General features: G+C 45.9%; 111 protein-coding genes and 3 pseudogenes (1 of these 114 cut by a window edge). 21 read left to right on the top strand and 93 right to left on the bottom strand.

The annotated features are described in order from the left end of the window. Positions 1-42: 42 nt before the first annotated feature. The 8 genes from J7E26_RS13095 to J7E26_RS13060 all read right to left on the bottom strand — a co-directional run bounded on the left by J7E26_RS13095 (position 43) and on the right by J7E26_RS13060 (position 13,807). Entirely contained in the window at positions 43-258 is a 216-nt protein-coding gene (locus J7E26_RS13095; protein ID WP_214803425.1) for an MbtH family protein, read from the bottom strand. Positions 259-276: 18 nt separating this feature from the next. Beyond that, complete coding sequence (locus tag J7E26_RS13090) at positions 277-7,407, bottom strand: amino acid adenylation domain-containing protein (RefSeq protein ID WP_214803422.1); 7,131 nt, start codon at positions 7,405-7,407, stop codon at positions 277-279. A 13-nt stretch (positions 7,408-7,420) separates the two neighbouring features. Then, entirely contained in the window at positions 7,421-8,356 is a 936-nt protein-coding gene (locus J7E26_RS13085) for an isochorismatase (protein WP_214803419.1), read from the bottom strand. 20 nt (positions 8,357-8,376) lie between these two features. Further along, on the bottom strand, positions 8,377-9,999 hold the full coding sequence (locus J7E26_RS13080; RefSeq protein WP_214803416.1) for a (2,3-dihydroxybenzoyl)adenylate synthase: 1,623 nt from the start codon (positions 9,997-9,999) through the stop codon (positions 8,377-8,379). A gap of 21 nt (positions 10,000-10,020) precedes the next feature. After that, entirely contained in the window at positions 10,021-11,217 is a 1,197-nt protein-coding gene (dhbC, locus tag J7E26_RS13075) for an isochorismate synthase DhbC (protein ID WP_214803413.1), read from the bottom strand. 22 nt (positions 11,218-11,239) lie between these two features. After that, positions 11,240-12,025 (bottom strand): 2,3-dihydro-2,3-dihydroxybenzoate dehydrogenase, encoded by a 786-nt coding sequence (locus tag J7E26_RS13070; protein WP_214803410.1) that lies wholly within the window; start codon positions 12,023-12,025, stop codon positions 11,240-11,242. Between the two features lie 134 nt (positions 12,026-12,159). Further along, positions 12,160-13,035 carry an alpha/beta hydrolase gene (locus tag J7E26_RS13065; protein ID WP_214803407.1) on the bottom strand — a complete coding sequence of 292 codons (876 nt, stop codon included), beginning with the start codon at positions 13,033-13,035 and terminating at the stop codon, positions 12,160-12,162. Between the two features lie 175 nt (positions 13,036-13,210). Next, positions 13,211-13,807, bottom strand: a complete 597-nt coding sequence (locus J7E26_RS13060) for a sulfite oxidase-like oxidoreductase (RefSeq protein ID WP_214803404.1) — start codon at positions 13,805-13,807, stop codon at positions 13,211-13,213. Between the two features lie 98 nt (positions 13,808-13,905). Between J7E26_RS13060 and J7E26_RS13055 the strand changes: the two genes are divergently transcribed. After that, on the top strand, positions 13,906-14,508 hold the full coding sequence (locus tag J7E26_RS13055; protein WP_214803400.1) for a biotin transporter BioY: 603 nt from the start codon (positions 13,906-13,908) through the stop codon (positions 14,506-14,508). 37 nt (positions 14,509-14,545) lie between these two features. Here J7E26_RS13055 and J7E26_RS13050 read toward each other — a convergent pair whose 3' ends face one another. Further along, the gene (locus J7E26_RS13050) at positions 14,546-15,874 is read right to left on the bottom strand and encodes a Na+/H+ antiporter family protein (protein ID WP_214803397.1); all 1,329 of its coding nucleotides are present in this window, start codon (positions 15,872-15,874) and stop codon (positions 14,546-14,548) included. 130 nt (positions 15,875-16,004) lie between these two features. Beyond that, on the bottom strand, positions 16,005-17,495 hold the full coding sequence (locus J7E26_RS13045) for a leucyl aminopeptidase (protein ID WP_214803394.1): 1,491 nt from the start codon (positions 17,493-17,495) through the stop codon (positions 16,005-16,007). Between the two features lie 147 nt (positions 17,496-17,642). On the opposite strand from J7E26_RS13045, the gene J7E26_RS13040 reads away from it, so the two are divergent. Continuing rightward, entirely contained in the window at positions 17,643-18,119 is a 477-nt protein-coding gene (locus tag J7E26_RS13040; RefSeq protein ID WP_214803392.1) for a divergent PAP2 family protein, read from the top strand. A gap of 30 nt (positions 18,120-18,149) precedes the next feature. Here J7E26_RS13040 and J7E26_RS13035 read toward each other — a convergent pair whose 3' ends face one another. From J7E26_RS13035 to J7E26_RS13020, 4 genes are all read right to left on the bottom strand, one after another. Then, the gene (locus J7E26_RS13035) at positions 18,150-18,791 is read right to left on the bottom strand and encodes a 3D domain-containing protein (protein ID WP_251034682.1); all 642 of its coding nucleotides are present in this window, start codon (positions 18,789-18,791) and stop codon (positions 18,150-18,152) included. 100 nt (positions 18,792-18,891) lie between these two features. After that, positions 18,892-19,212, bottom strand: coding sequence for a YuiB family protein (locus J7E26_RS13030; RefSeq protein WP_214803386.1), 321 nt, complete (start codon positions 19,210-19,212; stop codon positions 18,892-18,894). A gap of 52 nt (positions 19,213-19,264) precedes the next feature. Next, positions 19,265-19,408, bottom strand: a complete 144-nt coding sequence (locus tag J7E26_RS13025; RefSeq protein WP_214803384.1) for a YuiA family protein — start codon at positions 19,406-19,408, stop codon at positions 19,265-19,267. 173 nt (positions 19,409-19,581) lie between these two features. Next, the gene (locus J7E26_RS13020) at positions 19,582-20,802 is read right to left on the bottom strand and encodes an NAD(P)/FAD-dependent oxidoreductase (protein ID WP_214803381.1); all 1,221 of its coding nucleotides are present in this window, start codon (positions 20,800-20,802) and stop codon (positions 19,582-19,584) included. A 310-nt stretch (positions 20,803-21,112) separates the two neighbouring features. Between J7E26_RS13020 and yumC the strand changes: the two genes are divergently transcribed. Beyond that, positions 21,113-22,108 (top strand): NAD(P)/FAD-dependent oxidoreductase, encoded by a 996-nt coding sequence (gene yumC / locus J7E26_RS13015; RefSeq protein ID WP_214803378.1) that lies wholly within the window; start codon positions 21,113-21,115, stop codon positions 22,106-22,108. A gap of 38 nt (positions 22,109-22,146) precedes the next feature. On the opposite strand, the gene J7E26_RS13010 is transcribed toward yumC, so the two are convergent. Then, positions 22,147-22,290, bottom strand: a complete 144-nt coding sequence (locus J7E26_RS13010; protein ID WP_214803375.1) for a hypothetical protein — start codon at positions 22,288-22,290, stop codon at positions 22,147-22,149. Positions 22,291-22,518: 228 nt separating this feature from the next. Here J7E26_RS13010 and guaC point away from each other — a divergent pair, with 228 nt between their 5' ends. Continuing rightward, entirely contained in the window at positions 22,519-23,499 is a 981-nt protein-coding gene (gene guaC, locus J7E26_RS13005; RefSeq protein ID WP_214803372.1) for a GMP reductase, read from the top strand. Between the two features lie 43 nt (positions 23,500-23,542). Here guaC and J7E26_RS18320 read toward each other — a convergent pair whose 3' ends face one another. From J7E26_RS18320 to J7E26_RS12885, 25 genes and pseudogenes are all read right to left on the bottom strand, one after another. Further along, entirely contained in the window at positions 23,543-23,761 is a 219-nt protein-coding gene (locus J7E26_RS18320; RefSeq protein WP_223060905.1) for a DUF5970 family protein, read from the bottom strand. Positions 23,762-23,777: 16 nt separating this feature from the next. Further along, positions 23,778-24,305: a stage II sporulation protein M gene (locus J7E26_RS13000; RefSeq protein WP_214803370.1), complete on the bottom strand. Its 528-nt coding sequence runs from the start codon at positions 24,303-24,305 to the stop codon at positions 23,778-23,780. Beyond that, the gene (locus J7E26_RS12995) at positions 24,302-25,006 is read right to left on the bottom strand and encodes an ABC transporter ATP-binding protein (protein ID WP_214803367.1); all 705 of its coding nucleotides are present in this window, start codon (positions 25,004-25,006) and stop codon (positions 24,302-24,304) included. The genes J7E26_RS13000 and J7E26_RS12995 overlap by 4 nt, the downstream gene beginning before the upstream one ends. Then, positions 24,999-26,654: a hypothetical protein gene (locus J7E26_RS12990; protein ID WP_214803364.1), complete on the bottom strand. Its 1,656-nt coding sequence runs from the start codon at positions 26,652-26,654 to the stop codon at positions 24,999-25,001. Before J7E26_RS12990 ends, J7E26_RS12995 begins: the two co-directional genes overlap by 8 nt. A gap of 82 nt (positions 26,655-26,736) precedes the next feature. After that, positions 26,737-27,072: an uberolysin/carnocyclin family circular bacteriocin gene (locus tag J7E26_RS12985; RefSeq protein ID WP_061527068.1), complete on the bottom strand. Its 336-nt coding sequence runs from the start codon at positions 27,070-27,072 to the stop codon at positions 26,737-26,739. A 64-nt stretch (positions 27,073-27,136) separates the two neighbouring features. Next, positions 27,137-27,709, bottom strand: a complete 573-nt coding sequence (locus J7E26_RS12980; protein WP_214803361.1) for a hypothetical protein — start codon at positions 27,707-27,709, stop codon at positions 27,137-27,139. Between the two features lie 975 nt (positions 27,710-28,684). Further along, a pseudogene (locus tag J7E26_RS12975) lies at positions 28,685-28,789 on the bottom strand (iron-sulfur cluster assembly accessory protein); the annotation flags it as partial. Positions 28,790-28,995: 206 nt separating this feature from the next. Continuing rightward, positions 28,996-29,451, bottom strand: coding sequence for an SHOCT domain-containing protein (locus tag J7E26_RS12970; RefSeq protein ID WP_214813509.1), 456 nt, complete (start codon positions 29,449-29,451; stop codon positions 28,996-28,998). A 134-nt stretch (positions 29,452-29,585) separates the two neighbouring features. Further along, positions 29,586-32,699 (bottom strand): phage tail tape measure protein, encoded by a 3,114-nt coding sequence (locus J7E26_RS12965; RefSeq protein WP_214813505.1) that lies wholly within the window; start codon positions 32,697-32,699, stop codon positions 29,586-29,588. Then, positions 32,699-33,031, bottom strand: coding sequence for a hypothetical protein (locus tag J7E26_RS12960; protein WP_214813494.1), 333 nt, complete (start codon positions 33,029-33,031; stop codon positions 32,699-32,701). Before J7E26_RS12960 ends, J7E26_RS12965 begins: the two co-directional genes overlap by 1 nt. Positions 33,032-33,089: 58 nt before the next feature. After that, positions 33,090-33,716, bottom strand: a complete 627-nt coding sequence (locus J7E26_RS12955) for a hypothetical protein (RefSeq protein ID WP_214813492.1) — start codon at positions 33,714-33,716, stop codon at positions 33,090-33,092. A gap of 12 nt (positions 33,717-33,728) precedes the next feature. Further along, positions 33,729-34,214 carry a hypothetical protein gene (locus tag J7E26_RS12950; protein ID WP_214813475.1) on the bottom strand — a complete coding sequence of 162 codons (486 nt, stop codon included), beginning with the start codon at positions 34,212-34,214 and terminating at the stop codon, positions 33,729-33,731. Continuing rightward, positions 34,211-34,561, bottom strand: coding sequence for a hypothetical protein (locus J7E26_RS12945; protein ID WP_214813472.1), 351 nt, complete (start codon positions 34,559-34,561; stop codon positions 34,211-34,213). Before J7E26_RS12945 ends, J7E26_RS12950 begins: the two co-directional genes overlap by 4 nt. Continuing rightward, positions 34,558-34,932, bottom strand: a complete 375-nt coding sequence (locus J7E26_RS12940; protein ID WP_214813470.1) for a hypothetical protein — start codon at positions 34,930-34,932, stop codon at positions 34,558-34,560. Before J7E26_RS12940 ends, J7E26_RS12945 begins: the two co-directional genes overlap by 4 nt. Next, the gene (locus J7E26_RS12935; RefSeq protein ID WP_033881469.1) at positions 34,911-35,111 is read right to left on the bottom strand and encodes a hypothetical protein; all 201 of its coding nucleotides are present in this window, start codon (positions 35,109-35,111) and stop codon (positions 34,911-34,913) included. Before J7E26_RS12935 ends, J7E26_RS12940 begins: the two co-directional genes overlap by 22 nt. A gap of 131 nt (positions 35,112-35,242) precedes the next feature. Further along, positions 35,243-35,455 (bottom strand): hypothetical protein, encoded by a 213-nt coding sequence (locus J7E26_RS12930; protein WP_214813454.1) that lies wholly within the window; start codon positions 35,453-35,455, stop codon positions 35,243-35,245. Beyond that, on the bottom strand, positions 35,452-35,679 hold the full coding sequence (locus J7E26_RS12925) for a helix-turn-helix domain-containing protein (protein WP_214813450.1): 228 nt from the start codon (positions 35,677-35,679) through the stop codon (positions 35,452-35,454). Before J7E26_RS12925 ends, J7E26_RS12930 begins: the two co-directional genes overlap by 4 nt. Before the next feature lie 114 nt (positions 35,680-35,793). Continuing rightward, positions 35,794-36,321 carry a hypothetical protein gene (locus tag J7E26_RS12920; protein ID WP_214813447.1) on the bottom strand — a complete coding sequence of 176 codons (528 nt, stop codon included), beginning with the start codon at positions 36,319-36,321 and terminating at the stop codon, positions 35,794-35,796. A 20-nt stretch (positions 36,322-36,341) separates the two neighbouring features. Beyond that, entirely contained in the window at positions 36,342-36,518 is a 177-nt protein-coding gene (locus J7E26_RS12915; protein ID WP_214813443.1) for a DUF5659 domain-containing protein, read from the bottom strand. Between the two features lie 249 nt (positions 36,519-36,767). Continuing rightward, on the bottom strand, positions 36,768-37,271 hold the full coding sequence (locus tag J7E26_RS12910; RefSeq protein ID WP_311379910.1) for a hypothetical protein: 504 nt from the start codon (positions 37,269-37,271) through the stop codon (positions 36,768-36,770). Positions 37,272-37,756: 485 nt separating this feature from the next. Further along, a complete protein-coding gene (locus tag J7E26_RS12905; protein ID WP_214813433.1) occupies positions 37,757-37,933 on the bottom strand; it encodes a hypothetical protein in 177 nt (58 codons plus the stop codon). Continuing rightward, on the bottom strand, positions 37,926-38,252 hold the full coding sequence (locus tag J7E26_RS12900; protein ID WP_214813429.1) for a hypothetical protein: 327 nt from the start codon (positions 38,250-38,252) through the stop codon (positions 37,926-37,928). The genes J7E26_RS12905 and J7E26_RS12900 overlap by 8 nt, the downstream gene beginning before the upstream one ends. Before the next feature lie 37 nt (positions 38,253-38,289). After that, a complete protein-coding gene (locus J7E26_RS12895; RefSeq protein WP_214813426.1) occupies positions 38,290-38,832 on the bottom strand; it encodes a hypothetical protein in 543 nt (180 codons plus the stop codon). Beyond that, complete coding sequence (locus J7E26_RS12890) at positions 38,825-38,965, bottom strand: hypothetical protein (protein ID WP_214813423.1); 141 nt, start codon at positions 38,963-38,965, stop codon at positions 38,825-38,827. The genes J7E26_RS12895 and J7E26_RS12890 overlap by 8 nt, the downstream gene beginning before the upstream one ends. A gap of 400 nt (positions 38,966-39,365) precedes the next feature. Then, entirely contained in the window at positions 39,366-40,541 is a 1,176-nt protein-coding gene (locus tag J7E26_RS12885; protein ID WP_214813420.1) for an AimR family lysis-lysogeny pheromone receptor, read from the bottom strand. A 121-nt stretch (positions 40,542-40,662) separates the two neighbouring features. On the opposite strand from J7E26_RS12885, the gene J7E26_RS12880 reads away from it, so the two are divergent. Next, a complete protein-coding gene (locus J7E26_RS12880) occupies positions 40,663-40,878 on the top strand; it encodes a helix-turn-helix domain-containing protein (protein WP_214813418.1) in 216 nt (71 codons plus the stop codon). Between the two features lie 191 nt (positions 40,879-41,069). Here J7E26_RS12880 and J7E26_RS12875 read toward each other — a convergent pair whose 3' ends face one another. Beyond that, positions 41,070-41,405 (bottom strand): hypothetical protein, encoded by a 336-nt coding sequence (locus J7E26_RS12875; RefSeq protein ID WP_214813416.1) that lies wholly within the window; start codon positions 41,403-41,405, stop codon positions 41,070-41,072. 598 nt (positions 41,406-42,003) lie between these two features. Here J7E26_RS12875 and J7E26_RS12870 point away from each other — a divergent pair. Beyond that, positions 42,004-42,243 (top strand): helix-turn-helix domain-containing protein, encoded by a 240-nt coding sequence (locus J7E26_RS12870; protein WP_214813414.1) that lies wholly within the window; start codon positions 42,004-42,006, stop codon positions 42,241-42,243. Between the two features lie 145 nt (positions 42,244-42,388). Here the strand turns inward: J7E26_RS12870 and J7E26_RS12865 are convergent, their stop codons facing one another. The 7 genes from J7E26_RS12865 to J7E26_RS12835 form a co-directional block, all read right to left on the bottom strand. After that, entirely contained in the window at positions 42,389-42,940 is a 552-nt protein-coding gene (locus J7E26_RS12865) for a site-specific integrase (protein ID WP_214813411.1), read from the bottom strand. Between the two features lie 334 nt (positions 42,941-43,274). Next, positions 43,275-44,012: a helix-turn-helix domain-containing protein gene (locus J7E26_RS12860; protein WP_214813408.1), complete on the bottom strand. Its 738-nt coding sequence runs from the start codon at positions 44,010-44,012 to the stop codon at positions 43,275-43,277. A 160-nt stretch (positions 44,013-44,172) separates the two neighbouring features. Further along, positions 44,173-45,204 carry a tyrosine-type recombinase/integrase gene (locus J7E26_RS12855; RefSeq protein WP_214813405.1) on the bottom strand — a complete coding sequence of 344 codons (1,032 nt, stop codon included), beginning with the start codon at positions 45,202-45,204 and terminating at the stop codon, positions 44,173-44,175. Between the two features lie 229 nt (positions 45,205-45,433). Beyond that, complete coding sequence (locus J7E26_RS12850; protein WP_214803358.1) at positions 45,434-45,796, bottom strand: HesB/IscA family protein; 363 nt, start codon at positions 45,794-45,796, stop codon at positions 45,434-45,436. A gap of 76 nt (positions 45,797-45,872) precedes the next feature. Continuing rightward, positions 45,873-46,727 (bottom strand): diaminopimelate epimerase, encoded by an 855-nt coding sequence (dapF, locus tag J7E26_RS12845; RefSeq protein WP_214803355.1) that lies wholly within the window; start codon positions 46,725-46,727, stop codon positions 45,873-45,875. 250 nt (positions 46,728-46,977) lie between these two features. After that, positions 46,978-48,192, bottom strand: a complete 1,215-nt coding sequence (locus J7E26_RS12840) for a NupC/NupG family nucleoside CNT transporter (protein ID WP_214803352.1) — start codon at positions 48,190-48,192, stop codon at positions 46,978-46,980. 132 nt (positions 48,193-48,324) lie between these two features. Next, complete coding sequence (locus tag J7E26_RS12835; RefSeq protein ID WP_061522216.1) at positions 48,325-48,561, bottom strand: YuzB family protein; 237 nt, start codon at positions 48,559-48,561, stop codon at positions 48,325-48,327. 265 nt (positions 48,562-48,826) lie between these two features. Between J7E26_RS12835 and J7E26_RS12830 the strand changes: the two genes are divergently transcribed. Beyond that, positions 48,827-49,894, top strand: coding sequence for an NAD(P)/FAD-dependent oxidoreductase (locus J7E26_RS12830; protein WP_214803349.1), 1,068 nt, complete (start codon positions 48,827-48,829; stop codon positions 49,892-49,894). 39 nt (positions 49,895-49,933) lie between these two features. Here J7E26_RS12830 and J7E26_RS12825 read toward each other — a convergent pair whose 3' ends face one another. Then, a complete protein-coding gene (locus J7E26_RS12825) occupies positions 49,934-50,260 on the bottom strand; it encodes a YuzD family protein (protein ID WP_214803345.1) in 327 nt (108 codons plus the stop codon). A 79-nt stretch (positions 50,261-50,339) separates the two neighbouring features. Between J7E26_RS12825 and J7E26_RS12820 the strand changes: the two genes are divergently transcribed. Then, positions 50,340-50,675, top strand: coding sequence for a NifU family protein (locus J7E26_RS12820; protein ID WP_214803343.1), 336 nt, complete (start codon positions 50,340-50,342; stop codon positions 50,673-50,675). Between the two features lie 43 nt (positions 50,676-50,718). Here J7E26_RS12820 and J7E26_RS12815 read toward each other — a convergent pair whose 3' ends face one another. The 5 genes from J7E26_RS12815 to cotNH form a co-directional block, all read right to left on the bottom strand. Further along, positions 50,719-52,695 (bottom strand): S9 family peptidase, encoded by a 1,977-nt coding sequence (locus J7E26_RS12815; protein WP_214803340.1) that lies wholly within the window; start codon positions 52,693-52,695, stop codon positions 50,719-50,721. 98 nt (positions 52,696-52,793) lie between these two features. Then, positions 52,794-53,723 carry a homoserine kinase gene (thrB, locus tag J7E26_RS12810; protein WP_214803337.1) on the bottom strand — a complete coding sequence of 310 codons (930 nt, stop codon included), beginning with the start codon at positions 53,721-53,723 and terminating at the stop codon, positions 52,794-52,796. Next, a complete protein-coding gene (thrC, locus tag J7E26_RS12805) occupies positions 53,720-54,778 on the bottom strand; it encodes a threonine synthase (protein WP_214803694.1) in 1,059 nt (352 codons plus the stop codon). The genes thrB and thrC overlap by 4 nt, the downstream gene beginning before the upstream one ends. Further along, the gene (locus J7E26_RS12800; protein ID WP_214803334.1) at positions 54,778-56,079 is read right to left on the bottom strand and encodes a homoserine dehydrogenase; all 1,302 of its coding nucleotides are present in this window, start codon (positions 56,077-56,079) and stop codon (positions 54,778-54,780) included. Before J7E26_RS12800 ends, thrC begins: the two co-directional genes overlap by 1 nt. A 199-nt stretch (positions 56,080-56,278) precedes the next feature. Beyond that, the gene (gene cotNH / locus J7E26_RS12795) at positions 56,279-57,295 is read right to left on the bottom strand and encodes a spore coat-associated protein CotNH (RefSeq protein WP_214803331.1); all 1,017 of its coding nucleotides are present in this window, start codon (positions 57,293-57,295) and stop codon (positions 56,279-56,281) included. A gap of 146 nt (positions 57,296-57,441) precedes the next feature. On the opposite strand from cotNH, the gene J7E26_RS12790 reads away from it, so the two are divergent. Then, positions 57,442-57,939: a phosphatidylglycerophosphatase A family protein gene (locus tag J7E26_RS12790; protein ID WP_214803691.1), complete on the top strand. Its 498-nt coding sequence runs from the start codon at positions 57,442-57,444 to the stop codon at positions 57,937-57,939. Positions 57,940-57,967: 28 nt separating this feature from the next. On the opposite strand, the gene J7E26_RS12785 is transcribed toward J7E26_RS12790, so the two are convergent. From J7E26_RS12785 to lipA, 4 genes are all read right to left on the bottom strand, one after another. Next, positions 57,968-58,738: a TIGR01457 family HAD-type hydrolase gene (locus J7E26_RS12785; RefSeq protein WP_214803329.1), complete on the bottom strand. Its 771-nt coding sequence runs from the start codon at positions 58,736-58,738 to the stop codon at positions 57,968-57,970. A gap of 33 nt (positions 58,739-58,771) precedes the next feature. Further along, positions 58,772-59,206 carry a DUF86 domain-containing protein gene (locus J7E26_RS12780; protein WP_214803326.1) on the bottom strand — a complete coding sequence of 145 codons (435 nt, stop codon included), beginning with the start codon at positions 59,204-59,206 and terminating at the stop codon, positions 58,772-58,774. A 24-nt stretch (positions 59,207-59,230) separates the two neighbouring features. Beyond that, the gene (locus J7E26_RS12775; RefSeq protein ID WP_003151928.1) at positions 59,231-59,506 is read right to left on the bottom strand and encodes a YutD family protein; all 276 of its coding nucleotides are present in this window, start codon (positions 59,504-59,506) and stop codon (positions 59,231-59,233) included. Between the two features lie 217 nt (positions 59,507-59,723). Beyond that, positions 59,724-60,620 (bottom strand): lipoyl synthase, encoded by an 897-nt coding sequence (lipA, locus tag J7E26_RS12770; protein WP_003222888.1) that lies wholly within the window; start codon positions 60,618-60,620, stop codon positions 59,724-59,726. A gap of 201 nt (positions 60,621-60,821) precedes the next feature. On the opposite strand from lipA, the gene lytH reads away from it, so the two are divergent. Next, complete coding sequence (gene lytH, locus J7E26_RS12765; RefSeq protein ID WP_214803323.1) at positions 60,822-61,799, top strand: M23 family metallopeptidase; 978 nt, start codon at positions 60,822-60,824, stop codon at positions 61,797-61,799. Between the two features lie 39 nt (positions 61,800-61,838). Here lytH and yunB read toward each other — a convergent pair whose 3' ends face one another. From yunB to J7E26_RS12730, 7 genes are all read right to left on the bottom strand, one after another. Further along, positions 61,839-62,612, bottom strand: a complete 774-nt coding sequence (gene yunB, locus J7E26_RS12760) for a sporulation protein YunB (RefSeq protein ID WP_214803321.1) — start codon at positions 62,610-62,612, stop codon at positions 61,839-61,841. 67 nt (positions 62,613-62,679) lie between these two features. Further along, positions 62,680-62,985, bottom strand: a complete 306-nt coding sequence (locus J7E26_RS12755) for a YunC family protein (RefSeq protein ID WP_061522303.1) — start codon at positions 62,983-62,985, stop codon at positions 62,680-62,682. A 61-nt stretch (positions 62,986-63,046) separates the two neighbouring features. Next, on the bottom strand, positions 63,047-64,435 hold the full coding sequence (locus J7E26_RS12750) for a bifunctional metallophosphatase/5'-nucleotidase (protein WP_214803317.1): 1,389 nt from the start codon (positions 64,433-64,435) through the stop codon (positions 63,047-63,049). Between the two features lie 20 nt (positions 64,436-64,455). Next, on the bottom strand, positions 64,456-65,277 hold the full coding sequence (locus J7E26_RS12745) for a sulfite exporter TauE/SafE family protein (RefSeq protein ID WP_214803314.1): 822 nt from the start codon (positions 65,275-65,277) through the stop codon (positions 64,456-64,458). 19 nt (positions 65,278-65,296) lie between these two features. Next, entirely contained in the window at positions 65,297-66,148 is an 852-nt protein-coding gene (locus J7E26_RS12740) for a DUF72 domain-containing protein (RefSeq protein ID WP_214803688.1), read from the bottom strand. A gap of 26 nt (positions 66,149-66,174) precedes the next feature. After that, entirely contained in the window at positions 66,175-66,528 is a 354-nt protein-coding gene (locus tag J7E26_RS12735; RefSeq protein ID WP_214803312.1) for a YunG family protein, read from the bottom strand. A gap of 72 nt (positions 66,529-66,600) precedes the next feature. Continuing rightward, entirely contained in the window at positions 66,601-67,965 is a 1,365-nt protein-coding gene (locus J7E26_RS12730) for an allantoinase (RefSeq protein WP_214803309.1), read from the bottom strand. 181 nt (positions 67,966-68,146) lie between these two features. Between J7E26_RS12730 and J7E26_RS12725 the strand changes: the two genes are divergently transcribed. Together J7E26_RS12725 and J7E26_RS12720 are read left to right on the top strand one after the other, a co-directional pair. Beyond that, a complete protein-coding gene (locus J7E26_RS12725; RefSeq protein ID WP_214803306.1) occupies positions 68,147-69,742 on the top strand; it encodes a PucR family transcriptional regulator in 1,596 nt (531 codons plus the stop codon). Between the two features lie 196 nt (positions 69,743-69,938). After that, the gene (locus J7E26_RS12720; RefSeq protein ID WP_214803304.1) at positions 69,939-70,223 is read left to right on the top strand and encodes a hypothetical protein; all 285 of its coding nucleotides are present in this window, start codon (positions 69,939-69,941) and stop codon (positions 70,221-70,223) included. On the opposite strand, the gene J7E26_RS12715 is transcribed toward J7E26_RS12720, so the two are convergent. After that, positions 70,220-71,629 (bottom strand): hypothetical protein, encoded by a 1,410-nt coding sequence (locus tag J7E26_RS12715; protein WP_214985480.1) that lies wholly within the window; start codon positions 71,627-71,629, stop codon positions 70,220-70,222. The two genes, J7E26_RS12720 and J7E26_RS12715, sit on opposite strands and share 4 nt — an antisense overlap. A gap of 428 nt (positions 71,630-72,057) precedes the next feature. After that, complete coding sequence (locus J7E26_RS12710) at positions 72,058-72,231, bottom strand: hypothetical protein (protein WP_214813400.1); 174 nt, start codon at positions 72,229-72,231, stop codon at positions 72,058-72,060. 106 nt (positions 72,232-72,337) lie between these two features. On the opposite strand from J7E26_RS12710, the gene J7E26_RS12705 reads away from it, so the two are divergent. Further along, a complete protein-coding gene (locus J7E26_RS12705; protein ID WP_214803298.1) occupies positions 72,338-72,958 on the top strand; it encodes a hypothetical protein in 621 nt (206 codons plus the stop codon). 30 nt (positions 72,959-72,988) lie between these two features. Here the strand turns inward: J7E26_RS12705 and resA are convergent, their stop codons facing one another. Continuing rightward, positions 72,989-73,528 (bottom strand): thiol-disulfide oxidoreductase ResA, encoded by a 540-nt coding sequence (resA, locus tag J7E26_RS12700; protein WP_214803296.1) that lies wholly within the window; start codon positions 73,526-73,528, stop codon positions 72,989-72,991. A gap of 41 nt (positions 73,529-73,569) precedes the next feature. On the opposite strand from resA, the gene J7E26_RS12695 reads away from it, so the two are divergent. Further along, positions 73,570-74,283 carry a cytochrome c biogenesis CcdA family protein gene (locus tag J7E26_RS12695; protein ID WP_214803293.1) on the top strand — a complete coding sequence of 238 codons (714 nt, stop codon included), beginning with the start codon at positions 73,570-73,572 and terminating at the stop codon, positions 74,281-74,283. Between the two features lie 38 nt (positions 74,284-74,321). On the opposite strand, the gene J7E26_RS12690 is transcribed toward J7E26_RS12695, so the two are convergent. The 5 genes and pseudogenes from J7E26_RS12690 to allC all read right to left on the bottom strand — a co-directional run bounded on the left by J7E26_RS12690 (position 74,322) and on the right by allC (position 79,502). Beyond that, positions 74,322-74,702, bottom strand: a complete 381-nt coding sequence (locus J7E26_RS12690; RefSeq protein WP_214803290.1) for a hypothetical protein — start codon at positions 74,700-74,702, stop codon at positions 74,322-74,324. 478 nt (positions 74,703-75,180) lie between these two features. Next, a pseudogene (locus J7E26_RS12685) lies at positions 75,181-75,450 on the bottom strand (integrase core domain-containing protein); the annotation flags it as partial. 196 nt (positions 75,451-75,646) lie between these two features. Then, on the bottom strand, positions 75,647-76,843 hold the full coding sequence (locus J7E26_RS12680; RefSeq protein WP_214803685.1) for an MFS transporter: 1,197 nt from the start codon (positions 76,841-76,843) through the stop codon (positions 75,647-75,649). Between the two features lie 148 nt (positions 76,844-76,991). Beyond that, positions 76,992-78,245 (bottom strand): pyridoxal-phosphate-dependent aminotransferase family protein, encoded by a 1,254-nt coding sequence (locus J7E26_RS12675; RefSeq protein ID WP_214803285.1) that lies wholly within the window; start codon positions 78,243-78,245, stop codon positions 76,992-76,994. Positions 78,246-78,263: 18 nt separating this feature from the next. Then, complete coding sequence (gene allC, locus J7E26_RS12670) at positions 78,264-79,502, bottom strand: allantoate deiminase (protein WP_214803283.1); 1,239 nt, start codon at positions 79,500-79,502, stop codon at positions 78,264-78,266. Positions 79,503-79,745: 243 nt separating this feature from the next. Here allC and J7E26_RS12665 point away from each other — a divergent pair, with 243 nt between their 5' ends. Continuing rightward, positions 79,746-80,618, top strand: coding sequence for an endonuclease I family protein (locus J7E26_RS12665; RefSeq protein WP_214803281.1), 873 nt, complete (start codon positions 79,746-79,748; stop codon positions 80,616-80,618). Positions 80,619-80,697: 79 nt separating this feature from the next. Here the strand turns inward: J7E26_RS12665 and J7E26_RS12660 are convergent, their stop codons facing one another. Then, entirely contained in the window at positions 80,698-81,801 is a 1,104-nt protein-coding gene (locus J7E26_RS12660; protein ID WP_214803279.1) for an ABC transporter ATP-binding protein, read from the bottom strand. A 155-nt stretch (positions 81,802-81,956) separates the two neighbouring features. Between J7E26_RS12660 and frlR the strand changes: the two genes are divergently transcribed. Then, positions 81,957-82,685, top strand: coding sequence for a transcriptional regulator FrlR (gene frlR / locus J7E26_RS12655; RefSeq protein WP_214803277.1), 729 nt, complete (start codon positions 81,957-81,959; stop codon positions 82,683-82,685). Between the two features lie 23 nt (positions 82,686-82,708). Here the strand turns inward: frlR and J7E26_RS12650 are convergent, their stop codons facing one another. From J7E26_RS12650 to J7E26_RS12630, 5 genes are read right to left on the bottom strand one after another with little or no spacing between them, the layout of a single operon-like run. Continuing rightward, positions 82,709-83,563 (bottom strand): fructoselysine 6-kinase, encoded by an 855-nt coding sequence (locus J7E26_RS12650; RefSeq protein ID WP_214803275.1) that lies wholly within the window; start codon positions 83,561-83,563, stop codon positions 82,709-82,711. A gap of 11 nt (positions 83,564-83,574) precedes the next feature. Beyond that, on the bottom strand, positions 83,575-84,477 hold the full coding sequence (locus J7E26_RS12645) for a carbohydrate ABC transporter permease (RefSeq protein ID WP_214803273.1): 903 nt from the start codon (positions 84,475-84,477) through the stop codon (positions 83,575-83,577). A 3-nt stretch (positions 84,478-84,480) separates the two neighbouring features. Further along, complete coding sequence (locus tag J7E26_RS12640; RefSeq protein WP_214803272.1) at positions 84,481-85,359, bottom strand: carbohydrate ABC transporter permease; 879 nt, start codon at positions 85,357-85,359, stop codon at positions 84,481-84,483. Positions 85,360-85,392: 33 nt separating this feature from the next. Continuing rightward, positions 85,393-86,682, bottom strand: coding sequence for an ABC transporter substrate-binding protein (locus J7E26_RS12635; protein WP_214985486.1), 1,290 nt, complete (start codon positions 86,680-86,682; stop codon positions 85,393-85,395). Between the two features lie 52 nt (positions 86,683-86,734). Beyond that, the gene (locus J7E26_RS12630) at positions 86,735-87,721 is read right to left on the bottom strand and encodes an SIS domain-containing protein (RefSeq protein WP_214803270.1); all 987 of its coding nucleotides are present in this window, start codon (positions 87,719-87,721) and stop codon (positions 86,735-86,737) included. A 204-nt stretch (positions 87,722-87,925) separates the two neighbouring features. Here J7E26_RS12630 and J7E26_RS12625 point away from each other — a divergent pair, with 204 nt between their 5' ends. Further along, complete coding sequence (locus J7E26_RS12625; protein ID WP_214803267.1) at positions 87,926-88,852, top strand: MerR family transcriptional regulator; 927 nt, start codon at positions 87,926-87,928, stop codon at positions 88,850-88,852. A 217-nt stretch (positions 88,853-89,069) separates the two neighbouring features. Then, positions 89,070-89,347, top strand: a pseudogene (locus J7E26_RS12615) (DUF1648 domain-containing protein). 33 nt (positions 89,348-89,380) lie between these two features. Here J7E26_RS12615 and J7E26_RS12610 read toward each other — a convergent pair. The 4 genes from J7E26_RS12610 to J7E26_RS18315 form a co-directional block, all read right to left on the bottom strand. Beyond that, positions 89,381-89,755 carry a nucleotide excision repair endonuclease gene (locus J7E26_RS12610; protein WP_214803266.1) on the bottom strand — a complete coding sequence of 125 codons (375 nt, stop codon included), beginning with the start codon at positions 89,753-89,755 and terminating at the stop codon, positions 89,381-89,383. A 66-nt stretch (positions 89,756-89,821) separates the two neighbouring features. Continuing rightward, entirely contained in the window at positions 89,822-90,937 is a 1,116-nt protein-coding gene (locus J7E26_RS12605) for an NAD(P)/FAD-dependent oxidoreductase (protein ID WP_214803264.1), read from the bottom strand. Between the two features lie 209 nt (positions 90,938-91,146). Continuing rightward, positions 91,147-91,233: a methyltransferase domain-containing protein gene (locus tag J7E26_RS12600; protein ID WP_214803679.1), complete on the bottom strand. Its 87-nt coding sequence runs from the start codon at positions 91,231-91,233 to the stop codon at positions 91,147-91,149. Positions 91,234-91,302: 69 nt separating this feature from the next. Further along, a complete protein-coding gene (locus J7E26_RS18315; protein WP_214985492.1) occupies positions 91,303-91,695 on the bottom strand; it encodes a 50S ribosomal protein L11 methyltransferase in 393 nt (130 codons plus the stop codon). Between the two features lie 30 nt (positions 91,696-91,725). Between J7E26_RS18315 and J7E26_RS12590 the strand changes: the two genes are divergently transcribed. The 3 genes from J7E26_RS12590 to J7E26_RS12580 all read left to right on the top strand — a co-directional run bounded on the left by J7E26_RS12590 (position 91,726) and on the right by J7E26_RS12580 (position 94,144). Next, complete coding sequence (locus J7E26_RS12590; protein WP_214803262.1) at positions 91,726-92,190, top strand: DUF2691 family protein; 465 nt, start codon at positions 91,726-91,728, stop codon at positions 92,188-92,190. Positions 92,191-92,559: 369 nt separating this feature from the next. Next, positions 92,560-93,489 (top strand): DUF6731 family protein, encoded by a 930-nt coding sequence (locus tag J7E26_RS12585; RefSeq protein ID WP_214803260.1) that lies wholly within the window; start codon positions 92,560-92,562, stop codon positions 93,487-93,489. A gap of 40 nt (positions 93,490-93,529) precedes the next feature. Continuing rightward, the gene (locus tag J7E26_RS12580) at positions 93,530-94,144 is read left to right on the top strand and encodes a hypothetical protein (RefSeq protein ID WP_214803258.1); all 615 of its coding nucleotides are present in this window, start codon (positions 93,530-93,532) and stop codon (positions 94,142-94,144) included. 723 nt (positions 94,145-94,867) lie between these two features. Here the strand turns inward: J7E26_RS12580 and sufB are convergent. From sufB to metN, 10 genes are all read right to left on the bottom strand, one after another. Next, entirely contained in the window at positions 94,868-96,265 is a 1,398-nt protein-coding gene (gene sufB, locus J7E26_RS12575) for a Fe-S cluster assembly protein SufB (protein WP_214803256.1), read from the bottom strand. A 19-nt stretch (positions 96,266-96,284) separates the two neighbouring features. Then, positions 96,285-96,728, bottom strand: coding sequence for a Fe-S cluster assembly sulfur transfer protein SufU (sufU, locus tag J7E26_RS12570; protein ID WP_061522181.1), 444 nt, complete (start codon positions 96,726-96,728; stop codon positions 96,285-96,287). Further along, the gene (gene sufS, locus J7E26_RS12565) at positions 96,718-97,938 is read right to left on the bottom strand and encodes a cysteine desulfurase SufS (protein WP_214803254.1); all 1,221 of its coding nucleotides are present in this window, start codon (positions 97,936-97,938) and stop codon (positions 96,718-96,720) included. The genes sufU and sufS overlap by 11 nt, the downstream gene beginning before the upstream one ends. Further along, positions 97,938-99,251 (bottom strand): Fe-S cluster assembly protein SufD, encoded by a 1,314-nt coding sequence (sufD, locus tag J7E26_RS12560; RefSeq protein ID WP_214803252.1) that lies wholly within the window; start codon positions 99,249-99,251, stop codon positions 97,938-97,940. The genes sufS and sufD overlap by 1 nt, the downstream gene beginning before the upstream one ends. A gap of 17 nt (positions 99,252-99,268) precedes the next feature. Then, positions 99,269-100,054 (bottom strand): Fe-S cluster assembly ATPase SufC, encoded by a 786-nt coding sequence (gene sufC, locus J7E26_RS12555; RefSeq protein WP_214803250.1) that lies wholly within the window; start codon positions 100,052-100,054, stop codon positions 99,269-99,271. A gap of 176 nt (positions 100,055-100,230) precedes the next feature. Beyond that, entirely contained in the window at positions 100,231-100,383 is a 153-nt protein-coding gene (locus J7E26_RS12550; protein WP_214985495.1) for a YuzK family famiily protein, read from the bottom strand. Positions 100,384-100,575: 192 nt separating this feature from the next. After that, positions 100,576-100,947: a carboxymuconolactone decarboxylase family protein gene (locus J7E26_RS12545; protein WP_214985498.1), complete on the bottom strand. Its 372-nt coding sequence runs from the start codon at positions 100,945-100,947 to the stop codon at positions 100,576-100,578. A gap of 99 nt (positions 100,948-101,046) precedes the next feature. Continuing rightward, entirely contained in the window at positions 101,047-101,865 is an 819-nt protein-coding gene (gene metQ / locus J7E26_RS12540; RefSeq protein ID WP_214803248.1) for a MetQ/NlpA family ABC transporter substrate-binding protein, read from the bottom strand. A 13-nt stretch (positions 101,866-101,878) separates the two neighbouring features. After that, entirely contained in the window at positions 101,879-102,547 is a 669-nt protein-coding gene (locus J7E26_RS12535; protein ID WP_061522176.1) for a methionine ABC transporter permease, read from the bottom strand. After that, positions 102,540-102,788 carry the 3' portion of a methionine ABC transporter ATP-binding protein gene (gene metN, locus J7E26_RS12530; protein ID WP_214803246.1) on the bottom strand. 777 nt of this gene lie beyond the right edge of the window, so the window shows 249 of its 1,026 coding nt (coding positions 778-1,026); its start codon lies beyond the right edge, outside the window — the gene reads right to left on this strand; its stop codon occupies positions 102,540-102,542. Before metN ends, J7E26_RS12535 begins: the two co-directional genes overlap by 8 nt.

Raw genomic sequence — 102,788 nt, 5'->3', positions numbered from 1 at the left:
TCAAAAACGGGGGTCAGTCCCATGAATCGGCAGGCTTCTTTCTTACATTTTGGCACGTTCGGTCTGTTTCAGGCTTTCAGGCCTCATATCACACCAATTCGTCTCGATATACTCCAGACACACCTTGCGTTTCTCGTCCTTCACGCAAGCTTCCCATCCGTCCGGCACATCAAGATAGGCCGGCCAAAGCGAGTATTGGCCTTCGGCGTTGACCAGCACATGGTATATGCCGTCTTCATGTTCAAAGGGATTTGTCATGTCAGCTCTCTCCTTCCTTTACCGGACTGTACGCCGGCCGTTTAATTTCTTTGCCAGGATCACGCCGATTTCCGCGAGCGGGCCCGGCTGGCATAAATCTTTATGGCGGCAGTCTAAATCATACCGCTCGATTTCTCCCGTAATGTAAGGTTTCCATGTATCCGGTTCAATCGGGTCAAACCATTCAGGGATGACCGTGGATCTGAAGAACAGAACATCTCCATGAAACGGCTGAGGCGTATATTTTCCTAAAAGACCGACAGAATTGACGTATGTGTCCTTCAGGTTCATCATGACAGATTCATCCAGGCTGGCTAACGCGCTTCCTTCACGGCGAAGGAGCTCCAGCGCGCTGTCAAAGTCAAGCGGCTGATCACCGAGGCTGTCCGGATCATATCCTCCTAAAGCAAGCAGGGCAATGACGGCTTCTTCATCATCCGGCGCATTTTTAATCGGCAGAAAATGATTCGGGTACGCATCAAGCATGACCAAAAGAGAAACCTCTTCACCCTGGCGCTGTAATTGCGTCGCCATAGCCTGAATCACATTTCCTCCTAGAGACCAGCCGAGCAGCCGGTACGGGCCTTTCGGCTGAACAGTGCGGATCTGCTCGATATAATCCGCCGCCATTTCATCTAAGCTTTGCGGAAGCTGTTCCTTTTTCCCGATACCTCTCGCCTGTAATCCGTAAATCGGATAATCTGCTTGTAATGATGACATCAGTCCGGCATAACACCAGCTGAGACCGCCGGCCGGGTGGACACAAAACAGCGGCGTTTCTTCTCCGGCCGTTCTGAGCGGCAGAAGAACATCCAGCGCGCTTGTGCCTGTTCCCGTTTCAAGCCGTTCGGCAAGGCTCGCCACTGTAGGAGCTTCAAATAAGGTCCCGATGCTGAGCTCAGCTCCCGTCGCTTCCCGAATGCGGCTCATTAAATGAACCGCAAGCAATGAATGTCCGCCTAAATCAAAGAATCGGTCATCAATACCAACCCGCGGTAAACGAAGCACTTCGGCAAACAGCTCACACAGCATTTCCTCTTGCGGCGTTCTCGGCCCCCGTTCGGTAATTTCCATTTGGAAGTCAGGAGCGGGCAGCGCTTTCCTGTCGAGTTTCCCATTCGGCGTCAGCGGCAGTTCATCCATTCTTACAAAGGCTGAAGGAACCATGTAATCCGGCAGGCTTTCTCCGGCAAAGCGGCGCATGTCCCCTGTATCAAAAGCGCTGTTATCAGAACAGACTAGATAAGCGGCAAGCCGTTTATCTCCCGGCTGGTCTTCACGGACGACTACGGCAGCGTCCTCCACATCCGGATGTCTGGCGAGAACCGCTTCGATTTCTCCCAGTTCAATCCTAAATCCGCGGATTTTAATCTGATAGTCAGCCCGGCACATATAATCAAGCGAGCCGTCCGTCCGCAGACGCGCTAAATCTCCCGTCCGGTACATTCTGGTTCCCGGCGGCCCGTACGGATCAGCAACAAAGCGTTCCGCAGTCAGGCTTTGCCGCCCTAAATAACCGCGCGCCACACCCTGTCCGGCAACATACATCTCACCGGTTATTCCGGGAGGCACGGGCTGCAGTCTGTCATCAAGCACGTATACGCTCAGATCAGGAATGCCGCAGCCAATGAGGCTGTTCGCTCTGAGGGCGGCAATGTCTTTGTCTAATTCAAGATAACTGACGTGCACCGTGGTTTCTGTAATGCCGTACATATTAATGAGCTTCGGCTTATTGTCAGGATGGCGGGTATACCAGTCCTCCACCCGGCTAAGTTCAAGCGCCTCGCCGCCGAAGATAATATACCTGAGCGCAAGCCTTTGTCCCAGCTCTTTGTTTTCTTTTTCCGCCTGCATCAGCTGGTAAAACGCGGACGGAGTTTGGTTAAGCACCGTTACCCGCTCTTTTGCAAGAAGACGTAAAAATGCCTCAGGCGACCTGCTGATGTCATGCGGCACGATGACGAGCCGTCCCCCGTGAAGCAAAGGCCCCCAAATTTCCCAGACAGAGAAATCAAAAGCGTAGGAATGAAACATCGTCCACACATCTTCAGAATCAAAGCGGTACCAGTGCTGCGTCGATTCAAACAGCCGGATCACATTATGATGCGGTATGATGACGCCTTTTGGCACTCCCGTCGAGCCTGACGTATAAATCACGTAAGCCGGATGAAGCGGCGACAGCGGGCAAATCCGGCCGGCGTCCTCAGGGTTTGTGTCTGCATATTGATTGAGCTCCTCTGCATTGCGCGGATCATCAAGTGTAAATGACGGCACTTCGCTTCCGGCAGAAAGCTTTAACGCGGCCTCTCGATTGGTGAGCATATATACAGGTTTGGCATCTTGAAGCATAAAAGCGATACGGTCAGCCGGATAATCGGGATCAAGCGGCAAATACGCGGCTCCTGCTTTCAGGACGGCTAACAGTCCGACAATCATGTCCAAGGAACGCGGAAGCGCCAGTGCGACAAACTGCTCCGGCCCGATGCCCCGGGCAATCAGCATATGTGCGAGCTGATTGGCTTTTCGATTCAGCTCTCCGTAAGTGAGCTCCCTCTCTTCAAATACTGCCGCCGTTTCATCACGCTTTCGGGCGGCTTGCATTTCAAACAATTCAGGCAGATTCTTCTGAGGCTGAAGATCATGTTTTTTTCGCCAGTCAGGCAATAGCTTACGGCGCTCTTCATCAGAAAGAATAGATAAGCTTCCGATCGGCCTGTTCGGGTCAGCGGCAGCTTCAGCAAGCAGTTGAAGCAGACGGCCGGCAAGTGCTTCCGCCGTTTCTTTCTCAAATAAATCAGTGCTGAATTCAAGAAGGCCCTTAATACCTGCAGGTGTGCCGTCGGCATGGCGCTGTTCGGCCAATTCCAGCGTCAAATCAAATTTAGACGCACCAACGCTGTTGATTTGAAGGCTTGTTTCGATTTCCGGAAGGCTGAGCACTGGATCAGGCGTATTTTGGAAAGCGAGCATCACTTGGAAGAGCGGGTGTCTCGACCGGGAACGAATCGGATTCAACACCTCAACGAGACGTTCAAACGGGACATCCTGATTTTCATATGCCGCCAGATTGACCTCTCTGACTCTCTCAAGGAGTTCAGAAAAACTAGGATCACCCGATGTATCGGTTCTGAGCACCAGTGTATTGATGAACATACCCACAAGTTCACCTAATGCATCGTCACTTCGTCCGGCGATCGGGCTGCCGATCAGAATATCCGTACCTGCGCCAAGACGGGTCAGCAATGCGGAAAGCCCTGCTTGCAGCACCATAAACAAGCTCACCCGCCGGTCTCTGGCAAGTGTCAAGAGACCGGCATGAAGCTCCTGATCTATTTTAACCGGGACGGTGCCTCCCCTGTAGCTTGATTCGGCAGGACGCGGAAAATCGGCCGGCAGCTCCAGCTGATCCGGTGCGTTTGCAAGCGTCTTCTTCCAGAAATCAAGCTGGCGGGCGATTAAGCTCTCAGCATCATTCTCACTGCCTAAAAGCTGCTGCTGCCAGAGCGCATAATCCGCATACTGAACGGACAGCGGCGCCCATTCGGCTTTTTTGCCCGCACGGCGGGCGGTATAGGCCGCGGACAAATCACGCATGAGAGGATTCAAGGACCAGCCGTCACCGGCAATATGATGCAGCAGGACCAACAGCGCATACTCATCCCCGCCAAGATCAAACAGCTCGGCGCGGATGGCCGGCTCTTTTGCGAGGTCAAACCGGCAGCGGGCAGCAGCAGCAATCAGATCATGAAGTTCGCTCTCACTTGTGTTTGTCACGCTGAATACCGGCCGCGCATCATCAGCAGGTAAAATAAGCTGGCTTGCTGAACCCTTATTCTCCGGAAAAATGGTGCGGAGGCTTTCATGGCGGCTGACGACATCGTAAAGAGCGTTTTCCAGCGCTGATTGATCCAGCTTACCTGACATACGGACGACAACCGGGATGTTGTAAGTCGGGCTCGGACCTTCAAGGCAATAGAGAAACCACAGGCGCAGCTGCGCAAATGACAGCGGGATATGCTCCGGACGGTCAAGCGGCTTTAATGCGGGCCGTGCGCTTCTTGCAGTATCAAGCTGTTCAGCAAGGCCTGCAACTGTCGGCGTATCAAACAGCCGGCCGATGCCAAGCTCCGCGCCCATCGTCTCACGAATCCGGCTCATCAGGCGTCCCGCCAGCAGCGAATGTCCGCCTAATTCAAAGAACCCGTCATCAATGCCGACTCTTGCCAAACCGAGGACCTCAGCAAACAGTTCGCACAATATTTCCTCCTGCGGTGTGCGCGGACCTCTTTCTGACAGGACAGCGGAGAAATCCGGCGCAGGCAAAGCGCTGCGATCCAGCTTTTTGTTCGGTGTTAACGGCAGTTCTTCAAGCTGAACAAAGGCGCTCGGAACCATGTAATCCGGCAGGCTTTCTCCCATATACGCGCGCAGCTTAGCGGTATCAAAGCTATGATCTGCCACAACGTATGCCGCCAAACGCTTATCTCCCGGCTGATCCTCGCGAACAACCGCAGCGGCCTGCAAAATACCGGGATATTTCGACAGCACCGTTTCAATCTCACCTAACTCAATCCGGAACCCGCGGATTTTGATTTGATGGTCCGCTCTGCTGATATAATCAAGCGAGCCATCCTCGCGCCAGCGCACGAGATCTCCCGTTCGGTACATTCTTGCACCAGCCGGGCCGAACGGATCAGCGACAAAGCGTTCCGAGGTTAAATCAGGCCGGTTATAATAGCCTCTGGCAAGCCCATCCCCCGCGATATAAAGCTCACCCGCAATTCCCGGCGGGACAGGCTGCAATGCGGCATCCAGCACATATACCTGCGTGTTCCAAATCGGTTTTCCGATCGGAGGGGCTCCGGTTTGGCCCTTTTTAAGCGGCTGGGCGGCTGACCAGATTGTTGTTTCAGTAGGCCCGTATAAATTAGTAACCGAACAGCCTAATTCCAGCAGCGCATGCATAAGTGAGCTCGGAAGCGCTTCTCCCCCGACAAGCACCTTAAGCGTTCGGAGTGATTCCGGTTCATCGGTAACAAGCGAGTGCCATAATGTCGGCGTCGCCTGCATGATCGTAATGCCATACGCTTGAATCATTTTTGCCAGCGCCTGCGGTTCCTGAATGGTCTCTTTGCGGGCAATAACACAGCCCGCTCCGCTGATGAGCGGAAGAAACAGCTCAAGTCCGGAAATATCAAACGCCGCAGTAGTCACGGCGAGCAGGCGGTCTCGTGCGCCGAGCGGGAACATTTCCTGCATCGATAAGAGGAAATTACTCACGCTTTTTAAAGTGACAACAACGCCTTTCGGTCTGCCTGTTGACCCCGAAGTATAAATGATGTAAGCGGGGTGAAGAGGTGACATGCCGCCCGTTTGAACGGAGCTGTCCGCAACATGCTTGGCTGCTGCTTTTTCTGTCTCCGGATCATCCAGTATGATCTTTTCCGCTTTGCTTTCTTCAGGCAAACGGTCTGACAATTCCGAAGAGGTAATCAGACAGACAGGCTGTGCATCCTTGAGCATGTATGTGATCCGGTCAGAAGGAAAATCCGGATCAAGCGGCAGGTAAGCAGCTCCCGTTTTCAACACGGCGAGCATGCCGATCACCAAGTCCGCTGAACGAGGAAGCAGCAATGCTGCAAATTGCTCCGGTCCAAGCCCCTTTTCCTTTAACAAATGCGCAAGCTGATTCGCCCGCCTGTTCAGTTCGGCGTAACTCAGTTCTTCGTTTTCACTGATAATTGCCGGGCGGTCCGGTGTTTTGGCAGCCTGATCGTTAAACAGCTCTGACAAACATTTTTGCCTTTGTGTCTTTGCTGTGTCATTCCAATCTTTCAGCACGCAATTGCGCTCGTTTTCAAGCAGAAGATTGATCCTTCCGATCTTTTCCATTTGATTTTGTACGGCCGTTTCCAAAAGAAGCAGGAAGCGTTTTTGATGATCTTTTGCATCTTGTGCACTGTACACTTCCGGATTCGCGTCAAAGTCTGCCCGCAAACCGCTGCCGTCTGATCTGTCGTAGACGTTAATCGACAGATCATCAACAGGCCCTGCTGACAAATTATGAACAGTGCCCCTCGCTCCCGCAAAATCAAGTTTGTAATCAAACGGCATCACATTGATTAACGGGCCGAACAGCCTGCGGTTTTCACCTATCAATTTAAGATCGCGGCGCAGGTCTTCATGACGGTATTTTTGATGGCGCCGGATGTTGCGGATTTCTTTTGATACTTGGCTGACTACCTCTTGAAAACACATATCCGGTCTGAGAGAAAGGCGTAACGGAAGAAGATTCATCGCCATGCTCGGAATATTCAGTGAAATCGAACCGATACGGCCCATCATCGGCAAGCCGAGCACCACTTCCCCGGCATTTGTCAAACGGTGAATATAGGAAGCTGCCGCCGCCACGACGACTTCATGCCAATTGGGCGATGATTTCAAGGCGGTTAAAGCCGTCTCAGACATATAAGCCGTGCAGCGATGAAAGCTTTTCGACGTTCTCGGCGCTCTGTCCGCCAAACTGACGACATCAGGCCCGTCTGAAAACCGCTTCAGCCAAAAGGCGCGATCTTCCCGGAACCGCTCCGAGGCGCGGTAATCTTGATCTTCTGTAATCAATTGCGGAAAAGAACCAAAGGAGCGTCCATCATCCGGACGTCCCTTCGTGATTTCGGTGTACATTTGTGCCGTACGCCGGGCCAGCAGTGAAAAACCGTAGCCGTCTATCGCAATATGGTGAATGCGCTGATACCAGAAAAAGCGTTCCGGCCCTGCCTTAAATAAAATTTCACGAAACAGCGGGCCGCACGTAATATCAACAGGCTCAGCCAGATCGGCCTGCATCAGGCTGAGGGCTGCCTGTTTCGGATCAGCTTCCGCACTGACGTCGATCACGTCAAGTGTAATTTGGGGAGACGGATTGATGATTTGCCATGGCCCGTCCATGTCCTCTCCGAATCGGGCATGTAACGATGCAGCCTCCGTTAAAACGCGTCCAAGCGCCGTTTCAAACAGTTGAACATCAATTGTGCCGTTAATCTCAATATACTCGCCTGTATTGTAAATCGGATTATCAGGATCAAGCTGCTGCGCAAACCAGATACCGGCCTGGGCGCCTGTCAGAGGCAGCTGTTGTGTATCATGCATTCTATTCTCTCCCTTATAAATAATCTGCGTTCGGCAAGACTTTTTGAGATCGGGAAGAAAGCAGTCTCCACCATTCTTCCAGCGTCGGGTTCTCCGCCAGTTCCACAAATGTGATTTCAGCTCCCGCACGGCGCCATTGTTCGACGAGACTCATGATTCTGATCGAATCAAGACCTCTGTCCAGCAAATCTTCATGCTCATCAATATCAGACGGCGATTCTTGAAGCAGCGCCGCAATTTGCTGACGCACCCGGTCTTTCGTCAGAACCGCTGAGGCTGTCTCAGCCCCCGCTTCCGTTTCGGACTGAGACGCGCCGTCCAGACTCTCCAGCACCTCACTTGTCAAAGCGGTGAACGCACAGCGTTCGGCCGCATACGTTAAAGCCATCTTATGCTTTTCCAAGGAAAAATCAGCAACGGCGTCCCCGATAAAAAAGCTTTGGATATCTTCCATAAACGCCTCACAGGCTGTTACAAGGCAGCCGATATGGGCATAAATTCCCGTAATGATCAGCTGGTCTCTCCCGCTTTCACGCATGATGTTTAGAAGATCGGTTCGTTTAAAGGCGCTGTACCTCCATTTTGTCAGGACAATGTCCTGATCGTCAGGGGCAAGCTCCTTAATGACCTTTTCCTCGTAAGGGCCGCTTTTAAGACCCGGCCCCCAAAAATCAGTCAGAAGGGCACGATCTGCCGGATCTTGGCTGCCCGGCTGTGCGGTATATACGACCGGAATACCGAGCGCCCTGCATCGCTCTTTTAATTTGCTGATATTGGCCGCTGCATCCGTGATCGGGGACTCTCCCTTCATAAAGGCATCGACGAAATAATTTTGCATGTCATGAATTAAAAGTACCGCGCGTTTAGGGTTAAGATTCCATGATACTTTATTTTTCGGCATATCTGACGCTGTTGGCATCGCATATGCAGGAATAGCCGGAATAGCCATGTAAACACTTCCTTTTATTATTATAGTTCGATTTGGGCAGGCTTCAGTTTTTTGGCAATCGTTTCACGAAGATCCTTTTTACTGACCTTTCCGACGCCCGTTTGCGGGAATGAGCTGATAAATTCAATCCGGTCGGGAATTTTATACGCTGCAAGTCCCCGTTTTCGTAAAAATGCTTTCAGCTCTCCCGGTTTTGGCGTTTCTCCTTTTGGTATAACGAACACGCAAGACCGCTCGCCGAGAAAATCATCCGGCATTGACACCATGGCTGCATCATGAACGGCTGGATGGGCAAGGAGGTGGTTTTCTACCTCCTCTGCGGCAATTTTTTCACCGCCCCGATTGATTTGATCTTTCGCACGCCCCTCAACGATGATATAGCCGGACGGAGTGAGTCTGACGATATCGCCTGTCCGATAAAATCCATCAGCGGTAAACGACCTTTCATTATGCTCAGGTGCTTTATAATAACCGCGTATCGTGTATGGGCCGCGCGTAAGCAAATGGCCGGTTTCCCCAGGTGCTGCATCCTGTCCGTCATCATCTGCCACCCGCACCTCGTCAAACGGTGACATCGGTTTACCTTGAGTGTTGACGATAATATCCTCCGGGTCATCCAGCCTCGTATAATTCACCAGACCTTCCGCCATTCCGAAAACCTGCTGGAGCGTGCACCCGAACGCGGTCTTCACCCTTCGGGCCGCTTCGGCGCTGAATTTCGCGCCTCCCACTTGCAGCACTTGGAGGCTGGATAAATCATTTCGGCGGGTACCCGCAGCTTCCATCCACACCATCGCAAGCGGCGGAACGAGCGCGGTAATCGTCACATTTTCTTGTTCAATCAAAGGGAAGCAATCATCAGGACTCGGCGTCGGTGATAAGACAACTCGTCCCCCCGCATATAAAGTTCCCAGAACACCTGGTGAGCTGAGCGGATAATTATGCGCAGCCGGCAGGGCGGCCAAATAGACACTCTGATCATCCAGGCCGCAAATTTCCGCACTGAGGCGCAAACTGTATATGTAATCATCGTGTGTTCGGGGAATCAGCTTGGACAGCCCCGTGCTTCCTCCTGACAGCTGCAAAAAAGCAACCTCAGCCGGACTTACTTCCTCCAGATGAACAGGTTCCGTATGCAGACTGCTCAGCTGCTGGAATTCTTCAGCCTCTCCCGCCACAATTACATGTTCCAAGGACGGAAGTTTGTCTTTCACCTGTCTTGCAAGGCCTCTGTAATCAAATCCTGAATGTGTATCAGGAATGATGTAGGCTTTCGCCTCAGCAAACTCACAAAAATACGTAATCTCACTGCTTCTATGAGAAGGCAGCGCAAAAACAGGAAGCGCCCCCAAGCGGAACAGCGCGAAAATCACCTCAAAAAACTCGGCTGTATTCGGAAGCTGTATCACGACCCGGTCTTCCTTTTGAATCCCGAGCTCGTGCAGGCCGGCCGCTAAACGATCTGCTCTTTCATCTAATTCTTTGTAGCTCCAATTTGTCTCTCCGCATGTGACGGCAGTGCGATCTCCATATAAAGCGGCCCGCTCTTTCAGCATTCCTCCGAAGGTTTCACCTTTCCAGCAGCCGTCTTTACGGTATTGATCCTCTAACTCTTTCGGCCACGGCGTAAATCCAGTCAGCATGATCGATTTCCCCCTTCTCCATTACATGTCATCTTGATAAAGTCCCATCGCGCGGAGCATCGTGCGGAATTTAGCAGATGTCTCGTCCAATTCATCCTGAGGGTTTGATCCGGCGACAATACCGGCACCTGCAAACAGACGGAGAGAACGAGCTTTTGCCTCTGCGCAGCGAAGTGCGATAATCCATTCTCCGTCACCTTCAGCATCACACCAGCCCGCCATTCCCGTATAAAATCCGCGGTCAAACGGTTCAATGTCAAAAATCGCCTCTCGTGCCGCATCCGTCGGCGTTCCGCATACCGCCGGAGTCGGATGAAGAGCGATCGCCAGCTCAAGCGAAGTCGTTGACGGATCAGAAAGCTCTCCCCTTACCTCGGTTGAAAGGTGCCACATGGCCTCCGTTTGAATAAGCGACGGTTTATCCGGCACATCGAGTTTCCGGCAGAACGGTTTAAGGGCAGCGGCAACGGCAGCGACAACAACCGCATGTTCATGCAGATCCTTGGCTGAAGCCAGCAATTCATCCGCTCTTCTTTGATCCTCAATCGGATCTGCGCTGCGCGGTCTTGAGCCTGCCAAAGGATTGGACATAATAGCCGTTCCAGTTTTAGAAAGAAGCAGCTCAGGGCTTGCGCCGAAAAGCGTTTTCCGCGCTTCTGATGTTCCGGTCACATCTGCGGCAAACGTATAGCCGTGCGGATTGTGCTGCGCCAAATGCTTAACGGCTTGATGAATATCAATATCCTTTTCTGCGGTCAGAAGGAGCGTTCTTGACAGCACAATCTTACTGAGCGGGCCGTCCGTAATGTTAAAAACGCCCTTTTCCACACCGCGCATAAAGCCCTCAGGATCTGGAACAGGCAAAATGTCGTATGTATTTGTCTGCGGTTTTTCAGGTGAAATTGTCATAAATGAAAGCGGTTCGGCCAAATGAACGTCTCTTGGGACAAAAAGCTGCGAAGCCTTTGTGCCGTCAAAAGGAATGGCCCCTGCCACAATCGGATGTTTTATACCGGAGCGCTTCGCCTGATCAAGCGTACGCATTACACGTTCAGACAGCGTATCCAGCTGGGAATCGGCCTCTGCTTCCGGCACTTTCGCAAATATCCCTTCCGCGAGCATCGTGCTGCGGGGGGAAGCTAAAAAGAATGCCCCGGGCTCATACGCTTCAAGCACCTCTCTTGCTGACATCTCTGTCAATAAATGTTGGTTTGACATGTCCGTACCTCCTTATCGTGAATCAAACGCCTAAAGCAGCGCCGCCATCTACGCATAAATCGTGCATCGTAATATGGTTTGCCTGTTCAGAGGCTAAAAAAAGAACGGCATTTGCAATATCAGAAGGCTTTGCCAGTTTCTTCAGCGGAATTCCTGTTTTATATGTGTCAAGAGAGCCTGCAATCACATCCCTGGCTCCGTTTTCATTCTGCCAAAGCGCCCTCTGCATTTCCGTTTCGGTTGAACCGGGAGACACGATGTTGCAGCGGATGTTATATTCCGCAAGCTCCAGTCCGAGGCATTTCGTAAACATGACGGCTGCCGCTTTTGAGGCGGCATAAGCAGCCATGGACGCCCGGGGCACACCGGCCGCATTTGAGCCGACCGTAACGATGGCGCCTTTTTTCCGCTCTATCATGTACCGGCTGACTGCGCGCGAGACGTTAAACACACCGGTTGTATTGACTGAGAACGTTTTTGCCCAGTCTTCGTCGCTGAGGGAATGGATCGGCCCCGGCCGAAGCACTCCGGCGACATTGACCAGTATCTCAATAGGCCCCATTTCACGTTCAATTGCCGCAGTAATACCGTTTACGGCAGCACTGTCCGATACATCAGCGGAAAAAGCTTGAGCGCGCACGCCTTCACTTTGAAGTCTTTCCGTAAGCTCGTGAAGCTTCTTTTCATTCGTATCTATAGCGGCCACATTTACACCTTGTACAGCAAGGGCCAGCGCCGTTGCTTTTCCAATGCCTTGAGCGGCGCCGGTGACGAAAGCGGTTTTCCCTTTCATTCCCAATGCGTCCATATCATCATACTCCTTTTATATTGATAATGATTATCATTATCAATTATGATTCAAGACAATCATATCCAAATCAAATCTCTCAGTCAATTAGAATTTTAGAATCAGCCGTTTTTAGTCCGAAGTACCTGTTTTTTTCAGATGGATGAAAATGAGGTGTGGGGCCCGCCCGGATTTAGGGCAAACCGCAGGGCCCGGCTGATTAATACCGGAAGAACGGAAATATGGCCCTCGCCCTCAAACTCCCGGTATTCGGCACGCACTCCTTCTCTCTCAAGCTCTGATAATATCAAAAACAGTGCTTTTGCATGCTCTGGAATCCGGCTCTTATGGCTTTTTTCGATTTCTCCGGCCGCCAAGAGAACGCTTACGTTCAGCTCTGCGTCGTCCTGCAGTCGTGCTGCAAAGCGCTCTGCTTCTTCATGGATGAACCGTTTGTTCCAATGGATGGACGGACTTCCTGCGATATAGGTCTGAAACAGCTCCGGTCTTGTTAAAAGCGCTTGCAGCACAAAAAGTCCGCCCAATGAATGGCCGAAAATCGTCTGTCTGCCTGTGTCGATGCGATAATCGCGCTCCACTTCAGGCTTTAGTTCTTCCTCAATAAATGACAAAAACTCTTCTGCTCCTCCGCGCTCAGGCCACGCCATCCCTTGCGGATGCACCGGCAGCTCTGATTCGGGCAGAGGCAGTGTAAAGTCACAGTGGCGAGCGGCAGAAAACGGCTGGTCCGTCGGATAACCGATTCCGACAATCACAGCGGGAACAACACCTGTTTTCTCAGGCCGGCGGCTTTGCACCCGTAAAGCCTCCGCCATTGTTCCGAACACGGAATTTCCGTCAAGCAGATAAATGACGGGGAAGCCGGACGGAGGCGGTTCTTCCTGCGGACCAGACACAAAAATGTGATACGCACGGTCTCCTTTCCGTGAACGCATCTCCCTCACTTCTGTGCCCGGAATCGTAAATTGCCCGCCTGGCACGATTTCCTGCTTTGTTTTCTTTCCGTCCATGATCAGTTCATCCCCTCATATGATAATTGCTTTATACACACTCATTGATAATGATTTTCAATATCAAAAGACACCTCAAATAATAGTTTTTCTGCCAAACAAAGTCAATGGATTTTCCATATAAAAAAGGCCCCTTATATCAATAAGGTACCTAAGCACTATTTGTGACATGTGATCAATCCCATGTAAAACGCTGATTTTTCCACGGATCTCCTCTCATATGATAGCCGTTTTTCTCCCAAAAACCAGGGTGGTTTTCCTTCGTAAATTGGATGCCGCGCAGCCACTTGGCGCTTTTCCAAAAATAGAGATGGGGAAAAACGCCTCTGAGCGGATAACCGTGCTCCGGCGTTAAAGGCTCTCCATTATGAGCGTATGCGAGCAAAGATGTTTCCCGTGTAAAATCAGAGAGCGGCAGATTGGCGGTCCAGCCTTCTTCGGCATGAAGTATGACGTATCCAGCCTCTTTTTGGACCCCCGCTTTTTCAGCGATATCTTTTGCACGCACTCCCTGCCATACGTTATCAAGCCGGGACCAGCCCGTAACACAATGTATATCATTTTCTGATTCGGTTTTCGGAAAGGTCTTCAGATCTTCAAAGCTTAACAGCATCGGCTGATCAACAAGTCCGTAAACCTGCAGATTCCATTTTGACAAATCTTCATAGTAAGGAACATTTCCGGCGTGCAGCACTGGAAATTTCGTTGTGACATTTTGGTTGGGCGGCACTCTTTCCGATTGTTCTGTTTGTTTCGTTTTCCCGAAAAACATATGGCTCCCTCCATTTTGTAAACCTATATAAAAATTATGTTGACAATTATTTTTCCTTCCATTACGCTATTCTGGTACAAGTATAAGGGGGAAAACAGATGATTCAACGTAAACTTCGCGCCGGTGATATGGCGCTTATCGGGATGTTTGCCGCACTGATGGGTGTTGGCGCCAACATTACATCAATGGCTCCCTTTTTGCAAGTTGCGGGAATTCCTTTATCTCTTCAGCCGTTCTTTTGTCTGTTAGCGGCGATGCTTCTCGGCAGCAGACGCGCCGCCATTGCGATGACGGTCTATGCACTGGCCGGATTAGCGGGGGCGCCCGTTTTTGCTCAGTTCTCAGCGGGCTTTGCGCCATTTCTCGGAAAAAGCGGCGGATTTATTCTCTCGTACATTCCGGCAGCATTTGCCGCAGGCTGGCTGTTAGAAAGAAAAGCGGAGCCTGGCCGGTTTCTTTATGCTGCGGCCTCTCTCATCGGGACCGGCGTCATTTACGTGATCGGCACGACTTATATGTATATTGCGCTGAAACTGTGGCTTCATGCTCCTATCAGCTATGGTACAGCCTGGTTTTATATGGTTTGGTTTTTCATAAAAGATATGATCTTAGCCATAATATTGGCTTTTATTGCACCCGCGATTTATCGTTCTATTCATAAAGCGACAGGTTTCAGAAGAAATCATACGTCATCTGTGTAAGAACTGCAAAAAAGGCTCCCTGAGAAGGGAGCCTTTTCTACAGGACAAGCGCAGCAATCCAGCCGAATAAAATAAGCGGGATGTTGTAAAAGATGAACGTCGGTACGCACGTATCCCAAATGTGGTGATGCTGTCCGTCTGCACTGAGGCCTGAGGTCGGGCCAAGCGTACTGTCACTCGCCGGAGATCCGGCATCTCCAAGCGCGGCTGCGGATCCGATCACCGCAATCGTCGCCATCGGACTGAATCCGAGCTGAATACACAGCGGCACAAAAATAGTGGTAATGACAGGTACAGTCGCAAATGAAGAACCGATTCCCATTGTGATTAACAAACCGACGACCAGCATCAAGAATGCGCCCATTGATTGGCTGTGGCCGATAAAACCAGTTGAAGCTTTTACTAATGATGCTACATCGCCCGTTTTATTCAATACATTTGAAAATCCTGCCGCAACGAGCATGACGAAACCGATAAAAGCCATCAGAATCATACCGTCTGTAATAAGCTTATCAGCTTCATTTCGTTTCATGGCCCCGCTGATAAACAGCGTAAACAGGCCGGCAAGCGCCCCCATGATCATGCCTTCCACTCCCAAGACCTGTGACAGATAGAGCTGAACCCCAAGTGACACAGCAATCGACAAAACGGCGATCGCGATGCTTTTTTTCGTATAAGGGGAAGACGATAATCCGGCAATTTCTTTCATTTCATATTTTTTCGGCTTACGGAAGAAAATAATGGCCAAAATTAAGCCGACGACCATTCCCGCCGTCGGGATAATCAGAGCATACGGGATATCGCTGAGCGGCACCTTTAAACCGGATGATGCCATATTGTCTCTCAGCATGCCCTGAAAAATCTGCCCGAAACCGACAGGCAGAACAATATACGGCGCCGTCAGACCGAATGTCATCACACACGCAATCAGTCTGCGGTCCATTTCAAGTTCATTAAATATTTTCAAAAGCGGCGGAATCAGTACAGGAATAAACGCGATGTGAACGGGCACCACATTTTGCGAAAAACATGAGATGATTAAAATAATCAGGACAATTAACACTTTAGACAGTGCTTTCTTTCGCGAGTCTTCCTTTTTTCCGATTAATTTGACAGATGCTTCGACCATTACATCAGGAAGCCCCGTCTTTGTTAACGCCGCGGCGAACGCACCGAGAAGCGCGTAGCTGACGGCGACAGTGGCATTTCCGCCGAGACCGTCTGTGAAAGCCTTCACGGTATCGCCAAGGCCCAAACCTCCAGTCAGCCCGCCGGCTAATGCACCGATCATTAAGGCTATGATTATATTGACACGCAGTAAGCTTAACACGAGCATAAGCAGCACTGCGACAATAACAGCATTCATGATAGTTCCCTCCAAAAATCCTTTAGTTTGCTAATGTAGTAGATAATTAAAGTTAACATATATTCTGCGCTTTAGTCAACTAAAGATTTTGGAAATCAAAAACCCGCTGCTTTAGGGCAGCGGGCTGCGGTTATGCTTGGGGCGTAAATCGCTCGGCCAATGTGGCTAAGGTCCTTGCCATGATGCCGGTTGCGCCGGACGGTCCGAAGCACGTCGCTTTATTGGCCGTTGCCGTCCCGGCAATATCGAGATGAACCCACGGCGTGTTCTCGGCAAATTCGCCGATAAACGTTCCCGCCATAATCGCGTGGCCTTCCCGTCCCGGAGAATTGTTCAAATCAGCCATTTGGCTGTTTCTCACCCGTTTTTTATCCTTTTCTGTAATCGGCAGCTGCCAGATCGGCTCTCCGCATTCTTGAGCCGAGTCGGCGACCTGCTCATAAAAGGCCGCGTGGTTTGTCATGGCGCCGGTCGTCTCCGTTCCTAACGCGACCACAACGCCTCCCGTTAAGGTTGCAACGTCTACGAGGACAGATGCCCCGTGATGCTTGGCGTATGTGATGCCGTCTGCCAGCACGAGCCGCCCTTCTGCATCCGTGTTTAAAATTTCAATCGTTTTTCCGCTGAGCGATACGATGACATCATCGGGCTTCATGGCATCACCGGAGATCATATTGTCCGTTGACGGAATGACGGCAAGCACATTTTGTTCAGGACGGAGTTCCCCGATAATCTCCATTGCGCCCAAGACGGAAGCCGCGCCTCCCATATCGCTTTTCATGCCGACGATTCCTGTTTTCGGCTTGATGGAATATCCGCCCGTATCAAACGTAATGCCTTTTCCGACAAGGCCGATGACATCTTCCCAGTTTTCTTTGCCCTGATACTTGAGGACAATCATTTTCGGCGGTTCAGTTGATCCTTTGTTGACGGCGAGAATCCCGCCCATACCGAGCTCTTCCATTTCATCCTTCTCTAAAATTTCACATTCAAAATCATACTTTGCCGCAAGCTCAGCGGCATATGACGCCAAATCGGTCGCCGTGAGCATATTTCCCGGCATATTCACAAGCGTACGGGCCGAATTCGTTCCTTGGCCGTATGCGGCGCCGACGTTCAGGCCGGCCTGCACTTCCTGCAAATCTTCATCCGTCACCGCACAGACGGAGGTTAACTCCTGATCCGGCTCATTCGATTTATGTTTATAATCCTGCACTTCGTAAACAGCAAGCAGACAGCTTTCCGCCAGCGCGTGAGCGGCGTCAGCGGCCGGCACCTCGCTTGAAACGAACGTGTCAAGCAGCACGGACACTTCCTGCTTTTTGTCTTGATGTATTTGCTGAAATACGCGGGCAAAGCATTCTTTTGTATCTTCAAACGAGTAATTCGCTTCTCTTCCCAACCCGATAAAATAAATACGTTTCATACCTGTTCCGAGCGGAGGGTATACTTTTGATACACGATTTCGTTTTGCAGACACATCACCGTCCTTTAACAGCTGTGTCAAATGTCCGTTCAGCTCATCATCCAATTCCTTCGTGAATCCGTTAAGCCTGCTTTTTTGGAAAAGTCCGACGACCAGTGTTTCAGGATGCCGCAGTTGATCAGCCGCATAAAACATGAGCACACACTCCTTAGGTGGGTATTTGTTATGTAAAATGGTATAATGATAAAACATTTTTCCATTAATATTATTTTACCAAACTAAGGGCGTTTCCTGCAGTTTTTCGTTTCCATTTGACTGTTTTATATAGAAAGGATGTCACATATGGATATATTTATGAATTTTCCTTTACTGGCGAGCTTTGCTGCAATTATCTTTGCCCAGGTTGTAAAAGTGCCCATTCAATTTATCGTATCCAAAAGGCTTGACTGGTCCCTTGTGACAAGCACAGGCGGCATGCCAAGCTCCCATTCCGCTGCCGTAACGGCGCTGTCTACGGGTATAGCTTTGGAAAGCGGTCTGGATTCGCCTCTGTTTGCAGTCGCTGCGATTTTCGCCGTCATTACGATGTTTGATGCCACGGGTGTAAGACGCCATGCGGGCGAGCAGGCGACGGTCATTAATAAATTGGTCATTGATTTTAATCGGTTTGTCAGCGAGGCAAGGGATTTTCCGAAGGCGGAGGAGAAAGAAAAGCAGAAAAAGCTGAAGGAACTGCTCGGCCACCAGCCGATTGAAGTGTTTTTCGGCGGCCTGACGGGCATTGTGCTGACCTTGATTTTAGATTATTTCTTTATGTAAAAAAACGCTTCAGCGCGTGCTGAGGCGTTTTTATTCTTTAACGGTTTTATACTGGTTTCTGAATACTTGTAAGGACTTTGTTTCATTCAGCTTTACCAGTTCATCCTCGGAAACCGTTCCGTTACCTTTTTTTACGATATAAACATCCAGTGTTTTTTTGCCCCAGTTGTTATAAACGTCCTTCACGGTGTCAAAGTAGAGATCGAGACGGCTGCCTTTTATTTTTGAACCGGTATCAGCCACTACCCCATACCCGTAATTCGGGATAAACAAAATGGTCCCAATCGGAAAAACAGACGGATCGGCGGCAACCGTAGAATATAAATCGCGTTTGACCTTCACACCTGAATATGTAATGCCGTACTGCGGGTGCCCCGGGGATTTTCCCGTAGATTCCGCCCCGGCTGTATAACCGGTTGCCGTCACCTTATGTGACGGATAGCGCTTCCAGTCAAAAGCTTCTTCCAACGGCTTTACTTCGCCTGAAACCTTCCTTTCCGGATGATCCTGCAATGACTGAAACGGAATGCCGATTTTTTTCAAAGATTTTCCGTGATTTTCAATCATCCAGTTTGACAGGTCTTTCGCTTCTACTCCGGTGATGGCAAAGTATGTAGCGTTACATGCGCCCAAAAAGAGCACGATCATGAATATGCGCCTGATTATCGTCATTATCAATCACCTCTCCTCCGAGTCATTGTTCCCAACTCGGGGAGACACTATACAAAAACGGCATCACACAAAAAAAGCTTTCTCAAATAAGAAAGCGAGCTTAAAACATTTGATATCCTCTTTTTCTAAGCGCCTTAATGGCAATCCCTGACATAATGGCTCCGGCCAGGCCGCCGGCTAAAATGACGATATCGGCGATCGCTAATGACGTCATGCGCTGAAACAGGCTTTGAAACGATTCTCCCGGGGCTTGCACATAACTGATCATCTTTTTATTGCTGATAATGAAAAGGCATACAATCGGATATACAACAGCCATGATCCATGACATTCTCAGCAGCATGTTTAACAGAAAGCCAATGCCGAAAAACAAAACAAAAAATAAAACAATTGAGATGATGACGACAGGCAAACTAATCATAAACAACCACCCCCTAAAGCACTTTCAGTGTACCTCGGAGGCGGTAAAAAAGTCAACGTCTGGAAACAAAGCGTCTCTCTTTGCCGCTTCCCTGACAGGATGGACATGTTTCGGAGCCGCCAAGAAGCAATTGTAAATAACCTTTTCCAGAGCAGAACGGGCACGCGGCCACAGTGCTTTTCGCTGTTGTTTTCATGCGGATCACCCTTTTTCTTAATTTTCTGATAATATATCATATCTCATTGTCAAGCACCAAGTCAGAAGATGTGACAAATCATTTGATGTAAGCGGAAACATCTTATTTTTACTACTGAATCCTTTTCGTTCCGCCATTTTTTAAAAGAAGTAAAAACCCGCGCCTGCGGGTTTTTAGAAGAATTTAAATTTCCCTTTTTTCAGTGTCAGACCGAGGCCGCCGATCATAAATAACGAACGGTTGTCGATTACCTTTTTCATAAAGGATGCCGGCGTGCCTTTCAGCTTCTTGCCGTAAACGACTCCGACCGCATTATGTTCTCCGAGGGAGGCTACCGTTCCTTTAATATCAGGCTTGAATTCTTCAAGCTGTCCTCCTTTTATCAAGCGGCCTAAGTTTTTGGCGACTGTTTCTCCTTGCTGCATCGCGATCTGCGCAGTCGGCGGATAAGGACGTTCCGTCTCTTCATTTATAAACAGAGAGCTGTCACCGAGAATAAAAACGTTGTCATGACCGGGCGCCCGAAGATCAGGATTCACCTTGACACGGCCTCGCATGTTTTCAAAACCGGCTTCCTCCACGATCGGATGTCCGCGCACACCTGCCGCCCACACAACGGTCTGCGATTTAATTTCTTCAGGCTCTTCGTCTTTTTTACCGACCGTGACACCGTCTGCCCTGCATTCTTGAACAGCAGTGCCGATTTTAAACTCAACGCCCTTGCCTTCAAGATAATGGACGGCGTAATCCACAAGCTCCGGATCAAAGCCCGGCAGGACAGTCGGAGCGGCCTCGACGCAGACGATGCGGACCAAGCTTTCATCAATGTCATAATTCCTGCATAACTCCGGCATTCGGTTGGCAAGCTCGCCCAGAAATTCAATGCCTGTGAAGCCAGCGCCTCCGACAACAATGGTTAAGCGGTCGGGACGCTTTGTGGCCTCAGTGTTGTATGTTGCAAATTGCAGTTCAATGTGTTCCTTCAACTGGCGTGACGTATTGATATTAGCAATCGGAAATGCGAATTCTTTCAAACCTTTAATACCGAATGTTTCCGGGACGGCGCCCAGCCCGATAACGAGATAATCGTACGGAATGTCCCCATTTGAAAGGGTCACTTTTTTATTTTGAACATCAATCGCTTTCACCGTATCCTGCACAAACTTGACACGCGATTCATTTATCACATCTTTTATTTGATATCTGCAGCGGTCATGGTGCAGCGTTCCTGCGCTCGCCTCATGCATCCATGTCGTCTCATAATGATAGTTGTGCTTATTGACTAAAGTAATCTCAGCATCATTTGCGCTGATCTGCTTCGGAAGCCTCGTCACTGTCATTAATCCACCATAACCTGCACCTAAAACCACGATTTTGGGTTTATTCAATGCCATCACATCCACCTTCTTTTTTTTGCTGTTAGACGCATTATCAAATCAACATTTGTAATAGCTTCAGCTTATTGGCGGGATTTTATGAAATGAATTATAAATTTTTTAGAAAACCGCACATGTCTGCATATCACCATAGTATCCGAGAGAAACGGAAAACATTCAGGAAAAAACTGAATGGAGTTTGTCCCCATCCTAGCGGCGGCAAGGATATTTTTCAAGAATGAAGCGGCCGAGCGGGTTTCGCCACTCGTCATCATTTCAAATTGTATGTTATAATTAATAACAATTTTCATTTAGGAGGCAATTTGGTATGCAAGAGGATTCAAAGGTTTACGATATTACGGTTATCGGCGGCGGCCCGGTCGGCCTGTTTACTGCATTTTACGGGGGAATGAGACAGGCAAGCGTCAAGATCATTGAAAGCCTGCCCCAGCTTGGCGGCCAGCTTAGCGCGCTGTATCCTGAAAAATATATTTATGATGTTGCCGGATTCCCGAAAATCCGCGCACAAGAGCTCGTAAATAACCTGAAAGAGCAGATGGAAAAATTTGATCAAACCATCTGCTTAGAGCAAGCCGTTGAATCAGTTGAAAAGCAAGCAGACGGCGTGTTTAAGCTTGTTACGAATTCAGAAACGCATTATTCAAAAACAGTAATCATCACTGCAGGAAACGGCGCGTTTAAGCCGAGAAAGCTGGAGCTTGAATCAGCAGAGCAATATGAAGGAAAAAATCTTCATTACTTCATTGACGACCTCAATCAATTCGCAGGCAGACGCGTTGCGATCTTAGGGGGCGGAGATTCCGCGGTAGACTGGGCGCTTATGCTTGAGCCGATTGCGAAAGAAGTCAGCATCGTTCACCGCCGTGACAAATTCCGCGCGCACGAGCACAGTGTAGAAAACCTGCACAATTCTAAAGTAAAAGTGCTGACGCCGTTTGTTCCGTCTGAACTTGTCGGTGAAGACCGGATTGAGCAGCTCGTGCTTGAAGAAGTGAAAGGCGACCGTAAAGAAATTGTCGAAATTGACGACCTGATCGTAAACTACGGCTTTGTTTCATCTCTTGGCCCGATTAAAAACTGGGGGCTTGATATCGAGAAAAACTCCATCGTGGTGAAAAGCACAATGGAAACAAATATTGAAGGATTCTTCGCTGCAGGAGACATCTGCACATATGAAGGAAAAGTAAAACTGATCGCCAGCGGTTTCGGCGAAGCGCCGACAGCCGTAAACAACGCGAAGGCTTACATGGACCCGAAAGCGCGCGTCCAGCCTCTGCATTCCACAAGCATGTTTGAAAAATAATAAAAAAGAGTCTGTGTCATCGCGGCACAGACTCTTTTTTATTTAAACATCCAGATATAATTCATCACCGTTCCGACAACAAGTGCAATGACAAGTGCTGACACGATCCAGATCGTTCCTAAAATAATCCGGTCCTGAATTTTTTGGGCTTTTGGATTGTGTTCGTACTGCTCTTGATTCATACCGAACCCTCCCTCCTGTTTCTTCCATATCTATAAAGACAAACAGTTGATCAAAAAATCCAATATCACTATGATAACCAAACTCCGTACGGATGACAAGCCGCCGGCATTTGCCCTTATAAAGAAATATGAAAACATTTGACATCAGATACAAAACGAAGTACATTATAAAAAGACGAACATTTATTTTATATGTAATTTTATTATTCGTTTTTAGGAGTGTTATATATGGAAAATGTATTCGATTATGAAGATATTCAGTTAATTCCTGCAAAGTGTATTGTAAACAGCCGCTCTGAGTGTGATACATCAGTGACATTGGGCGGGCACACATTTAAGCTGCCGGTCGTACCCGCAAATATGCAAACTATTATAGATGAGAACATCGCAATCCGGCTTGCGGAGAACGGTTACTTTTATATCATGCACCGTTTTGAGCCGGAAAAACGCTTATCCTTTGTCCAAGACATGAAAGCGCGCGGGCTTATTTCTTCCATCAGTGTCGGCGTGAAGGAAAATGATTATGCCTTCATCCGGGAATTAAAAGAACAGCAGCTTGTACCGGATTACATCACAATTGACATCGCCCACGGCCATTCCAACGCGGTGATTGAGATGATTCACTTTATAAAAGAAAACGTGCCGGAAAGCTTTGTCATTGCGGGCAATGTCGGGACGCCGGAAGCCGTAAGGGAATTAGAACGAGCGGGTGCTGATGCGACAAAAGTGGGAATCGGTCCAGGGAAGGTTTGCATCACAAAAATCAAAACAGGTTTCGGAACGGGAGGATGGCAATTAGCCGCACTTCGCTGGTGCGCAAAAGCGGCGAGCAAACCGATTATTGCAGACGGCGGCATACGCACCCACGGTGATATCGCGAAATCAATCCGCTTCGGAGCAGCAATGGTCATGATCGGATCACTGTTTGCCGGACACGAGGAATCACCGGGAAAAACGATTGAAGCAGACGGCAAGCTTTATAAGGAATATTTCGGCTCCGCTTCCGAATATCAAAAAGGCGAGAAGAAAAATGTTGAGGGCAAAAAAATGCATGTCGAGCATAAAGGCTCTTTACAGGACACGCTGACTGAAATGGAGCAGGATCTCCAATCATCAATTTCTTACGCCGGAGGAAACAAGCTTGAGGCGATTCGGAATGTCGATTACGTCATTGTGAAAAACTCAATTTTTAATGGCGATAAATTTTAAACGGCAATTACAAAAAAAAGACATTCAATCCATGAATGTCTTTTTAAATATTAAAATATAGAACAATACTGGATAAAAGATTAATGAGAAAGATAAGCAAAAAAACGTATCGAATCATTTTATGAAAAGGGGCAAATAAAAAAATATACAATCCCGCTGCCCCAAAAGTAAGTACAGGAAATAACCACTCAAAGGATAAAGAAATGACATACCCTATGATCATAACAATCGGCACTCCGATCAATGATAATTTACTTCTCATATTCATTCTGCCCCTTCTACTTAAATATTGGTGTGATATAAGCCTCAACAATTGCCGCAGCGATAAGTAAACAAATGATGCACAGCACCATGACGCCGATATGTTTAAACATCGTTAGCATAATCTTTTTTTGCTTAGAAAAACACAGCCTAATGACCAGTTCAACGCTCTTGAAACCGATAGCGCCACTTAATAATAACGCAGGCACTTCAAAGATACCATGAGGAATTAGCAGTAAAATAATCTGATAAAAAGGAATCCCATTATGCAGGCTTTCTATGATCGAGCCGCTCAAAATAAACCCGTTAGAAAACAAATAAAATATCGATGTTAAACCAAAAGTAAAAAAACCTGCCGCTAAAAACAGACAAGCGATTGCATTATTCTTCAACAATTCAGCTGCGCCTGCCGAACTGTTATAAGGGGCCGCAGAAAAAAAATCATCTGAAAACACAGCAGTGATCACACCGCCTGTAAAAAACAGCAATGATGCGATTAAGGGGAAGCAGGACTTCTTAATTGACAGCGAGATCCGGCCCATCATGTATATATACTCTCAGCCATTTCTTCAATTTCTTCTAAAGAATGCTGTGATGATTGATATTCCGCCGCAAAGGTTCCCTCATGAATAATACCGATCGTATCACACAAAGAGTGAGCAAGCTCCAGCAAATGAGTCGATAACAAGACTGTATTTCCCTTTTTTACATACTCTCTTAATAACGTGCGTATGGTCTTCCCGCTTATCAAATCAATGCCCGTTAACGGCTCGTCAAGAATTAAAATTCTGGGCTGATGAATGAGTGCGGCCGCAATCGACAATTTTTGCTTCATACCGTGTGAATACGTTTTAATGAGCTGGTTCCCGTCTTGAGAAAGCTTTAATGTATCTAACATATTGTCAATATAATCATTTGCCTGTTGAGAAGGCACTTGAAACATTTCGGCTGTAAAACGTAAGTATTCAACTCCAGTTAAATAATCATATAAAAACGCATGGTCGGGGACAAATCCAATATCAGCTGATATTTGCCCTCCCTGCTCTGAATCGATCTCTTTTCCATCAATCAATACGTCCCCAGAAGTTGGTTTAAGCAACCCTGAAATAATTTTTAATGTTGTTGTTTTTCCAACTCCATTAGTCCCTAGCAAAGCATAGATTGAACCTTTTTTCACTTCAAAAGAAACATTTCTCAACACCTGTTTTTCACTATAATTTTTCTGTATATTCACCAATTTAATCATTGCTCGCAAACCTTTCCGCCATATTGATTCTTCGAAGAAAAAGAAACATGACTCCATAGTTTAATAGTGTGAACAGGATAAAAATACCTGAAGCCGAGTGAATGAGTATCGTTTCAAGTTCAGGTTTTTTATAAATTAGATACGTCGTAATTGCAGCTATTTGAAGCGACACAATAAAAATCAAGGAACCGTATAAATTGTTATACGTCTTTGCTTTTCCCGCTTCTCCAATTTCATAAAGATGTTCCCAGTTTTTCTTAGGGTAAAGCGCGGTGCTCGAAATTTGGACAAGACTGTATAAAAAACCCGAACATACAAATACAATAAACAAGTATATAGTCAGCGCCACAGAAGATGGAAAAAACACAGTTATCAGAACGGAGATTATGAACGAGTATACTAAAGCTGAAAGATTATAAATACATACTTTCGGAAACACCATTTGCCAAGCATTTTTAATATTTCGGTGAAACAGATGCTGATTTTTTATTTCTCCGTCAACTGACAATATTGTTTTCAGCGCATCCCCTACAAGCTGATAAGAAAAATTAGCAATGACAACCGAGGCGGAAACAACTGCAGCTGTCGAATATCCAGTAAAATGATGGGAAAGCAGCGGAATGCTGAAGCCTAAAAACAACATTAACAAATAAAGCATACTGCCAAAATTCCTGATAAAAAAACCGTCTATTCTTAATAAGAACAGCAAATCCTTTTGAAAAATAGCACGAAAGATTTTATGCTTACTATATAATCGCAGCCTTGGTGAAAAATCGGTTTTTGATAAATAAATATAAGGGATGAGATCCATTTTTTTCAGGGTAGCGGACCATATTTTAAACAGCCCTATAACCAAAAGCCCTGCAGCAGCCAGCACCGTGACGAAGGACAAAACAGAATGTGCCCGGAATGCTATAAATACATATGGCGTATTCATTAATATGTTTTTAAAAGCCGGCGATTCCATAAAACCGGAGATGTCCTTCATTGTATGCTCGCCAAACACGAGAAGATAGACAATATACCCAATAACAAGCGGAACCAGCAAACTGAATGCAAATAAAATACTTTTCATGACTTTAAAATAAAACAGCTTGCTCCAAATATTTGTAAGAGCATATAAAACATACGAAAACAGCATAGATAAAAATAAGTTAAGACAAAAATAAACCATTCCTAACATGAATACGGTAACAGGATAAACTTTTGACATACCAGCACTGCTTAAAAATAAAAATACAGGAAAAACAAAAAGGTACCATATAATAATTGTTTTTTTGAGTGACTGTCCGATAAACACAGAAAACAGTTGCAAAAACCGAACTTTTTTTAATTGGTGAATGACTTTACGCGTATCCAATAGAAACGCATGATGGTTTTCTTTAAAAAAGCCAGCCGACCAAAAAAGCTGCTCTAACGAAACAGCTATTAAAACAAATTGCCCCCACGAATTAACGGGAAGCCCAATCATTTTTGTTCCGAATACAATGCCGCATCCTAATAAAACCAAATAGAAAACTATACAAGAAATAATGATAGCTGACAGCAACTTGTTGCTTAGATGAGGAATACTCCAATCTTCCTTCTTTTTACGAAATGATGACAGGGTATTATACTTGATAAGAGCAACTATTTGTTTTACTTTCATAATTTCATCCTTACCATATGGATTTGAGGGAGAGGCTCTTTTTGCAGCTTGTCCAAAAAGAGCGGGTATTTATGAATTTATCTTACCAAGCGGCAGCGTATTTTTTGCCGTATTTCTTAATCATAGTTTTTGCTGTTGCTACGATAGCATAAGAAATAGCACCTGCGCCAGTGACAATACCGATTAAAGAAATGATAGACGCAATTGTAGACGCAGCATCAATAATATCAATTGCTTTTTTAGCAGCTGCTGCAGAGATACCTAGAGTTGAAGCTAATTCAGCGTTTGCTGAAAATGTGTGAGCCGCTGCAACATTTAACTCTGTACCAGTCAATAAAAGTGCGTAAACTAATGCAGCTGCTGCAAGAGCTGCACCAAATAACAAGAAAGATTTTTTATTAGATTTTACTAAGTTCATCGTAACATCTCCTGTTCTTTTTTTAATATATAATAAAATTCAGCCTCATTTGCTCTCCCCCGGGCTAAATCTTATCCACCATAAAATAATTAAAGAAAATATTAATGAGCTTTAATAAAACAAAACTCCCTGTCAAAATAAGCCTCTTTTTTTTGTTCAAATCAGTCAATTTCCCGCTGACAACATACAAAGCCACAATCGATATCAGAAAAAACGGATCTAGCAGCTGCAAATCCAATGCAGTGCCGCTCGCTGAATATATAAGAGAGGAATCAGCAGTTAAGTAGTTTACAATCGCAAGAATAAACATTTTAAATGCCAAAATCAGAGAAGTTAACGTGTATAGGAGAAGATATATTTTTTTTGGTTTTTTCGAACCAAGGATAAAAGCCACAACAAATAAAATAAATCCGCCAATCAAAATCTCTATAAAAGTCGTAAAGATCATAAAACCCTGCAAAAACATTACAATTGTACGTACACTTTTTTCCCCTACGTCGTAGGTATTTTCTCCGATGGAAGAATAATAAGTGTTCAATATCTTATCTGAAATACTAAATTGGAAGAGTAATGAACAGATCAAAATTATGAAAAAAGAACTTAAAAAGATTTTTTTATTACTCAATTGACCTATCATATTATCATCCTTTTCTTACAAAATAAATTAACTATTCTATACTTTTACAATTTAGTTTATTCCTATGAAAAAATCAATACACTTCATACAAATCATGACTTTAGTAACAACTTCCGAACAGGGTATGTTCTCTCTTTTTAGTTCCAAATACTCTTTCTTTTCGAATGGATTCATGAAGATTTTTTAGATATGAAAAATCAAAAAGCTGATATTCCGCGCTCATTACCTTTAAGGTTTGGGGTATATAGAAGCTTTTGCTTAAAATGGAGGTTTTACATCACAGTTGACGGGCAGATCAAACACCTGTGAAAATTAGTTGAAAAAGCAGATTGATATGAAGCCGATAAACTCGGAAATGAAATAGAAAACATTGATTCTGCCGCAAAATATTCCTATAAAGAAGCCAGCTTGCTATAGTCGGTCTGGAGGCAGCGGCAAACTTTAGTTCTAAAAGAAATGATAAGCTTGTCTATAAATATGGACATATTTTATTTGTCATCATCAGGATCACCAGATTATCCTCCCATTTTCCAATAATCTTAGATGGCGTGTTGTGCGGCATGACTCCGGCCTTACCTGGTGCTGTTTACGATCATTGAACGCATAAATCGTCACCAGCCTGACTCCTCTGCAGCACAGCCTTCTCCATTAAATTTTTTATCTAAAAAGTACCGGTAAACTCGCTTTGGAGAGAACCCCGGGCAACGCGAAAGGACTGATCAGGAAAAAAGATGCCAAAACTGTACTCTATGTCATGTTCCGCCTTCTCAAGTGTTGCTCCAATTCGCTTTCTCCTTCCTTCAATCGTATAAAAACCCTCTTCCCTCATCGTTGAGAAATATTCAAAAAACGTGCGCTTTTCCGTTTGTAAGGCCAAGTCCTTTCAGTATATGGATCCCCGTTCTTTTTTCGATTACAAAAAAGCCTTCTTGAAAAAGGACAGATCCTTTTCAAGAAGGCTTAGGATTGATCAGTCTAGCACTCTTCCGGCGTGCCGGCATTTTTAGCCGTACGGAAAGAAGAACCGCAGCCGCATGATGCGATGGCGTTCGGATTGTCGATCGTGAAACCGCCGGACAGTTTACGTTAGATGAAAACCCGATCATATCACCGTTTATACGGTATTTCGCGATTGTTATTGTTCGTACAGATTGTTAACGCCGCTTTTCCCCAGCGACGGATCTCGTTAACACTATGATACCCAAACTTGCCCCGCTTAGCAAGCGTTGTTATCCACATATCAACAAAAAAAACGCCCCGTCCTTAACGGATGGGGCTATACACGCTTACTTAGCGTCAAGTATTGCGCGTTTCTTTATTTGGTATTCTTCTTCCGTGATTGCGCCGGAATCTTTTAGCGATGCCCATTTCGTAAGCTCGTCGGCATCACTAGGCGTACTAACTGGCGATGAGTTCTGCGCTTCTTCTATGTATTGGTCGATTAACGCTTTACACTTTAAGAAATCGGCATAGTATTTTTTCCGCACCATCAGTGTGTTTTCGTTTTTGGCCGCGTCTACGGTCCACTTTCCGGAGGCCTCTTTTCCGCCGCTGAAAATAAATGAAATATAACCCGCGAACAACTTACCAGGCTTCTTAATTTCGACTGCGGAGATTGCCTTTATGCGAATTTCTTTTTCTTTTCCTGCGTGATATGTACCTGGTGCATGTTTTAACGTTATTTTCGTTGGTTCGACTGTTATGGAACCAGTATCGCATCGATATGTTGTTTGTTCCTCCATCTTATCGCCCCCAAAGTATTCCTCTTATCCTTTATATCGGTAATACGTACGGTAGCGCAAGTAGTTTCTAAAATTTCTTAAAACGAAGCTCAAAGGCGGCCTCCCAGCCGCCCGCTTCGTCTTCTAGTACACCATCACCCCTGCATTAGATTTTTAATCGAAATTTTCCGCCCTTGTTCCGCACTCACAACGCGCTCTGTTCTCCGTCCGATCTCTTCGCCGTCCATTACGGTAACGAGCTCGATGTGCATCGGTTGCCCCGCGTCCGGCTGTGTTACAGATGTTTCGAATGCGTGCTTAACTTTCGCTAGCTTGCCGCCTGTCAACGACATCGATGGGTTATACGCGTAATCTTGTGCGTCAATCATTGCCGCATTCGCCATCGCTGTGGCCGCCGACTGTACCGCGCCAATGTTACGCTCGATACCTACCGCTAATCCTAACGGTAAGAATTTACCGACTTCGTCACGGAATACGCGGGAAGGCGAGTGAATGCCGAAGAATCCTTTAATGCTGTCCGTAATGCTGCCGGCAAAGTCGCCGATTTTTCCGAGAATCCAGTCCTTCGCGGAGTTAATTCCGTTCCAAAGGCCCTTGATCAAATCGACTCCGGCGTCGAATACTTTGCTTACATTGTCGCCTATTGCGCTGGCTAAATCCGTTACAATCTTGACGCCCATTTCGAGAATTTTCGGTATAGCTTGGATCAAACCACGGACTAATGCGTCAAGAAGTTTAATACCGAGTTCTATTAGTTGCGGCATAAAACGGATGATCGTATTAACCAGTTGCGTTATAAGCTGGATAGCCGCAGCCACTAATTGCGGAAGCATTTGAATAAGACCCTCGATCAGCGCTGTAATTAACTGAATTCCCGCGTCTATAATCTGTGGTAGATTGTCGATCAAAGCTTGAACAAGGCTGACGATTAAATAGAGAGCCATTTCGATAAGTTGCGGCAACATCGTGATAATACCGTCAATTAAGGCTGTTAACACTTGGATACCAGCCTCGACAATTAAAGGTAGATTCGTTACCAATGCGTTAATGAGAGCCATAATTAGCTGAATCGCCGCATTTATTAATCCCGGAAGCATTGCTATAATGCCTTGGATCAACGCGTTTAGAATTTGGATTCCAGCGTTAATTATCATCGGTAGCAGTGAAATTAGCGTGTTTATCAGCATCGTTAATAACTGAGTGACTGCCGTAATAACTACTGGAAGTGCCGTAACGATCCCTTGAACCAGCGATGTTATGATAAGTACACCCGCCCCGACTAGCGTAGGTATTAGCGTGGTAAGTCCTTGAATCAGGGTGCTAAGGGCCTGCGTAATGGCTGATAGAATATTCGGAAGAGCTTGATTCAACCCGTTTAAAAGGCCCGTTATAATCTGAACGCCCGCTTGCGCAAGTTTAGGCAGATTCGTAGATATCTGATTTACGACCGTATCTACGAGATTTACAAACCCGTTTAGAAACGTCGGCAAGTATGTTTGTATCCCTTTTTCGATAGCCGGGAGAAAACGCATTCCTGCAATGATAAGTCCGGGAAGACCGCCGACTAGCATGCCGACAATCGTCGGAATATACTTCGCAATCGAACTAAAATCGCCTTGAAACGCTTTGTTTACCGCGTCAATAAGATTCGTGATCGCATTCTGTACAGATGTAGCAGCGGCAATAATTAACTGAACGACTGACTCTGGAAGAATCTGACGCAGCTTATCGGCCCCACTTGCGAAATCTCCAGTCAGGATCGTTGCTAAACCGCTAAACAACGTTTTAAGCGTTGAAATAGCCGGAGCAAGCTTCGATCCGATTGTATCAGCCAGCGCGGCGAATTTATTACGGATAGCTTCGCTGTGTTTAATCAGAATCACAATAGCCGCAACTGCCGCTATGACTGCTCCGGCGATGAGTGCGTATCCTCCAAGTAATAGCATCAGGGCGCCACTTGTCATTCCCATCGAAGTTGCAAGGGCTGAAAATGCCGTTACTATGGTACCGGTTGCTGATATAAGCGACCCGATGATCGCTACGGCTGCGCCAGTCAGAGCAATTATTCCCGCAAGTCCGCCAACTACGGCGAGACTAACCGCGACAAACCTTTTCGCCCCCGCACTCAACTCGTTAAACCAGTTTATTAGATCCGTAATTCGGTCAGCGGTTGATTGTATAAATGGGGCCAGCTCATCGCCGATCTTAATAAACATCGTTTCAAACGCGCCACTTAGGTTCTCTAGTGCTCCGCCGATGCCCGCTTTCATTTTCTTACCGGCCTTCTCTGCGGCGCCCCCGGACCTTTCAAGCTCTTTCGTGAATTTGCCTAGCTTATCCGGACCGGCTGCGATAACGGCCATCATACCGGATACGGATTCGGTTCCAAAAATACGAGCAAGTGCAGCCCCTTTCTCCGCTTTCGTCATGCCCTCCATGCTCTTCTTTAGATCGCCGACAATTTCCTGAAGCGACTTAAACTTTCCTTTACTGTCCGTTGTCGTAACGCCAAGGCGTTCGAGCATAGTTGCGGCAGCCTTTGGCGGGTCTACTAATCGCAACAAAGAAGCCCGTAACGTGGTGCCCGCCTGCGACCCGTCTGCTCCTGCGTCTACCATAATACCCGCGGCCGCTGACAATTCTTCTAAAGAGATGCCGAGCTGATGCGCAGGCCCCGCGGCATATTTGAGTGCGTAAGACATATCATTCATGCCCGCAGCCGACTTGTTCGCTGTAACCGTTAGAATATCTGCGACCTTGCTGGCGTCCCCGGCTTCCATCTGAAATGCGTTGAGAGCGCTCGTGACTGTATCGGAAGTCAAAGCAAGATCTTCGCCGGACGCCTCGGCCGCTTTTATAATGCCAGGCATCGCCTCAATTACCTGATTCGCGTCCATACCCTTTGCGGCCAGTTCCGTCATCGCCCCGGCTACTTCCGAAGCTGATTTCGAAGTTGTGGCGCCAAGCTCTAGTGCTGCGTCTTTCATATCTTTGAACTGTGATTCGCTCGCCCCGGCGATCGCGCCAGCCTTACGCATTGCTGTATCAAAATCGGCTGACGATTTGGCCATTCCAGTCAAACCACCGATTACTCCCGCAGATACAACGCCGAAGCCGGCAGCGACAGTCGTTCCCATGTTGGTCATACGTGAACCAAAATCAGAAAGGGTTCTCGCTGACTCAGTTAGTCCGTGCGTGAGGTTGGAAATATCAGCCCCAATGCGGACGAGAATTGACTGATCCGCCATTAGAAGTACCTTCTTAGGTATTCGGCGTAAATTTCTTGTGCTCGGCGATCATACTGCGCACCTTTGTACGCGTTGCCCTTGGCTATATACTCAAACCCTTTGCGAGCTGTGTTGAAGTATAATTTAACCAGGCTGACAGGCGCTTGGATGCCTTTATCGAAGTCCATTCGTTGAAGTGTATATTCCGTTTTCCTAATGAATGATACAGCTTCCCTTGATGCTTTACGGAGCTGTCCTCGGCTGTCGGCGTTTTCTATCTGTGGCAATACTTCCGCGTTAAACTTCTCTGTGAAACTGAACAGTAATTCATTGATTTCTTTTGCTGTAAACATAATATCTCCCCTTTGTTTTTCAAATAAAAAAGACGCCCGTTTGTAGGCGTCTCGTTATTTATTCAACTACTCCGCGGTTCCACGCGCGGAATACTTCCGGCTCAATAATTCCGTATTTATTGGCACCTGATTCTCTATCCGTATAGATAGGATGATGGATACTAAAGCCGGGCTCATTTTCCTTGGAAGCAACCTCATTCGCGCCGATTTCACTTGCTAATTCGTAGAATTTCTTTTGTCCGTCGATGATCAGTAGATCGTGATATGCCTTCGCAGCTTCCAAATACTCTCTCTTTGCGGCTGCAATTCGTTCGAGCGCAGCGTCTTCCTTTGCAGTTTTATTGGCGACTATCTCTTTTCGTGCCAGACCTAGTATTTCAGACTTCAGAGCGCTAATCTGCGCCGATTTCGGATAGAAAACCGTATCCTGTCTTTCTCTCGCACCGCTGGCTTCCAGACGTAGCTCCGCAACCCTCCGCCGAGCTTCTTTCTCTTTTAAGCGATTCTCCTCCGACGGGTCCTCTGCTAGAGCTTCAATTGCCGATGTTAGGTCTTGTTCTGCTGCGGTGAGCTCTGCGGACACTTTTTCGTTATGAGCACGCATCCCTTCAGTCTGAGCCACGGATTTTTCTTGAAGCGCCTTTAATTCGGTCACCTTATCCGTAAGTTTCTTTGAAAATTTCATATTATTGGCCTCCTATCGTATCGTTTTGTAAGCATTAAAAAAGCGATCGCGAATCATCCGCCATCGTCCTTTGATCGTTCTATTTTGCTCTAGGGCGTCCAACGCCTCGTCTAGCACCGCGACCTCCTGCCAAGCCGCATCGTCGTTGTCGAATTCGCTCGCAGCCAGGTCGTGCGATGCAAACCGTTTCAATAGCCGATTCGTCGTCCGACACAATCCCGGATATTTTTGCTCGTCGATTCCCATCGTTTCGAAAAGGACCGGCTGCATTAACGGATTGTCTGCGATTAGCTTTAACGAAATGACGCCTTCGGTTTTGGCCGCCTTCCTCAAAGCCCGCTGAAGGGCAATATGGCCGCAGTATGACATGTCGTGCCTCCGTTTTCCGGTCGCAACAAATACGCCGGACGCCTGCGGCCCTTCATAATTGTGGAGCGCGTACGAATAAACTGCAGATCGGTCATCGCTGGCCTGCGTTAAATACAGCGTGTAGTTCACTCCGCTTCCCCGCTTTCAAGCGCCTGGATACGAGTGTCGATTCGCATTAATTCCGCAGCCTCCTGACCCGAGCCAGCAAAGCCCCTGTAATCTGCTTTTTTCTGTTCGTACAAACTGCGGAGTTCCTGTACGGACATTCCTTCGTACGGATCTGAAGGTCGTCCGGCCTCGTAGTCGCCATTTGAAATTTGCGTAGCCAGGTCTATGACCGCTCGCTTTGCGTCCCGATACTCTGATTCGGTAATAGTACGGAAAGGCCTTAACGTACCTTCATACTTAATCACCGTTTGTTTCGCATCAATTAGCTGCTGTTCTAATTCAGATCGTTTTGCTTTCCATTCATTCATTCTCCATCGTCCTCCTTCTCGGCTTTTAATAATTCGGCCTCGTACTCATCAACGGGTATATTAATAGCCCCATCGACCACATACGCGTTCTTAGCGCCGTAATGACACGCTGCGTCGGCTGCTGCATTAAATAACTGCCGACTAAATTCCAGATCCGTTGCTTTCTTACTGCGGGTAACAGTCGAAAACGCGATTACTCCGCCATCTTGGTCCGTCACTTTATATGTGCCTCTTTCTTCCTCCAGCTCGATAAATGCCTGGCCGTCCGGAAATAAGTCGGAAAAAGGACCGGTTAGAGATTCGCGAATGTATGATGAGTCAGATTCGCCGTAACTTCCGTAATGATTGGTCATTTTAGATACGCAGTACATGCGCCTTCCTCCTTTTGGTAAGCGATTTTGGGCACTTCGCCAGCATTCCGGCAGTAAAAAAGCGCCTGTGACACGAGTAAGTCCCGGTGACAGCCGCTAATCCTTCGCAATATTTCACCTGTTTCCGCGTCTACCGTGAGCACTTCGTCAGGCTTTACATAAACAACAACTCCATACAAGCAAATACCTCCTCGAAAATAAGTGTAATGAATAGATGTCCGTTGAAAATGACATGAAAATAGCCGGCTGATTTTCTTTCGAATAGGAATAGTTGTGCCGACTAAATGAAGGCTTGTAGCCTCTTATTTTGTTAAAAATTTGATAGTCTCGTATTGAACATTCTTTCTGCTGCGCGCCTCTGTTCAATCGGAATTTTAAAATGTACACCGATTAACCGACCGTTTTTAATATAATCCGCAATAATATGCCAATCTTTTTTGTAACGTTTCACCCGGCGGATAAGCTCTCTGTCTTCCGTATAGCCAGCGATCCACCCTTTCCGTAATTTCCATAGCTCATTCATGTGTCAACCTCCGTATTTTGGTAAAATTCGAGTAAAGCAATGACTTTTTCCGGTGTGAGTTGCAGAAACTCCATAAATTTTACGGAAACCTTATCCGGCAGTTGACGGGTGCCTGATTCAATCATCGAAACCATAGACTCGCTAATTCCAGTTATTTTAGCCACGTCTTTTTGAGAAAATCTATAAATTTTCCTTATTTTGTACATTGTTGCCCCGCTTAACATATCACTACTCCTTTCTTGTTTGTGAAGGTTTCTTCACTTATTGAATAAAAATAGCACTAGACCTTGAGCCTAGTGCTTTTCCCTCTCATATATACTTTTTTACTGTGGCTAAAATCAACCTACTTCATTCCCTTGATACGGTACAACAGTCTTAGGTTTCCTCTTTCCTCCCGTTTGCTGATCTCGATATTTTGCGGCGAGCATGCCCTCGATTTTCTTGTCGGTGGCCAAGTGTTCGTTTTTCCAAGCTCGTTTTAACATCTCCCGCTCACTTACCCAAAAAGGATACTCGAGCCACCATATATAAGCATTCTCTATACCGTCTAGTTTCTTTTTTTTCGGGTTTAAAAGAGCCTCATCGGCACGTTTCTTGGCGCGCCTTAGTGTATCGAGATCCGTTTTACATCCTTGTGAACACGTTTTGCTATTATTAGGCTTCGTGCGATCCCTATAATAGTAACCGCAGTAAGTACATTTCTTTATTCGTTTATCAGACTGATCGTGCAAATCTCCTTTTAACAGGCGATTTATTATAGGCACTGCACTTTCTCTCGTGTGATTCTCTACAAGCTCTGCCGCAAATTGGACGGCTCCTTCTCCTGGGTATCTAAAAGTTTGGATGGTATTTTTCGGCTGCCCCAAATGATTCGCCCCTTATAAAATTATTTTCTATTGAACTTTTTGAATTCTGCGTCTAGCTGCGGTGTATTTTTGAAGATAAACACAAGCCTGTCCCCGTACTTCCGGCTCGGCTCAATGTCTAATAGTTCGTAGCCTTTCTTTAGAAGATGTCTCGCGATTTTCAGGCTTAAAACGGCCTTTGTTGGTTGCCCACTCATTTTATTTCCCCTTTCTTTTTTAAAACCGTAGCAATCGCTCGCTTTCGCTCACTCTTGCGGATATTCTTTATCGCGATAAGGTTCTATTAATTAATAAGTAACTGCGCGAAAGGTTTTTAATTGAGCGCTATTATTTGTTGGTATGTTTAACGTTGGTATGTTTCTCTTGGTATGTTTACTCGGATATCTAATAACCCTTTGCAAGCCCACCTCTAATAACCGAACCCAAACGGTCATCTAATGCCTGTATCACTTATAAACCGATAGATCGGGCACTATTTTCTCTCCATCTTCTGAAACAATATAACCGTCATCACTGATCCGCGGGCAGAATGACACGAAATACCATTTATAACGGTCTGTTCCGCTCCAGACGTCTCTTACTTCGAGAAGCAATCCATTAACTAAAAGAATGTCCACTAGTTGCTTTATCCGTTTTTCAGCGATCCCCAAGTCAGATGATATCTTTTGACGCGCCGGAAAGCTTGCTCCAAAACGGTCGCTTTTTTCTCCATTCTGTCGAGTGTGCGTACCATCTACATACGAGAGTAAATAAAAATAAAGTGCGATGACGTCACGAATTTGCGGTTTTCGCTGTTTTCGATCAAAAACGGAGTCATGCTCAGCTATAATTCTGGGAAAAACTTTGCGTAAAAGGTCCAAATTATACATCTCATAATTATTGCGTGATAGTAGTTCCTCTTTATTATTCGGAAGAATGCCTCTCTTCGACTCTTTGTTCAATCTCGTCACGTCCTTTTCATTTTTTTTAATCACTAAATATACCCGACATCATTGATCAACTGCGAAACCATCCTTCGAACCGAACGCCCACTATCCCGAATCCAGTTTTATCACCTTTTTTGTCTGTGTTGAGAGTCGCGGCATATTATGAACAACCTGACATTCGAATACTCCAATTCCGTTTTTCATTTTAAGCTTGACAATCCTCCTTTTTGCGATTATAATTGCAATAGATGATAAAATGGTTGATCTATAGAATAAAATAAATTTCACCCGTACTTAAATAGATTCGAAATGAGAAATACGCCTATGTCCGTCGAATCTAAAAAAATTATTTTTTTTTCACACCCGGAAACCTCGCGGCTCCGGATGCTTATAGTCTACTAGATTAATAACGGTCAATATCTACGGATGTTTAGCGTTTTAATTAAATTTCCCTGATAATTCTAAAGACGAATTGAGTTGTACGTGCAACCGTTCGCCTTTTTTATTTTCTACCCGATTAATCTTTCCGGAACCACGTGCGCAGCCCCGGACCGCCCTTCTATTACGTATGTCCCTTCGTAAGTGTTGCGGTTTAGTATTCTGCCGGTCAGGGCTTCGGCTGATAACCACATCAGGCCGTCCGCCTTAACGCCCCAATACTGAACCGTCTCGCCTACTTTATACATTGCCAGCACCTCCGGTGAAGAACAGGCGCACGAACTGCGCGACACTCATATTCGCTAATTCCCGTCCGTCGAGCTTCTTTAGGGCCGCCGTCGTCTTAGCAAACTCGAATGCGAATGATGATGGGTGTTCATCGTCATATAGGTGATAACCGTCCTCCTTCCACGTCAGGCCGCCAGTGTCATAAAACGCAAACCTGCCGCCGCCTAGCGCTTCAAAGTCGCATAATGCTACCGTATCCGCTGCGATGAGATAGGCGTCATGAATTTCTTTATATGGGAAGTCTGTCGATCCGTGTCGAACTAGCCGTACTTTTTCCATTTCGTTTCCCCCTCGAATTTTGGTTCCGTCCTCAATCTTAGATATAAGGTACAAGAGCACGCTCTAATTCAGTCCGTTCTTTTCTGAGTGCTGATCTATCTTCGTGTAGTCGCTTATTATCTGCGCAAAGCTCCGCTAAACAGCCGTTTAGCGCCGCAGCCTCTTCGGTACTCGCGTCAATTAATTCGAAGCGCACTTTAGCGATCTCGTAACTATTTTCGTGAAAAGCAAGTTCAGCTTCGCACCATTTGCGGTGGATCTCGTCTCTTTTCGCGATCAGAGTCTTTTTAGTCGACTCCTTAAGCGATTGGCAAACCTCTTCCGATAAGTTGTGCGGTGACTGTAGCGCGTAATCAATGGGGAAAACGTCTAGTACGGTTCCGTTCTCGGCGATTACAAGGCGCACTCTTTCGTTATAGTTGTCGTAAACGGCTTGGCTTCCACTCGTTGATTCGAGTGACCAAACTAATGAAGAACCTTGCGCATATTTAATTAATGCGTTCGATGCCTGCGCATTTGTAAGACCAAGACGAACTACCGCGTTTTTTACTGCTGATCGAGAAACGTTATATTTATTCATTATCGAACCCTCCGAAGTTGTTGTTTTGAGCGTTGGAATCCTCTTCTTTCCAAACCGCCCATGTCATGCAGCCTAAGATAAACACTACGATTACTGCGGATATTTGAAATATCCATCCGAAATCGACTGGCATATCGTTGACCTCCATTCAATTTTCCGAAGGTGTTCGTATACTGTTCGCCTTGTAAAATCCGTTGCCAACGGATAAAATACAAAATAAGTAACTAAACCTTCGGGTTATTTTTGGTTGCTTGAAAAATGCTGTTATGTGAGAGTAACAGCGGACGGCAAATACGATTACTCCGCCAAGAGTGTAGATATCGTACTTGCATATCTTCTAACTGATTTTGATCGGGTCGTCCTGCGCCAACAGGGCGGCCTTTTTGTTTTACTACGTTCGCCAAAACGTTTTTTAATAATGAGTGCGCCCGCCAATTTTTTCAGCGGGCAGTGTTTGTTTCTAAGCCCCTGGGCTTATCTCGGCCACTTTAAATTCAGACTTCGCCTCTTGTGTTGATGCCTGATCATTTTTGTTAAGATACCCGAGCGATACTATTACGGCTCCAATGACTAAAACAGCTAACAACTTCTTCTTCAAAATTAAACTCCACCTTTTCATTGAGATTTATCGACTTAAGTGCCTCTACTTGCGCTGAGTCGACTCCAAAATACGCAAGGTCATCGGCTATTAAATTAGCAAACAAGAAATTCTTTCGACTAAAAAAGTATTTATAACCCTCATAGAGTTTTGACAGTGAGTTCTCTAACCGATATTCAAAGTACTTTATGAAATCCGAATCACTTTTAAATTGCATTCTCTCCGCAAAACCTGCCACACCTTTAATAGACGCCCCTTCTTTTACTTCATAGTACAGGCGCGCTAGTTCTAAGTGCATTCTGGATTCTTCAATCAAATCAGAACGTTCTATCTCCTTCATCAGTTCGTAACTACGTTCTAAGCTCTTTAAACAAACATCCTTATCTCTACCCAAGTACGTCATCCCAATACAATAATAACCATCCGACATAGTTTTGCTGCTGATATTACTGTAAAGTAGAATTTTCGCAAATTTGCGTGAAGCTTCAAAATTGTTAAAATGCAAGTGGACCGGCATTAACACTTCCGCCAACCTGTATATATAGCATTGTCTAAAAAAAGCGCTTCTGTCTCGGCCTATGTTTTGTATTTCTTTTTCGATTACATTTGCCATCTGAAGAATGCCTAGAAAGTCCTTTTGGTAGTAGAGTAAATAACATTTGTAGATACCCACTATAATCGCGAGGTTTTTATCCTTCGAAATTCGAACCTGTTTAAGCAAATCGTACAAGTCTAAGAAAGCAATCTCCTTCCTCATAAATTTATAAATTAAGCTGTAAATCCCATAGTACGCACTTAATGAATCGTCGCCTTCTGCATTGTCTAACAAGTCACCCAAAAGTGCGATATCTCTTTTTATTGCCGCGTATTCAAAGGCGTGTTTTATACCTTCAGTGGTAGTAAGTAAGTGACACCATTTAGTCATTTTTTCATGATAATCCGCGCCATTACAGACTTGGGCGATTTTGAGCATAGTTATAAAACCTATAGTTCCACGATTTTTTATTTCATAAATACTACGCGCAGAAACTCCGGCCATGTGGGCAACCTCTTTGTAACTTAAATCGCTGTCCTCAATCAAGTTCAAAATTTCATCAGATAAACTTTTCAACCTTTTCCCCTTCTTCCTCGAAATAATTGTACATCCAGAAACGAATAGAAAAACTGACGGCAATAGTTTATAATTTCCTTCGTAAAGCCCGATATAAAGCTTTTGCGGAGGTGCTTAAAAGGTGAAGTATAAGCCGGGTAGGTGTTTACTTCGCGACCGGCTGCATGAGCGAGGGTTTACGCAGACACAGCTTGCGAACAGATCAGGGTACGATAAGAGTCATGTCTCCAAATACGTTTTAGGCAAGCAGGAAATGACACTTAGTACCGCTAAAACCTTCGCCGTAATCATCGGGTGTTCAATCGATGATCTCTACGAATGGGTGCCGCAAGATTAAACGGTCGCTGACGGGATTTTAAGCATCACCCGTCAACCGCAGAGTGGCCGATGTAAGCCACTTCGAAACAAATGCGCACAAACGTTCTCGTCTTGTTCTATATATTACCTGACTATTACGAATATTTCAGTCGATTTATGTCGAAAGTCACAAAAATTTTAGAGGTAATTGTTTACAAATATGTCGAAACGCTACGATACTGCCGCCTTCTGCGCTTTTCTTTCCGCAACCGTAACCAAGAAATCAAGAACCGACATGCTTGCAAGCTTTTCTATCGGTACATCAGCGAGCCAACCATCGTCGTAAATATCGTGTAAGACTCGGTCTTTGTCTCCGATTTCCCACGCGCCCGGATATCCAGCCATTTCGTATAGCATAATACCGCAGTCTTCTTCGTATCCAATAGCCATGTTACCGCCTACGTGAACGAGTTTCATTTCTTTCCGCAAGTCCTTCCCTTTTCCTGCGTAATCATATATAACGTACTCAGCCGGAATAAGGCTGCTTTGTTTAATAACGTTTGTCATAACGGATCATCCTTTCGTTTTGTGGCGCCCGACGACTGCGCTGCCGCCGAACGCCGGTTTGTTTTTCATCGGGACAGCAACTTCCACACGATCAACCCGCAATATACGACCGCGGTGCCTATTCCGATGAAGTCTAAAACAGAAAGTGCTGCGAAATTCATGTTCGCGATCCAGAAGCAAAGGGCAACGATTAGAAAAATTTCGATTGTATTAATCTTTTTCATATGTGGTATAATTGATTGAACAGCCGGGGCTTTCGCCCCGTCTTGGTTACTTGCGACGTTTCTTCTTGGAGGGAGAGCGTCGCTTTTTGCTTTTCGTCTCTTTTCGCATCTTATTAAGTTCTAGCAAGAGTTTGAAAATGGTTAGCCAAGATGCGGCGATGACGGAAAGCTTTGTTATCAGTTCAATCAATCTTCTGTCCTCCTTTCTGTTTTTTTTGAAAGACCGTTGTTCCGTCCTTCTAATACTATAATACACTTTTGTGTATTTCTAGTCAACACATTTATGTATTTTTTGTACACTTTTTTGTATTATTTTTATACATATATGTTATAATAAGTGCATAAACACAGCAATCATTTTCGGAGGTATTAGAATGACAAAGAAAATACTTAACTTGAAGCCGAACTATAAACCGTTAGAAATGACCTTATTAAAGAAGGACGTAACAAGGAAACAATTAAAAGAAGACTTACGCATTTCCCCGACTATCATGGCGAAGTTTTCAGCCGGCGACTTTGTTTCGTTGACTACTATCGCTTATATATGCGAATACTTAGACTGTCCAATCGAAGATGTTGTCCAATTTGAACGTATAGACGACGCCAGCGAATAAGCTGACGTCTTTTTTATGTGCCGCAATCATTAAGGTCAAAATGAATTTTTGATATGCGGATTTAAAAATCGCCTGACGCCGGGGCTTTTTCGTTTTCGGCCCCCGCCCCCTTTTCACGCAAATAAAAAGCCGGCCATTTGACCGACTATAACGAGAAGTCTTCTAGCGTTGCTTGTACTTCGTCGTCCGTTATGCCTATGTACTTCAGCGTTATTGATGGCGCGGAGTGGTTGAATAGAGTCTGCAATGTAGCAACGTCTTTGTTCCGCTTATAGTGATGATACCCGAACGTCTTACGCATCGTATGTGTACCTACATCATCACGACCGAGCATGTCCGCAGCCTTGGTAAGCACCCGATAAGCCTGCGTTGTTGATATGTGGGCGCTCCCCTTGCGGCTTGGGAATAGATACTCTGCGTCATCCATTCCGTGAGTATATTCGTTTATCTCGTCTTGTAGCGCCTTGTTTAAATAGAATCGCTTTACCTTCCCGGTCTTCTTCTCGCGTGTTATGACGTGCTGTTTGCCGCGAACATCCCCAACTTTCAACGGAACAATATCGCTCACTCTGAGCCCTGTGTTTATACCGAATACGAATAGGAATCTGTCACGCTCTTTTCCGAACCTTCTAAGCGCCCATTTCATATCGTTTATTTCGTCTATCGTGCGGAGTGGCTGCACGTTCTTTTCATCCATAATAATACCTCCAATGTACGATAATGTATTGTAATTTACACTTTACTATACATACGTATATTTATCAACGTTTTGAATGTACGAAAATAACTAAAATCATACATTCGCGAATATTTTACATCCGTAAAAACAAAGGCGCGATACGCTTAGGTTTACGTTACTTTTACGTGGCTTTACGTAAAGTTTTGTAAAGCGTTTGGAGGGTCGCGCGCGCGGCGGCGAAGGCTGGCAAAGATATGAAATGATCGTCCGAATTTCGGATGGACAGCAGATCAGTATTCTCGAAGACCTCCCCGTATCCTTAACGTACGAAATCGCACGTCCATCCGTCGAATTAAATCTCGTCGAATCGCGCAGCAAACAAACGGTCGAGCATCCGATCCAGCACACCGTTATAGTAGCCGGCCAAATTGCGTATCACCTTCCGTTTAGTCGCGATAAATGTTTGACGTACGGCTTCTAGCCCGATTTCTTGAAGTGTATCAGCAACATAAACGCCTTTTAAATACGACGTATGCGCAAGGTAGATGCCGTAAAGCTTGTTCGTTAACCTGCGATCACCAACAAACGTATTGACCGCTGATTTAAACGCAGCATACGTATTACGTAGTAACTTATTTTCGCTTTGAGAAATAACAGCTTCATTTTCCCGTTTCGGCAATTCCGCCATTGTCTCCGTTGGCTTTTCGTCAGCTTGGCGGGGTAACACGGACGGAGTAACATTAGAGGTCTTTTCGCGTTTAACCGCCGGCAGGATAACGTACATATTGGCGCCATTGCCGCCGGATACTGGCCGATACTTTATTTCTTTGCGAATAATGCCGAGATTGATTAGTCGTTTAATGGAGCGAATAACGGTTACGCGGTGCTTGCCGATTAGTTCCGCGATTGTTGCGAGCTTCAGATACGCCACGCCCGGCGTTTTTACGGCATGACGAGACAGCACCTTCAGAACCTCGATTGCGGCAGGCGTTAGGTCGGATTTATTGCCGTATATGTGCGTACGGATGGCGCCGTTAAGCTCGTCCACTGAACGGAATGACGCCATTTTAGAGGCTTCTTTCGTGTACATTCGGTTTCTCTCCTCGATAAGAGACGGCAACCGTTCGGAAAAGAAGGCATACTTAAATAAGCGTTGACTTGTACGCTTTTTCCCGATATAATGAACACATGTCTAGGGCGCTCAGTTTATCGGACTCATTTCCGATGGATTGACGTTCTTTTTTTTTGTTTTATACTCTCTTTTTCTTTAAATTCATTAACGGCGAATAGTCGTCATGACTTCTCCGCATCTCTCGCGTATCCATTTGTATATAACGGCGCATTGTTCTAATGTCCGCCCAGCCTCCGATTTTCTGTAATGTAAACGGATCACAACCATTTAATATCATCGTTTTAGCCCAAGTATGACGATAAACGTGCGCTGTCACCTTCTTGTCTTTAACCCCGGCTTTCTCCGCGTAATATTTCAAACGCTTATTAAAATGATTGGCGCCTAGTGGCTCGCCGTAGCTGGATAGGAAAATTCGATCGGTAGAAAAATGCGACTTGTTCTCCGTTATAAGCTGAAGCAATAGCTTTACACAGTGCGCAGAGATTGGCACGAGGCGGGGCTTTCTGTTTTTACTTACATCCGCATTTACGGTAATGAATCGGCTTCCGAAGTCAACATCTCTTTCGCGAAGACTTAATAACTCCTCTATCCGCAACCCTGAGTCTAACAAGCAACTCATTGCGCAATAATCCCGAAACCCTACATAATCGCGCATATTAGGCTGTCTAAGAATTTCTTTAATCTCTTTGTCTGTGAAACAGTTCGTAAGATCCACATCCTGCCGAATCTGTTTTAAACGAGCTACCGGATTGACTTCGATTAGTTCTTCGCGTTCAAGATAATTAAAGATCGCCTTTAGGCAGCGCAGGTTAATATTGATTGTGGTATCGGAAAGACCTAACCGAGCATTATCCGTCTTAATAAATTTATGGCCAAGATACCGAGGCTTATCGTACTTCATGTAATTGATATAGTCGCGGAAAATCTCAGTCGTAAGCTCGTCTGTATATGTAATTTCATAGTTATCGTTTAACCAATCCGTTAAATAGCGCCACATCTTTTTATAATCGAACAACGTTCTATCGCGAAGACCTTCCGTACGTTTTCCGGCTATTGCAAGCTCTAACGCCTCATTAAGTTGCAATCGAGGGTATCCTTTTTTCGAGGCGGAAACGCCCGTCACTCTTTTGCGCTTTTTGTTTAACGCCATAATAAAAACGCCTCCCTTAACGATGATTAGAAATTACATCGCAAGGAAAGGCGTCATTAACAACCGTAACAACCGTAAAATAGGGTCGTTTTTGTTCAAAACAATAACGGTTAATCGCGTATTTTCTGCTGCAATCTGCAATCTCCCGAGACAGTTTTCGATTAGATGATCGAATCATATCCCGCGAACATTAGCGTGTTGCAAAACGTTGATATACCGTGCTAAACCCCTAGCACTCTTCCGGCGTGCCGGCATTTTTAGCCGTACGGAAAGAAGAACCGCAGCCGCATGATGCGATGGCGTTCGGATTGTCGATCGTGAAACCGCCGCCCATCATAGACTGCTTGAAGTCGATGATGGTGCCGTTCATAATATCAAGGCTTTCCTTGTCGACCAAAACGTTGATGCCGTGCTGCTCGAACAAGCTGTCTTTTTCGCCTTTTTCATGCTCAAACCCCATTCCGTAAGACAGGCCGCTGCAGCCGCCGCCTTTTACGCCTACACGGAGAAACGCGTTTTCTTCTTCATGCTCTTTCATCATATCTTTTATATGCAAAGCCGCTGCTTCAGTAATTGTTACGGGAACACTCATGGTATGACCTCCTTTTTAAAAAACGGATGCTGTTATCTATTATAAACATGAAGGGCCCAATTCTCAAACGAGCTGTTTACAGAAAACAGACGCCGTCACATACGGTTTCAGCTGGGCCTGTCATGAGGACATGCCCGTTGTCCTGCCAGTTAATCACAAGGTCGCCCCCGGCTAAATGAACGGTAATGTCTTGATTCCGTTCGGATACACCGTTTAATACAGATGCGACAGCCGCTGCGCAGGCACCGGTTCCGCATGCCTGTGTAATGCCGGAGCCCCGTTCCCAAACGCGAAAATGAAGCTCTTTGGCGTTTACCGTTTCCACAAATTCGACATTGACGCCTTCCGGGAATCTCGGATCTTTTTCAATGACGGGTCCGAGCGTTGTCAAAGGCGCTTGATTAATGTCTTCAATCGGAAATACGATGTGGGGGTTTCCCATTGAAACGGCTGTTCCCGCGAGCTCCGCTTCTCCGAATGTGAAGGTTTCATTTATCGTCTGTTCATCACCATTGCCCTCCATCGGCAGTTCTTTTTTTGTAAGGCGCGGTTCGCCCATATCAACTGCGACTTCACACACTATTCCGTTTTCCTCTTTAATGTCTGCTTTCACAAGGCCTGACAGCGTTTCGATGAAAAAGGACGTTTCTTCTGTCAGCTTATGTTCGTATGCGTACTTTGCCACACAGCGAAGACCGTTGCCACAGTTTTTTCCTTCTGAACCGTCATTATTAAAGATCCGCATTTTCACGGGCGCTTTCTCTGACGGACAAATGAGAATCAATCCGTCAGAGCCGATTCCCGTATGAATGCTCGACACCTTGACAGCGATGTCTGCCAGCCGTTCTTCCGGCAGCTGTTCTTCAAATTGATTCACATATATATAACTGTTTCCAAGACCGTGCATCTTGGTAAAACGAAATGAATTCATATCGGCCTCCAACTTTTTTTCTTTTTCTTAGTATAAAAGCTCTTCCGTGCGGACACAATACAATTATCCCCCGTTTTTCATACATAAAAGCTCCCTGCATGTTATATGCAGGGAGCTTTTATCATTTAAAACCAAAATCGTTGATGAATAAACGGGCCGAATAGGGCAGCTCACGGGCAGTGCCGTGATACCCGGCAGGCGGCACATCGCTGAAGATAAAAAAAGCCACAAATCGCGGCTTTTTTTACGTTTAAATAAACATACCGGCAATCGCGGCGCTGAGAAGATTTGCGAGCGTTCCCGCAATGACCGCTCTCAATCCGAGGCGCGCGATGTCTGAACGGCGGCTTGGCGCCAAACCGCCCAGTGTGCCGAGCATAATCGCAATGGATGAGAAGTTGGCAAATCCGCACAAGGCAAAGCTGATAATGGTAGACGTTTTTTTCGAAAAATCTGCAATATGGGGGCCGAAGTTTGAGTAAGCGACAAACTCGTTCAATACAAGTTTTTGACCGATATAGCTTCCCGCCTCTAAGGCTTCATGCCAAGGAACACCGATCACAAATGCAATTGGAGAAAACACATACCCGAGAATGGATTCTAATGTAATATGTTTGAAACCGAACCAGCCGCCGATTCCGCCGAGAATTCCGTTCACAACGGCGATTAATGCGACAAACGCAAGCAGCATGGCCCCGACGTTCAAAGCAATCTGAAGACCTGTGGACGCGCCCTTTGCAGCGGCGTCGATCACATTCGCGGCGCCTTCACCTTCGTCCATATTAAAATCGCCTTTTACCGTCTGCGTTTTTTCCGTTTCCGGAATCAGTATTTTACCGAATACAAGACCGGCCGGAGCCGCCATAAAGCTTGCCGCCAGCAAATATTCGATCGGAATGCCGAGCAGCGCGTAACCGAAAAGAGTGGAGCCCGCTACAGCAGATAGACCGCTCGTCATAATCGTAAACAGCTCTGAACGTGTCAATCCGGCAATCAGCGGTTTAATGACAAGCGGTGATTCGGATTGACCGACAAAAATATTCGCTGCCGCTGCAAGCGATTCTGTTTTGCTTGTCCCAAGAAGTTTTGACAGCCCGCCTCCGATCACGCGGAAAATGAGCTGCATGATTTTCAAGTGATACAAAACGGCAATGAGCGCTGAGAAGAAAATAATGACCGGCAGAACGCTCAGTGCAAATGCCGGGCTGCTGCCCACTTTCAAAAGAGGGCCAAAAATAAAGGTGATCCCTTCGTTCGCATAATCAATGAGAAGCTGAACGCGGCTGGAAAACCATAAAAATACGGCCCGCCCCGCATCCCACTTTAACACGATGTATCCAAAGGCAATTTGTAAACATAAACCGATGATGACGGTTCTTACGTTAATTTTGCTTTTCTTTTCTGATAACAAAAAAGCAATGGCTAATACAGCCGCTGCCCCGAGAAGCCCCCAAACTATATTCAATGAATCCACCTCTAAAATTTTATTTAAAAAAAGTCTTTATTAAGATAACAATATTTATTTTTGCTGTCTACAAATTTTTTATTTTGCCAAAACTCGGAGCAATAAAAAAAGAGGCCCGCTCGGAGCCCCTGATTAAAACATCGGATTTTCTTCTATGAATGTATATATGTTTTCAACAAGTTCAGCCGGCGTGTTCCCTGTGACCACTTCGCCGTTGACAAGGGCGAACATGGACTCCATGCATTTTCCGCAATAGCTTAAACAGCCGTATTCAAGCACGTCCAGATTCGGGTCCTTCTCCAATATCTCTCGTGCTTCCTGGGAACCGCGCGCTAAATTGCTGACACAGAATTCAATCATCGGATTCATGCGGTTTCACCTCACATATGTACCTTATCCTAACGGAATTTCCGCTTTTCGTCAAAGAGATGGTTTGGCGTAAGCATTATCGTAACATATTAATTCAGGGTAAAGGTTTTACTATTATGCGTTTTCTGGTCAATTTGTAGGTTATTTTAAAACTATTATTGTGGTTTTAGATCAAATTCGATATAATTCTAGATGTTATTTTACATAGTTCGTTATTTTGTAACAACATTGACTACCATATTTTTCAGGCAAAAGGGGAATCATAATGAAAAAATTGGTCTTGATCGGCGGAGGGTACGGGAACATGCGGGTGCTTCACCGTTTATTGCCGAACCAGCTTCCGTCAGATATTTCAATTACGCTGATTGACAGAAATCCGTATCACTGCTTAAAAACAGAATATTATGCGCTTGCCGCCGGCACTATTTCTGATCATCATATCAGAGTGTCTTTTCCTGAACACCCGAATTTGGATGTTCAATACGGAGAGGTATCTTCGATCGACACGAAAAATAAACAAGTGCTGTTCCATGACCGCGAACCGATTTCTTACGATGATGCGGTTATCGGGCTGGGCTGCGAGGATAAGTATCATAACGTGCCCGGCGCCCCGGAACACACATACAGCATTCAGACGATTGACCAATCACGCGCAACCTATCAAAGACTGAACAACCTCGGCGCCAATGCAGCTGTCGCTATTGTCGGAGCGGGATTAAGCGGCGTTGAGCTTGCCAGTGAATTAAGAGAGAGCCGTGACGATTTAAACATTATATTATTTGACCGCGGTGAACTGATTTTATCAAGCTTTCCGAAACGGCTGAGCAAATATGTGCAGAATTGGTTTGAGGAACACGGAGTCACCATTATCAATAAAGCGAATATTACACAAGTGGAAGACGGCATCGTGTATAATCACGGCGAAGCCATTCACGCCGATGCCATCGTTTGGACGGCCGGAATTCAGCCGAATCAAGCCGTAAGAGACTTAGATGCAGAAAAAGACGCACAAGGCCGCGTCGTGTTAACACCGCACCATAATATTCCGGGAGATGAGCATGTATATGTCGTCGGCGATTGCGCGAGCCTTCCGCATGCCCCCAGCGCCCAGCTGGCCGAAGCCCAGGCCGAACAAATCGTACAAATTCTCCAAAAACGCTGGAATCAGGAAGAGCTGCCGGAAACGATGCCGCAGTTTAAGCTGAAAGGCGTGCTCGGCTCACTCGGAAAAAAAGCGGGCTTCGGTCTTGTCGCCGACCGTCCGCTGATCGGGCGTGTGCCCCGCCTGTTAAAATCCGGGCTTTTATGGATGTACAAGCATCATAACGGATAATAAAAGCAAAGCCGCTGATTAGCCATCAGCGGCTTTCTTCTATGAACCGGCTGCGTAGCCGCGCTTTTCCATTTCTTCATATATATCTTTTAAATTCGGATTTCCTTCCCCTACAATGACGTCCTCCACTAAAACGAGCGGATAAAAGAATTCGTCGTTTCTGATTCGTTCTGAGAGCTCTTGAATGTCTTCTCGTTGAGGCGGTTCATTAATATCAATATATTGCATCCTAAAAGGCTGATCAGGATATTTCCGCTTCAGCGCCGCCTCCAGCCATTCAAAGGTATCCTTGGCGCCGGGCATATTCACGCAGCTTGCGCAGACCGTTTCCGCGCCGTAAACGCTGAGCATAATCGGCTCTGTCATGTTTATCATCCCCTTTACACCAGTATACAAAGGACGAGGCAGCTTTTGTATAAAAAACGGTTTTTATGTTCAAGTATAGATGTGCTATAATAATGAAAGCAACTTTGCAAACCAAACATTAGATTTTTACCGTTACTGTGAATATAATGGTCTTATGCATATGAAAGGAGCGAATGTCATGACTGAGGTTGAAATGAAAGAACAAGTACAGGAAGTATTAGATAAATTACGCCCGTTTTTGCTTCGTGACGGCGGTGACTGTGAGCTTGTCGACGTGGACGAAGGGATTGTAAAACTTCGCCTCCTTGGCGCATGCGGAAGCTGCCCAAGTTCAACGATTACGCTGAAAGCGGGAATCGAACGCGCCCTTCTTGAAGAAGTGCCGGGTGTCGTTGAAGTAGAACAAGTATTTTAATCAAGAAGAAACCGGGCTGATCTCACAGCCTGGTTTTTTATTTTTACAAATATTGATCAAACCACGAACAGATATAGTTCAGCCGCTTCATCCGCTGCTTAGGGCGGCCGCTGCGTGACAATTCATGCGTGGCCCCCGGAAATCTGACAAACGCGGTTGTTTTGTTTAATTTTTTCAGAGCGGTAAAAAGCTGCTCCGCTTGTTCTATCGGGCAGCGGTCATCTCGCTCTCCATGAAGAATTAAAAGCGGGGTCGTGACTTGTAATGCATATTTTATCGGCGAACGCTCCCATAGCTTGTCCGTTTCCTCAAATAAGTCGTGCCCAAGCTGCCAGTCTGTGAAAAAGTAACCGATATCACTGACACCGTGAAAGCTGAACCAGTTTGAAATAGAGCGCTGCGTGACAGCCGCTTTAAAACGGTCTGTCTGGCCGACGATCCAATTGGTCATAAATCCTCCGTAGCTTCCCCCCGTCACACCGAGACGATCCCGGTCAATAAACGGATAGGCATCTGCAGCCTCATCCACAGCCTGCATGACATCGCGGTAATCTCCTCCGCCGTAATCCCCCCTGACACGATTGACAAAGTCCTGTCCATAGCCGTGGCTGCCTCTCGGATTCACATACACGACAGCATACCCTTCTGCAGCCAGCACTTGAAATTCGTGAAAATATGTATGTCCGTACATCATGTGAGGCCCGCCGTGTACGTAAAGGATGAGCGGATATGTCTTATTTTCTTCAAATCGCGCGGGCTTTAAAAACCAGCCGTTCACCGTCAGCCCATCCTTTGTTTCATATTGCAGGTTTTCCGGAACGGATATGATATGCTCCTCGACAAAACAGTCATTGGCCGCCGTCAATTGTTTCTCTTCCCCTTGTCCAAGCGGAATGCTGTAAAGCTCAGAGGGCCGTGACGGCTTGGCAATGACGGCGATATAGCTTTTTTGATCGGGATGAAAAGTAAAACCGTTTACGTATTCATCTTCTAACCGGATCGGGTAAGCGAGTCCGTCAATTGAAATATAATAAATGCCGGTGCTTCCCTGCTCGGTTCCGAGGACGTAAAATCCCTGGCCGTCGTTTGTCCATACCGGACGCGGGGTAACGCCTCCTATAAGTGAATCCGCAATAAGCGCGTCACTTAAATGGACATCCAGCATGTCAGTCAGGCAAGACAGCCGTTCGTTTTTCATGTCGTAGAGCCATGCCTTTTCTAATGTCGCATTGCGATATTCATTTTCATGGCCGAGTATGGCGATATAAGAACCGTCCGGTGAAAACGCGCACGAACCGAAGGAGCCGCTGTACGGCGTAATTTGTGTCAGGCGGCCGCTTTTTTGCTCCATTACATAGACATCGCTCGGCTTACTGGCATCGCCCTGATCGGTTAAATTGGCGGTAAACACAAGCCATTCGCCAGTTGGAGAAAACGCCGCGTCATAATGATCAGCTTCATGATCCGTAAGCTGCTGAATATTTCCCGTTTCCAGATTGACAAGCACAAGCTGTGCCCAGCTTCCTTTCAGTAAACCTCTTCCATCACGTTTGTACGTTATTGTTTGAACGTCAACAGGCTCAAATTCGTCACCCTTCCTTTTTTCTTGATCATCCGCGCGTTCAGATGAAGTCAGACTGACGGATAGAAGCACTGATTTGCCGTCGGGAGACCATATGGGGTCAGATACGCCCCATGGGATATCGGTCACTTTCTCGGCCTCTCCTCCGCCGGCGTTCATGATAAAGAGCTGGGGAACACCGCCGTCCCTGTCAGAAACAAAAGCGAGACGCGATCCGTCCGGAGACCATCTCGGACTGGTGTTTTTCTTGTCCCCATATGTCCATCGGCTTGACGTCCCGGTCTCTAAGTCATACATCATAATCGCTGAGGAATATGAATCCTGCTCTTGATTTACTTTTGTCTGTACGTAGGCCGCCCGTTTGCCGTCAGGGGCATACTGGGGGTCTGTCACAGATACAAGTGCCGCAATGTCTTCTTCGGTCATGAGTTTTTTCAATTCATTCTCCTCCTTTTCTTTTTATTTCGCTTCCCTAAATAAAAATCCTGCTCTTGAAAAAAAGCGTTCTTCTCTGACGTGAAGAACGCTTTTTAACATTATATGCTTTTCACCTGCTGCAAAGGATTCCGATCAATGACACTTCCTTCTCTCGGAACGGTCAGCGCCGCAATTTCACAGTGCGGGAAGGTCAGGGACAGCTGTTGTTTCAGCTCCTCCCCCTTTCCTTTTTCAGTCAGCACAAGAATTGTCGGCCCCGCTCCGCTCAGTGCCGTCCCGTATGCTCCCTTCATCTCAGCCGCATGCTCCACCTTCGACAATTCGGGGACAAGCATGGCGCGGTACGGCTGATGCAGCATATCTTTACTCATCATTTTCCCCGCCAGCGCCCAGTCTTTTGACATGATGGCAGCAATGAGAAGATTGCTGACGGCGCTCGCTTTTACGGCGTTACGGTAAGGAAGCTGTGTCGGAAGCACGTCTCTTGCGTCTCTCGTCAGCACTTCATAAAACGGGATGACTGCGACAACGTCAATGTCGGCATCCGGCACACGCACGATATGTGTCTCATCTTCTTCGTGAAGACCGATCACAAGCCCTCCTGTGAGGGACGCAGCGGCATTATCGGGGTGGCCCTCCTCCAGGCTGGCCAAATGCAGCTTGTCTCTTTCTGACAGCTCCAGACTGCATAATTCATCAGCAAGCTCTATCGCTGCGACGATAGCGGCCGCGCTGCTGCCGAGTCCGCGCGCGAGCGGAATATCGCTCCATACTTTTACGTGGACAGGCGGCAGCTCTTCATTATAGCGGTCAGCCGTCCGTTTGGCGACTTGATAAATCAAATTGTCCGTACCTGCAGGAATGCCCGCGACAGTTTCCGTTTCGGGCGAAAACTTCCATTCTCCGCTTCGATAAACCGAGAGCTTCAAATATCTGCTGAGCGCCATCCCGACTGAATCAAAACCCGGCCCTAAGTTAGCTGTGCTTCCCGGAACGGTAATGGAAAACAGCATATCCGCCTCGTTCATACATGAGCCGCTCCGTTCAGATATTCAAGAATGCTGTCTTCATCTGTCGGCAAAGTCATCGGCTGAATGTCAGAAATATCTACTGCCGTGTTCGGATCTTTTAAGCCGTTTCCGGTTAAGACTGCGACAACCTTGCTTCCTTTTGGAATTTCACCCGATTTCACCTGTTTTAAAACGCCGGCAATGGAAGCGCAAGAGCCTGGTTCGGCAAACACGCCTTCTTCACGGGCAATCAGCTGATACGCATGAAGAATTTCTTCATCTGTCACTTCATCGATTTTTCCGGCTGATTCTTCTGCCGCAAGCACGGCTTTGTCCCAGCTGGCCGGGTTTCCGATCCGAATGGCTGTTGCCACTGTTTCAGGATTTTTAATGATCTTTCCGCGGACGATAGCCGCAGATCCTTCCGCCTCAAAACCGCGCATTTTCGGCAGGCCGGTGCCGTTTTTCTCGTGGTATTCCTTGAACCCCTTCCAGTAAGCCGTGATATTGCCCGCGTTTCCTACCGGGATCGCCAGGATATCCGGAGCTCCGCCAAGCTGGTCGCATACTTCGAAGGCAGCTGTTTTCTGCCCTTCAATCCGATAAGGATTTACCGAGTTCACCAATGCAATCGGAGATTTTTCACAAATGGAACGGACGATGGCAAGCGCGTCGTCAAAGTTTCCGTCTATCGCGATAATTTCCGCTCCGTACATGACGGCTTGCGCAAGCTTTCCGAACGCGATTTTTCCGTTCGGAATAATGACGATACACTTCATATTGGCTCTCGCCGCATATGCCGCAGCAGCGGCGGATGTGTTTCCGGTTGACGCACACATGATCGTATCGTTTCCTTCTTCTTTCGCTTTGGCGACAGCCATCACCATCCCGCGGTCCTTAAACGATCCCGTCGGATTGACGCCTTCTGTTTTGACATGCAGTTCAATTCCGAGCTTTTCAGAAAGCTTCGGGAGATGGATCAGCGGTGTATTGCCTTCATGTAATGTCAGCGCCGGTGTCTGATCTGTCACAGGCAAAAATTCTTTATACTGATGGATAAGCCCTTTCCACATTAGCTCCAACCGTTCCCTTCTACTCGATATGTGCTCTTTACTTCTTGTACGACTTCGAGATCATGTAAGTTTTGCAGGATGTCGCTGAAGTCCGCTTCTGACGTATGATGCGTGACAATCACGATTTCAGCGAGATCGTCATGCCCTTTAATCGGCAGCTGCAGAATCTTTTCAAAGCTCACTCCCCGTTCTGAGAAGACGGAAGTGATTTTCGAGAATGATCCGACTTGGTCTTTCACGTGAATTCTTAGAAATTGCTGGGCATAGATATCGGACGGCTGCTTCAGATTTCTCTCAAACTGAGGCGCCACAAAGCTGCTGCCGTTCACGCCGAGACGCATGTTTTTCATCACCGCGACAAGGTCTGACACGACTGATGTCGCAGTCGGCATACTTCCCGCTCCCGGTCCGTAAAACATCGTTTCCCCGACGGCTTCTCCGTACACGTATACGGCGTTGTATTCATTGTGAACGGAAGCGAGCGGGTGATGATCAGGGAGAAGCGTCGGCTGAACGCTGACCTCGATTTTACTGTTATCACGCTGGGCGATGCCGATCAGCTTCATCGTGTAGCCGAGGCGTTTGCTGAAGCTGATGTCTTCGTCTGTGATTTGGGAGATGCCTTTCACTTTGACATCCTCCAGATCGACATTCATGGAAAACCCGAGGCGGGCTAAAATAGCCATCTTTCGCGCAGCGTCCAAGCCTTCTACATCGGCGGTCGGGTCCGCTTCTGCGAAACCGAGGTCCTGCGCTTCCTTCAGCACTTCTTCGTACGGGCTTTTTTCTTTGATCATTTTCGTTAAGATGAAGTTTGTCGTTCCGTTGACAATTCCCATCATTTTTGTGACCCGGTCAGAGGAAAGCCCTTCCTCCAATGTGCGCAAAATCGGGATTCCGCCGGCGACGCTCGCTTCATAATACAAGTCACAGCCATTTTCTTTAGCGGCCGCCAAAAGCTCTGAGCCGTAAACAGCGATCAAATCTTTATTAGCGGTTACAACGTGTTTTTTCGCTTTTAAAGCGTCAAGCAAGTATTCTTTCGTCTGTTCCACGCCTCCGATGACTTCGATGATGACGTCGACATCAGGATCATCAATGACGTCGTACACCTCTGTCGTCAGCACTTCTTTCGGCAGTTCGGCTTCTCTTTTTTTATTTATATCTTTCACCAGCACTTTTTTAATCGTAATCGGACAGCCGACTTGATGTATGAGCTTATCCTGATGGTCTTGAATGATTTTTACGACACCGCTTCCCACGGTTCCCAATCCTAACAGTCCAATACGAATCGCTTTCAAAAAAACTCCACCTTTCTTCCATCTGTCCACTCATAAAGGACAATTGTTAACCCTTCACAGACATTTAAGTTACAAATATTATATAAGCCCCTATTTGTTTTGACAAGCGGCTGTACCTTGGTTTTATAGAATTGTAAACGCTTAACACCTTGATATGACAAGATTCTATATTTTCTAAATATTTTTGTGTCATATTTTCTTACGAACTGATTCCTTTTCCGAGCCAGGCTACAGGCGGGACAAAAACCTGGGCTGACCTTACATTCATCATGTCATGGCACGTTTGTAAAAACTGCTCATACCGCCCGCAATCGGCAAGGATGTAGTCGAGCTGCTCTTCATAAAAGTGCTTTTCGGAATCCGGTGAGATGTAATAGCTCTCCACCGTCTCGAAGTAATGAAGCGGAAAGAGGAGGCGGCTGTAAAACAGGCGTTTGGAAAAGGAGGATAGGGGCGTGATTTGTTCATATTCCTGCAGAAACTGAAATCCGTTATTGAGTAGATCGTCGCGATGATATAAATATGTGCTGCGCATATACTCCGAAATGTCGCGGGACGCATGGTCAAATACCCAATCACCCGGGATGCGGATTAATGATTCCTCCGACCATGTGCTGCGCTCCATCCGCTGGTGGCAGATCGTTCCCGAATCCTCGGCTTGGGGATTGTCGTCCAGCTCCGTATCCACTAAATATTGAATGGCGTTTTCCGCTAAACCCGAATAATAAGGAAACGATTCAATCATTTTCTTTTCAAACGGCTCAAGCGGGGACATACGGATTTTCTGCATCCAGAATGATTCAAGCTGATCCACGCGCTTTCCCCATAAATCCTTCCACTGGCCGATTCGGCCCGCTTCTTTCACTTCGTACGGGAAGCCTCTGCCCTTTCTGTGGAATTCGGCAAGCTCCGCACCGACAGAAAACGACCGGTTTAAGACCGGGAGCGCCGCCTTTAAAAGCGCAAACGTTTTGCCCTCATGTTCAAAGGTCAGCTCCCCTTCCTTCGTAAAGATAAACACACAAACGTATGGGTCACTTTGTTCTTGTAAATACTGACTCATATAATAAAGCTCCGTCAGCTCTGATTGGGAAAAATGAGAGACGGGAATGATGAGGAAAAAGGAATTCGGCGTTTGAAAGCACTGGTACCGCTGATAAACGGAAAGATGCCTGATTTGAATGCCGTACTTTTCTTTAATGATGTCTTTCATCATAATCACCTGCCTGTAAGATTGGGGCTATTCACATCGTAGTCATACACCGGCGAAATTATGAATACATATTGTAATCCTTCAAGGTGTGAGGAGAAACATCGGATCGGATGTTGTATAAACTAGTAAAAAAAGATTGGGTGAAGCAAATGTCAGAAAAAGAGCTGAATCAGGTGGAAGCCGTCGCCAGAACGCGTTTAAAAGAACGGGGGGTAGAGGTGGCCGATATTGCCGAGCTTGTGTTTTTTCTCCAGAAACAATATCATCCCGATTTGACTATGGAGGAATGTAAGCTGAATGTAAATCGGGTCATCGCAAAACGCGAGGTGCAAAATGCCATTTTAACAGGGATTGAATTAGATATACTCGCCGAGCAAAAAAAGCTGTCTGAGCCGCTTCAGACCATTTTGGCGATTGATGAAAGCCTGTATGGGGTTGACGAGGTGCTCGCCTTCTCTATCGTAAATATATACGGTTCCATCGGCTTTACAAACTACGGCTACATTGATAAGGAAAAACCGGGCATCCTCGCACGGTTAAATGATAAGTCAACGGGCGAATGTCATACTTTTCTCGATGATATTGTCGGAGCGATCGCCGCCGCGGCATCAAGCAGGCTGGCACATCGCGCAAGAAATACAGAATAAGGGCGGCCGAACGGCCGCCCCTTTTTTCTTACATATATTCAAGCCATTCCGTTAAAGAATCGACCGCATGCGTCGGCTTCGTGTCATAATCAGACATATGCTCCCGCTTCGTCACGCCGGTATGAACGAGCAGCGTGTCCATTCCCGCATTGATGCCGGCCATAATATCGGTCGCGTAATTATCACCGACCATCAGCGTTTCAGAAATATCCGTTCCGAGCACACGCATCGCCTGTTCCATAATGATGGATTCAGGTTTCCCGATAAACACGGGCTGCACGCCTGTTGATACCGTCAATACGGATGTAAGCGAGCCGTTTCCCGGCAAAAGCCCTCTTTCTGTCGGGATGGCGACATCACCGTTTGTTGATATAAACCGGGCGCCGTTTCTGATGGCAAGGCATCCGGCCGCCAATTTTTCGTATGTAATGCCGCGGTCTATTCCCACGACGACAAAGTCAGCGTTTTCTTCTCCGAAGCTAAGGCCGTTTTCTTCAATCGCCCGGCGGATGCCTTCTTCGCCGATGACATATACAGAAGCGTCTTTTTTCTGCTGGGCAATATGCTGCGCAGTCGCCATGCTTGTCGTGAAAACCTGCTCTTCGGATGCCGGAATGTCGAAGCTCATTAATTTGTCGGCCACCTGCTTCGGCGTCCGTGATGAATTGTTTGTCACAAATAAATACGGAATGCCGCGCGCTTTGAGTGTTCTCACAAATTCACACGCTTCTTCGATTTTTTCGGTTCCGTTGTACATTGTACCGTCCAAGTCAATTAAATATCCTTTATATGCTTTCATGCTCAACACTCCTGTGGATTTTCTTTCTCGTTGTTATTTAAAAGCGGAAACAGGGCCGAGCTCCGTTTCAAGGTAAGTTCTCACGCGTGCCGGAAAGGCTTGGAGCACGTCCAGGTTTGCCGTGACGAGCGCAAACAGCTTCTTGTGATCAGCTTTTTGATATTCCTGTACCAGCTGCTTCCGGCAGGAAATCAATCGCTTCAGCCGGCTTCCGTCTTCTTCCGTTACGACTTTTTCATCAGTAAGAATATCCATGATATCATCGTAGCTGCCCGGGTCACGCATAATAAAGCCGTCAATCATATCATTGCCGACATCGAGAATGCACTCGATCATGATATGGCCGATGCGCTCAAGCGCCCTTTTTTCAATTTCGGTTTGCCAATCCGTCTGGCTGTTAAACAGTGCCAGCTGGCTTTCGAAAAATCGGAGTGTTTGTTCGATCTTATTTCTGTCAACAAAATACACGTGACAGCATCCCCTTTGCATGTATTATTTTCTGATTCGTTTCAAGACAAAATACGCGCACCCGAAATTGCAGTATTCGTAAATGTACTCGTCTAATGTGCTGATTTTCGTTTCAAAGGTTGCCTTTTGATTCTGGTCATCAAAGAAGCCTTTGAGCCGCAGCTGACTGTATCCCCAGTCTCCCACAATGTAGTCATATTTATTTAATATGTCTGAATAGCGGGCTTTGAACGCTTCTTCATTAAAGCCGTTTTTAAAATCATGAACGAGTTCAAACTCGGCATTTTGAATAAGAATCATGTCTTCACCTCTTTTATCACTCTTTACTATCATAATTCATTGACTTCTGTCCATCAATTGCAAAATCAGGCGAATCGAGCGGGCAGGAAATTTTCATTCCTTTTCTATCCAGTTTAACGGTTCAGCCGATCCTTATTCAAGATGCCGTGTATGAAGAAAAAAATAAACCATCACAAAAACCCAAAACCTGCGGCGTTTTGGGTTTTTGGGGCTTATATTATGCCTGGGCCTGGCGTTTTTTAGACGCTTCGTTTACTTGTTCATCCGCATGGTAAGACGAGCGGACTAGCGGGCCGGCTTCACAGTGGCTGAAGCCTTTCTGCATAGCGATTTCTTTTAATTCTGCAAATTCGTCCGGATGGTAATATTTTTGGACTTTTAAATGTTTTTTCGTCGGCTGCAGATATTGGCCGATCGCCATGATATCTACGTTGTTCGCCAACAGGTCGTCCATCACTTCAATAATCTCTTCCTTCGTTTCCCCGAGACCGATCATGATGCTTGATTTTGTCGGGATGTCAGGCTGCATTTCTTTCGCCCGGCGTAAAAATTCTAATGAACGGTCATACGTTGCGCGGGCACGGACTCTCGGCGTCAGGCGGCGAACTGTTTCAATGTTGTGGTTTAAAATATCGGGACGGGTGTCCATTAATGTTTTCAGGTTGTCGTAGTTTCCGCCCATATCAGATGGAAGGACTTCGATCGTAGTGAACGGGCTTTTTCTGCGGATGGCGCGAACCGTTTCCGCGAAGATGCCTGCTCCGCCGTCTTTCTGATCATCACGCGCTACAGCTGTGATGACGGCGTGTTTTAAGTTCATCAGGGCGACTGAATCAGCCACGCGTTCCGGCTCCTGCAAATCAAGCTCTGTCGGAAGGCCTGTTTTCACCGCGCAGAAGCGGCAGGCTCTCGTACAAACAGACCCGAGAATCATAAATGTCGCCGTACGTCTGACAGCCCAGCATTCATGAATGTTCGGGCATTTTGCTTCTTCACATACGGTATGCAGGTTATTTTCACGCATTAATTTTTTCAGGCCCGTATAGTTTTCATTCGTGTTCAGCTTTATTTTGAGCCATTCAGGCTTTCTCAGATGCTCGTCTTTCTTCGCCATTTCCCCATCATCTCCATTATCCCTGTATTCGTTTTCTTGTGCGAAAAATTTCTGTTTCACGATGGATGCAAAACTTGCGGTTTTCTATTCAATAGTCACTTTAACATAGGAAAAATTTCTCGACAAGGGAAGAGAATTACTCACATTTTATCGAATTGTTGCCGCAAACTATTTGTATTCAATATGAAAGGAGATCATGTTGTGAAAGTTCTGTTATCTGTTCTTCTCCTTTTGTCCTTTTTCTGCCCGGCTGCTGCCGGCAAAGAGCAATCTGACTCCGTTTATGCCAAGCGGATGGAATTGTACCGCAAAGCCGAAGCGGTCACTCAGATTCCTTGGTACGTGCTTGCAGCTGTTGATCAATATGAAGAAAACGTTCGGGATAATCGAAAAGACTTGCCTGAAAAAGCCGGAATCATCAGCATTTATATTCCAGATCACATATGGAGCGGGCCGGAAAATCCAAATCCAAAGGATGACGCGCCGCTCAGCATTAAAGTATTTGACGGAATCGGCTTGGACGGCGACGGTGACGGAAAAGCCGAGGTAAGCAATGACGAGGATATCCTTTATACATTCGCGCACTATTTAATGACGTTCGGGACGGATCTTGACCATATCCGCATCGGCCTCTGGAATTATTACCGCCGGGATCAGACGGTCGGCATTATCAGCGAATTTATGAAATTGTTCAAAACATTCGGGCGCATCGATCTCGGAGAGCACGCCTTTCCGCTGCCCGTCAAAACGGATTACAGCTACCGGAGCACATGGGGAGCCGCGCGGGGCTTTGGCGGGAGGCGGATTCACGAAGGGACGGACCTTTTCGCCCATTACGGGCTTCCCGTCAGATCCACCTGCTACGGAATCGTTGAAATGAAAGGCTGGAATCGCTTCGGAGGCTGGAGAATCGGCATCAGGGACATTCATAATACGTATCACTACTTTGCCCATCTGAACGGCTTTGCAAAAGGGGTTCAGAAAGGCCAGATCGTCAAGCCGGGAGAGGTGATCGGTTCTGTCGGAAGCTCCGGCTACGGCCCGCCGGGCACCGCGGGGAAATTTCCGCCGCATCTTCATTACGGCATGTATAAGGATAACGGCCGGACGGAGTGGTCCTTTGATCCGTATCCGCATTTAAGGGCATGGGAGCGAAACGAAATACGCAAGAAAAAATGAACACACAGCCGCCGGGAAGAAAAAAGCGGCTGTGTGTTTTTATTTGCCTTTATCGGTTCCGGATTTCTCCTGTTTTTCACTCGGCAGCTGCACGGAAGGCGTCACGCCAGATCCGCCGCTTCCGTTATAAAATTGCGGCACCTCTCCTTGGATCGCTTTGATGGAGACGGGAATGTTATTTGTGACAACTGAGGTTTCGCTGGCAAACGGTATGATGACTTTCACTTTAATTTCCACAAAAATACTGATATCAATAAGGGCATTGTTAATGCCGTACGGCTTAATTTTTGTTTTCACATCCGTTAATGCGTCACCGATCAGATTAAAACGGACGGGAATTTTCGGCCCCAGATTTCCGAGAATGCTGTTTCCCGTGGCTTGCCCTAAAGGGATATTGATCATAATATTATCAGCGGTTTTGCTGCCTTTTTTTGTTTCATGCTGCTTATTGTGCGATTCCGCTTCCTTCAAATGGGCTTGGAGCTGCTTTGTCACCTTTGTCTTCATACTGTTGACCACTTGTGTATTAAAGTCCATTGTGGTGACTTTTCCGTTTTCGTCCGTTTTCATATCCACCATATCTTTCACATTATCGCTATGAGACATATATTCTTCTATCGATTCCTGAATGACCTCTGTCGCCACACGCTTTGTTTCCATTTCTCCGATGTGCATAAGCACCGGTTTTATCGAGGCGTTGATCATCCAAAGGCTGATTGCAGTCGATATGATGAAAAAGACAAACGACAAAAGCATCACATATCGAAAAGGCAAAGGTCCTCTCTTGCGAAGAGGGCCCCGGTATCTAGGCAAGAAAAATCCCCCCTTACATATCACAATGTATGCTTGTAAGGAGGGACATAGTAATAGCAGGGCTAATTTATTTTGCCATTTTCAGCAGCGCTTCTCTCCCCTTCATGCCCGCATGAATGCCGAGATCTTTTGCCGCAAAGGTGACGGACTCTAAAGGGGCGTCCAAAAGCTGTTCAATGGTGCGGACACCGACGGCGCGGCCGGCAATAATGCCGCGTTCCTTTAATTTGTCGTTTAAAAGGGCAATATCAAGCGCTCCGCACATAATGTAGCCATGTTCACACGTGACGGCCATAAAGTTTGTTTTGGGAAGCTGGATTGTGACGGCGGTAAACGGCGTTCCATCTATGAAAATCGGTGTCATATTGACCAAATCAGCCACTCCCTTCTCCTTACTTTATGATGAGAAGGACGGCTTGTTGCAGGTTTTCCGACTATTGAGCAAGCTTCCAGGCGAGGAGATCTCTTAAAAATTCCGGCATAAAATATTGTTTTTCTTTTGCATCGCGTATATAAGGAAACAGTTTTCCCAGTGTAAACATATCAAGAACCGCGACTGAGTACATCCGGTCTTCAACGATTTCTTCTCCGTTCACTTTCACATTGATAAGATGAGTCACACCGTCATCAAGCACATCTGTCTGCACCTCTGCTCCGGCGTACACCATCTTTCCCATGACTTCCCCGCGAAAGCCGAGTCCTTTAATCCGCAGCTGCTCGATTTTTTCTGCTGAAGCCTGTCCGATCGTTTCTTTTAGTTCCTTGCCAGAAAGGCGCACGGCGACCGGATTAATCGGATGGGGGCAGATGCGGTGCAAGTCAAGCTTTGTTACAGGTCCCGCCTTTAACGGTCCCAAAATGACGCCTGAGTTCACCATGCTGACTTCACAGCCGCACCAGCTTTTCAGCGCATCAGCCAAAAGCAGCGGGAGCGGTGATTCCTCAAACCAGTTCACGCCCGCCTCTTCTTTCAGATCCGCAATCTGCACGGAAAGGATGTTTTCAGCTTCCTGCTCCTTTTCTTTCAAAAAGGCCTTCGTATCCTCAGATTCCCCGGACCATTCCGACATCTTTTCGACCGACGCTTGTTTATGGACGATGCGCCGTTTTTCACCGTCTATTGTCAGCTCGACGCAGCCGACATAGTTCCCGTACTTTTCCGCACATGCCAGCAGGACGCCGTTGACCGTTTGCCCATCCTCTAACAGATGGTGTGTATGTGATTCGAGAATGACATCAATACCGGGAAATTCCTCGGCGGCTTCCCTGTCATCTATCAAGCCTAAATGCGACAGAAGAATGATGATATCCGCTTTTCCGCTGACCGCGTCAAGTGATTCTTGAATGCTTTCTGAAGCATCAGTCACCGTCCAGCCGAGTTTTTCATACACGGGATAATACGGCACAGTGACGCCGAGAACGGCGATGGTCATTCCGTTTTTCAGCGTTTTGACGAGATGAGGCACAGCCCACCGGGGCCGGTTTCCGTCCGCATCAAACAGATTGGAAACAATCACGGGAAACGCGGCGTGATCATATAAGCTGGCCAGCTCGTCGTGCGGCAGCGTAATTCCTTCATTATTGCCGATGGCGGCAGCATCAATCTCAAGGCGGTTTAACAGATCGACATTCGCCTTTCCGTAAGTCGCTTCCGTTATGAATTGGAAGCGGTCCATGTGATCCCCGATATCAAATACGAGTGTTTCCTCCCCATCCCTTGCATGCATTTTTTTCTTTTGTTCGATGTAATGTACGATTTTCGGCCAATTTTCAAAATGGCTGTGCAAATCATTCGTATGATATAAACGGAGCTTCTCCAACATACAATCTCTCCCTCATTCTTTTAGCTGAATATTCCTTGATACATTAATTCACAGCCGATCAAAATTAATACGATCCGCATGAGGAGCACGATCGTTTTCGTTTGGACCCGCTTATTGACCCACGCGCCCATTTTTCCGCCGAACCAAGCGCCCGGCACGAGGCATAACGCATACAGCCAATTGACATGACCTTCTGCAATATGTGACACGGAGCCTGTCACAGAGGATAAGAAAATAATCAGCATCGACGTCGCCACTGCGACCTTCGGCGGGAATAAAAACAGCAGCATCATGGCCGGAACCATTAGAGAGCCGCCGCCAATGCCGAAAAGACCTCCCAATAAGCCGACAAAAAAAGCAATCGCTATACCGGTAAAAACACGGTACGAATATGTATAAACCTCTCCTGATTCGTCCTGATACGTGCGGACCATGCCTTTATGCTCTTTATTGACCGGTTTTGCTTTCACCTTCAGCATTAATGTGATTGAAATGATAATCATAAAAAGTCCGAACCAGACAGAAAACGTATGAGCATTAAAAAGTTTAGACAAATACGCCCCGATGATACTCCCCGGGCCTGAGCCGATGAAAAAAATCAGCCCGCTTTTGTAATCAACGGTTTTATATTTCATATAGGCAAGCGTTGATGAAAGCCCTGTGAAAATAATCACCAAAAGCGATGTCCCGATTGCAATCTGCGGCGTCACATCATGAAAAAACGAAGTCATCGTGCTTAAATAGAGCATCGCAGGCACGATGATGATTCCTCCGCCAAGCCCGATCAGACTTCCGACCGTTCCTGCGATAAAACCCAGTAAAATTAAAATAAGATAAGACATGTATCGTGAAACCTCTTTTCTAGCTGAATAAATCGAGCTGCTTCGGCGAAAGCCCGGTATATTGAATATTTAACATTTCAAGCATCTGCATGCCGTTATCTGCAGCGTCACCGCCCGAATTATTATTAAACAGCACATATAAATTGCGCGACTGTTTTTCCAGCTTTTGAAGATTGTTTGTCCAATCTTCAAGCTCCTGTTTGTTGTAGCGGTATAAATATCTGACCTCACGCCAGTTTTGGCCGCCGTCAGGTTTGATCCAGCCCTGCTTATTCCGGCCGTGAAACCGGACTAGCGTTTTCTCTTCATCAGTTGCTTTCAGCACGGTCGGAATGCTGCCCTCGCCGATTTGCGGCTCGTCGCATATGCTGTGTATCCAGCCTTCCGCTTTCATAAAGGAAAGCGTCTGTTCATAAAATTGGGGCGAAAACCATGACCGATTGCGGAATTCAAGCGCGCATGGGATATCACCCATCTGATGTTTGCACCACCGCAAATAAGCGACGTTTTCTTTCTTACAGTCAAACCACGGAGGGAACTGGAACAGCACCATGGCAAGCTTGTTATGCTGTAAATACGGCGTCAATGACAGCTTAAACGCCGCAAACATGTCTTCCTTCGTTTCATACGGAATATCGCCGCGCTGATGGCCCGTCATTCCTTGATATGCCTTAATCACAAACTGAAAAGATTCAGGCGTTTCCTTGACCCATTTTTCATTATTGCGCGCTGGCTGAATGGCATAAAAACTCGCGTCCAGTTCGACGATAGGAAAGTGGGATGAATAAGCCTGCAGTTTTTGCTGGCTTGCTGTTTTAGGCGGATAGATGCTGTCATGATCCCCCCATCCCGTCAATCCGATATAAATCACATTCATTCACCTCTCATCCTAGTTTATCACAGGTGTTTTTCTCTTTCCTTTTCCATGTTTTTTCTGAATGCTTTTTTGAGATGCCGGTATTGTTTCTCATTGGTGTCCGAAAATGCTTCACTTCTGGAAGAAGGGGTATGCCGGTACACGATCGGCTCTTGAAACTGGCTGTCCGTAAAATCATAAACCTCCCCGTTTATCCGGTTGTAAAAATGCCAGCTGTCTCCTGTTTTGGTTTTGAGAATGGCCCCGCCGTAAACATCTTGGATGACTAAAGCCGTCACGCCGCACTGGCCTTTGGCCGGGCATTCTTCCGTCCATTTTGAGCTTGTCTTTCGCGACCAGGATGCCGTTAATATGTTCATGATTTGATCATACAATGTGTTTTGCTCCTTTTTATAAAAAGATACCACGATATCCGCTTTCAAAACGATAAAAAAAGCCGCTCCCCGTCAGAGGATCGGCTTAATTTTTTCAGATGGAATCAGAAATGTTCCGGAAGCGCCGCTGTCTTTAATTTGGCCATCCTGATACACACATCGCCCCCTGCTGTACGTCGCAGCGATGCGGTAAGGAAAGGTATGGCCTTCGTACACGCTTTGTTTATGTTTGGCAAACATCGTCTCTTTTGTTACGGTGCAGGGCTCCGGCTGCATGATGGTAAAATCAGCATCGCATCCTGCTTCAAGCCGGCCCTTTTTCGTCAACCCGAAGCGCTTTGCAGGACCGGCCGCCGTCCATTCGGCAACCGTTTCAAAAGGAATCCCCCGTTCAAGCGCCAATTGAATCATGCTGAGCATCGTAAATTGGCCTCCGCTGATTCCTCCCCACGACAGAAACATGTTATCCTCGCGTTTGAGGGACGGATGGCAGGGCGAATGATCAGAAGACACCATATCAATCAGCCCCGCGGCCAGCATATCGATCAATTCTTCTTTATCAGCTTCTGAACGGAGCGGCGGAGCGCATTTAGCGGCCGCTCCTTTTCGGCGGAAGTCTTCATGGCTGAACAATAAATAGTGCGGGCACGTTTCAACGGTGATATCCGCGCCGTCTTCTTTCGCCTGCTGAATCAAAAGCACGGCTCTTCTCGTGCTGATATGTACAAAATGGAGCGGGCATCCGGTTGCTTTTGCATATTCTATGGCGCGCTGCACGGCCTCGCATTCGGCTTCTTCGGGCCGGGAGGAAGCATAGGCGTCCGCATCAATTTTTCCTTGCAAAGCATACTCTGCCTCCAAGAAACGGGTCAGGGCATCACTTTCCGCATGGAGGGCCAAAATTTTCCCGCACGCCGCGATTTCTTTCATTCCCTTTAAAAGAGTCCGATCATCGGCTGAATGGAATTCCTCGGTGCCTGATTTTGATAAAAATGCTTTAAAGCCGATGGCCCCGGCCTCTGCCATCCGCCGGATATCTTTCGTGTGCCCCGGAACCAATCCGCCCCAGAGCGCAAAATCGACCGCTGATTTCCGGCTTGCGATTTCCGCCTTTTGCAGCAGGTTTTCAGCGGTCACCGTAGACGGAATGCAATTCAGCGGCATATCAAAATATGTGGTACAGCCGCCCGCGGCCATCATATTCGATCCGGTCTCGATGCCTTCCCAATCGTCACGTCCGGGTTCGTTGAAATGCACATGGCAGTCAACCGATCCCGGAAACACATACATGCCGTGTGCCTGCACCACTTTGTCCGCTTTTTCATTAATGAGGGGGCCGATCATGGCAATCTCTCCGTCCTTTACGGCGATGTCGGCTTGCTGGACCCCGTCTTTTTTTACAGCCTTCGCACCCTTTACAATTACATCATAGGCCATTTCATATTCCTCCCTGTAAGGATGACGATTTTTCGTGTCAGTTTTTGTACCGAAATGCGTCTATTATTTTCAGTTTACTGCTACTATGTTCGTATGACATCAGCAAAACCGCTATAAATTTTCATGATTTTTATTCATATTAACCAATGGTTGTCTTTAGAACCGGAAAGGAGAATGATTAATGAATATTTATGATGTGATGAAGATTCCCGCTTATGACCGCGCATCATTAATTGCAGGCAAGTCCGGCGGCTGGAGGGAGGTGCAGCACGTCAATATGATGGACGCTCCTGACATCGCTGATTTTTTACATAAAAACGAATTGCTCGTCACCACGGCATATCACTTGAAGGACCGCCCGGAGCTTTTGAGAGATTTAATTAGCCATATGACAAAACGGGGCTGCGCGGGGCTCGGGATTAAAACGAAGCGTTATCTCGATGTGATTCCGAAAGATATTGCGGAGCTTGCAGATCAATATGAGTTTCCGATTATTGAGCTTCCGGAGGACGTCAGACTCGGAGATATCGTCAACGCCACGCTGAGCCATATTCTTGATATGCGCTCAAACGAACTGCAGCAGGCGATTTACGCCCATAAAAAATTTACAAACCATATTATGAGCGGCAAAGGCCTGCAATCATTGCTGAAAAAGCTCTCAGCCATTCTCCGGCTTCCTGTGCTGCTCTTGGACCAGCATACAAAACTCATGTCATCGTCCCACCACACATCCATTGACACAGCTTCACTGAAAAATACCCTTTATTCCCTTTCCGGCCCTTTCTTCACCTGCTTTTCCATGCTGTCCGACCGGAAGGCATATTCTGTCCTGCCGATTCTCCATTATGAAAAAAACTCCGGCTTCTTGGTCGTGCCGGAGCTGGTGCAGGCAGCCGATAAGGGCATGATTTTAACGATTGAACAGGCGGCCAATGTGATTTCCTTTGAACTGCTGAAAGAAAATGCCTTGAAGCAATTCAGCAGACGGGCCCGCAATGAATTTTTCAGTAATTTCATTGAGCGCTCGTTCACAGGCCATGATGAAATCAAAAGCCGCGCCAAAGAATTCCGGCTCCGCTGGGATCAAAAATACATGTGCATTGCAGGCAAGCTTGACCGAAACGATAAAACGATCAGCTTTACCGAAAATCAGCTTGCTTCTGACAATGTGTTTGATTTGCTCGAAGGTGAACTGTCAGCTTTTCCATTTCCGCCTCACCTCTTCATTAAAGGAAACGTCGGTATTCTTTTAATTGAAGCGACAGACAGCTGGAATGAAATGCACGCATCGGTCATTAGTTTTTTAGAGCAGTTTCAAGCACAGGCCAGAGCGCAGTTTAAACGGACGATTTCCTTTGGCGTCAGCAACATCTGCCAGAGGCTGATCGATGTGCCCGATGCCTTTACTGAAGCTTCTGACGCGCTCTCGTCAGGCCACCTGTCCAGAAGCGCAGAGTTTATTCAAATCTATCACGCCAAAGACGTGCCTGAGCTTCTTCGCCTGCTCCCGGCGGAGGATTTGAAAAAGTTTTATCACGCCACCCTCCAGAGCCTGGTCGACCGGCAGCGGGAAGACCAAAGCCTGCTTCATACGCTGTCAGTCTATTTGGAGACCCACTGCCAAATATCAGAGACCGCCAAGCGTCTGTATGTACACAGAAATACAGTGATCTACCGTTTAGAAAAATGCGAAGAATTGCTCAGAAAAAGTTTAAAAGATCCGGAGACAACAATGCGCCTGCGGCTCGCGCTGAGGATGCAGCGGCTCATCAGTTAATACTCGTCCTATTTTCTGACACAAAAGAAACTTTAAGTAGAGATCCGTTCATAAAATACGATTGTTTCAGAAATAGTGTCCAATGACATCCCGTCCTTGCCCGAGGACAGTAACCCCTTATTTGTCTATTGACATATCGGCTGGACTTATGTAAACAAGGACGAAGCATACGAAGAGGTATGTTGGCGAAGAAAAGGTGCGCGGTATTGCCGGCTCTGCATTCCACGAGCGTGAAACGCCTTCGATTCATCACTTCATCTGCCTGATCGGATGCAGAATGTTAATGGGCTGCCATAGCTTCTTCACGTCACCTTCCAATCTCAAAATCATACGTGCGATCCTGTCGCCGATGAGATTCCGGGTTCGGAAGGAAAAGGATACACTGAGCCGAGCAGCCATTCGGGTTTCAGCGCTTGTTGAAGACGAGCGGAAGCAACTTGAAACATTTGGTGTTTCATTAAAATGCTTTGATTTATTTTAAAACCAATGAGTGAAAGCATTTTCTTTTGAGCATAAGCTTGGATCCCGAAATAAAATATGAACGATCTTCTCCATTTCTTCTTCATCAAGGCACCCATGTAATGGTTCTGACCAAGGATGAGCAATTTGGACCCATTTCCCCTTTTTGAACCATTTCACGCCGTTGATCTCTGATCGTTCTATCTCTTCAGGATGAGCTGCTGCGTGAGCTTGAAACCAATCTTCGATACGATCGTCAATCCAGCCATGCAATCTCCAAAAAACAGCGTTGACGTGTGCTGAATAAGGATCTCCCAAAAAGTCATAATGAGGCTCATCCCATTTACTATCTAAATCATCAGGGTTTTTTCTTCCATCCGGCAGCGCCTCACCCGAAATAGGATCTCTGGGAACCGAACTCCAGCGCATATGCATGTCATTGTGGACGGTCCATTCAAGTAAAGATCCTAATTCCCCAAGTGTAAGGGTGCTGAGGTATTGCGGATTCTTAAATTCCCGGTCCCACCACTTCATCCGCGACCAATAAAAACCATCAGTCTTAAGATGCTTGATCCGTTTATTTAATGGTTCTTTACTGCTGTCCCAAGCCGGCGGAACAGCAAAGCCATCTGGGTTTCCTAATGGGAAATCCTCTTCTGAAATGGGTTTGGCTGGTATGACGTCAATATCTAAAGATCCCGGAGCCGGAATTTCAGGCCACCCCAAAATAGGCTTGTCCATCATTGAATTGACCTCCTGAATCATTTTGCGGTGCATGTACAAAAAATCTTCTCCAGACCCGTTACGAATAAAAGGGGCGCCCGTACTGTTTATTGAAGGCCTTTCATCAGATTTTTCTCCCGGCTGCCAGCCTTTTTCTCTAATTTGCTTTCTTTTTTTCTCGCTCAGTATACACCAATTATCCCTAATGGAATGCCAAATAAAATGATGCAGCCGATGCTTTCTAGATGCAAGCATATGTAACACTTTATCCGGAAGCGGAATGACTTCGCGAACTTCCAAAAAGTCTCTTTGGACTGCAATAAAGGAAGCCGTCTCTCCTGCAGATTTTCCATCATGAGGCGCTGTTCTGATTAACGAACCAACAAGAACAGGTTTCTGCTCTATACCGCCTGACCATTCAGGCATGAAGTAACCAATAAAGTCATAAACCCAGCCGCTTGTCGGAGTTCCTTTTATTCCCTTCCCTTGACATCTGACATGACTTCCCTCTAAATATCCTTTTAAGGTAAGACGATAATTGTTTTTAGGAGATAAAGTCAAGGACCCTCTAACGATTTCCGGAGCATTAGAAGATTCAAATACAAATTTCCCCTCACCAAACAGGAGCTGATTCACATCCTCCAGATGTTCAGTCCTATTATAAAAACTGCGGCAAACCCAAACACTGTTTGATAAATCTTTCATCAACATTCCTCCTAATCTTCAAAATTATGTATACGTTAGACTATGTTTAACAGCCTGAAGTTATACACCAGATGTTATGTTCTCTTTACCATACCGTGCTTCTTTACAATCGAAAGGATCATTGAGGACGATTTGCAAAAATGAAAATATAATGGAGAACACCAGAAGGCAGATTTATTTAAGAAGCTCCCCTAAACCACTGCAATTTCCCGAAGGCTGCCGCAGTCAGTCCCCGCATTGGAGCAGTCTCGGCCAGTTTCTTCTGCAAAATGAAAGGAGATAGGCACCCAGCTCTTTCTCTGTGCCACAATACTTGTAAACCCAAAAAAGCTTCCAGAAAAAACACTGTTTTCTCTGGAAGCTTACAGCAATGTTCATTTCGTTTTTTGCATAAAGAAAGCAACCGGCTGGGTACAGCCCGATGTAACTCAAAGAAAAAATGGTCTGTAATAGAACAAAATTAAAACGATAACTGCTTCGATGATAGACAGAGAGAGCAGGAACGTTTGGTTAATGGATGACTTCACAAGCTTTTGGCCAATATAGTTGATTAAATAAAAGACTATAAACAGAGTCACTACACCAAAAACAGTACTTAACAACTTCATTCCTCCTTTTAAACAAAAGTACCATTTTATAGTAGACAAACCATTATATGTAATGGTACCATTGTATTGTACTTTACCATGTGAAGAGGAGTTGAGCAATATGCGTTTAGAATCATTAAGTAAAAAAGTTTTGTTCTCGTCCCTTTTGCTCCCGGTTATTGCATTGTCACTAGCCTTTAGCCCTATTAACGTTAATGCACAGACACCGAAAGAATCCACTCACACAGAAAGTACATTCACTATTGATAAGGCAAATCAAGCTCTTGATAATGCTCAAAAAGAAGTAAACAAGCAACTTGCAGCTGGCAAAACAAATGTTGTAGTCAAAAAGCCACTAAATGTACAAGGAGATGGAATTGAACTAGGAGTTATTATAAAGACATCTGGTGATAGCTCCATCCAAGCAGTACAACAGAAATCCTATTCCGGCTACATCGCAAATACTTTTCCGGGCGCAGGATTTAAACACACCGTTAGCGGTAAATTCACTTATGAAAAAGGCAAAATTAAAGGCAACAGTTACGATGTCTATTTAACCGGACCGCTTTATTCAAAATCTCATTCAACATCTGTTTCTAAATTAGACCCTAGTGTTTGGGAGATTCGGAGTTCAGGAAAATTTAAAGCTTTGAAATATACCCCATTTGAATACACTACAAGAGTAGTTATTGGCCTTTATGGCAGTGGGTCATATAGAGTTCTAACTGCTAAAATTAATTAATATAAAACCCCAAAAACGGGGTTTTTTGAGTTACTTAGATTTATTAGGTAATATATCTCTTATCCACTGGTCTAATTGTTTCATTGACATTTCACCCTCAAAGGTCCTTTCTATGATTCCATCAGGGTTTATAAAGACGGATGTTGGAAGATTAAAGATCTCCCATGATCGATACACTTCCCCTTCCTTGTCTAAAGCAATTGGGAATGATAGACCGTAACTTTTCATAAAACTTTTCACAGCAATGTCAGATTCTTGAACATTAACTGCAACTATTTCGAACTTATCTTTCTTATAATGATTATATGCTTCTTGTATGGACGGCATTTCATTTTTGCACGGTTCACACCATGAACCCCAAAAATTAATCAGTACAGCCTTTCCTTTAAGCTGTTTTAATTCAATAGGTTCTCCATTAAGTTGTGCAAGTTTAAAATTTGCCGCGGGCTTGTTGACTTGTACGACTTCCTTGCTGTTTGCTGCAAATAAATGTTGATATAGCGCAAATCCTATTGCCGTAAAAAGTAAAAGCAAAATGCACATCCTGAGCAATAATCTTTTTCGTTTCATCTTCTCACCCCAAAATATTATTTAAAAAAGGAGCTGCTCCGATGGAAAACGTAACGTTATGGCTGGCTTTTGCCGGTGGATTTTTGTCATTTGTCTCACCCTGCTGCTTACCTCTGTACCCCTCATTTATCTCTTATATCACTGGAGTTTCCGTTAATGAGTTAAAACACACAAATTCTAAAACACTGAATAAAAATATTGCTATTCATGCTGCATCATTTTTATTAGGGTTTTCATTCATTTTTTACATATTAGGGTTCTCTGCCAGTTCAGCCGGGAAATTTTTCACTGAATATAAAGATCTGATCAGAATGCTTGGCGGAATTTTTGTATGTGCTATGGGGTTTTTTTTATTAGGCATATTCCAACCAAAATTCATGATGCAAGAAAAAAGATTTTCTTTTAGAAGAGGGAAAATCAGTGTATTCAATTCAATATTAGTCGGTATCATTTTTGCTGCAGGATGGACCCCGTGTATTGGTCCAATCTTCGGAACGATCATGTACGCAAACTTTAACAATCCAAACACGATAGATACTTTTATCAACGTAACCGGATATTCATTGGGTTTTGCCATTCCGTTTTTTCTGATGGCATTTTTCATCGGCAAAGCAAGAGTGTTCCTTAAATATTCAAACCTGCTGTTAAAAATAGGCGGCGGTTTACTGGTTATCATTGGCATACTCTTATACACTAATAAAATGATATGGATAAACATATGGTTCTCAAACCTTACGACCTTATTTCAGAGTTAATATTAAGACGCCAAGCAATTGGCGTCTTTTGTTTTACATTATCTCACAGTGAGTAGACCTTGACCATAACAACCTTTTTGACCGCCATTTTTTCCGCAATATAATCTTAGTGAATATTCTCCCGCCCCAGGTTTTTTAAAAGTATAATCATAGATGAATGGAGAATTTGTTAGGTCACTTGTCCACGCTTTACCATTTTTGAATACGGTCAACTTAATAGTTTTATTGTTGTAGGGGAAGGCACGGACCTGCAAATTTTGACCGGATTTAACTTTAATTCTCTTCGTAGAGCTTGAAGTTTGCGTTTTTTGGAGAATTGTCTCCACTTGTGGAGCTGCCGAAGCAGATTCTTGATGTACCATAAAAGAACTGAACAAAACTACACAACCAATTACTACAGCACTTAAACATTTTTTCATGTTTCTTTCACCCTCTCGAATTTAATTTAATTTTACAAGTATGTAAAATATTTGAATACAAAAACATTCTACCATTTTTCAGAACCGCTATTCCAGAGATTTCTTTATTTTCCCTAATATATGTAATTCCATTACCGATTCATTATCCTTATATTAGTTTGAAACAGCCCTACTAAAGGGCAAAAGGGCTGTTTCATTTATTTCAAAAGTGACAAGTCTTATTTCGTTTTTGGGTCTTATCTTATATCCTGTTAGCAGTAAGGCAGTGTGTAGATTGAACCGTTTGACCGCTTTCGTTGTTTTTGGACCGTATGCACTATCAACTCCGTTGTTGACTGTTTCCTTTGTCCTGTTAGTAAGAAAGAAGTGCTAGTGAATCTGTTTTTCGGCCGCTCCCTTTGTTAATGGGCTTGTAATTAAAAAAACACCTGACGGAAGCGGGGACTGACCCCCGTTTTTGACAGGGCTCAAAACACCTTTAAACAGCCAGCTGCCGGTATATGACCGGCGGCTGGTTGTTTAGTCTCGCTTGAATACGGATATGGTTATAATAGTGAATATAAGTTTCGTCAGTTATTTGCTCTATGATGGCCGTCACAGTGCTTTCCAACTTGTCGAGATAGAACGTTTCAGACTTTAGCGAGGAATGAAACGATTCGATGGAGGCATTATCAGTGGGTGTCCCTTTACGGGACATGCTCATGATAATGCCTTTTTCTTTGACTGCATGCTGATAGACAAAACAAGTATTTCATACCCGCTTTTCAACTTAAAGGTGTTTTTATTTGTCTCATTCTATGGGGTCAGCCCTAACCCTTTACACTGTAAGGGGCTTTTTTGTTACTTCAATAGTACCTCCGGTAAAATCCTCGGATTCATTCAATCAAAAACGACTGAAATTAGAAAAAAAACGAAAAAGCCCCCGGCTCTCCGGAGGCTTTCGATTATCCTTCTTGTGTAAATGGCCGGGCCTGTTCTTTTCTGCTCCAGCTCAATGCAGCCAGAAAGCTGATGACAAGAATGGCCGCACCAAGCATATACGGAATCTCCATATTAACGTCAAAGAGAAAACCGGCTGCTGACGGTCCGGCGATATTTGCCAAGCTGATAAATGAAGTATTCATCCCGCCGGCAAAGCCCTGCTGATCACCAGCAAGCTTTGACAGCATCGTATTGACTGCCGGCCGGAGCAGAGACGTCAGCATAAGAAAAAAGATAGCGGCCGCAAACACCGTCCAATATGAACCGGCAAACCGGCACCATACGAGTCCGGCAGCTGCGCCGATAAGGGTGGCGTTAATGACACGTTTCTCACCGAACTTGCGGACGAGAAAACTGACGCCGACAGCCTGCACAAAAACGCCGATAAGGCCGGCAACCGTAATAATGAAAGCAATGTCAGACGCTTTAAACCCATGCTTATGATCAACATAAAGGCCGAAAATCGATTCAAAGTTCATAATGCCGAAGTTAAGCACAAAAACCAAAATCAGCATAAATGCAAATGGCGATTTGAGCGCGCGTGACATTTGTTTCAGCAGATGTTCACGCTTTTCCCTTTTCGCGCGGGCTTCCAGCTGCTTTTCCCGGTCCAGCGTCTCAGGCAGGAAGAAAAATGAGAGCACCGTTGAAAAACAAGCAAGAATTGCGGACACAATGAACGGAACGGACATGCCGTAATGAATTAAGTAGCCGCCGACGCCGGGCCCGATCACGACTCCGAGTGTCATCGCCGCGCTGAACAGCCCCATTCCTTTGCCCCGCTCTTCTTCCGTCGTAATATCCGCGATGTACGCAAACATGGACGGCATTAAAAATGCGGCGCCTATCCCGCCCAAGAGCCGGGACGCGAATAATTGCCACAGACTGCCGGCAAATGCAAATATCAATTGCGACACCGCAAACGCTGCAATGCCGAATATAATCAGTTTTCGCCGTCCGTATTTGTCGGTTATTTCCCCGGCAATAGGCGCAAATAAGAGCTGTGTAACCCCCGCCGCCGCGACAAGAAGGCCCATCGTACTCCCTGTTGCTCCGAATTCCGTTATATATGCGGGCATTATCGGAATAATCAGCCCGATTCCAAGCATTGCTATAAACATATTAAGCATTAAAATTGATAATCTGCCTATGTACGTCATCATGATTCACTACCTTCTCCCCAGACAAAACAGGCGATCATTCCAGAATTGTCATTTTTTATCTCTTACAGTATAACGGGGAAAAGGGAATAAAGTCCAGATGATTTCCTGCTAAGACCCTGTCATCATGACAGCTAAATGGTGCAAGCTATTCAGCTCCCGCTGTTTCAGTTGACATGTCATATGCATCAAGCGCCGCCTGCAGCGCTTTGCCCGCTCTGACGGGAACATCATGCCTGATGAGAACAGCTTCGAGTCCGGCCAGCACAAACAGCACATTTTCCTTTCTGCAGCTGTAGCCCATCGTTCCGATCCGCCATATTTTTCCCTCGAGCGGTCCGAACGAGCTGGCGATTTCAATTCCGAATTGCGACAGCAGCATACGTCTGACAGATTCTCCATCGGCTTCTTTCGGGACCTGTACACATGTGACAACCGGAAGTTTGCACCCCGGATCACCGAATAAAACGAGCCCCATCGCTTCCAGCCCCGCCGCAAGCGCTTCTTCATGACGGCGATGCCTGCGGAAACGGTTATCAAGCCCTTCTTCGAGAACAACGCGCACACCTTCTCGCAGCGCATACAGCATAGTGGTCGCTTCTGTATGGTGATTCAGCCTTCTTTCACTCCAATAGTCTTCCAGCTGGCTTAAATCAAAATAATTGCTCGTAATCGGACGATGACCGGAAAATCGCATGCTGTCAGCCGCCGTCGCGATGCCGCGCTCCACCTTTTTACGAGCCGCAATCACCTTCGCCGTTCGGTCGTTATATGTAATCGGCGCCATCCCTGAAGGGACTGATAAACATTTTTGCGTTCCGCCGATAACCGCATCGATTTTCCACTCATCAGTTTTGACGGCACAGCCTCCGATCGTAGCTACGGCATCAACGATAAAGAGGGCATTTTGAGCGCGGCACGCTTCCCCGATTTCTTTTAAAGGATGGATGCGTCCCGTTGACGTTTCTCCGTGCACCATAGCAACAATTTTCGGATGAACCTTTTTCATCTCGCTGATAATGTCTTTAGGCCGAAATACCGTTCCCCACTCACATTCCATCGTGTGAACGTCTGCCCCGTACCGCTCTGCGATTTCGGTCAGCAGATAGCCGAAACGGCCGTATATCGGAACGAGCACGCTGTCGCCCGGTTCTATTACACTCGCCAGGACGGCCTCAATTCCCGCCCTTGATGTGCCGTCAATCGGATAGGCCCAGCGGTTTTCCGTTTGAAACAATTCACGGAGCATTTGCATCGTCTCATTCATGATACCGGTAAAAGCCGGGTCAAACTGGCCGATGATAGGGATTCCCATTGCCCTCAGCACTCTCGGATCCGCCTCCACCGGCCCCGGTGTCATAATCGTTCTTTGCGGAAGGCACAATTCTTTTCTGACTGTCACGCTGATTCCTCCTTTATATTAATAAGCAAGCTTATATAATAAATTCGCTAACGTACGGACGCCGATATCCAGCTGATGTGCGGAGGTAAATTCAAGCGGCGAATGGCTGACTCCGCCCCGGCTCGGCACAAACAGCATGCAGGCCGGAAATGTCCTGCCGATCATCTGAGCATCATGCCCCGCCCCGCTTATGATTTCCTCACAGCTTGCGCCCAGTTCAGCTGCCGCTTCGACAGCCGCTCGTGTCAGCGTTTGATCCATCGGTACCGGCTCTATTCTCATATATTCGTCAATGACGGGCCGGACGCCTTTTTCGTGACTGATTCTTTCAATAAGAGATGCCAGTTTTTGATGAAAGTCGCTCAGCACGGCCTCTGCCTGGTGGCGGATATCAATGGAAAATTGAATCCGGCCCGGGATGACGTTCGGCACATTCGGCTCAACCGTCATTTTTCCGCAAGTCAGACGAAGTTCTTTCGGCTGTTTTTCCGCCAATAGGACGAGCTCGTGGATGATTCTGCTTCCCGCTGCAAGCGGGTCCTTCCGCCACTTCATCGAGGTGGTGCCCGCATGGTTGCATTCTCCGTAAAGCGTTACATTATAGCGCCTCTGCCCGGCGATTCCAGTGACAACGCCGATGTCCTTTCCCGATCTTTCGAGCGTTGGTCCCTGTTCAATATGAATTTCAAGAAAGGCTTTTATATCCGTCCGGAAAGGTGAGGTGTAGCGGCCTGCCCCGAAACCGTATTGAAGCATTGCTTCTTTTAAGGAAACACCTGATCCATCACTTGGCTCTTCCGCATCTGAAAGTGAGAAAGCACCGGTTATATTTCCTGATCCCCAATAGGTCATGGGAAAACGGCTCCCTTCCTCCTCACAAAGCGAAACAGCTTCCAGCGTTTTTTTCGGGCGTCCGTATGTCTTTCGAAGATGGGTGATCGCAAGCATGGCGGCAAGCACGCCGTATGCTCCGTCATATTTCCCGCCGTTAATAACAGTATCAATATGCGACCCTGTCAAAATCAGCTCGCCGGGTGACTCTGTACCGCTCAGCCGGCCAAACACATTTCCGACATCATCAAATCTCGTTTCAAGCCCTAATGACGCCATTTTCTTTTTCACGGCAAGCTGGGCGTCCATCCATTCCTTTGTGTATAAAAGCCTCGTCACGCCGCCTTCAGCGGATGCTCCGAATTGAGACAGCCATTGTATGTAATCGGTAATTCCGTTATTGGCCGAAAGCTGCTGATGTTCCATATGCTCCCTCCCTTTCATTCTGGCAGAACTGTCACGGTGACCTTCATTATAGAAGGAGCGCATACAGAGTTCATTATCATTTCATCTAAAAAATCTTTTGTTTTTTAGATATCCTATCCAATCGCAGCCCTGCGGCTTCATAAGCCGAAAGTCTGATGGACACCGATCCAAAGGTACCATTTTTCGAAAAAGATAGAATTTGAGCTTTATTTTTTGGATAATAGAGGGAAAGGAGGGCAAGTAATGACAAAAAAACAATGGCTGCTGCCGCTCGTCTGTTTGTTATTGATTTCCGGATGGGTTGCGCCGTCTGCCTCTGCAGGCTCGCCAACCGAAATGAACCTGTACGGCCGATTGGCGGTTTCAACTGCCGGAGGCACACATGTTTTACCGCAATCCGCCCCGGCTCCCATCGCTCCTTCGGCGGATACGGATACGTATTACAAGGAAGCTTCGGGAAAAAACGGGACAGCCTTAAAAAGCGCCCTGCACCGCATCATCAGCGGTCAAACGAAGCTGTCTTACAGCCAAGTGTGGGATGCGTTAAAAGAAACTGACGAAGACCCGGCAAACCCGAACAATGTCATCTTGCTCTATACACAGGAATCACGGGCAAAAAGTAAAAACGGAGGCAGTGTCGGCGACTGGAACCGCGAGCACGTATGGGCAAAGTCACACGGAAACTTCGGAACCGCGGCAGGTCCCGGCACTGATATTCATCATTTGCGTCCGGCGGATGTCCAGGTGAACAGCGCCAGGGGCAACATGGATTTTGATAACGGCGGCACGGAATACCCTAAAGCGCCGGGCAATTACTATGACGGCGATTCGTGGGAGCCGCGAAATGAGGTTAAGGGAGACGTCGCACGCATGCTTTTTTACATGGCGGTGCGCTATGAAGGAGACGACGGATATCCAGACCTTGAACTGAATGAGAAAACGGGAAACGGCTCCGCTCCGTATATGGGGAAACTGTCCGTTTTGCTCAAATGGAATAAACAAGACCCCGTCGACAGCACCGAAAAACGGCGAAACGACATCATTTATGAAGACTATCAGCACAACCGCAACCCATTTATTGACCACCCGGAATGGGCAGATGAGATTTGGCAGTAAAGACAGAAGAGAGCCGGCTCATTTTCTGGCCGAACATATGAAAAGTGTAAAGGGAGCCCCGGCAGTCAGGCTCCCTTTATTAATAGACGGCTTCCTCAGTATCAGCATCAAAAAAGATGGCCCGTTCCATATTGAGGTCAAGCTGAATGGCGTCGCCAATCCTGACTTGCGTGCCTCCGTCAAGGCGGACGGTCAGCCGTTCCTCTCCCGCAGCTGCGTGAACATGCATTTCCGCGCCTAAGTTTTCACATACCTCCGCAACGGCCCGGCACACTGAGCCAAGCGGCTTGTTAGAATTCGCGAGCGCCATATGCTCCGGGCGCAGCCCAAGCATCATCTGCTTGCCGCTATATCCTTTTTGCTTCAGCATGACAGCTTTTTCTTTCGGAATAAGCAAACGAACAGACGGGTTGGCAAAAAACAGCTCTCCCTGCTTTTCCTCAATCACGCCCTTCATAAAATTCATCGCCGGTGAGCCGATAAACCCTGCCACAAACATATTCGCCGGATAGTGATAAATATCGTGAGGGCTTGCCGCCTGCTGAATGTCCCCTTCATTCATCACGACAATTCTGTCCCCCATCGTCATCGCTTCTGTTTGATCATGCGTCACATAAATGATGGTCGCCTTCAGCCGCTGATGGAGCTTGCTGATTTCGGCGCGCATCGTCACGCGCAACTTCGCGTCTAGATTGGAAAGCGGCTCGTCCATTAAAAAAACCCTCGGCTCACGGACGATCGACCGTCCGAGCGCGGCCCTCTGCCGCTGCCCGCCTGATAGGGCCTTCGGCTTCCGCTTCAGCAAATGCCCGATTTCCAAAATATCGGCGGCAGCCCGGACACGCTCTGTGATCTCTTTTTTCGGCATTTTTTTAAGCTTGAGCCCGAACGCCATATTATCAAATACCGTCATATGCGGGTACAGCGCGTAATTCTGAAAAACCATGGCTATGTCGCGATCCTTCGGCGGCAGATGATTCACCAAATCACCGCCGATATAAAGATGGCCCTCTGAAATACTCTCAAGCCCGGCGATCATTCTGAGTGTCGTAGATTTGCCGCAGCCTGACGGACCGACAAGAACCAAAAGCTCCTGATCCTTTACATCTAAATGAAAATCTTTGACTGTCAGTGACTGAGAGCCATATGTTTTTTTGACATGATCAAATGTTAATGTTGCCATTAGAAACCTCCTCCAATACTGGAAACCTCCTCAGCTTTCTGTTATTTTTAAAATGATCGGGGTTCTGCCAGATTCATAATATAAAAGCAAATTTGTATTATAACGTCATAATACATATAATATACATAATACATGAGATAAGGAGGCCCGCCCTATTGTTAAATAACGGGAGTTCAAAACCTTTATATATTCAGCTGAAACAAATTATTGCGGATGACATTAAAAAGGGCATTTATTCCCCGTCCGTCAAACTGCCTTCTGAAAACGAGCTTTGCGAAACGTACAATGTCAGCCGGATAACCGTCAGAAAGGCCATCCTCGACCTGGTTGAAGAAGGCTGGCTCATTCGGCAGCAGGGAAAAGGAACGTTCGTGAAAAGCCCTAAACTGAAACGGGAGCTGATCGCGGTTAACGGCTACTCCGAATTTATGGAATCGACAGGAAAAAAACCGAAACATCAGGTCCTTTCCCACGAAATCATCGAAGCGCCCAAACCGATCGCTCAAAAGCTCAACGTCGCTCCTGAGAGCCCCGTCCTTGAATTAAAACGCATTTTATTTCACGACGACCAGCCGCTCTCATTCGAAATCGCCCACTACCCGCTTCATTTGTTTCCCGATATCGGCACGTTCATCAGTGACGGCGTATCCATGCATGATATTTTGAAACAGCACTATCAAGTCGTTCCCACCCATAACACGAAGCTGTTAAATGTCGTGTATGCCAAACAGGAAGAAAGCCGGTATTTGGCTTGTGATATCGGAGATGCGCTTTTTGAAATTGACAAGACCGCTTTTATGTCAAAAGACCAGCCAATTTACAGCTCGCTGTTTTTAATGCATACTGACCGCGTCACATTTACCATTAACAGCCCTTACACGTAAAGGCATAAAAAACGAGACACTGCTTATAGTATTCTCGTTTTTTCACTGCTTTTGCCGCCGTCAGGCTTGTATGGATGACCGTATCCGAACGCCCCGAATACCCCGCACGTTTTCGCAGCCGTCTGTGCGGCCCCTAAAAGCGCATGCCGAATATCCTGATGCTCAAAAAAGGCGGTAAGGAATCCGGCGATAAAAGAATCTCCCGCCCCCAATGTATCTATTATATCAGCCCTTACAATCGGCTGATGATAGATGCGGGCCCCATCCGATAACACAGCCCCATGTTCACCTCTTGTCAAACACACGATTTTCACACCGAAGCCATGTGCTTTTTCGGCAAGCTTCACGCATTCGGACTCACTCAGATCACTGCCGGAAAAAAACGCATACGTCACGTACGGACAAACCGTTTGTAAATACGAATCCTCTCGTTTTGTTGAAAAATCAAAGGAAATCGGCACAATGCCGCATAAATTCGGAAGATCGCGTTCAATCCTGCTGTATACGCTCGTATGCAACACATCATGCTCTCTGATAAATGTTACATCGTGCTCCTGAAAAGCGAGTGTCAGACGCGATTGCACGCCGCCTTTATTCGACCCGACAAATATTCTGTCGCCCCGCTCATCAAGTGTTACGACCGCCATTCCGTTTTCACCGTATGCCTGGCGGATATAATCGGTGTTCACCTTCTCAAGCTTCAGCACGTTTAATAGATGAGCTGCCGCTTCATCACTGCCGAGGATGCCGATGTAAGAAGCGTCATGGCCCAAACGTCTTGCAAGCACCGCCACATTTAAAGCATTCCCGCCCGGATAAAACGTCTCTTGATCCTGATAATAATCTACTACATTGTCTCCCACCGCAATCAGTTTCATTTTCATCCTCCTTATCCTTTTACGCTTCCGGCGGCGATGCCGCGAATAAAATATTTCTGCATAAATAAAAACAGCACGATAATCGGAGCAGCCGAAATGGTTAACCCTGCAAGCAGCACGCCCCAGTCAGTCTGCAATGCATCTCTGAACTGCATCAGCCCCGCCGGTATCGTCCGCAGATTTTCGTCATCTATAAAGATGATCGCAAACATAAACTCGTTCCACGTATGGTAAGCCGTCAAAATACCGGACGTAATCAAAATCGGTACGCTCATAGGTAAGAATATTCTGAAAAATACACCGAAACTAGTACAGCCATCAAGATACGCCGCCTCTTCCAGCTCCTTAGAAATTGACAGAAAATACGAGCGGATCAATATGATCGTAAACGGAATCCGATAAGCGGCGTACGGGAGAATCAAAGCCCAGTACGTATTGTACAGCCCCAGCGATTGAATAATGGAATAAAGCGGCACAAGGCTGACTTGCGGCGTCAGCATCAATCCGCCAAGGCAGATGATAAGCAGAAATCCTTTTCCTTTAAATTGAAAACGTGACAGCCCGTATGCCGCCCAAGCGCTGACAAATACGGTAATCAGGCACGTCAGCACGGTCACAATGACACTGTTCATAAAATAAGCGGAAATCCCCTGATTCCAAGCGGACACGAAGTTTTCAAAATGCCAAACAGAAGGAAGCGACCAGCTGCGCTCAAAAATTTCATCCGAGCTTTTAAAGGCGCTGATGACCATCCACAAAAGGGGATAAGCGACGGCAATCAAATAGATAAAGAGAAACAGCCATACAGACGTTTCACCGATAAACCATTTTCTCCGCTTTCCAGCTGTTTTCACGGCCGGCGTGTGATTCAGATCCGGTTCCATTCTGTATGAATCCGTCTTTTCGGGAAGCATCGGCTACTCCTCCTTTCCGGTTTTAAAAAACTTCATTTGCATGAGCGACAAGGCAAGCGTAAGCAAAAGCACCACGGTCGCGATCGCAGAAGCGTATCCCATCATATCTTTTGTAAAGGCGCTCTTATATAAAAACGTGCTCAGCACTTCAGAAGCGTTACCCGGCCCGCCGCCTGTCAAAATGTACGGCTCGTTAAATACGGTAAATGCCCCGGTCAGCGTCATTACCACCGCAACAAACGACATTTCTTTCGTCTGCGGCACTGTAATGTGAAAAAACTGCTGCACCTTGCCTGCGCCGTCCAGCTGTGCCGATTCGTACAATTCATCCGGTATCTTTTGAATGGATACAATATACAACATGGCGATATAACCGACGGACTGCCATTGAGAAACAAAAATGACAGACAGCATGGCGGTGCTTTCATCGCCGAGCCAGGCCCGCGTCAGCTCATCAAGCCCGACGGCCTCCAACAGCTGATTCAATAGCCCGATCTCCGGGTTATAAATAAAATCAAACAGCAAAGCAATGACGGTCATGGAAATGACGACAGGGAGAAAAAATACCGTGCGGAAAAACGGCGACCACTTTCTCACCAATCTGTCTTCCAGCACAGCCGCCAGGATTAACCCTCCGCACACTTGGCAGATAAGCGAAATCACCGCATACAGCACATTGTTGCCGAGCGCTTTGAAAAACACAGGATCATGAAACAGCTCGATATAGTTTTTAAATCCGATAAACGTTTTTTCAGGATTAAATGAGCTCCATTCAAACAAACTGAAAAACACATTTTCAATAATCGGAACGTAAACGAAAAGTAAAAAAATCAGAGCCGGCGCAAGAAACAAATACGGAATGAATCGATTTTGGTTGACCAAGAACATTCATCTCCTTTAACAAAAGAGCCTTTTCTATTCAGCGGACGCTTTGACTTGCTGCGCTGCTTTTTGCACCGCCTTCATCACCTGCTGCGGCGTCATCGTTCCCCCAAGCATCTGCTGGACGCTTGCGGCATACACATCCGCGATTTCAACATCAACATCCATATCAAACCACGGCACCATTGATTCGGCGCTTGTGATGTCCTGTACGGCTTCACGCTGGATCGGGGCCGAATTCTTTTCTGTCGCCGTTCCCTGAACCGCACTGTATTTGCCGACATCCTTGATCAGCTTCTCACCCATTTTTTTCGAGGTTAAAAACTGGAGAAATTCCATCGCTTCCTTCGGGTGCTTCGTTTTCGAAGAAATCATAAACCCTTCTGGCGATCCGGTTAATGCGCGAGGTGATCCCTTTTCCCCGCTGATTTTCGGAAACGGAAACAGTCCCAGGTTCACCGGGTCAACGAGCTTAATCTCTGCCGTCTCTGCATAAATCATCGCCGCTTTTCCGCTCGTAAATTGCTGCCGCACATATTCGTGATCCACGGAGTTCACATGCTTTGTAAAGTAAGGCATAAGCTCCTCAAGCTTTTCAAGCGCTTTGACGTAGCCTTCATCTGTAAATGATCCCGTTTTCGGGTTATAATCTTTTTCTCTCGTTTTTTCATCCACCATGCGCTGGTTCAGTGTCCCGATATAATGGGAAATGGTCCACGGCGCTTTTGTGCCGAAGCTGATCGGGATATACCCGTTTTCCTTCAGCTTTGCAGACACCGTGATAAGCTCATTCCACGTCGCCGGCGGCTTCAGGTTCAGTTTCTTAAAAATGTCTTTATTATAAAAAAATGATTTTGCGTCCATTTGCCAAGGAACGCCGTACTCTTTGCCGTTATACGTAAAGGGTTTGATTTGTGACTGGACAAGCTGTGAAGACCAATCCTTATCTTGTTGATAAAAGGAAGAAAGATCGAGGGCTTTATTTCCTTTGATGAATTTATCTGCAAATCGGTCGCTCCATGAAAAGAAAATATCAGGAGGGCTCGTTGTCCCTAGCATGACTTTGACTTTATCTTTATAGGAATCATTTAATACCGCTTCAGTTTGGATGTGAATGTCCGGATGAGCGGCTTCAAATTCCTTAACCGCCTCTTCAAAATAGCTTTTTTCCGGCTCTTTCGGCCACCTGTGGAAAAACTTCAGGGTCACTTTCCCGTCTGAGGAACTGCTTTGGCTTGAACAGCCGGTGACGGAAAGCAGAAATACGGATATCAGAATAAACAGACAAATGAGCTTTTTCAGATGCTTTTCCTCCTTTGTCATCAGACTATAATGTTATATATCATTATAGTCTGATGAAGTATAATCCGCGATTTTAATATTCGACTTTCCACATATATCGTCTCTGGCTTAACGGATGATTTCTTGCATCGGCCAAAGCATCCGCATAGCTTCTCAGCACCCTGTTTAACACGAGGGGAGCAAGATAACCTTTTACCGATTCACCAATTCCGGAAAAATTATACGTTTCAGCATCAAGCACAGTCAGTTTTTTGCCGTATTTTTTAGAGAAGGAAAGCGCCCGCTCTTCAAGCGGCCTTGTTTCATCTAAGCCGAGCAGAATAATAAACGGAACGGATTCATCAATGATTTCGAACGGCCCGTGAAAATATTCTCCGGCATGAATGGCGTGGGAGTGAATCCATTGCATTTCCATAAGAATGCAGATGCTGTAGGAGTAAGCGACGCCGTAGTTTGCACCGCTTGCCATTGTATAAATGATGTCTTCTTTTTCGTGGGCTTTCGCAAATGCTTTCGCGTTTTCCGCTTCCTGTTCAAGCGCTTTATCATAAACGGCCTGCAGCTTATCAAGCCCGTCGATCGCCTGCTCAAACGCCGCATGGTTTTCCAGTACGTTTAAAGCGCCGAAGACAATTTGGTAAAGGACGCCGTAGTTTGTGTTTATCGCCAATGCTTCTTCGCCCCAATCGTATACGGCGACATATTGAGCTTCTTTCGCTAACGGGGAGCCAGGCTCAAAGGTCATCGCTATTGTCAGCGCGCCTTTTTTTCTCGCAAACCCGGCGGCTTTTACCGTTTCCGGCGTGTTGCCTGAATGCGAGCACAAAATAACGAGAGAGTTTTCTCCGAGCTGCACGGGATTGCGCTGAATAAATTCATTCGAGCTGTAGAGATCGGAACTGATTGCTTTCGCCTCTCTGTCAAACACGTACTTGCTCGGGTGCATAATGGCTGAAGAACCTCCGCATGCGACAAAAAAGACATGATCAATCGTTTTTCCTTTCAAATCTTGCAAGAAAGCCTGAACCTCTTGATTCACTTTTGCGGCAGTTTGACTCAAATCCTTCACTCCTCAGTATTTTATTATATAACGTTATATAACATTATATAACGTTATATTAATCTCATAACGGGAGTGTTGTCAATATTATTTTCTGAAATTTCTAAAATATGATAGAGAAAACAGACTCAGTTTACTTTCCCGCACTCTCTTGACCTGACCCTTAGAGACACGTTTAGAATGGGAAGCAAGGAGTGATGCAAAATGAATATAAAAGAAGCAGCCCGTCAGACGGGCCTCACGAAAAAAGCCATCAAATATTATGAACAGGAAGGGCTGATTACGGTCAGCAAAAATCCTGACAACGGCTACCGGGAATACTCGGATCAGGATGTCAATACACTGAAAATGATTGCCGCCCTCAGAATGCTGGCGCTGTCTGTCAGCGACATTAAAGCATTCTTATTAGAGGGCAGCAGCTTACATGATATTTTACAGCAGCAGCATCAAAAGCTCAGCCTGCAAATTGAAGAGCTGGAGCAGGAACGGAAATTAACGGAGATGCTGATCAAACGGGTGAAGGATTCAGAAAATGTCGATTCGATTTTACATGATATCGGAGAAGTGAAAATCGATGAACCGAAGTATATGGGCCTTCAGCTGAAAAAGCTGTTCCCGGGAGAGTTCGGAGAATTTATCGCGGCGCTGTTTGAACCATTCTTTGACTTTGCCATTGATTTAGATGAGAAAAAAGAGAATTGGGCAGAACTGATCAAAGTATTGGATGATATGGAAGAAGTCCCGGCGGCACATCCGATGATGCAGCAGCTCGGACAGGAGGATCCGGCACAGCTTCAGCAATACAAAGCCCAGCACGACCAATTTATTAAGCTGATATTGCAGAAAGATCCCGCAACTTGGGAAACCCATAAAAACACCCTTATCCAGCTTGTTAAGAGAGTGCAGACAGATGACGAATACAGAGAAAACCTAATCAAGCTCGGGGAAACAGCTTCTGATTTACCGGCGATGAAGGAAGGGTCGCCTTTCAGCAATCTCCTCCAGAAATTGAGCCCAAAATATGACAAGTATGTGCAATATCAGCTTGAAATCAAAAAAGAAGCGGACGAGGCACTCGGATTTGATTCAGAAGCGTATTTAAAACAGGCGTTGCAATTAAAAAAACGCTAAGGCGCGTTTCCTTAGCGTTTCTCCCATGAGCTTTAATGCTGCGCGTTAATTCTGTCAACGACATTGGCGATGAGCTGCTCTTTTCCTAAATCAGAGTCCTCATCTACGCTGGCCACTGTCAAAATGATGGCCGCTGCGGCTAAAACGATCAGGTGAAATATTAAGAAATTTTTTCGGACTAATATACTTTTATATGTAAAAATAAAGGAGTGTTCATATGTTTTTGATGAATGATAAAGTGCTGTGGGGAACGGTGATTCTGGCATTTATTCTGTCGATTGTTTTCTATCCGTTTCTTCCTGCAGATATGGCCATTCATTACGACGTGACAAATCGCCCCAACATTGCGATTAATAAGACGATCGGCGTACTTGTTTTTCCTGTGCTGATGATCGTTTGTATGTTTATCAGAAACGATATGTCCAGTTTTTCCTAGTCGTCTATTGCCTCCTGATCGTCCACATTGCGGTGATGTGGCTGGCGCTGCAGGCATAAATAAAACCGGAGCTTAAAAGGCTCCGGTTTTGCTTATTTATAAAATACTTTCTCAATGTTGTATTTCGACTGAAGGGTATTGATTGCGTACGTTTCGTAAATATCCCTTTCCATCGGATCATTTACGACACATACTTCAATTTTATACACTTCGTCTCTGTGATTTTTAACAGGCGACACATTGTCTTCAAAATGCTTTTTGATTCTTTGTCTTAATTTCCTGGCTTTCCCGACAAACAGCAGCTCATCATGAATGTTATAAAACATAAATATGCCGCCTTTGTCTCTCGGAATTTGGTGAAAATCAATGAAGCCGTAAATCGCTTTAATCGCCGGTTCATTTTCCGACGGTGACTGCTGCCGTTCTGTAATGGTTACGTCAGGAGCAGGTAGGTTTATTTTTATCAAAATGGGTCACGTCCTCTTATTCATTAAAGCTCCATCCTAACATAAAAAGACACGAAAAGCTATCTTTCATTCAAGCGCGCCCGCAGGATCGTAGAGGCCCAGGTCAATTTCTGTCTGCTGCCCGAGTGCGAGTTTCGCCAATTCGGCCCCGAGATACGGTCCGCTGGTCAATCCTGATGCACCGAGCCCATTGGCAATCAAAAGGCCGCTGACACTCGGCAGCGTGCCGATGACAGGGAGAAATCCGGGCGTAAACGGCCTGAACCCGACTCTTGCTTCAAGCATTGTGCTGTCTGAAAGTCCAGGTGCCACGGTCAAAGCTTTCTCAAAAATCTCGCGGAGACCGCCTGCCGTTACCCGCAAATCCATGCCGGCATCATTTTCATGCGTGGCGCCGGCCACAACCCGGCCGTTTTCAAACGCGAGAATGTACTGGTCGTTCGGCGGCATGACGACGGGCCAGCTGCCTGTTTCCTCTCCCGGAAGCTCCAAATGAACGATTTGCGCTTTTTGATAGGATACTGAAAAACGGATGCCGAGCGGCTCAAGCAGCTCCTTCGCCCATGCGCCGGCCGTGACAATAATCTGATCGGCGTACAGCGTGCGTTCCGCGGTTTTCACGCCGATCACGGTATGATGATCTGACAGCAATGCGGCCTCTTCATTATGAACAGACGCGCCGTGTTTGACCGCGGCGTTCATCAGCGCCTCACGAAGCGCCCTCCCGTTTACCCGGGCAGCGCCGCTGATATGGACCGCCCCGTACTCACCCGACAGCGGAGGAAACAAGGCCTTCGTTTCTGCAGGAGATAATCTTGTAATGTCCCCGATTTCAGGGGCATCCTCTCTTCTCTTATAGGCTCTTTCCTCCATCTGATCAAGCTTTTTTTCATCAGTATGCAGACTGACGGCTCCGACTTTTTTGTATCCGGTATCGGTTTCTCCGTCAGCCTCAAGCTGTTTGATTAATTGTTCATAATATCGGGCGCCGCCCTTTGCAAGCGCATACCACGCCTTATTGCGGCGCTGTGACAGCCACGGACACACGATTCCCGCCGCCGCGTCAGTAGCCTGCCCGGGCTGCTTCCGGTCAATAACCGTTACCTCAGCTCCGGCCTTTGCGAGATGGTAAGCCGTCGACGCGCCGAGAATACCGGCCCCGATGATGATGTAAGAGTTCATGTATAACACCTTTTCTATCTGTTTTATCTTATTTATTTTAACAAATCAAGCGCCCCGTTCCTAATCAGGCCGATTCGCAATGATTATTATAGAAAACGGAAATGTATAATAAAAAGAATAAGTTCGTGTCTGAAAGCTTTTTTTCTGAAAGAAGCTCTCTGTATTGGAGGTGTATTTGATATCTGAGACAGCAAGTGTGCTTTCGGGCTTCAGCGCTCCTGCTCTTTTTTGCCTGAAATGTTATGAACGACGAAATGAGAAATGACAAGGTCAAACGTGTTATCGGGAAACGGCATGTCTTATGCCAATCCGTCACATAGATCAATCTCCGGAGCACCTTCAGCTCGCCTGTTTGTTTCAAACGCTTATCTCCCGTTCCCGCCAAGATCCCAGCCCGACCACTTGTCGATCGCTGAGACAGCCGCCCCTTTCTGAGCCGCGGCAATCGCCAAAAGCCCCCGCCCTGTCCCGACATCAAGCACCTTCTGTCCCGGCTGTAATACGGAAAGCTTAAGAAGCCGATGACGATGCGATATTTTAATGACCGTTGAATAAAACAGCATCCACAGGCTGAGCAGCAAAAATAAAACACCCGTCAGCCAGCCCCAAAAAGGAGGAATGAAGCCGCCCCAAGTGCCGGCAGCATACATAAGCGCAGAAACACAAAACCAAATGCCGCATACGGTGCGTCGACGCCATATCGTGTTGTCATCATGTTTAGCCCTTTCATTTTTTATCCAGCTATTATACCATATCATTACAATCATAAAGAAAAGAGAGGCGGTCATTTGAAACGAGGCATTACGTTTGAAATCCCTAATGAATATGGCAATTTTGCGGCACACATATTAAAACCGTTTCCTGCTTCCGCTTTTACCTGGTTCATTGGTAACGGTGAGGCTTATATCACTGACAGCGGCCAATTAGATGAAGACCTCTTCCCTGAAAATCAACAGGTCATTGAAGGAATTGAATTGAAAAAAAAGCTGGAGGCTCATCATTATTATATGATTTTTGCTGATTTGAAGGCTTTTCCAAAAGGGCGATTTTCAGAAATTCATACATACGAGGATTTTATAAAGAGTCCCTGCGAGCTTGTGCTTTTAATTGCTGACTGCTCTTACGCCACTTTGTATTGCAAGGATAAACACATGCTGGAATTGCTTTATGAACATGCGAAACAGTGCGGGTTTACGGACGTGGCGTATATCACTGATGAGAATGGTATGAGAACAGAACTATCCGTATATTAATAGAATACAAAACTATAATACATAAGAGATCAAAAAGTTTTTAAAATTAAATGATGTTTTAGTATCAAACTTGGAATTACAGACATTTCTGCACACCACACCCCCTTATTTGTATTAACATTAAAAATTCGTTTTAAACAAGGGGTGAATCATACTAAAAAGCTATTTCTTAATTAATGCTGTCTGGTCCATAAGTGACGCAATAAATAAAGAGGAAACAACATCTTGTTTTCGATCTAAAACAATTCAATTTGAATAATTAATCACGACAGTTTTCTATATATTTCTATAAATTCCGAAAATGATGTATAATTCTGAAAGAAAATGCCTATGAAAACAAGGATTAAGAAAATTTAACGAGGTGATCATGTGGAAAAACAAGCATATTTATACAACTGTTTCGTATCATTTAATGGAAAGAAAACAGATATAGTCTTTGACGACCTTTTAGATAAAATCGTAACCTTAAAACCGGAAAAAAAGTTAAAACGGATTAATAGAGATGATTATACCAGTCTCGGCATGATACCAGAAGCCAAATCAAGAATAAGAAAAATTGGTTTCGGTAAATATAGAAATAAAAAACCTTATGAAACAGACAAGGGTACTGACATTGTTGAACTGATAAAAAGAGATGTATTAGAAATGAGCTCAGCGATCTTTATTCCTGAATCTAGATTAGCAATTATAGAGTACAATCATTATGGACCAAGAATAAATGCTATATCAGATTATTTAACAAGTTTTTTGTATAAAGATGACGCTAACATTTGGGAAGTAGAATTTGTACCGATTGAAAGTAAACTTGGCTGGGAAGATATATCAGCTTCTAAGGATATTAAAAATCTTGAGATAAAGTTAGATATTGCGGGGAAAACGAGACATTTCATTTCAAAGTCTAACGAGCCCGAAAGCTTATTTTTCAAGATAATTAGAAATACAGTAACAACCCATAGTGAGTTTGGAGCCAATAAGGCTACCCTTACTTTTAGTAAGGGAAGAAAGGGAAATGGTTTTGATAAAAACAACTTATTGTCCTTGTTAGAATTACTGGAATTAGATAGCGAACTTTTTGAAACTGTTAAGATTAAATATTTAAGTCCTAAAACGGGGAAAACAGAAACTGTTGATTTAAAAAACGTAGGTGTAAAGGGATTATATCTAAATAATGTAGATATCAATAGCAATTGGGAGTTTATATGTAATGAAATTTCACAAGAATATTCTAATACTGACAACTCAATCTTTACTAAGTACCATCCTTTTGTTCCCAAAAGAGTCTCTGATGTGATAAAATAAATAAGAACAAATGTTCTTATTAAGAGGAGGTCTCTTTTCTATGCACTTTTTAGATCGTTTATTTAAATTTATTGAAAAACGAGGAATGATGTTTTTTTTATCTATTGCAACTGTGGCTTTAATTTGTTTACTGTATTTCAATAGAGATCTCACTCTAGGCATATTTAAATATTTTTCGGAAGAGAAAGAAGGAGCATTTCTAACTATAGCAGGAATACTTATTGGGATTTATTTTGCTATTTTCAGCTTTTTTATTGGAATTAAACCTGATTCTTTAATGGCAGATCTTAATGATGAAGATATTCTGATATTGGTTAAATATTTACGACAAAGCTTTATAGGGAGTTTTGTATACATCTTTTTAACTCTTTTGAATTTCCCTTCTTTAAAGGAGCCATGTAAAATTTGTTTCTATTTTATTCTATTTATATCTTTGCTCTACATGTTATTGTCAGCTCTTAGAGTTGGAATTTACATGTCAATTGTCCTTAAGTCAGATATAGAAAACTTAAAAGAAAATGTTGAAAAGGCAAAAGAAGAATCATTTAAACTTCAAAAAATGTTTAACCTTTTTGAAGATTTTCTTGAAGAAGAAAAGAGAAAAGAAAGAGAAGCCCGAAATGAGAGAATACGAAATAATAAAAGTGATCAATGATCAATAAAGGATAACCTATATGAACAACAATAAGATAAGATTCAGTTGACCAGGATTCTAGAGGATGTAAATGCCTTGAAACGGCTGAATCGCTTCCGGAAAAACAACGAATATCTTATTGAGGAATTTATTTAAATGAGGGATAAGGAATTCCCGAGCTAAACAGAGTGGCGTTTAAAATGAAATTAAAATGTGATCGGCCAGTGGATACATTTTATGATCAGCTATTGATATGAAGTATGATCCGACTGTCGGAGATGTGTCAAAATTAAAGTATAAGGAAATAAGGGCCTTTCATTAGGTGAGAGGCATTTTATTTTGCGCTTTACTTTTGGTGCTATGGTTACAAGGCCTATATATAATTTAAAGGGTATACGGATTAAATATTCACTATTACAAAGAAGTGACAACGGTTTATTACTAGCAGGCTTAATCATAAACAAAAAGAATCCGCATAAATGATATACGGATTCAATGCTGAACTATTCGTATTTGGTAGGCTAGCCCATATCATAATTGACATATAAATATAATCAAGTGTTCTCAGACTACGTTATCTCATAAATAATTTCTAGACAGTTACTTCGTTAAAGAATTAATGCCCCATGAATATAAAAGAAACTGCGGACACTTGGATGTAATGCGCTTGGTGATTAAACGGTATCAATTCGGTATTGAAACCAATCGATAATCCGTTTAATCATTAGCACCACGCACTGTTGTTTAACCGATAGAACCTTCCATTTCGAACTTAATCAAACGGTTCATTTCAACTGCGTATTCCATCGGCAGCTCTTTTGTGAATGGCTCGATGAAGCCCATTACGATCATTTCTGTCGCTTCTTCTTCAGAAATACCGCGGCTCATCAAGTAGAAAAGCTGTTCTTCAGATACTTTTGATACTTTTGCTTCGTGCTCCAATGAAATGTTGTCGTTTAAGATTTCATTATAAGGAATGGTATCTGATGTTGATTTGTTATCCATAATGAGCGTATCGCACTCGATGTTAGAACGGGCGCCTTCCGCTTTCCGTCCGAAGTGGACGATACCGCGGTACGTTACTTTTCCGCCTTGTTTTGAAATCGATTTTGATACGATCGTGGATGACGTATTCGGAGCAAGGTGAATCATTTTCGCACCCGCGTCCTGATGCTGTCCTTTACCCGCAAGAGCGATAGAAAGCGTCATACCGCGCGCGCCTTCACCCTTCAGGATGACAGCCGGGTATTTCATTGTCAGCTTAGAGCCGATGTTTCCATCCACCCATTCCATCGTTGCGTTTTCTTCACAAACCGTACGTTTCGTTACAAGATTGTATACGTTGTTCGCCCAGTTTTGGATCGTCGTATAACGGCAGTAGCCGCCTTTTTTGACGATGATTTCAACAACCGCGCTGTGAAGCGAGTTTGTTGTGTACACAGGAGCCGTACAGCCCTCTACGTAATGAACGCTTGCTTCCTCGTCAACGATGATCAATGTGCGTTCGAATTGGCCCATGTTTTCAGAGTTGATGCGGAAGTATGCTTGAAGCGGCGTTTCCACTTTTACGCCTTTCGGTACATAGATGAAAGAACCGCCGGACCATACTGCTGAGTTCAGCGCCGCAAACTTATTGTCAGTCGGCGGGATGACCTTCGACCAGTGCTCACGGAAAATATCTTCATTTTCTTTGAGCGCGCTGTCCGTGTCTTTAAAGACGATGCCTTGTGCTTCAAGATCTTCTTTCATGTTGTGGTAAACAACCTCTGATTCATACTGTGCAGAAACACCGGCAAGGTATTTTTGCTCAGCTTCAGGAATTCCGAGTTTGTCGAATGTCTGTTTAATTTCCTCAGGCACTTCATCCCAAGAACGCTCTGAACGCTCAGACGGCTTTACGTAATACGTAATTTCGTCAAAGTTCAACGAGTTTAAATCCCCGCCCCATTGCGGCATCGGCATGTTGTAGAAATGCTCAAGAGATTTCAGACGGAAATCAAGCATCCATTGAGGCTCTTCTTTCATGCGAGAAATTTCTTCAACAATTTCTTTTGTCAATCCGCGCTCTGAACGGAAAATGGAAACGTCCTTGTCGTGAAAACCATACTTGTATTCACCAATTTCAGGCATTTTTTTAGCCATCCATTTTCACTCCAATCTTTTAATTGCCGCCTTTTTCTCCAGCGACTCCTTTTTCAAGTGCTTTCCATGAAAGGGTGGCACATTTAATCCGAGCCGGGAATTTTGAGACGCCTTGAAGGGCTTCAATATCCCCGAGATCTATCGAGTCGTCATACTCTTTCCCTTGCATCATGTCTGAGAAAATCTTAGACATGGAGAGGGCGGTTTCTATATCTTTTCCTTTTATAGCCTGCGTCATCATCGAAGCGGAAGCCATGGAGATGGAACAGCCTTCTCCTTCGAACTTCGCTTCTTGAACGATATCGCCGTCAAGCTTCATTGTCAGTCTGATCCGGTCGCCGCAAGTCGGGTTGTTCATATCGACAACGATACTGTCGTCTAACACACCTTTGTTGCGCGGATTTTTATAATGATCCATGATCACTTGTCTGTACAATGTATCTAAGTTTGCATTAAAAGACATTTGTAAAGTACTCCTTTGTCTTTTGGAGTGCTTCCGCAAGCTTATCAATTTCTTCCTCTGTATTATACAGGTAAAAGCTCGCTCTCGCAGTAGCAGATACATCCAGCCATTTCATCAGCGGCTGGGCGCAATGATGGCCCGCTCTGACCGCAATGCCCTCAGCATCGAGGACCGTCGCGACATCATGAGGATGGACATCATCAAGATTAAATGTTACGAGTCCCGCACGCTCTTTCGGCCCGTACACCGTCACGCCGTCAAGCTGTGCGAAGCGATCAAGCGCATAGGCTGCAAGCTTGTGCTCATGCCGGGAAATCTCGTCGAGCCCGATCTCTTCAAGAAAGTCAATCGCGGCGCCTAATCCGATCGCACCCGCGATAATCGGCGTGCCTGCTTCAAATTTCCACGGAAGCTCTTTCCAAGTTGATTCGTAAAGACCTACAAAGTCAATCATTTCGCCGCCAAATTCGGCCGGCTCCATAATCTCAAGCAGTTCTTTCTTGCCGTACAGCACGCCGATTCCCGTCGGGCCGCACATTTTATGGGAGGAAAGCGCGAAGAAGTCGCAATCTAAATCCTGTACGTCGATTTTCAAGTGCGGTGTGCTTTGCGCCCCGTCAACTACGATAACCGCGCCATTGTCATGGGCGATTTTCGCGATCTCTTTAATCGGGTTAATCGTGCCAAGCACGTTTGACACATGAGCGACCGCCACAATTTTCGTATGGCTGGTGACAGTCTGCCGGACGTCCTCTAACGAAAGCGTGCCGTCTTCCTGCATCGGGATATATTTTAAAGTCGCGCCAGTTGCTTTAACAGCCTGCTGCCACGGAATGATATTCGCATGATGCTCCATTTGGGTGATGACCACTTCGTCACCGGGTTTTAAGTTGGCGCGGGCGTAGCTCAGCGCCACCATATTCAGTGAAGTTGTCGTGCCTTTTGTGAAAATAATCTCAGCCATTGACTTCGCATTGATAAACTTCCGGACTTTTTCACGCGCTCCTTCATAGCCGTCTGTCGCTCTTGTTCCAAGAGTATGGACGCCTCTGTGGACATTAGAATTATAATGACTATAATACTGATCCACTGCTTCAATAACAGCGCGCGGCTTCTGGGAAGTCGCCGCACTGTCAAGATACACGAGGTCATGTCCGTTCACTTGCTGATGAAGGATCGGGAACTGTTCACGAATATCAGTGATATTCATTATTTAACTTTCCTTTCGATAACGGAAACGAGCTGTTTTTTAACTCCTTCAATCGGAAGCTCTTTTACCACCGGCGCAAGGAATCCGTAAATGACTAAGCGTTCTGCTTCTTCTTTCGAAATTCCGCGGCTCATTAAGTAGTAAAGCTGGATCGGGTCCACACGGCCGACAGATGCCGCATGCCCTGCAGTTACATCGTCTTCATCGATTAATAGGATCGGGTTTGCATCTCCGCGTGCTTTTTCACTGAGCATCAGAACGCGTGATTCTTGTTCAGCGTTTGCTTTAGACGCGCCGTGCTCAATTTTGCCGATTCCGTTGAAAATGGAAGAAGCGGCATCTTTCATAACTCCGTGCTTCAGGATATAGCCTTCTGAAGCCTTACCGAAGTGGATGATTTGCGTCGTAAAGTTTTCCGTCTGCTCTCCTCTTCCGACAACAACGGTTTTCGTATCGCCGTAAGTGCCGTCGCCATAGAGGTTTGTCGTGTTTTCAGAAATCGTGTCGCCGTCGTTCATCAGTCCGAGCGCCCACTCGATTTTGCTGTCGCGTCCGCGCGCAGATCCGCGGCGGTTTACATATGTTGTGACACCCGCAGATAAGTTGTCAACCGCTCCGTACGTCACGCTGGCATTATCACCTGTGATGACTTCACTGATAATGTTGAATACGGCTTCTTTCGGATTCACCGTGCTGACGTAGTTCTCCACATAAGTGACGGAGCTGTGGTCTTCAGCAACGATGAGCACGTGGTTAAACAGCGTCGTGTCATTGCTTTCATGGACGTAAACAGCCTGTACAGGCGTTTCCACCTGAACATTTTTAGGAACGTAAAGGAATGCCCCTCCGTTCACTAACGCCGCGTGAAGAGCAGTCAGTTTGTGTTCGTCGACTTTTACGCCGTCTTTCATGAAATATTTTTCAACGAGATCGCTGTGCTCACGCGCAGCCGTTAAGATGTCCGTAAAGATAACGCCTTTGTCTTTCAGCTCTTTAGACAGAGAAAGGAAGGCCGGCGTTTGGTCACGCTGTACATATAACGTTTTGTCTTCGTTTTCGATATCGATCAGCGCTTTTGCTTCGTCAGCTAAATCTTCTAAAGAAGAAAGCGGCGCGTTTTCTACTGTATGCTTGTTGAACTTTGTAAAGTTCCAGTTTGTAATTTTTGTTTTGTCAGGCTTAGGCAGCGGCAGATCCTCAGCTTTTTCAAGAGCCTGTAAGCGCAGGTTTTTCAGCCAGGCAGGTTCTTGATGCTTTTCGGAAAAGCCTTTGACATAGTCCTGATCTACGGATAGTTTAGTTTCCAATGTCATGTTAATCCCCCTAACGCTTACGCTTCTTGGCCTACAGTTTCGTCTTCAATGCCAAGTTCTTGTTTAATCCAGTCATAACCTTCCGCTTCAAGGCGCTGTGCGAGCTCCGCACCGCCGGATTTAACTACGCGGCCCTGCATCATAACGTGAACGACATCAGGCGTGATGTAGTTCAGAAGGCGCTGGTAGTGAGTGATCATTAAGCAGCCGAAGTTTTCGCTGCGCATTTTGTTGATTCCTTTAGAAACGACTTTCAAAGCGTCAATGTCAAGACCTGAATCGATTTCATCAAGAATGGCGATTTTCGGCTCAATCATCATAAGCTGAAGGATTTCGTTGCGTTTTTTCTCCCCGCCTGAGAAACCTTCGTTCAAATAGCGCTGCGCCATTTCAGGATCCATTTCTAAAAATTCCATGTTTTCGTCCATTTTGCGGATGAATTTCATAAGAGAAATTTCATCGCCTTCTTCACGGCGTGCGTTAACCGCTGAACGAAGGAAGTCGGCATTTGTCACACCGCTGATTTCGCTCGGATATTGCATTGCAAGGAACAAGCCGGCCTGCGCGCGCTCGTCCACTTCCATTTCCAATACGTCTTTGCCGTCAAGCGTGATGCTTCCTTTTGTGACTTCGTATTTAGGGTGCCCCATAATCGCAGCTGAAAGCGTAGATTTACCGGTACCGTTCGGTCCCATGACAGCGTGGAACTCGCCGCCTTTTATTTCAAGGTTTACACCTTTTAAAATCTCTTTCCCTTCGATTTCAACGTGAAGATCCTTGATCGTTAATGTTGAAGCAACCATATCTATACCTCCAAAATATATAATCATTATTCTCAATTTATTCTCATTCTAATTTTATAACAAATGAAATGTAAATACAACTTTTTATATTACCCGGAACATTCCTAAAGTTTATCAAAGATCTTAACGTAATTAAAGCTGTTTGAAACAGAAAAAGGGCGGAATCCCACCCTTTTTTACAGACCGATTTTCTCATTAAACTGCGCTGCGAGGAGCTTGCTTTTTTGATATTCCCGTTCCCTCTGCCGTTCGACTTCCATCCTTTTTGAAAGACGCCGTCCGTATTCTTCATAGCCGATGCCGTATGACCGCTGCATCGCTTTTTCCATTTCCGACGTATAGTCAAGGTCCAGTCTGTCCTGGCTGGTGCAGATAATGAATCAATCCCTTCATATATTTGTTTCCATTGTAACAATGATTCATTGCGGCAGCCAAAGAGAGTGTGCCCCTGAATACTCTCGGATATGCCGGATGCGGCCTGCGAGCTGCGTCTGTGGAAAGCATTCAAACATTTGCTCCTTCTAATGCGCGGTATTTCCGAATTCCTGAATGCACTGCTGCACGAGGGTTACGCCCTGGCTGAGAGCGGCCCCTCCGCCGAAGGCTGCAGCGACGCTTACAACTTCAAGGATATTTTCTTCTGTCGCGCCTTGATCCATGCATCCTTTCGTATGATAAATCATACAAAATTCATCTTGGGCGTTAATACTGATGCCGAGAGCGATTAATTGCTTTTCTTTTTCTGTCAAAGAATCCGCTGAGAAGCACTGCTCAGTAAATTCATTAAACTTCCGGCCCATCATCGGCATTTTTTGTTCAAATACGCCTAACCCCTCTTTGTATTGTTTTAATGCGTCATGCACACTTCCGCCGTTGTTATGATATTGATTCAACTCATAATCCCTCCATTCGGTAACATTCTTCTTTATTATGAACAGTTCCGCGATTAATACCCAAAAAAAACCCCGGATTGTTCATCCGGGGTTTTCGTCTTATTCAGATACGGGAAGCACGGCTCCGTCGTATTTTTTCTCAATGAAGTCTTTAATTTTTTTAGAGTGAAGAACTTCCATTAGCGCTTTGATTTTTGCTGAATCTTCTTCACCTTTGCGAACGGCGATAATGTTTGCGTAAGGGTTGTTTTTCGTTGATTCTACTTCAATCGCGTCTTTTAACGGGTTTAATTTGTTTTGGATCGCATAGTTGACGTTGATGAAGACCGCGTCGCCTTCTTCTTCGTTATATGCTTTTGCCGTTAATTCCGGCGCGATTTTTTTGAACGTCAGGTTCTTCGGATTTTTTGTGATGTTTTTCGTTGTTGCGTCAACTGTTTTTACTTTTGAATCTAATGTGATCAGTCCGGCTTTTTGAAGCATCGCCAGCATACGGCCTTGTTCAGCGACGTTATTTGTCAGGATGATTGTCGCGCCGTTTGGCAGGTCTTTCAATGATTTATATTTTTTCGTGTAAATACCGAACGGCTCAAGATGAACGGCGCCGGCGTTAACGAGTTTGTAATCTTTATTTTCTTTCATTTCCTGCTCAAGGTAAGGAACATGCTGGAAGTAGTTTGCATCCACTTCTTTATCAGCTAATGCTTTGTTGTACATTTTGTAATCGTTTAGCACTTTGACTTTTAATGTATAGCCTTTTTTCTTCAGTAGCGGCTCCGCTTCTTTTAAAATTTCAGCATGCGGTGTCTTTGTCGCGGCAACAACAATTTCCTTTTTATTTGAGCCCGCACTCGATCCGCAGGCAGCCAAAACTCCCGCAAAAACAAGCAGCAGCGCACTTAACACAATCTTTTTCAATGTGAATCCTCCCTTATCTTTTGTCTATTATATTTGTGATTACATCACCGATAATCTGAATGATAAAGACGATGATGAGAATAAATACCGTTGCCACAAACGTTACATCCGTATTATTTGACTGGTACCCCTCGACATATGCAAGGTTACCGAGTCCGCCTGAACCGATCGCTCCGGCGATAGCGGTCGAACCGATCAGGGCGATCGCTGTAACGGTGATGCCTGAGATTAACGCAGGCATTGATTCAGGAATCAATACTTTAAAAATGATCGTCGATGTCTTCGCTCCCATTGATCTGGCGGCTTCGATGACACCTTTATCAACTTCCCGGAGAGCGATTTCCGCAAGGCGGGCATAAAACGGCGCAGAGCCGATAATCAAAGCGGGCAAAGCCGCATTCGGACCTAAAATCGATCCGACCAAAAACTTAGTAAAACCGAGGAGCAGAATAATTAAAATAAGAAACGGAATAGATCGGAATACGTTAACCACTGCCGCTATCACACTGTTAATCGCTTTATTCTGCCATAAGCTTCCCTTTCCTGTTAAAAAGAGCAGAAGGCCGAGGATAGCCCCGATGACAAACGAAAAGAGTAAAGCGATAATCGTCATATAGAGGGTTTCATAAGTGGCGGTCCACAGTTCACTTACATCAACGTTCGGAAACCATTTTTCAAACATTTGTGATCACCTCTGCTTCTACCTGTTTGTCTTTAATGAACCGGATCACATTTTCTACTTCTTTTTCCTGTCCGTCAATGTGGATGAATAAAGAACCGTACGCCCCGTCCTTCGTCTGTGAAATCTTACCTTGCAGAATGTTGACATCCACATCGAAGTTTCGGATCATTTCAGTGATGAGAGGCTGTTCTGCAGCCTGCCCGACAAACGAAAGCTGAATCGTTTTTCCTGTCGCCGTTTC

The organism is Bacillus sp. ISL-51, assembly GCF_018613535.1.
Taxonomy (GTDB): domain Bacteria; phylum Bacillota; class Bacilli; order Bacillales; family Bacillaceae; genus Bacillus.
The sequence above is the reverse complement of the archived record's forward strand: the minus strand, read 5'-3'. Positions and strand labels throughout refer to the sequence as shown.

Coding starts and splice junctions, on each gene's coding strand:
- J7E26_RS13095 (WP_214803425.1), bottom strand. CDS start 258: ATGACAAATCCCTTTGAACATGAAGACGGCATATACCATGTGCTGGTC.
- J7E26_RS13090 (WP_214803422.1), bottom strand. CDS start 7,407: ATGCATGATACACAACAGCTGCCTCTGACAGGCGCCCAGGCCGGTATC.
- J7E26_RS13085 (WP_214803419.1), bottom strand. CDS start 8,356: ATGGCTATTCCGGCTATTCCTGCATATGCGATGCCAACAGCGTCAGAT.
- J7E26_RS13080 (WP_214803416.1), bottom strand. CDS start 9,999: ATGCTGACTGGATTTACGCCGTGGCCGAAAGAGTTAGAGGATCAATAC.
- dhbC (WP_214803413.1), bottom strand. CDS start 11,217: ATGTCAAACCAACATTTATTGACAGAGATGTCAGCAAGAGAGGTGCTT.
- J7E26_RS13070 (WP_214803410.1), bottom strand. CDS start 12,025: ATGGACGCATTGGGAATGAAAGGGAAAACCGCTTTCGTCACCGGCGCC.
- J7E26_RS13065 (WP_214803407.1), bottom strand. CDS start 13,035: ATGGACGGAAAGAAAACAAAGCAGGAAATCGTGCCAGGCGGGCAATTT.
- J7E26_RS13060 (WP_214803404.1), bottom strand. CDS start 13,807: ATGTTTTTCGGGAAAACGAAACAAACAGAACAATCGGAAAGAGTGCCG.
- J7E26_RS13055 (WP_214803400.1), top strand. CDS start 13,906: ATGATTCAACGTAAACTTCGCGCCGGTGATATGGCGCTTATCGGGATG.
- J7E26_RS13050 (WP_214803397.1), bottom strand. CDS start 15,874: ATGAATGCTGTTATTGTCGCAGTGCTGCTTATGCTCGTGTTAAGCTTA.
- J7E26_RS13045 (WP_214803394.1), bottom strand. CDS start 17,495: ATGTTTTATGCGGCTGATCAACTGCGGCATCCTGAAACACTGGTCGTC.
- J7E26_RS13040 (WP_214803392.1), top strand. CDS start 17,643: ATGGATATATTTATGAATTTTCCTTTACTGGCGAGCTTTGCTGCAATT.
- J7E26_RS13035 (WP_251034682.1), bottom strand. CDS start 18,791: ATGACGATAATCAGGCGCATATTCATGATCGTGCTCTTTTTGGGCGCA.
- J7E26_RS13030 (WP_214803386.1), bottom strand. CDS start 19,212: ATGATTAGTTTGCCTGTCGTCATCATCTCAATTGTTTTATTTTTTGTT.
- J7E26_RS13025 (WP_214803384.1), bottom strand. CDS start 19,408: ATGAAAACAACAGCGAAAAGCACTGTGGCCGCGTGCCCGTTCTGCTCT.
- J7E26_RS13020 (WP_214803381.1), bottom strand. CDS start 20,802: ATGGCATTGAATAAACCCAAAATCGTGGTTTTAGGTGCAGGTTATGGT.
- yumC (WP_214803378.1), top strand. CDS start 21,113: ATGCAAGAGGATTCAAAGGTTTACGATATTACGGTTATCGGCGGCGGC.
- J7E26_RS13010 (WP_214803375.1), bottom strand. CDS start 22,290: ATGAATCAAGAGCAGTACGAACACAATCCAAAAGCCCAAAAAATTCAG.
- guaC (WP_214803372.1), top strand. CDS start 22,519: ATGGAAAATGTATTCGATTATGAAGATATTCAGTTAATTCCTGCAAAG.
- J7E26_RS18320 (WP_223060905.1), bottom strand. CDS start 23,761: ATGAGAAGTAAATTATCATTGATCGGAGTGCCGATTGTTATGATCATA.
- J7E26_RS13000 (WP_214803370.1), bottom strand. CDS start 24,305: ATGATGGGCCGGATCTCGCTGTCAATTAAGAAGTCCTGCTTCCCCTTA.
- J7E26_RS12995 (WP_214803367.1), bottom strand. CDS start 25,006: ATGATTAAATTGGTGAATATACAGAAAAATTATAGTGAAAAACAGGTG.
- J7E26_RS12990 (WP_214803364.1), bottom strand. CDS start 26,654: ATGAAAGTAAAACAAATAGTTGCTCTTATCAAGTATAATACCCTGTCA.
- J7E26_RS12985 (WP_061527068.1), bottom strand. CDS start 27,072: ATGAACTTAGTAAAATCTAATAAAAAATCTTTCTTGTTATTTGGTGCA.
- J7E26_RS12980 (WP_214803361.1), bottom strand. CDS start 27,709: ATGATAGGTCAATTGAGTAATAAAAAAATCTTTTTAAGTTCTTTTTTC.
- J7E26_RS12970 (WP_214813509.1), bottom strand. CDS start 29,451: ATGGAGGAACAAACAACATATCGATGCGATACTGGTTCCATAACAGTC.
- J7E26_RS12965 (WP_214813505.1), bottom strand. CDS start 32,699: ATGGCGGATCAGTCAATTCTCGTCCGCATTGGGGCTGATATTTCCAAC.
- J7E26_RS12960 (WP_214813494.1), bottom strand. CDS start 33,031: ATGTTTACAGCAAAAGAAATCAATGAATTACTGTTCAGTTTCACAGAG.
- J7E26_RS12955 (WP_214813492.1), bottom strand. CDS start 33,716: ATGAAATTTTCAAAGAAACTTACGGATAAGGTGACCGAATTAAAGGCG.
- J7E26_RS12945 (WP_214813472.1), bottom strand. CDS start 34,561: ATGAATGAATGGAAAGCAAAACGATCTGAATTAGAACAGCAGCTAATT.
- J7E26_RS12940 (WP_214813470.1), bottom strand. CDS start 34,932: ATGTACTGCGTATCTAAAATGACCAATCATTACGGAAGTTACGGCGAA.
- J7E26_RS12930 (WP_214813454.1), bottom strand. CDS start 35,455: ATGAATGAGCTATGGAAATTACGGAAAGGGTGGATCGCTGGCTATACG.
- J7E26_RS12925 (WP_214813450.1), bottom strand. CDS start 35,679: ATGTTAAGCGGGGCAACAATGTACAAAATAAGGAAAATTTATAGATTT.
- J7E26_RS12915 (WP_214813443.1), bottom strand. CDS start 36,518: ATGAGTGGGCAACCAACAAAGGCCGTTTTAAGCCTGAAAATCGCGAGA.
- J7E26_RS12905 (WP_214813433.1), bottom strand. CDS start 37,933: ATGTATAAAGTAGGCGAGACGGTTCAGTATTGGGGCGTTAAGGCGGAC.
- J7E26_RS12900 (WP_214813429.1), bottom strand. CDS start 38,252: ATGGAAAAAGTACGGCTAGTTCGACACGGATCGACAGACTTCCCATAT.
- J7E26_RS12895 (WP_214813426.1), bottom strand. CDS start 38,832: ATGAATAAATATAACGTTTCTCGATCAGCAGTAAAAAACGCGGTAGTT.
- J7E26_RS12890 (WP_214813423.1), bottom strand. CDS start 38,965: ATGCCAGTCGATTTCGGATGGATATTTCAAATATCCGCAGTAATCGTA.
- J7E26_RS12875 (WP_214813416.1), bottom strand. CDS start 41,405: ATGACAAACGTTATTAAACAAAGCAGCCTTATTCCGGCTGAGTACGTT.
- J7E26_RS12870 (WP_214813414.1), top strand. CDS start 42,004: ATGACAAAGAAAATACTTAACTTGAAGCCGAACTATAAACCGTTAGAA.
- J7E26_RS12865 (WP_214813411.1), bottom strand. CDS start 42,940: ATGGATGAAAAGAACGTGCAGCCACTCCGCACGATAGACGAAATAAAC.
- J7E26_RS12860 (WP_214813408.1), bottom strand. CDS start 44,012: ATGTACACGAAAGAAGCCTCTAAAATGGCGTCATTCCGTTCAGTGGAC.
- J7E26_RS12855 (WP_214813405.1), bottom strand. CDS start 45,204: ATGGCGTTAAACAAAAAGCGCAAAAGAGTGACGGGCGTTTCCGCCTCG.
- J7E26_RS12850 (WP_214803358.1), bottom strand. CDS start 45,796: ATGAGTGTTCCCGTAACAATTACTGAAGCAGCGGCTTTGCATATAAAA.
- dapF (WP_214803355.1), bottom strand. CDS start 46,727: ATGAATTCATTTCGTTTTACCAAGATGCACGGTCTTGGAAACAGTTAT.
- J7E26_RS12835 (WP_061522216.1), bottom strand. CDS start 48,561: ATGAATCCGATGATTGAATTCTGTGTCAGCAATTTAGCGCGCGGTTCC.
- J7E26_RS12830 (WP_214803349.1), top strand. CDS start 48,827: ATGAAAAAATTGGTCTTGATCGGCGGAGGGTACGGGAACATGCGGGTG.
- J7E26_RS12825 (WP_214803345.1), bottom strand. CDS start 50,260: ATGACAGAGCCGATTATGCTCAGCGTTTACGGCGCGGAAACGGTCTGC.
- J7E26_RS12820 (WP_214803343.1), top strand. CDS start 50,340: ATGTGCTATAATAATGAAAGCAACTTTGCAAACCAAACATTAGATTTT.
- thrB (WP_214803337.1), bottom strand. CDS start 53,723: ATGAACGAGGCGGATATGCTGTTTTCCATTACCGTTCCGGGAAGCACA.
- thrC (WP_214803694.1), bottom strand. CDS start 54,778: ATGTGGAAAGGGCTTATCCATCAGTATAAAGAATTTTTGCCTGTGACA.
- cotNH (WP_214803331.1), bottom strand. CDS start 57,295: ATGATGAAAGACATCATTAAAGAAAAGTACGGCATTCAAATCAGGCAT.
- J7E26_RS12790 (WP_214803691.1), top strand. CDS start 57,442: ATGTCAGAAAAAGAGCTGAATCAGGTGGAAGCCGTCGCCAGAACGCGT.
- J7E26_RS12785 (WP_214803329.1), bottom strand. CDS start 58,738: ATGAAAGCATATAAAGGATATTTAATTGACTTGGACGGTACAATGTAC.
- J7E26_RS12775 (WP_003151928.1), bottom strand. CDS start 59,506: ATGATTCTTATTCAAAATGCCGAGTTTGAACTCGTTCATGATTTTAAA.
- lipA (WP_003222888.1), bottom strand. CDS start 60,620: ATGGCGAAGAAAGACGAGCATCTGAGAAAGCCTGAATGGCTCAAAATA.
- J7E26_RS12750 (WP_214803317.1), bottom strand. CDS start 64,435: ATGTTGGAGAAGCTCCGTTTATATCATACGAATGATTTGCACAGCCAT.
- J7E26_RS12745 (WP_214803314.1), bottom strand. CDS start 65,277: ATGTCTTATCTTATTTTAATTTTACTGGGTTTTATCGCAGGAACGGTC.
- J7E26_RS12730 (WP_214803309.1), bottom strand. CDS start 67,965: ATGGCCTATGATGTAATTGTAAAGGGTGCGAAGGCTGTAAAAAAAGAC.
- J7E26_RS12725 (WP_214803306.1), top strand. CDS start 68,147: ATGAATATTTATGATGTGATGAAGATTCCCGCTTATGACCGCGCATCA.
- J7E26_RS12715 (WP_214985480.1), bottom strand. CDS start 71,629: ATGAAAGATTTATCAAACAGTGTTTGGGTTTGCCGCAGTTTTTATAAT.
- J7E26_RS12705 (WP_214803298.1), top strand. CDS start 72,338: ATGCGTTTAGAATCATTAAGTAAAAAAGTTTTGTTCTCGTCCCTTTTG.
- resA (WP_214803296.1), bottom strand. CDS start 73,528: ATGAAACGAAAAAGATTATTGCTCAGGATGTGCATTTTGCTTTTACTT.
- J7E26_RS12695 (WP_214803293.1), top strand. CDS start 73,570: ATGGAAAACGTAACGTTATGGCTGGCTTTTGCCGGTGGATTTTTGTCA.
- J7E26_RS12690 (WP_214803290.1), bottom strand. CDS start 74,702: ATGAAAAAATGTTTAAGTGCTGTAGTAATTGGTTGTGTAGTTTTGTTC.
- J7E26_RS12680 (WP_214803685.1), bottom strand. CDS start 76,843: ATGACGTACATAGGCAGATTATCAATTTTAATGCTTAATATGTTTATA.
- allC (WP_214803283.1), bottom strand. CDS start 79,502: ATGGAACATCAGCAGCTTTCGGCCAATAACGGAATTACCGATTACATA.
- J7E26_RS12665 (WP_214803281.1), top strand. CDS start 79,746: ATGACAAAAAAACAATGGCTGCTGCCGCTCGTCTGTTTGTTATTGATT.
- J7E26_RS12660 (WP_214803279.1), bottom strand. CDS start 81,801: ATGGCAACATTAACATTTGATCATGTCAAAAAAACATATGGCTCTCAG.
- J7E26_RS12650 (WP_214803275.1), bottom strand. CDS start 83,563: ATGAAACTGATTGCGGTGGGAGACAATGTAGTAGATTATTATCAGGAT.
- J7E26_RS12645 (WP_214803273.1), bottom strand. CDS start 84,477: ATGCTTCCCGAAAAGACGGATTCATACAGAATGGAACCGGATCTGAAT.
- J7E26_RS12635 (WP_214985486.1), bottom strand. CDS start 86,682: ATGACAAAGGAGGAAAAGCATCTGAAAAAGCTCATTTGTCTGTTTATT.
- J7E26_RS12625 (WP_214803267.1), top strand. CDS start 87,926: ATGAATATAAAAGAAGCAGCCCGTCAGACGGGCCTCACGAAAAAAGCC.
- J7E26_RS12605 (WP_214803264.1), bottom strand. CDS start 90,937: ATGAACTCTTACATCATCATCGGGGCCGGTATTCTCGGCGCGTCGACG.
- J7E26_RS12600 (WP_214803679.1), bottom strand. CDS start 91,233: ATGCCGTTTCCCGATAACACGTTTGACCTTGTCATTTCTCATTTCGTC.
- J7E26_RS18315 (WP_214985492.1), bottom strand. CDS start 91,695: ATGATATGGTATAATAGCTGGATAAAAAATGAAAGGGCTAAACATGAT.
- J7E26_RS12580 (WP_214803258.1), top strand. CDS start 93,530: ATGCACTTTTTAGATCGTTTATTTAAATTTATTGAAAAACGAGGAATG.
- sufB (WP_214803256.1), bottom strand. CDS start 96,265: ATGGCTAAAAAAATGCCTGAAATTGGTGAATACAAGTATGGTTTTCAC.
- sufU (WP_061522181.1), bottom strand. CDS start 96,728: ATGTCTTTTAATGCAAACTTAGATACATTGTACAGACAAGTGATCATG.
- sufS (WP_214803254.1), bottom strand. CDS start 97,938: ATGAATATCACTGATATTCGTGAACAGTTCCCGATCCTTCATCAGCAA.
- sufD (WP_214803252.1), bottom strand. CDS start 99,251: ATGACATTGGAAACTAAACTATCCGTAGATCAGGACTATGTCAAAGGC.
- sufC (WP_214803250.1), bottom strand. CDS start 100,054: ATGGTTGCTTCAACATTAACGATCAAGGATCTTCACGTTGAAATCGAA.
- J7E26_RS12550 (WP_214985495.1), bottom strand. CDS start 100,383: ATGGAAAAAGCGATGCAGCGGTCATACGGCATCGGCTATGAAGAATAC.
- J7E26_RS12535 (WP_061522176.1), bottom strand. CDS start 102,547: ATGTTTGAAAAATGGTTTCCGAACGTTGATGTAAGTGAACTGTGGACC.